The organism is Flavobacterium sp. DSR3-2, assembly GCF_049896525.1.
Taxonomy (GTDB): domain Bacteria; phylum Bacteroidota; class Bacteroidia; order Flavobacteriales; family Flavobacteriaceae; genus Flavobacterium.
Genome location: NZ_JAFCUM010000004.1, coordinates 115,343 through 230,685, shown reverse-complemented (window position 1 = coordinate 230,685; position 115,343 = coordinate 115,343). Strand labels below are relative to the sequence as shown.

General features: G+C 34.4%; 93 protein-coding genes and 1 other RNA gene (2 of these 94 running past the window's edge). 57 read left to right on the top strand and 37 right to left on the bottom strand.

The genetic code is table 11. The features are described 5' to 3' along the window. On the top strand, window positions 1–161 hold the final stretch of the coding sequence (locus ACP7AV_RS07935) for a glycoside hydrolase 100 family protein (protein ID WP_426091483.1). Its footprint begins 1,069 nt before the window's first position; 161 of the gene's 1,230 nt are visible here — the last part of the coding sequence; its start codon lies beyond the left edge, outside the window; its stop codon occupies window positions 159–161. Window positions 162–228: 67 nt separating this feature from the next. After that, window positions 229–504, top strand: coding sequence for an alpha/beta fold hydrolase (locus tag ACP7AV_RS07930; RefSeq protein WP_426091482.1), 276 nt, complete (start codon window positions 229–231; stop codon window positions 502–504). A gap of 379 nt (window positions 505–883) precedes the next feature. Here ACP7AV_RS07930 and ACP7AV_RS07925 read toward each other — a convergent pair whose 3' ends face one another. The 6 genes from ACP7AV_RS07925 to kdpB form a co-directional block, all read right to left on the bottom strand. Next, entirely contained in the window at window positions 884–1,096 is a 213-nt protein-coding gene (locus tag ACP7AV_RS07925) for a hypothetical protein (RefSeq protein ID WP_426091481.1), read from the bottom strand. 179 nt (window positions 1,097–1,275) lie between these two features. Next, the gene (locus ACP7AV_RS07920) at window positions 1,276–3,000 is read right to left on the bottom strand and encodes an ATP-binding protein (RefSeq protein ID WP_426091480.1); all 1,725 of its coding nucleotides are present in this window, start codon (window positions 2,998–3,000) and stop codon (window positions 1,276–1,278) included. Between the two features lies 1 nt (window position 3,001). Then, window positions 3,002–4,129, bottom strand: coding sequence for a sensor protein KdpD (locus ACP7AV_RS07915; protein WP_426091479.1), 1,128 nt, complete (start codon window positions 4,127–4,129; stop codon window positions 3,002–3,004). Between the two features lie 24 nt (window positions 4,130–4,153). After that, window positions 4,154–5,236, bottom strand: a complete 1,083-nt coding sequence (locus ACP7AV_RS07910) for a porin (protein ID WP_426091478.1) — start codon at window positions 5,234–5,236, stop codon at window positions 4,154–4,156. A gap of 191 nt (window positions 5,237–5,427) precedes the next feature. Then, window positions 5,428–5,982, bottom strand: coding sequence for a K(+)-transporting ATPase subunit C (locus ACP7AV_RS07905; RefSeq protein WP_426091477.1), 555 nt, complete (start codon window positions 5,980–5,982; stop codon window positions 5,428–5,430). A 103-nt stretch (window positions 5,983–6,085) separates the two neighbouring features. Then, entirely contained in the window at window positions 6,086–8,143 is a 2,058-nt protein-coding gene (gene kdpB / locus ACP7AV_RS07900) for a potassium-transporting ATPase subunit KdpB (RefSeq protein ID WP_426091476.1), read from the bottom strand. 86 nt (window positions 8,144–8,229) lie between these two features. On the opposite strand from kdpB, the gene ACP7AV_RS07895 reads away from it, so the two are divergent. Next, entirely contained in the window at window positions 8,230–8,589 is a 360-nt protein-coding gene (locus ACP7AV_RS07895; RefSeq protein ID WP_426091475.1) for a four helix bundle protein, read from the top strand. An 85-nt stretch (window positions 8,590–8,674) separates the two neighbouring features. Here ACP7AV_RS07895 and kdpA read toward each other — a convergent pair whose 3' ends face one another. The 4 genes from kdpA to ACP7AV_RS07875 all read right to left on the bottom strand — a co-directional run bounded on the left by kdpA (window position 8,675) and on the right by ACP7AV_RS07875 (window position 12,469). Then, complete coding sequence (gene kdpA, locus ACP7AV_RS07890; protein WP_426091474.1) at window positions 8,675–10,393, bottom strand: potassium-transporting ATPase subunit KdpA; 1,719 nt, start codon at window positions 10,391–10,393, stop codon at window positions 8,675–8,677. A 104-nt stretch (window positions 10,394–10,497) separates the two neighbouring features. Next, window positions 10,498–10,575, bottom strand: coding sequence for a K(+)-transporting ATPase subunit F (gene kdpF, locus ACP7AV_RS07885; RefSeq protein WP_426064039.1), 78 nt, complete (start codon window positions 10,573–10,575; stop codon window positions 10,498–10,500). Between the two features lie 106 nt (window positions 10,576–10,681). Then, the gene (locus ACP7AV_RS07880; RefSeq protein ID WP_426064001.1) at window positions 10,682–10,963 is read right to left on the bottom strand and encodes a DUF7674 family protein; all 282 of its coding nucleotides are present in this window, start codon (window positions 10,961–10,963) and stop codon (window positions 10,682–10,684) included. 162 nt (window positions 10,964–11,125) lie between these two features. After that, window positions 11,126–12,469, bottom strand: coding sequence for a sigma-54-dependent transcriptional regulator (locus ACP7AV_RS07875; RefSeq protein ID WP_426091501.1), 1,344 nt, complete (start codon window positions 12,467–12,469; stop codon window positions 11,126–11,128). 495 nt (window positions 12,470–12,964) lie between these two features. Between ACP7AV_RS07875 and ACP7AV_RS07870 the strand changes: the two genes are divergently transcribed. Further along, complete coding sequence (locus ACP7AV_RS07870; protein ID WP_426091473.1) at window positions 12,965–14,149, top strand: PAS domain-containing sensor histidine kinase; 1,185 nt, start codon at window positions 12,965–12,967, stop codon at window positions 14,147–14,149. Window positions 14,150–14,682: 533 nt separating this feature from the next. On the opposite strand, the gene ACP7AV_RS07865 is transcribed toward ACP7AV_RS07870, so the two are convergent. The 6 genes from ACP7AV_RS07865 to ACP7AV_RS07840 all read right to left on the bottom strand — a co-directional run bounded on the left by ACP7AV_RS07865 (window position 14,683) and on the right by ACP7AV_RS07840 (window position 23,212). Further along, on the bottom strand, window positions 14,683–15,594 hold the full coding sequence (locus ACP7AV_RS07865; RefSeq protein ID WP_426091472.1) for a DUF6268 family outer membrane beta-barrel protein: 912 nt from the start codon (window positions 15,592–15,594) through the stop codon (window positions 14,683–14,685). 213 nt (window positions 15,595–15,807) lie between these two features. Beyond that, complete coding sequence (gene cphA, locus ACP7AV_RS07860; RefSeq protein WP_426091471.1) at window positions 15,808–18,441, bottom strand: cyanophycin synthetase; 2,634 nt, start codon at window positions 18,439–18,441, stop codon at window positions 15,808–15,810. A 136-nt stretch (window positions 18,442–18,577) separates the two neighbouring features. Further along, the gene (locus ACP7AV_RS07855) at window positions 18,578–19,147 is read right to left on the bottom strand and encodes a DUF72 domain-containing protein (RefSeq protein WP_426091470.1); all 570 of its coding nucleotides are present in this window, start codon (window positions 19,145–19,147) and stop codon (window positions 18,578–18,580) included. Between the two features lie 185 nt (window positions 19,148–19,332). Next, a complete protein-coding gene (locus tag ACP7AV_RS07850) occupies window positions 19,333–19,953 on the bottom strand; it encodes a ferritin-like domain-containing protein (protein WP_426091469.1) in 621 nt (206 codons plus the stop codon). Between the two features lie 2,195 nt (window positions 19,954–22,148). Continuing rightward, window positions 22,149–22,703, bottom strand: coding sequence for a hypothetical protein (locus ACP7AV_RS07845; RefSeq protein WP_426063995.1), 555 nt, complete (start codon window positions 22,701–22,703; stop codon window positions 22,149–22,151). 47 nt (window positions 22,704–22,750) lie between these two features. Further along, a complete protein-coding gene (locus ACP7AV_RS07840) occupies window positions 22,751–23,212 on the bottom strand; it encodes a DUF6799 domain-containing protein (RefSeq protein ID WP_426091468.1) in 462 nt (153 codons plus the stop codon). Window positions 23,213–24,100: 888 nt separating this feature from the next. On the opposite strand from ACP7AV_RS07840, the gene ACP7AV_RS07835 reads away from it, so the two are divergent. From ACP7AV_RS07835 to ACP7AV_RS07810, 6 genes are all read left to right on the top strand, one after another. Continuing rightward, window positions 24,101–24,244, top strand: coding sequence for a hypothetical protein (locus ACP7AV_RS07835; RefSeq protein WP_426091467.1), 144 nt, complete (start codon window positions 24,101–24,103; stop codon window positions 24,242–24,244). A 21-nt stretch (window positions 24,245–24,265) separates the two neighbouring features. Next, window positions 24,266–24,424, top strand: coding sequence for a hypothetical protein (locus ACP7AV_RS07830; protein ID WP_426091466.1), 159 nt, complete (start codon window positions 24,266–24,268; stop codon window positions 24,422–24,424). 246 nt (window positions 24,425–24,670) lie between these two features. Then, entirely contained in the window at window positions 24,671–24,952 is a 282-nt protein-coding gene (locus ACP7AV_RS07825; RefSeq protein WP_426091500.1) for an ATP-binding protein, read from the top strand. Between the two features lie 503 nt (window positions 24,953–25,455). Next, a complete protein-coding gene (locus ACP7AV_RS07820; protein ID WP_426091465.1) occupies window positions 25,456–25,761 on the top strand; it encodes a hypothetical protein in 306 nt (101 codons plus the stop codon). A 407-nt stretch (window positions 25,762–26,168) separates the two neighbouring features. Then, entirely contained in the window at window positions 26,169–27,638 is a 1,470-nt protein-coding gene (locus ACP7AV_RS07815) for a glycoside hydrolase family 130 protein (protein WP_426091464.1), read from the top strand. Between the two features lie 867 nt (window positions 27,639–28,505). Next, entirely contained in the window at window positions 28,506–29,696 is a 1,191-nt protein-coding gene (locus ACP7AV_RS07810) for an NAD(P)/FAD-dependent oxidoreductase (protein ID WP_426091463.1), read from the top strand. Window positions 29,697–29,951: 255 nt separating this feature from the next. Here ACP7AV_RS07810 and ACP7AV_RS07805 read toward each other — a convergent pair whose 3' ends face one another. Both ACP7AV_RS07805 and ACP7AV_RS07800 read right to left on the bottom strand, forming a co-directional pair. Further along, window positions 29,952–30,335: a DUF3037 domain-containing protein gene (locus ACP7AV_RS07805; protein ID WP_426091462.1), complete on the bottom strand. Its 384-nt coding sequence runs from the start codon at window positions 30,333–30,335 to the stop codon at window positions 29,952–29,954. Beyond that, the gene (locus ACP7AV_RS07800) at window positions 30,313–31,107 is read right to left on the bottom strand and encodes a HipA family kinase (protein WP_426091461.1); all 795 of its coding nucleotides are present in this window, start codon (window positions 31,105–31,107) and stop codon (window positions 30,313–30,315) included. Before ACP7AV_RS07800 ends, ACP7AV_RS07805 begins: the two co-directional genes overlap by 23 nt. A 287-nt stretch (window positions 31,108–31,394) precedes the next feature. Here ACP7AV_RS07800 and ACP7AV_RS07795 point away from each other — a divergent pair, with 287 nt between their 5' ends. Continuing rightward, a complete protein-coding gene (locus ACP7AV_RS07795; protein WP_426091460.1) occupies window positions 31,395–32,744 on the top strand; it encodes a TlpA family protein disulfide reductase in 1,350 nt (449 codons plus the stop codon). A gap of 27 nt (window positions 32,745–32,771) precedes the next feature. On the opposite strand, the gene ACP7AV_RS07790 is transcribed toward ACP7AV_RS07795, so the two are convergent. Beyond that, on the bottom strand, window positions 32,772–33,620 hold the full coding sequence (locus ACP7AV_RS07790; protein ID WP_426091459.1) for an NAD(P)H-hydrate dehydratase: 849 nt from the start codon (window positions 33,618–33,620) through the stop codon (window positions 32,772–32,774). 285 nt (window positions 33,621–33,905) lie between these two features. Here ACP7AV_RS07790 and gcvT point away from each other — a divergent pair, with 285 nt between their 5' ends. The 5 genes from gcvT (at window position 33,906) to ACP7AV_RS07765 (ending at window position 41,558) form a co-directional block, all read left to right on the top strand. Beyond that, on the top strand, window positions 33,906–34,988 hold the full coding sequence (gene gcvT, locus ACP7AV_RS07785) for a glycine cleavage system aminomethyltransferase GcvT (protein WP_426091458.1): 1,083 nt from the start codon (window positions 33,906–33,908) through the stop codon (window positions 34,986–34,988). A 6-nt stretch (window positions 34,989–34,994) separates the two neighbouring features. Continuing rightward, window positions 34,995–37,037, top strand: coding sequence for a carboxy terminal-processing peptidase (locus ACP7AV_RS07780; RefSeq protein WP_426091457.1), 2,043 nt, complete (start codon window positions 34,995–34,997; stop codon window positions 37,035–37,037). Between the two features lie 15 nt (window positions 37,038–37,052). Further along, window positions 37,053–38,087 carry a hypothetical protein gene (locus ACP7AV_RS07775; RefSeq protein ID WP_426091456.1) on the top strand — a complete coding sequence of 345 codons (1,035 nt, stop codon included), beginning with the start codon at window positions 37,053–37,055 and terminating at the stop codon, window positions 38,085–38,087. 61 nt (window positions 38,088–38,148) lie between these two features. Then, window positions 38,149–38,862, top strand: coding sequence for a YebC/PmpR family DNA-binding transcriptional regulator (locus tag ACP7AV_RS07770; RefSeq protein ID WP_426063982.1), 714 nt, complete (start codon window positions 38,149–38,151; stop codon window positions 38,860–38,862). A gap of 623 nt (window positions 38,863–39,485) precedes the next feature. Next, entirely contained in the window at window positions 39,486–41,558 is a 2,073-nt protein-coding gene (locus ACP7AV_RS07765) for a hypothetical protein (RefSeq protein ID WP_426091455.1), read from the top strand. An 87-nt stretch (window positions 41,559–41,645) separates the two neighbouring features. On the opposite strand, the gene ACP7AV_RS07760 is transcribed toward ACP7AV_RS07765, so the two are convergent. Continuing rightward, on the bottom strand, window positions 41,646–42,686 hold the full coding sequence (locus ACP7AV_RS07760) for a PLP-dependent cysteine synthase family protein (RefSeq protein ID WP_426091454.1): 1,041 nt from the start codon (window positions 42,684–42,686) through the stop codon (window positions 41,646–41,648). 70 nt (window positions 42,687–42,756) lie between these two features. Then, the gene (locus tag ACP7AV_RS07755) at window positions 42,757–44,892 is read right to left on the bottom strand and encodes a S9 family peptidase (protein ID WP_426091453.1); all 2,136 of its coding nucleotides are present in this window, start codon (window positions 44,890–44,892) and stop codon (window positions 42,757–42,759) included. A 70-nt stretch (window positions 44,893–44,962) separates the two neighbouring features. Here ACP7AV_RS07755 and ACP7AV_RS07750 point away from each other — a divergent pair, with 70 nt between their 5' ends. After that, window positions 44,963–45,283, top strand: a complete 321-nt coding sequence (locus ACP7AV_RS07750; protein ID WP_091205600.1) for a YbaB/EbfC family nucleoid-associated protein — start codon at window positions 44,963–44,965, stop codon at window positions 45,281–45,283. 73 nt (window positions 45,284–45,356) lie between these two features. Here ACP7AV_RS07750 and ACP7AV_RS07745 read toward each other — a convergent pair whose 3' ends face one another. Continuing rightward, entirely contained in the window at window positions 45,357–46,379 is a 1,023-nt protein-coding gene (locus ACP7AV_RS07745) for a threonine aldolase family protein (protein ID WP_426091452.1), read from the bottom strand. 190 nt (window positions 46,380–46,569) lie between these two features. On the opposite strand from ACP7AV_RS07745, the gene prfB reads away from it, so the two are divergent. The 6 genes from prfB to ACP7AV_RS07715 all read left to right on the top strand — a co-directional run bounded on the left by prfB (window position 46,570) and on the right by ACP7AV_RS07715 (window position 54,615). After that, window positions 46,570–47,668 (top strand): peptide chain release factor 2 gene (gene prfB, locus ACP7AV_RS07740; RefSeq protein WP_426091451.1). Its coding sequence is split into 2 segments (ribosomal slippage): window positions 46,570–46,632 and window positions 46,634–47,668, totalling 1,098 coding nucleotides; the frame shifts between segments, so codons are not numbered across the junction. Window positions 47,669–48,331: 663 nt separating this feature from the next. After that, window positions 48,332–49,714 carry an NAD-dependent succinate-semialdehyde dehydrogenase gene (locus tag ACP7AV_RS07735; protein ID WP_426091450.1) on the top strand — a complete coding sequence of 461 codons (1,383 nt, stop codon included), beginning with the start codon at window positions 48,332–48,334 and terminating at the stop codon, window positions 49,712–49,714. 113 nt (window positions 49,715–49,827) lie between these two features. Further along, complete coding sequence (locus ACP7AV_RS07730; RefSeq protein ID WP_426091449.1) at window positions 49,828–50,826, top strand: NADP-dependent oxidoreductase; 999 nt, start codon at window positions 49,828–49,830, stop codon at window positions 50,824–50,826. Between the two features lie 214 nt (window positions 50,827–51,040). Continuing rightward, entirely contained in the window at window positions 51,041–52,039 is a 999-nt protein-coding gene (lpxD, locus tag ACP7AV_RS07725) for a UDP-3-O-(3-hydroxymyristoyl)glucosamine N-acyltransferase (protein ID WP_426091448.1), read from the top strand. A 165-nt stretch (window positions 52,040–52,204) separates the two neighbouring features. Further along, entirely contained in the window at window positions 52,205–53,833 is a 1,629-nt protein-coding gene (locus ACP7AV_RS07720) for an acyl-CoA carboxylase subunit beta (RefSeq protein ID WP_426063972.1), read from the top strand. A 149-nt stretch (window positions 53,834–53,982) separates the two neighbouring features. After that, window positions 53,983–54,615 carry a hypothetical protein gene (locus ACP7AV_RS07715; RefSeq protein ID WP_426091447.1) on the top strand — a complete coding sequence of 211 codons (633 nt, stop codon included), beginning with the start codon at window positions 53,983–53,985 and terminating at the stop codon, window positions 54,613–54,615. A gap of 496 nt (window positions 54,616–55,111) precedes the next feature. On the opposite strand, the gene ACP7AV_RS07710 is transcribed toward ACP7AV_RS07715, so the two are convergent. Further along, window positions 55,112–56,161, bottom strand: coding sequence for an AMP-binding protein (locus ACP7AV_RS07710; RefSeq protein ID WP_426091446.1), 1,050 nt, complete (start codon window positions 56,159–56,161; stop codon window positions 55,112–55,114). A 38-nt stretch (window positions 56,162–56,199) separates the two neighbouring features. Beyond that, window positions 56,200–57,111 carry a CPBP family intramembrane glutamic endopeptidase gene (locus ACP7AV_RS07705; protein ID WP_426091445.1) on the bottom strand — a complete coding sequence of 304 codons (912 nt, stop codon included), beginning with the start codon at window positions 57,109–57,111 and terminating at the stop codon, window positions 56,200–56,202. 97 nt (window positions 57,112–57,208) lie between these two features. Here ACP7AV_RS07705 and arsC point away from each other — a divergent pair, with 97 nt between their 5' ends. Together arsC and ACP7AV_RS07695 are read left to right on the top strand one after the other, a co-directional pair. Further along, complete coding sequence (arsC, locus tag ACP7AV_RS07700) at window positions 57,209–57,553, top strand: arsenate reductase (glutaredoxin) (protein ID WP_426091444.1); 345 nt, start codon at window positions 57,209–57,211, stop codon at window positions 57,551–57,553. Window positions 57,554–57,649: 96 nt separating this feature from the next. Continuing rightward, a complete protein-coding gene (locus ACP7AV_RS07695) occupies window positions 57,650–60,103 on the top strand; it encodes a TonB-dependent receptor domain-containing protein (RefSeq protein WP_426091443.1) in 2,454 nt (817 codons plus the stop codon). 124 nt (window positions 60,104–60,227) lie between these two features. Here ACP7AV_RS07695 and ACP7AV_RS07690 read toward each other — a convergent pair whose 3' ends face one another. Next, entirely contained in the window at window positions 60,228–60,482 is a 255-nt protein-coding gene (locus ACP7AV_RS07690) for a hypothetical protein (protein ID WP_426091505.1), read from the bottom strand. Between the two features lie 165 nt (window positions 60,483–60,647). Between ACP7AV_RS07690 and fumC the strand changes: the two genes are divergently transcribed. Next, window positions 60,648–62,045 (top strand): class II fumarate hydratase, encoded by a 1,398-nt coding sequence (gene fumC / locus ACP7AV_RS07685; RefSeq protein ID WP_426091442.1) that lies wholly within the window; start codon window positions 60,648–60,650, stop codon window positions 62,043–62,045. Between the two features lie 162 nt (window positions 62,046–62,207). Here fumC and ACP7AV_RS07680 read toward each other — a convergent pair whose 3' ends face one another. Then, window positions 62,208–63,215: an LLM class flavin-dependent oxidoreductase gene (locus ACP7AV_RS07680; RefSeq protein WP_426091441.1), complete on the bottom strand. Its 1,008-nt coding sequence runs from the start codon at window positions 63,213–63,215 to the stop codon at window positions 62,208–62,210. 171 nt (window positions 63,216–63,386) lie between these two features. Beyond that, window positions 63,387–64,589 carry an NAD(P)-dependent oxidoreductase gene (locus tag ACP7AV_RS07675; protein ID WP_426091440.1) on the bottom strand — a complete coding sequence of 401 codons (1,203 nt, stop codon included), beginning with the start codon at window positions 64,587–64,589 and terminating at the stop codon, window positions 63,387–63,389. A 250-nt stretch (window positions 64,590–64,839) separates the two neighbouring features. On the opposite strand from ACP7AV_RS07675, the gene ACP7AV_RS07670 reads away from it, so the two are divergent. Both ACP7AV_RS07670 and ssrA read left to right on the top strand, forming a co-directional pair. After that, window positions 64,840–66,039, top strand: a complete 1,200-nt coding sequence (locus ACP7AV_RS07670; RefSeq protein WP_426091439.1) for a serine hydrolase domain-containing protein — start codon at window positions 64,840–64,842, stop codon at window positions 66,037–66,039. Window positions 66,040–66,147: 108 nt separating this feature from the next. Continuing rightward, window positions 66,148–66,544, top strand: a transfer-messenger RNA (tmRNA) gene (gene ssrA / locus ACP7AV_RS07665). A gap of 442 nt (window positions 66,545–66,986) precedes the next feature. On the opposite strand, the gene ACP7AV_RS07660 is transcribed toward ssrA, so the two are convergent. The 3 genes from ACP7AV_RS07660 to ACP7AV_RS07650 are packed head-to-tail and all read right to left on the bottom strand — an operon-like array spanning window position 66,987 to window position 72,706. Continuing rightward, on the bottom strand, window positions 66,987–68,417 hold the full coding sequence (locus ACP7AV_RS07660) for a TolC family protein (RefSeq protein ID WP_426091438.1): 1,431 nt from the start codon (window positions 68,415–68,417) through the stop codon (window positions 66,987–66,989). Next, on the bottom strand, window positions 68,395–71,580 hold the full coding sequence (locus ACP7AV_RS07655; protein ID WP_426091437.1) for an efflux RND transporter permease subunit: 3,186 nt from the start codon (window positions 71,578–71,580) through the stop codon (window positions 68,395–68,397). Before ACP7AV_RS07655 ends, ACP7AV_RS07660 begins: the two co-directional genes overlap by 23 nt. Before the next feature lie 43 nt (window positions 71,581–71,623). Next, window positions 71,624–72,706 carry an efflux RND transporter periplasmic adaptor subunit gene (locus ACP7AV_RS07650; protein ID WP_426091436.1) on the bottom strand — a complete coding sequence of 361 codons (1,083 nt, stop codon included), beginning with the start codon at window positions 72,704–72,706 and terminating at the stop codon, window positions 71,624–71,626. 1,734 nt (window positions 72,707–74,440) lie between these two features. Between ACP7AV_RS07650 and ACP7AV_RS07645 the strand changes: the two genes are divergently transcribed. From ACP7AV_RS07645 to ACP7AV_RS07545, 21 genes are all read left to right on the top strand, one after another. Continuing rightward, window positions 74,441–75,238 (top strand): sulfite exporter TauE/SafE family protein, encoded by a 798-nt coding sequence (locus ACP7AV_RS07645; RefSeq protein WP_426091435.1) that lies wholly within the window; start codon window positions 74,441–74,443, stop codon window positions 75,236–75,238. A gap of 81 nt (window positions 75,239–75,319) precedes the next feature. Next, window positions 75,320–76,594: an FAD/NAD(P)-binding oxidoreductase gene (locus ACP7AV_RS07640; RefSeq protein ID WP_426091434.1), complete on the top strand. Its 1,275-nt coding sequence runs from the start codon at window positions 75,320–75,322 to the stop codon at window positions 76,592–76,594. A 160-nt stretch (window positions 76,595–76,754) separates the two neighbouring features. Further along, a complete protein-coding gene (locus ACP7AV_RS07635; protein ID WP_426091433.1) occupies window positions 76,755–77,339 on the top strand; it encodes a TetR/AcrR family transcriptional regulator in 585 nt (194 codons plus the stop codon). Next, the gene (locus tag ACP7AV_RS07630) at window positions 77,336–78,646 is read left to right on the top strand and encodes a TolC family protein (protein WP_426091432.1); all 1,311 of its coding nucleotides are present in this window, start codon (window positions 77,336–77,338) and stop codon (window positions 78,644–78,646) included. The genes ACP7AV_RS07635 and ACP7AV_RS07630 overlap by 4 nt, the downstream gene beginning before the upstream one ends. Then, the gene (locus tag ACP7AV_RS07625; protein WP_426091431.1) at window positions 78,646–79,743 is read left to right on the top strand and encodes an efflux RND transporter periplasmic adaptor subunit; all 1,098 of its coding nucleotides are present in this window, start codon (window positions 78,646–78,648) and stop codon (window positions 79,741–79,743) included. Before ACP7AV_RS07630 ends, ACP7AV_RS07625 begins: the two co-directional genes overlap by 1 nt. Further along, window positions 79,743–80,984, top strand: a complete 1,242-nt coding sequence (locus tag ACP7AV_RS07620; RefSeq protein ID WP_426091430.1) for an ABC transporter permease — start codon at window positions 79,743–79,745, stop codon at window positions 80,982–80,984. Before ACP7AV_RS07625 ends, ACP7AV_RS07620 begins: the two co-directional genes overlap by 1 nt. Further along, window positions 80,981–81,661: an ABC transporter ATP-binding protein gene (locus tag ACP7AV_RS07615; protein WP_426091429.1), complete on the top strand. Its 681-nt coding sequence runs from the start codon at window positions 80,981–80,983 to the stop codon at window positions 81,659–81,661. The genes ACP7AV_RS07620 and ACP7AV_RS07615 overlap by 4 nt, the downstream gene beginning before the upstream one ends. Before the next feature lie 280 nt (window positions 81,662–81,941). Beyond that, the gene (locus ACP7AV_RS07610; RefSeq protein WP_426091428.1) at window positions 81,942–83,357 is read left to right on the top strand and encodes an MBL fold metallo-hydrolase; all 1,416 of its coding nucleotides are present in this window, start codon (window positions 81,942–81,944) and stop codon (window positions 83,355–83,357) included. 130 nt (window positions 83,358–83,487) lie between these two features. After that, window positions 83,488–84,156 carry a carbonic anhydrase gene (locus ACP7AV_RS07605; protein ID WP_426091427.1) on the top strand — a complete coding sequence of 223 codons (669 nt, stop codon included), beginning with the start codon at window positions 83,488–83,490 and terminating at the stop codon, window positions 84,154–84,156. Between the two features lie 83 nt (window positions 84,157–84,239). Further along, entirely contained in the window at window positions 84,240–85,640 is a 1,401-nt protein-coding gene (locus ACP7AV_RS07600) for an MBL fold metallo-hydrolase (protein ID WP_426091426.1), read from the top strand. 11 nt (window positions 85,641–85,651) lie between these two features. Beyond that, complete coding sequence (locus ACP7AV_RS07595) at window positions 85,652–85,969, top strand: rhodanese-like domain-containing protein (protein WP_426091425.1); 318 nt, start codon at window positions 85,652–85,654, stop codon at window positions 85,967–85,969. Between the two features lie 276 nt (window positions 85,970–86,245). Beyond that, the gene (locus tag ACP7AV_RS07590) at window positions 86,246–86,554 is read left to right on the top strand and encodes a DUF202 domain-containing protein (protein WP_091205548.1); all 309 of its coding nucleotides are present in this window, start codon (window positions 86,246–86,248) and stop codon (window positions 86,552–86,554) included. A gap of 67 nt (window positions 86,555–86,621) precedes the next feature. After that, entirely contained in the window at window positions 86,622–87,851 is a 1,230-nt protein-coding gene (locus ACP7AV_RS07585) for an MFS transporter (protein ID WP_426091424.1), read from the top strand. A 10-nt stretch (window positions 87,852–87,861) separates the two neighbouring features. Beyond that, window positions 87,862–88,131 (top strand): rhodanese-like domain-containing protein, encoded by a 270-nt coding sequence (locus tag ACP7AV_RS07580; RefSeq protein WP_426091423.1) that lies wholly within the window; start codon window positions 87,862–87,864, stop codon window positions 88,129–88,131. Between the two features lie 114 nt (window positions 88,132–88,245). Further along, window positions 88,246–88,815, top strand: coding sequence for a TlpA family protein disulfide reductase (locus ACP7AV_RS07575; protein ID WP_426091422.1), 570 nt, complete (start codon window positions 88,246–88,248; stop codon window positions 88,813–88,815). A 95-nt stretch (window positions 88,816–88,910) separates the two neighbouring features. Continuing rightward, on the top strand, window positions 88,911–89,480 hold the full coding sequence (locus tag ACP7AV_RS07570; RefSeq protein WP_426063946.1) for a YeeE/YedE family protein: 570 nt from the start codon (window positions 88,911–88,913) through the stop codon (window positions 89,478–89,480). A 10-nt stretch (window positions 89,481–89,490) separates the two neighbouring features. Next, window positions 89,491–89,988, top strand: a complete 498-nt coding sequence (locus tag ACP7AV_RS07565; protein WP_091205541.1) for a DUF6691 family protein — start codon at window positions 89,491–89,493, stop codon at window positions 89,986–89,988. Between the two features lie 201 nt (window positions 89,989–90,189). Next, window positions 90,190–91,068 carry a c-type cytochrome gene (locus tag ACP7AV_RS07560; protein WP_426091421.1) on the top strand — a complete coding sequence of 293 codons (879 nt, stop codon included), beginning with the start codon at window positions 90,190–90,192 and terminating at the stop codon, window positions 91,066–91,068. A 16-nt stretch (window positions 91,069–91,084) separates the two neighbouring features. Continuing rightward, window positions 91,085–91,510: a DsrE family protein gene (locus ACP7AV_RS07555; RefSeq protein ID WP_426091420.1), complete on the top strand. Its 426-nt coding sequence runs from the start codon at window positions 91,085–91,087 to the stop codon at window positions 91,508–91,510. Between the two features lie 90 nt (window positions 91,511–91,600). After that, window positions 91,601–93,295, top strand: a complete 1,695-nt coding sequence (locus ACP7AV_RS07550; protein ID WP_426091419.1) for a bifunctional metallophosphatase/5'-nucleotidase — start codon at window positions 91,601–91,603, stop codon at window positions 93,293–93,295. 121 nt (window positions 93,296–93,416) lie between these two features. Further along, a complete protein-coding gene (locus tag ACP7AV_RS07545; protein ID WP_426091418.1) occupies window positions 93,417–94,847 on the top strand; it encodes an OprD family outer membrane porin in 1,431 nt (476 codons plus the stop codon). A gap of 372 nt (window positions 94,848–95,219) precedes the next feature. Here ACP7AV_RS07545 and ACP7AV_RS07540 read toward each other — a convergent pair whose 3' ends face one another. Both ACP7AV_RS07540 and ACP7AV_RS07535 read right to left on the bottom strand, forming a co-directional pair. Then, complete coding sequence (locus ACP7AV_RS07540; RefSeq protein WP_426091417.1) at window positions 95,220–96,800, bottom strand: GMC oxidoreductase; 1,581 nt, start codon at window positions 96,798–96,800, stop codon at window positions 95,220–95,222. A 263-nt stretch (window positions 96,801–97,063) separates the two neighbouring features. Then, on the bottom strand, window positions 97,064–97,510 hold the full coding sequence (locus ACP7AV_RS07535) for a tellurite resistance TerB family protein (protein ID WP_426091416.1): 447 nt from the start codon (window positions 97,508–97,510) through the stop codon (window positions 97,064–97,066). Window positions 97,511–97,878: 368 nt separating this feature from the next. Here ACP7AV_RS07535 and katG point away from each other — a divergent pair, with 368 nt between their 5' ends. Continuing rightward, the gene (gene katG / locus ACP7AV_RS07530; RefSeq protein ID WP_426091415.1) at window positions 97,879–100,131 is read left to right on the top strand and encodes a catalase/peroxidase HPI; all 2,253 of its coding nucleotides are present in this window, start codon (window positions 97,879–97,881) and stop codon (window positions 100,129–100,131) included. A gap of 375 nt (window positions 100,132–100,506) precedes the next feature. Here katG and ACP7AV_RS07525 read toward each other — a convergent pair whose 3' ends face one another. Further along, complete coding sequence (locus ACP7AV_RS07525) at window positions 100,507–102,087, bottom strand: NADP-dependent glyceraldehyde-3-phosphate dehydrogenase (RefSeq protein WP_426091414.1); 1,581 nt, start codon at window positions 102,085–102,087, stop codon at window positions 100,507–100,509. A 60-nt stretch (window positions 102,088–102,147) separates the two neighbouring features. Then, entirely contained in the window at window positions 102,148–102,459 is a 312-nt protein-coding gene (locus ACP7AV_RS07520) for a rhodanese-like domain-containing protein (protein ID WP_426091413.1), read from the bottom strand. A gap of 283 nt (window positions 102,460–102,742) precedes the next feature. Between ACP7AV_RS07520 and ACP7AV_RS07515 the strand changes: the two genes are divergently transcribed. From ACP7AV_RS07515 to ACP7AV_RS07485, 7 genes are all read left to right on the top strand, one after another. Further along, on the top strand, window positions 102,743–103,369 hold the full coding sequence (locus tag ACP7AV_RS07515; RefSeq protein WP_426063936.1) for a Crp/Fnr family transcriptional regulator: 627 nt from the start codon (window positions 102,743–102,745) through the stop codon (window positions 103,367–103,369). Between the two features lie 310 nt (window positions 103,370–103,679). Beyond that, window positions 103,680–105,095: an MBL fold metallo-hydrolase gene (locus ACP7AV_RS07510; protein ID WP_426091412.1), complete on the top strand. Its 1,416-nt coding sequence runs from the start codon at window positions 103,680–103,682 to the stop codon at window positions 105,093–105,095. A 25-nt stretch (window positions 105,096–105,120) separates the two neighbouring features. Further along, the gene (locus tag ACP7AV_RS07505) at window positions 105,121–105,324 is read left to right on the top strand and encodes a YgaP family membrane protein (RefSeq protein WP_426091411.1); all 204 of its coding nucleotides are present in this window, start codon (window positions 105,121–105,123) and stop codon (window positions 105,322–105,324) included. Window position 105,325: 1 nt separating this feature from the next. Continuing rightward, the gene (locus tag ACP7AV_RS07500) at window positions 105,326–106,162 is read left to right on the top strand and encodes a methyltransferase domain-containing protein (RefSeq protein WP_426091410.1); all 837 of its coding nucleotides are present in this window, start codon (window positions 105,326–105,328) and stop codon (window positions 106,160–106,162) included. Between the two features lie 26 nt (window positions 106,163–106,188). Continuing rightward, window positions 106,189–106,395 (top strand): hypothetical protein, encoded by a 207-nt coding sequence (locus ACP7AV_RS07495; protein WP_426063932.1) that lies wholly within the window; start codon window positions 106,189–106,191, stop codon window positions 106,393–106,395. Next, entirely contained in the window at window positions 106,388–106,690 is a 303-nt protein-coding gene (trxA, locus tag ACP7AV_RS07490; protein ID WP_426063931.1) for a thioredoxin, read from the top strand. The genes ACP7AV_RS07495 and trxA overlap by 8 nt, the downstream gene beginning before the upstream one ends. Before the next feature lie 169 nt (window positions 106,691–106,859). Next, window positions 106,860–107,582: a TIGR00730 family Rossman fold protein gene (locus ACP7AV_RS07485; RefSeq protein WP_426091409.1), complete on the top strand. Its 723-nt coding sequence runs from the start codon at window positions 106,860–106,862 to the stop codon at window positions 107,580–107,582. Window positions 107,583–107,696: 114 nt separating this feature from the next. Here the strand turns inward: ACP7AV_RS07485 and ACP7AV_RS07480 are convergent, their stop codons facing one another. The 3 genes from ACP7AV_RS07480 to ACP7AV_RS07470 form a co-directional block, all read right to left on the bottom strand. Beyond that, window positions 107,697–109,856, bottom strand: coding sequence for a response regulator (locus ACP7AV_RS07480; RefSeq protein ID WP_426091408.1), 2,160 nt, complete (start codon window positions 109,854–109,856; stop codon window positions 107,697–107,699). A gap of 66 nt (window positions 109,857–109,922) precedes the next feature. Next, window positions 109,923–111,944 (bottom strand): CheR family methyltransferase, encoded by a 2,022-nt coding sequence (locus ACP7AV_RS07475; protein ID WP_426091407.1) that lies wholly within the window; start codon window positions 111,942–111,944, stop codon window positions 109,923–109,925. A 429-nt stretch (window positions 111,945–112,373) separates the two neighbouring features. Next, window positions 112,374–115,343 carry the 3' portion of a PAS domain S-box protein gene (locus ACP7AV_RS07470; RefSeq protein WP_426091406.1) on the bottom strand. It continues 2,667 nt past the right edge of the window, so only the last 2,970 of its 5,637 coding nucleotides appear in the window; its start codon lies beyond the right edge, outside the window; it ends in the stop codon at window positions 112,374–112,376.

Genomic DNA, 115,343 nt, shown 5'->3' with positions numbered 1-115,343 from the left:
CCGAAAATCAGGAATTTGGATTTAATGAGTGGATAAAAGCGCAAAACGGGGAACCCAAAGGTCAAAATTGGCAAACTTGGAGTGCCGCAATGTATTTATACGCCGCAAAATGCGTAGAAGAAAAAAGAACGCCTTTCTTTGAAGAAATGCGACAGAAATAAATGAGTACTCTACAATTCATTTTAGATACAATTTTACCAGTTAATATCGCAGGAACAAGACCTGAAGATGGCTTATGTAAAGGTACTACCGCCAAATCCTGATGGAAGAGTCATATTGCCCTTTTACAATAAAAATTTCAGTGGAGTGTATTGGGAGCAGATTACAAAAGTGCTAATTAAAGAAGGCTTTCATGTACTTGCTCCTGACCAAATTGGCTTTGGAAAATCCACCAAATTTATGAACTACCAGTTCAGTTTTCAGCAAATGTCTCTTATTATTAAATCAATTCTCGACAGTCTGAACATCAATAAAATTATTCTTTTATTACATTCTATGTGCTAAATGCTTGTTGCAGGATTTGCATCGTCCAATCCTATAATAAAAGACAAACTCATTCTAGAAATGGAAAAAACGAAAAACCAACAAGAAACGTTCCTCAAAGAAATAGCATGCAAAATCTTCTTCTAAATCCCGCTTCAAATTTAAAGATAACTCCCTAATTTGAAAAACCTGAAATGCTTCTTTTCCGCAGGTTTATCTCATTTGTTTAATATTTGTTTTGGTATTCAGTGATTGCATTTCATTATTACTGCTGATCATGGAACGAAACCTTAGTTGTTAACAGCCGACTTTATAATTGTGCGCATCTTCTTCCAATAAATTTCCAGTTTTCGTCATCCGATTTGCAAATTTGGATTTGTTTAAAGAAATATTTAATCGGTTAGTTTAGCATTTTCCTTCTTTTCTCACTTGCTCTTATAGCTTCTGCTTTATCCCCAAATATATTTATAAAATCTTTATTCGAAATAAAAACTTCGATCTCCATCTTTCCAGCGCAATGCAAATCCTTATACATTTTTTTTGCAATGGTGTATCTCTCCCGAGTGATAAATAATAATCGATTTGGCAAGTAAAATAAATCTAATAAAATCATTTTCAATTCATTTTCTAATCCTGAATGCGTATTTTAAAATTACGCGTCACATAGAATAACTATCGATTGTTAAAGTTTTTTGTTGTTTAGAAAATCATAACTCTTGGATACTAATTTGTTTTTGATTTTATGGTTTGTGTATGTGTGTTGATTGGTTATTATTCCTAAAAAACATTAAATTACACGGCTGTCAATTTAAAATAAAAAGTACTGCCCACGCCCAATTCACTTTCCACTCCAATAGTTCCGTTTTGTGCTTCTATAAATTCTTTGCTAATAGCTAAACCTAGCCCCGTTCCAGACTTATGACTTCCTGGAACCTGAAAATATTTATCAAAAACTTTCGTTTTATAACGGTTATCAATCCCTTTTCCGGTATCAATTACTTGAAAAACAACCTGATTATTTTCATTTTTAAGTTTTACAATTATTTTGCTGTTTTCTGATGAATAAGTAATTGCATTGGTTAAAAAATTAACCAACACCCAGGCAGTTTTTTCACTATCCGCTTTTATATCAGGTAAATTTTGTTCGGTCTCAATAATTAGATCAATTTGTTTTAGTTCTACTTGCACTTTTACGGCTTCGGTAGCGTAACTAATAATTTCATAAGGGTTACTTTTCTCAATAGTAAGCTTAATATTTCCTGTTTCTAACTGCGATAATTCCAACAACTCCCCAGTAATTTTTAATAACCGTTGACTGTCGTCTTTTATACTTTCGATCAATTGCTTTTGATCTTCATTAATGTTTCCTGTTTCTGCTTTTTCAAGCAATTGCAAACTTAATTTTATCGATGAAATTGGCGTTTTTAATTCATGAGAAACAGTGGCTATAAAATTGGTTTTGGCAAAATCCAATTCTTTAAAAACAGTAATATTTCTTAAAATAATAACATTGCCAATATCAATAGTTTGATCTTCTCCTGTTGGTTTAATCGTAATATTTACGATCTCTTTCTCAAAATAACTTTCTTTTCCATCTGCAAAAATTTTCATTGGAAGTACTTTTCTACTTTCTTTTTGAAAATCGCTGACGATTAACGATTTCATCAAATCATTTGTCAGAGCGACTGTTGCTACAAGTTTTCCAATCACTTCCTCCGTTTTTAATCCAATTATTTTTAAAGCCTCGTCATTGGCAAATAAAATTAAACCCTGATTGTCTAACCCGACAATTGGGTCGTGCATATTGTTGATCAAGGTTTCTAGTCTTTTCTTTTCAAATGACAGTTTATACAAATTACTATTGTTATATTCCTGCAATTTTTCTGCCATGGTGTTGAAAGATTTGGCCAGATCTCCAAATTCATTGTGATTCATGAAGTGCACGCGTTGCGAATAGTTTTTATTGGCTATTTCCTTGATACTGGCCGTAAGCTCTTTTATCGGGTTGGCAATATTGTTGGGCAAATTCACCAGAAGATTAAAGGCAATCAGAAAACAAAGTGTTCCGGTAATCGCGATCCAAAAATTAGCCGCCTCTGCCGTGTGTTTGGCAATATCGCTTTTTTGTTTAATCGCATTCATATTCAGTTTCATAATCTCGAAAATGTCCTGACGAATTTGACTTTTTAGAGTTTCGTCTGTCTTGTTTTTTTTCAAAAAATTAAAAACTTTCTTTAAATTATAAGTTGCGTTATCCTCGCCAGCTTCAGTAATATTGGCAATTTGTTTTATGAGATTCGTTTCAAACACTACAATTGCTTTTTCTTCGTCAGCATTCATTTCATCCAAAGAAAGCAACATATTTCGAGAATATTCTAATGTGTTGTAATTGGCCTTCAGAATATTTTCGGTATCTTTTTTTATAGAAAAAATATAAAAAGCGCCAACTAATGAAAGAATTATTATCAATAGAAAAAGCAAGCCGACGCCTAGGTTTAATTTTGTTTTAATTTTCATTTTAAGATAGTATTACAAGGTCAATATTGGATGACGATAAGCTGTTAAGCAATTTATTAAAAACAGTTGTCGATAAAATTACTTTAAATAAACTCAAATGCGGTTTACCGATACAAACGGTGGTAATTTGCTTTTGGGCGACGACCTCTAAAATAGCATTCGTAATATGTTTGCTTTCCATTCGAATCACTTCAGCACCCAGCTGTGTAGCTAATTTGAAATTATTTATCAGATGTCGTTGTTTGTCGAGTGCAATTTTGTCGCTGCTTTCTTTTGGTGTTTCCACGTACAAAACATACCATGTACTATTGTAATAACTCGCTAATCGAGCCGTCTTTCTTATGATTGTCTTGGCGATTTTGTCGTTACTACTGATACAAGCCAATAATTTTTCATGTTTTATTGAGGCGTTTTTGGGCACTTCACTTTCCACTTTCCGATTAACTTGACTCGCTACTTCTTTCAAAGCCAATTCCCGCAATTGTAATATTTGATCCGATTTAAAAAAATTACTCAAGGCAGTTGAAATTTTATCTTCGGTGTAAATTTTACCTTCTTTCAAACGGGCAATCAATTCATCTGAGGTCAAATCAATATTGACCACTTCATCCGCTAATTTCAAAACACTGTCTGGAATGCGTTCCTGAACGTCAATATTCGTAATGTTTTTTACGTCCGCATTTAAACTTTCTAAGTGCTGAATATTTACTGCCGAAATAACATTTATTCCTGCATCCAGAATTTCCAAAACATCCTGCCAGCGTTTTTCGTTTTTGCTTCCTTCTATGTTCGTATGCGCCAATTCATCAACAATAACCACTTCAGGTCGCAAATTGATTATGGCTTGCAAATCCAGCTCTTCAAGCAGTTTCCCTTTGTAAAAAAGCGTTCGTCTTGGGATGACTGGTAAACCCGATAACAATTCGTGTGTTTCTTTACGATTATGCGTTTCGATATAGCCTATTTTTACATCGATCCCTTTTTTCAAAAGCGTGTGCGCTTCTTGTAGCATCCGGAAAGTTTTACCTACACCGGCACTCATCCCAATGTAAACTTTAAACTTTCCTTTTCGTGATTTTTGAATTAAATCAAGAAAGTGTTTGACATTATTTTCTTTTTCGTTGTCCAATTAAATTTATATTTTAGAAAAAAATTAAAATGAAATCGCTACTGAAGTCGTTAAAAATAGATTTTGATTGCTGGGCAAATTATCTTTTAAAAACACCTCATCTTTACTTTTTAAATTTCTGGCTTCTACTCTAAAAATTAAATTTTCAGTCACTAAATAATCAAAGTTAGCCGAGAAACCATAGGTTTTAAATCCGTTTGGTGTTGCTGTGGCGATGATTACCCCTTTTTCATCTGCATAATATTCGCCTCTTGCTGCCAATTGAATTTTAGCTGTAGGTTTGTATTGTGCAATTAAAACAGGTGAAAACCAAACATCATATCGATCACTTTTGACTGCAGTTTGTTGCGCTCCGATATCAAAACCGGTATGAATATTTACTTTTTCAGACACTTTGAGCAAGGCGTAAAAATTATTGAAATAACGCCATTTTTTTTCCGTATCCGGTTGTTCATTCCCCACATAGGTACTCCAGTTCAAAGCCACTGAAAACGAAGGTTTGAAAGTCACTTGCGTCCCAAAAGCTGGGGTTTGATTGCCATCAATTTTCTGGATGCGTTGCCATCCGTTCAGATACATCGCCGCCAAATACCATTTCTCACTTTTTGAACTATACCCAATTTTTACTCCCGTTTCATAATACGGTGAGTTATCAGCCAAAATACTTCTGGTCAAAGCCATACAATCTTTACCAATGGCGCTTTCAAACCCAATGTGCGAAGGCATAATTCCCGCATCAACCCAAAGATTATGAGTTGCCGAAATTTTCACGCCTAGATTGGCTTCGTACACATTTCGCAATAAATCCGGTTCGGCAGCCAGATTATATTGCGCATACGTTCCGGCCATGAGTGCAAAATTCCCACGAATATTGTCCTTGGCGTAATTCACTTTTGCCAATCCTAAATTCAGATTGACTTCATTATGTTTGTTATGACTGTAAATAAATCCTGGCCTCACATGATTGTCGGGTTTGCCAAAATCATAACTGTAATACGTTTCTATATAACCCGAAAACGTGAAAGGACTTTTTTCTTTCTCCACTTCCTGAGCATTAATTGTTGTACCTGCTAAAGCTAGTAATGCTATACCTACTATTTTTTTCATTTTTATTATTTATTATTTGAAGCTAATCCCGCTATTCGTTGCAATCTTATATTTTTAAACAAAAAATATAAGGATTTTCACTGCTATCGGGGCTAAAAAGTATTATCCAATAATTAAAAAATCTATTTTTAATAAACTCTTTTTTAATCCTTTAAAAATTAAAATCTAAAATGTTTAAATTATAATTATTTTTATTTTAACTCATCCAAAGCGACATTCAACTCTAAAACATTTACCGTCGATGTCCCTATTATTGCAGGTGTATTAATTTTGGTTTCCACCAAAACTTTTACTTTTTCCATCGATAATTTTCTTTCTTTTGCTACTCTTTCCACTTGAATTAAAGCTCCTTGCGGTGAAATATTTGGATCTAAACCACTCCCGGAAGCCGTCACCATATCCGATGGAATTTCTCCTTTTTTCAAATACGGATGAACCATTAAAAAAGTATCAATTCTTTTTTGAACCAAAGCCAAATATTCCGCATTGCTAGGTCCTTTGTTGCTTCCCGCACTTCCCGCTGCATTGTAATCCACAGCAGAAGGCCTTCCCCAAAAGTAGTTTGATTTATCGAATTTCTGTCCAATTTTTTGATAACCCACTACTTTTCCATTTACCGTAACCGTTTCTCCTTTTCCGTTATTTGGAGCAAGTTGTGCTATTCCAAAAATCGCCATTGGATAAATTATAGCAAACAATACCATTATAAAGAGTGTAAATTTTAATATTGAAAATATATTTTTCATTTTTTTATTATTAAATGTTATTTTAAATATGTGAAATGTGAAAGTATGTTGAATTGACATTATGGGATTCTCTTTTTACTTATCACATTTCACTTCTTACTTTTTAAATAAATAATGCTACGACCAAATCGATTAATTTAATTCCAATAAAAGGTACAATCAATCCACCAAGTCCGTAAATCAATAGGTTTCTTTGTAAAATAGCACTGGCACCGATTGGCTTATAATCAACGCCTTTTAAAGCTAGCGGGATCAATATCGGAATAATAATCGCATTGAAAATCACTGCAGATAAAATAGCACTTTCCGGACTGTGCAAGCGCATTATGTTTAATCCTTCAAGGGCAGGAATTGCCGTGATAAAAAGTGCCGGAACAATGGCGAAATATTTAGCAACATCATTCGCAATCGAAAACGTAGTCAGTGTTCCCCTGGTCATTAACAGCTGTTTTCCTATCTCTATAATTTCAATTAGTTTGGTTGGGTCATTGTCAAGATCGACCATGTTTCCAGCTTCTTTTGCCGCTTGCGTTCCGCTGTTCATCGCCACACCTACATCGGCTTGTGCAAGCGCAGGGGCATCATTGGTCCCATCACCCATCATGGCCACAAGTTTACCCATTTGCTGTTCATTTTTGATGTAGTTCATTTTGTCCTCTGGTTTGGCTTCGGCAATAAAATCATCGACACCGGCAGCTTCTGCAATGAATTTAGCGGTCAAAGGATTGTCGCCGGTAACCATGACCGTTTTCACTCCCATTTTTCGCAAACGGTCAAAACGTTCTTTCATTCCCGTTTTGATAATATCCTGCAATTCAATAACGCCTTGAACCTGATTATTTTTAACGACTACCAATGGCGTTCCTCCTTTAGAGGAAATATCAATTACTTTTTGAGCGGTATCCTCTGGAAAAACGTTTCCGGCTTGGATTGTAATATTTTTTGCGGCATCTTGAGCTCCTTTTCTAATATCGGTTCCATTTTTTAAAACAACACCGCTTGTTCTGGTTTCGGCAGTAAATTTTATTGTATGTGAAATGTGATTTGTAAATTGTGAAATTTCCAATTGCATTATACCATTCACATCTAAAATTTTACTGAGCTCTATAATACTTTTACCTTCAGGAGTATCGTCGGCAAGTGAACTCAAAACTGCTGACTTGATAAAATCGTCTTCCGAAACACCTTTTGCAGGATAAAAATAGGTTGCTTTTCGGTTTCCAATTGTGATTGTTCCTGTTTTGTCCAAAAGCAACACATCAATATCACCGGCAGTTTCCACCGCTTTCCCTGATTTGGTAATTACGTTGGCACGCAACGCCCTGTCCATTCCCGCAATTCCAATGGCTGAAAGTAAACCGCCAATGGTTGTTGGAATCAAACAAACAAAAAGCGAAATAAAAGCTGCTATTGTTATCGGTGCGTTTGCATAATCAGCAAACGGTTTCAAGGTTACACAAACAATTACAAATATTAAGGTAAATGCCGCCAAAAGAATGGTTAGCGCAATTTCATTAGGCGTTTTTTGACGGCTTGCTCCTTCGACCAAAGCAATCATTTTGTCCAGAAAACTTTCGCCTGGTTCATTAGTTACAATAACTTTAATTTTGTCTGATAAGACTTTAGTTCCACCGGTTACAGACGATTTATCACCCCCAGATTCCCGAATGACAGGAGCACTCTCACCGGTAATCGCACTTTCGTCTATCGTGGCTAAACCTTCGATGATTTCACCATCTGTGGCTATTAGATCACCGGCTTCACAGATGAAAACATCGCCTTTCTTCAATTCAGAAGAGCTGATATTTTTAAATTCACCATTGGGTAAAACTTGTCTCGCTGGTGTTTCTTCACGTGTTTTTCTTAAACTGTCTGCTTGTGCTTTTCCTCGGGCTTCGGCAATTGCCTCAGCAAAATTGGCAAACAACAGTGTCGCTAATAAAACTAAAAACACAATAAAATTATAAGTAAAACTCCCTTGATCCTGCGCGCCAAATAATATGGCAATACAAACGGCAAGCATAATAGCCGTTCCGATTTCTACGGTAAACATTACCGGGTTTTTGAACATTATTTTAGGATTAAGTTTTACAAAAGACTGCACTAACGCATCTTTTACCTGCTTGCTCTCAAACAATGAATTGGATTTATTTTGAGTCATTTTTTTATAAGTAAAATGTTAGATGATAAATGTGAAATGTCGTGAGATTGAATATATTTGATAGTCAATTAAAAATATTTAAAGTTATGAAACCACATAAAAATTTGAATTCTTGGATTAAAAGTTTTGAATTTGTTAAAGAAATTTATTTAGTAACAAATCGATTTCCCTCTGATGAAAAATTTGGATTAATCTCACAAATTAGAAGAGCTTCTGTTTCAGTTCCGGTAAATATCGCTGAAGGTGCAGCTAGAAGAGGTACGAAAGAATTCATTCATTTTCTGTATATTTCATTAGGCTCTTTATCTGAACTTGACACTTTAATTTTATTGAGTAAAGAATTAAACTTTATCAATGAAAAAGAATGCGAACTGCTGATTGAAAAATTAGACATTATTGGAAAACTTATTTATGGATTAATTAAAAATCTCGAGGGCAGATTGTGAAATGCAATAAGTGAAAATGTCAGGTATGAGTTAGTAAATCTTTCACTTTTTACACCTCACTTTTTACTTTTTTACATTTTACATTTTACATTGTAAAATATTCTGCCAATGGTCCTAAAGCTAATGCCGGAAAGAAAGATAACGCTGCTATAATTGCAATTACGGCAAAAACCATAACTCCAAAAATGGTCGTATCCGTTTTTAAAGTTCCCGCACTTTCAGGAATGTATTTTTTATTGGCTAATAATCCTGCAATAGCCAAAGGTCCAATGATCGGAAGGAACCGACTTAATAATAAAACAATTCCGGTGGTTATATTCCAAAAAGGATTATTGTCTCCCAAGCCTTCAAATCCACTTCCATTATTGGCCGCGCTCGAAGTATATTCATAAAGCATTTCCGAAAAACCATGATGACCCGAATTGTTGAGCCAGCCTGTAGCATTGCCGTTAAACCAATAGCCCATTGCGGTGTCATGCGCGGCAAAATAAGAAGCCAATGCGGTTCCAGACAATATCAATAAAGGATGGAGAATAGCTATAAAAGCAGCAATTTTGACTTCGCGGGCTTCGATTTTCTTCCCTAAAAATTCAGGGGTTCTACCCACCATTAATCCCGAAATGAAGACAGCTAGAATGATAAAAATATAAAAATTTAAAAAACCAACACCACAACCTCCATAAAAGGCATTGACCATCATTGACAGTAATTGCATCGAACCGGAAATCGGCATCGAACTATCGTGCATACTATTGACCGAACCCGTGGAAATTACCGTTGTTGCGATACTCCAAAAACCTGAAATGGCAGGACCAAAACGGACTTCCTTGCCTTCCATTGCACCTGTAGACTGCATAATCCCCATTTTTTCGATGGCAGGATTTCCGTTGATTTCGCTGATCACTGTTGGTATTACTAAAAGTAAAAAACCAATGGTCATTACCCCAAAAACTACGTAGGACAATTTTCTTTTCTTTAAATAAAAACCTAAAGCAAAAATCATCGCAAACGGGATTATTAATTGAGCCCACAATTCCACAGCATTTGTAAAATAAGTAGGATTCTCCAGCGGATGCGCTGAATTGGCTCCAAAAAACCCTCCACCATTTGTTCCAATATGTTTAATACCGATAAATGCTGCGGCAGGACCGCGGGAAACTTCAACATTGTCACCTTGTAAAGTGGTGATGCTGTCTTTTCCTTCAAAAGTCATCGGTGTTCCGCTAAATAACAAAGCAATCGCTACCATAGCAGAAAGTGGCAGTAAAATACGGGTACAGCTTTTGATAAAATAATTGTAAAAATTCCCTAATGCATCAGTTGTTTTCTCTTTCATTGCAGTGAAAACCATCGCTGCTGCAGCCATCCCGACACCCGCTGAAACAAATTGCAGGAACATCAAGATTATTTGCGAAAGATAGGAAACGCCCGTTTCCCCAGAGTAATGCTGCAAATTACAGTTTACCACGAATGAAATAGCAGTATTGAATGCTAAATCGGGTGACATGTTTGGATTATTGTCGGGATTTAAAGGCATTGAACCTTGAAATAACAAAACAAAAAAGCAAAGAAAGAACCACACCATATTCACGCTTAACAACGCTTTTAAATGCTGTTTCCAGTTCATTTCTTCCGTGGCATTGATCCCGCTGATTTTGAAAATAAATTTTTCAATTGGATTGAAAATCGGATCAAGCAGTGTTTTATCGCCTGAATATATTTTAGCAATATACCTTCCTAAAGGAATAGCCAAAACTATGGAAACAATAAAAATACTAATGACGCCAAATAATTCTGTGTTCATAATTTGTTTATTTTTTAGTGAATTGTAAAATGTGAGATGCGTGGTCCAATATTTTTTTATTTTTTAATCAACTTTTTACATTTAACAGATCACATTTTACATTATTAAAATTCTTCGGGTTTGATTAGTACATAAACCAAATAGCCAAAAACGGCAAGTGCGATAATAAAGAGTGCTGTCATGATTTAGATTTTTTCAAAAAATTCGACGGCTTTAAAACAAATCGCAAATAACAAAATGGCTAGTGCGATTAAAAGAATAGTAACTATCATGGATTAAAAATTAAGATTATACTCCGGTTGCATTGATTTGTTTGACGTATTCTGCCTTCAATGTTTTTGGAAACAGATTGGAAATGTTACAGCGACGCAGTTCCATAAAAGAAGAAACAGAAAAAAGATAAACATTCGAAATAGCAATTTTTGTTTCGTTGCTTCCTGTTATCAATAATTGTTCAGCAAGTGCTAAGCATTTTTTTGCTCTAGAAATATTTCCCGTAATAATTGCTGTCTTGGTGATTTCGGCAAAGCGTTCTGCTTGTTTGTAAATTGTGGTGACTTGATTTTTCATAAGAATGTTTTTTATGTTCTTCATCGCTTACGCCAAAATATATTCCAATAAATCGTAATGAATATCAAATCATTGTCAATTAAAGCTTTGTGGTTTTTATGCCAAAAAAAGCCATAAAAAAAGCCTATCAAAATGATAGGCTTTTCTCAAAATAATATGATTTTAATGAATGCTGTATTCGTCTAATTTTCGATAAAGTGTTGCAATACCTATTTCAAGTAGGCGCGCTGTTTCGGCTTTGTTGCCTTTGGTATAATTCAATACTTTTTGAATGTGCAATTTCTCTACACTTCCCATCGAAAAAGCGGATACTATTTTATTGGCTTTGTCGGTTTGATTTTGTATTTCGTAAGGCAGCAATTCTTGGGTTAACAGCTCCCCATTAACCAAAATAACGGAACGTTCAATCACATTTTTAAGTTCCCGAACATTTCCTGGCCAGTGATAGGTTTCTAGTTTATGGAGAAATTCAGGATCAATAGTCACTGTTTTTTTATTGGTTTTAGCCGAAAACTGAGATGCAAAACTATGAGCCAATGGCGCAATATCTTTTGTTCTTTCTCTTAAGGCTGGAATTTTGATTTCAAATATATTTAACCTAAAGTAGAGATCAGAACGAAAACGGTGTTCTTCGCTTTCAGTTTTTAAATCGCGATTGGTTGCTGCAATTAGGCGGAAATTAGACTTTTTTGGGGTGGTATCACCAATCTGAATAAATTCGCTAGTTTCTAAAACCCGCAATAATTTAGCTTGCAATTCAATAGGCATTTCCCCAATTTCATCCAGAAATAAGGTTCCACCATTGGCTTCTTCAATAAATCCTTTTTTATCTTTTACTGCACCGGTAAAAGCCCCTTGTTTGTGCCCGAATAATTCGCTTTCCAGAATTTCCTTACTGAAAGTACTACAATTTAACGCTACAAAAGATTTCCCAACCCGATTGCTGCTTTCATGAATGGCTTGCGCAAAAACTTCTTTTCCGGTTCCGGTTTCACCTGTTAAAAGTACGGTGGAATCTGTTTTGGATACTCTTTTAGCCAAATCAATTACCTGTTCCAGTCCTTTTGATTTACCAATGATACTGTCAAAGGAATATTTATCAGAGATTCTTTTTTCGAGTTGTTTGACTTTCTTTTGCAACTGCGCTTTTTCCAATGCTTTGTACAATAGCGGAATAATTTTGTCATTATCATCGCCTTTCACTATATAATCAAATGCTCCGTTTTTCATGGCTTGAACACCATCGGAAATTTTTCCGAAGGCAGTCAATAAGATGACTTCGGTCAAAGGAAATACTTGTTTTATTTTTTGTACAAAATCAACGCCGTTGCCATCTGGAAGTTTGACATCGCAAAGAACTACATCAATATCCTTGATTTCCATTTTTTTGAAACCCGATTTTAAATCCGATGCTTCATAAGCTTCAAATCCCTCAGATTTTACAATTCTAGCGAGAAGTCCGCGAAGTTTTTCTTCGTCGTCAATAATTAGGATGTTTTTCAAAATGGTAAAAATGAAATTTTAGAGTACAAAAATACATCTTTGCCTACTCCAAAATAACTATTTCCTCGATAAATATTAAATGTTAAATAAAAAATTACTTAGTAAATTAGGAATATTTTTTAGTTGATTACTATTATAAATTCTACAATAATTGTTGAGTAAAAGAAAAATTTCTTTTTTATTATTGAACATTTAGCCATTACCCATCTATTTGCAGCCTCGATTTGCGTCTCCCGCATCATAGATTTGGATACTATTTAAAGGATATTATAAAGTAGTTTTAAATAAAAATAGGAGTTACTTTATCGGGTTAGCAAAAATCTATTCATGAGAAAAAAAGTTGGAGCTGGTCCGTTAGCAATTATGTTTTATGTAAATTTTCTACAACTTATCATTAAATTTTGCAACAAATAAAAATAATTATGTAACACATTTTACGGTGAAAAAAAGATAATTTGCGCCTTGATTCTTCATACAGTATTTTTAAATCCAAAAAAAATGTCTACAGCAAAAACTACGAAAGGTCTTAAGGAACAATACGTTCCTACAGCAGAATTTTATAGCCAAATAATTGATAGTTTATTGGACTATTCCATTTTTACGGTTGATACAGATTTAAATATTAACAGCTGGAATTCAGGGGCAACACATATATTTCAGTATGAAACAGATGAAATTATTGGGGAACCATTTGAAACTATTTTTACCGAAGAAGATAAAAAAGCTGGAATTCCGCAAAGGGAAATTGATATTGCTCTAAAAGAAGGACGATCTGTAGATGTAAGATGGCACTTGTGCAAGGACGGAAAAACATTTTTTGCAGATGGTTTGGTATTCCCACTTAAAGATGAAGATGATGCAGTTATAGGATTTGTAAAAATATTGCGTGACATTACTGCCAAAAAAGAATCAGAGGACTCAATAAAAAAATATGCAAAAGAGTTGGAAGATCTCAATGCCCACAAGGAAAGTGTACTTGCGATTTTGTCCCACGATTTAAGAAGCCCACTTGCCGGAATTATTCAGGGTGCTCAATATTTGGAGACAAATTTTGATAAAATTAATCCTGCTTTAGCCAAAGATTTGTTGAAAGAATTTCACATTGCGGCGGTAAACGAATTGAACATGCTGGATTATCTGGTAGAATGGACAAGGATAAAGTATGCTGCCGAAGCGTTTGTTCCGTCCAAAATAGAACTTGTTCATTATGTAGAAAAAGTTTTTGAATCATTAAAAGAAACCGCATCCATCAATACCATAAATCTTCACAGTGAAATAGAAGAAAATTGTACCGTGTTTGCTGATGAGAAAATGTTGCTTTCTATTCTTCAAAATATAATTTCGAATGCGATTAAACATTCGCATAAAGGAGGCCAAATTACCTTGTCAGCAAAGCAAAGTGATGATATGATGATTGTAGCAATCAAAGATTCAGGAAAGGGTATGTCCAAAGAAATAATGGATAAACTTTTTACTCCTCAGGTTAAAGCACTTTCAAAAACGGTAGAAGAAAATAAAGGAGCGGGCATTGGTCTATTGCTTGTAAAAGGATTTTTAGAAAAAAATAACGGAAAAATATGGGTTGAAAGTGAAGAAGGCGTAGGATCATCTTTTTATTTCACCTTACCTCTCAATAAACCTTTAGATAAGAAGGATATTTCGGAAAAAGAAGACATTGAATAATACATCAAAATACTCATAGTGGTAAATAAATCAGCGATGAATTTTACTGCTCCGTTGCCCAATGAATGTAATTAAAGTTTTTTTTGGTCTATGGAAACATTGTTTTATTACGCCTGAACTCTATTTAGATTAAAGTATTAAAGGTTACAAATTGTATCTTTGGTATGGATTGATTTTGTCTTTTTCAGCAATAAGAAATCTCACTTTATGAATCTATCATTTGATTCCCACTCTGTAGGATTGACAAAATAAAAACTTTGGCGCGTTGTGAGTAATTAATCCAAATTTCAATAAATCTTCAATAAAAAATTGAATCACATAAAAACTTAGAAAAAAATAGTTAAACATTACAATTTTTGGGTTGACACTGCTACGGTTTTCTTTAAAAAAGTGCAACGAATTCCAAATTTTTAAAATCTACGTTTCTATGTGGTCAATAAATTAAACAAAGAGAAATATACTTTACGGGTAGTTTAATTATCTTTTGGTCCAAAATCAATCTGCGCAATGTAAACATATTTTCGTGATTCCTCTTATTTTTTAACAGTATTCAAATCAAAGCGATAAATAGCTTCCAACTTCAATAGGAGTGTGTTTGATTTGTTTTCTAACACCAAGGTTCGGTTATCACCAAATTTTAACGCTAGAATTTGTAAGTCAAGTTTTTCATCTACTGGATACACTCTAAACTGATTTAAAGAATAGCCCATTTTTATACGTAAAAGAATTTTTTTGTCCAAAACGCTTCTTTGTACGTAAGTCGAAAGGTCTATCGAATTATTTTCGACATAATTCGAACGAACGTTATCAGTGGTCAGTTTGTAACTGTTTCCGTGACCCAGAAAATCCACGCCCACTTTAGTTTTATCAGTTAAACTATAATTAATATCAGCGTCATTTGGCATAAACGCATTTATTTCAAAACGTTTATCCGGACTATGATAATAGAAAGTAACAATGGGAACTACCGACATACCGTAAGCTTCACTGCTGCCGTAAAGTCCCAAACCGTAACCAAAACTTTCGTTTCTTTTATATTTTAATAAAGCCAATCCGCCCAGGTAAATATCGTCACTGCTGAGATTGATATAATCAGATGCCACTTTTGGCAGAAAAAGGTATATTCCACTCCAGTGTTCAGAATGTTTTACAGTCAAACCTGCTCTTAAATTTGTTGAGTACAAATGATTTTTATCAGAATCAGGAAACAATTGTAATTTGTAGCTGCTGAAATTTACACCCGTTACAGCAATATATTTTTCATTTAAAACAATTGGTAAAATAAGATTTGTTTGAAATGTAGTTATGTCGGTGTTAATGGATGAATTTTCGAAAGTTGTTTTTTGTGATTTCCCATAATTGATGGAAAACAGATCGATGTATTCTTGCGCACTGCATAAAAAAGGCAGTACTAAAAATAACAATGGTATTAATTTTTTTTTCATTTTACAAAGTTTATATTGTTTAATTATTTGAAATTTGTTGAATATGGTTTTTTCATTTTTGACGAACATTTGAAGTGCTGTACTTTAGAACAAAACCACAGCACAAATTTAGTAGTATAAAGCATTACAGTTGGTACAGCAATGAACTAGCTGTTTCTATTTTATTTGTACTTCCAGTTGCTTCGGCGAGCATGTGAAACTAAACTATTTCCATCAGGACTGCGGAACTAAATTAACCGCTGCATTTTCTTTTTCTATTTGTTGTTGTACATAGGCAATCGTATTTTGAATGTCATCAACACACACAAAAATAAATTCACCGCTTTGCGCATGATTAATGGTATATTGTACGGATTCTATTTCATTTGAGATGATACTTATCTTAATGCTGCTGTCAATTTCCCGAATACCATCAGAAAGCATTGTGCTGAGTTCTTCTGTCGTTCTTCCTCTGTTGTCTCCGTGTCTTATTATTATTTCATCAAACATTTGAGCAGAATACCTGCCAATGTTCTTTATATCTTCGACACGACGGTCTCCGGTGGCTGAAATTATTCCTGTCTTCTTTGTTGCATCAACTTGCTCCATAAATTTTTGCATCTGAAGGTATCCGTCCGTATTATGAACATAATCAATCATTAATCGGAAATTCTTAAACTCGAAAATATTCATTCTGCCGGGCGTTAATGTTGGCGACGGGATAAAAGAATTTAGCGCAGCCCTAATTGTTTCGATAGGAAAATTACTTATCGTTGCAGCTAATAAAGCGGGCAAAACATTTTTAATCATAAACTCGCAGGTACCTGAAAAAGTAAGGGGCACTTGATCAACTGCTACTATTTTTATTTTCGATTCGCCTTTACTTACGACAAAATAATTATCTTCGACAAAAGCCGCTAATCCGCCGTCACTGCAATGTTTTTTTATCCGTTCATTATTGGCATTCATGCTGAATAATGCAATGGTGCAAGTAAGGGTATTTTTCATTTGATAAACCAAATCGTCATCCGCATTTAGAATTGCGGTTCCGGTATCAAAGGTACTTTGTGCCACCACTGCTTTGACTCGAGCCAATTGTTCAATAGTGTCAATATCATTTAATCCCAAATGATCCTCAGTAACGTTGGTTACCACACTGATGTTGCACTTATCAAATCCTAAGCCGGCTCTAAGTATTCCGCCTCTGGCACATTCGAGAACTGCAAAATCAACAAGTGGGTCACGAAGCACGGTAGCTGAACCGCCGGGTCCGCTACAATCTCCTAAACGAATTGTATTTCCGTCGATATAAATTCCATCCGTTGTCGTATATCCTGTATGATGTCCTGCCGCTTGCGCCAAATGGGCAATCAATCGTGTAACCGTAGTTTTTCCATTGGTACCTGAAACAGCAACTACCGGAATACGTCCGTTGGCATTATTAGGAAAAAGCATATTGACTAAAGGCTCAGCCACATTTCTTGCCATTCCTTCGGTGGGAGAAAGATGCATTCTCAAACCAGGACCTGCATTTACTTCAATCACAGCTCCGTTTTTTTCGGTGATCGGAATTGCAACATTTTCGGCCATGATATCAATACCACAAATGTCTAAATTCATCAGACGTGCAATACGTTCTGCCATAAAAACATTCTGTGGATGCACCAAATCCGTTATATCCATTGCTGTTCCGCCAGAGCTTAAGTTGGCTGTGTCTTTTAAAAATAAAATTTCTCCAGCGGATAAAACCGAATCCAGTCTAAGTTCTTTAGCCGCTAAAATGGATTGTGTTGCCGCATCAATTTTTATTTTAGTGAGTACTTTTTGGTGGCCTTCACCCCTGTTTGGATCACTATTAGTTTTAGTAATCAGTTCTTCAATAGTGGCTACACCATTGCCTAAAACTAATGCCGGTGTTCGTTTCGCTACCGCTGCAAGTTTGTAATTGATAACCAGAAAACGATAGTCATTTCCTGGTATAAAACGCTCTACGATTACATTTTCTGAAATTTTTTGGGCATCATAAAAACCTTTTTGTGCTTCTTTTAGAGTTGTTATTTGTGTAGTAATTCCTCTGCCGTGGTTGCCATTTACTGGTTTGGTCACAAGCGGAAATCCAATTTTTTTGACAACCTCTTCCAATTCCGTTATGTCATCGATTAGCATCCCTTTAGGTACGGGAATGTATGACTGGGACAATAAGTTGCGGGTTGCATCTTTATCACAAGCCATATCAACTGCTATGCTGCTTGTAGTTGCTGCAACGGATGCGCGTATAATTTTTTGATTGCATCCCTGTCCGAGCATTAATACAGAATCATCATTTAGTCTGGTGTACGGAATATTTCTGCTTTCCGCTTCTTTTACAATGGCAAACGTACTGGGACCCAATTTTTCTCTATTGTACAAGCGTTGCAATTCTTGTACAGCAGCTTCCACATTATACTCTAATCCAATCAACAAATTTTCCACTAAATCAACCGCAGCTTTTGCAGCATATTTCCCAGATCTTTCAGTACTATATGAGAAAACAACATTATATATGCCCTTTACATTAGTAGGGAGCGTTTGTCCGAAACCACACTCCATTCCTGCAAGGCTTTGTAATTCGAGTGCAATTTTTTCTATTACATGTCCTACTGATATTCCTGTTTTTACACGTTCTAAAAAACTGTTTTCAATTCTTTCTGAACATTTTCGACTTTTTAAAAACGGCAACAGTTTTTCTAATACTTCGCCAAAACCTTTAATCGTGTTTGTAGGCCTTTGCTCCCACTCTCCAATGTCAAGTTTCATAACGATAAGTTTTTTCCTGTTTCCAGACCAGTAATTGGCTCCACGCATCACCTTAATCTCTATTATTTTCATTGTCTTTTACTATTTTTCAAAACGTATTATATTATTATTTAAATCCATCGGTACTAAAATTATCTACTTTATATACCCTTTAAAAAGAATCAAATTCCATATACGGCAACTTGGTACAAAGTGAATAAATTGAGAATTAAGATTTAAAAAGTATTTTTAGTTCCTGTGCATTTAAAACTCCGGCTTTGCTTGCGGTAATATTGACGAATATAAAGACTTTTGCAAATAAGTTTTTGTCAGTAAGATCATGAAGCTTTATGAGATCAATGCGGCTATATTTAGAATAAAACATTTTTAAAATTCCGTGAAGCCTGATAGCTTCGATTATAAGATCAAGCTTTATAGCGCTGTAAAGGAAACTTGGAGGGAACTGGAATAAGATACTACCCAGTTTATCGTTCATTCCATGTCTGCAAAACGAAAAGAATTCACCTATTTTAGGTTTGCAGTAGACGAGCTTTTTAACATACTTTGTCAATTTTGGTGCTTTAACGCAATGTATAAAACCATCAGGGCTTTTTTTACACCAAATGGTGAGGATTAGCAATGTGGAGAATTTATAAAACGCATTTATTTTAAAACTGTTGAAATGCATGCAATAAAACGCAAACCATTTAGCTGATAAAATATTTTCAGGATAAAAAGCATTCTTCCGTTTAGCGATGTAAAAGGAAGAACAACCGATATGTATATTTTTAGCGAACATAAAAATAAGAATTATGTTTATGAAAAAAAATGCTAGATTTTTGTCAGATACAGTTAACAAAAATTTCTTCACCAAAACATTTTGACTGCAGTACAGAAGATAAGAATCCAAAAAACTAAAAATACAAGTCCCCCAATCTTTGATTAGGGCGCATAAGTTCACGATAGAATCAGTGAAATATTTATTTATTTACCACCTTCGTGCGCGGCATCAACATTGATATGTGATTCAGCAATTTCTGTTAATTTTACGTCAGCGTTTTTCTCTTCTTCAAGTGTTTTTGCAAGAAGCAAGGCTGCTTTTGTTTTACCAAGAGTAACAGCATGAACACGCAAAGTCTCATAAGTAGCGATTTCATAATGTTTTACTTTCTGCGCTGCAGCAATCATCGCTACATCGCGAACATTACCAACTTCAGTTCCCTCGAAAATGCCATTGACCTCATCCAACAATTCTGCCATTGCATGACATTTATTAGCAACTGCTTTGAGACCCAATGATTCAAAAACGTGCTCCAAACGTGTAACATGTTCTTCGGTTTCTTTCAAATATTCCTTAAACGTCTTTATCAATTGAACAGATGTAGCAGTTTTGGCCATTTTAACCAGTGCTTTTGTCAACGCTTTTTCTGCCCAATAAATAGCTTTTAATTCGTCTTCTAAAAAATCTCTTAAGTCTTTCGATGCCTCAGGTTTTGCTATTGTCGCTCCGTCTTTTACGGTATGATTTGAATTTTTGGTTGTTTTTCCTGTCGTATTGTTTGGTGCTTTAATGGCTTTTGTAGATTCGTCTTTTGTCGTTTTCATAACTTTTGATTTCCGAAATTGATTGTAATGTCATTTCACAAACAAATTTAAAAATTAGTCAAATCTATTCTGTACACAATTATTTTTAATAGTTACAAAATTCACAGTCTCGTAAATTTTATTAACAGGACATCATATCTATTTTGGAATTTATAAAAAAATTGAATGATGTTACCATATAAAGAACAATAAATAAAGACAAGCAAATTTTTAAAAATAAGCAACAATAATAATTGTCATGAAAATGGAAAATTGCTCTTAGAGGTAAGGTTTATTCTATCGATAAAGGTTTATTATCGCTTTATAAGCACAAAATCTGTTAATTCTTTTTTGATACGTACATCGGTATTTTCTATATCAATGGATTTGGAAACAAAAATAAAAGGTATTTGTGGTACTAGTTTCTCTCTTATTTTTTAAAGCCGGAAAACCATCAAAAGCCGGAAAAATACAATTGGAGAGGATGATATCATGCTGGAATATAAAAGTGCTTTTTTTCGTCTGTTTTTTTATGCACTGTTTCCGCAATATAATTAACACCACCTTTTGTTAATTATTTTTTAATCAAGTCCAAATCGTTGGAGCCATGTTTTATCATTAAATTGTTGCTTTTCATGTGCGGAATTAATTTTAGAAGTAATTTGGATTAGATAATTCAAATCTTAATTCTTGGTTAAGAATTACTATAAATGCACTACTCTTTCAATTATAACTTTATTAAAATCCTCTCGGCTCCTTTTTGTGACAAGTAAAATAATTTCATTTGAAAATTCATAAAAATAACTATCCCCTTGCTATATTTTTCATATGTTTCGCAAATTAATACAATCGGAATAATGGATTAAAAAAAATAGTTACTGTCCAGCAGCATAATGTATTTTCTTAAATTTTTGTTAGAAATAACCATTATACAATTTAAGAGAAAAAAATTAGTATGTCTCCCATTAACCCGACATAGTTTAATTTCCGACATTAAAATAATTTCTATTTTTTCCAACGATGCAATGGCAAAATAGTCATTTAAGTGATCTAAAGAGTCTAAAGCGTAACATTCTTGACTTTTTGATTCTAATAACTGCGTTCCATTTCAGTTTTTTTGATGACTCTATAAACGGCTAAAACAATAGCATTAAAATCAATTGTCTTCAAAATAAAATCACTTGTACTGTATTTAACTGCTTTTAAAGCATAATTTTCTCATACTAAAATAAACTTTAGTTTTGGAACGCTAAATTCACATTTTTTAAACATTACAAAAAAAGATCAACTATGAATAGGAAATTGAAGAAAGTGACATCCGGTTTTTTCTGTTTTACAAAGCCATACAATTGATTGTGGAAAGCGCATCACCGATTGATTTTATAGTCAGTAAGTTCTACTATTCAATTTTTTTTAAAATTTGAAGAGTGTCTTTTTCATGAGTTATCTTTATGGCATTAATTTGCGTCATGAGTTTCAAAATAGTAATTAATCGATTCCAATACAAAATGAAATAAATAACATCAATTCAAACAAGATATATAATAAAAATGAATTAATAGAGAAGACAATTACTATGTTTTTTCATAATTAGAAGTAATAATTGTGCAGAAGATTAGTATTATTGACAGAAACACCACTATTTGTATATTTATTGAAAATGTTTAAACTTTGTATTAGAATGGAAAATAAAGCGAATTTAATACCAAAGTTATTCTATTGATTTTCACCGGGAGTAAAATACCCAGAAAGTATTTAAAACAGTTTTATTTTTACTTGTGCATTATTAATATAATACTTGGCGTCCATCGTTATAAGGATAGTCTTTGATTTTTCCTCGAATAAATAAGTCTGGTCATCCCCAAATTTTAACATTAAAACCTGTTATTGAAAATTTTGATGTATCGGATAAACTCTGAACTGGTTTAAATTTCAGCCCTTTTTAAGACGTAAAATAACTTTGTTATCGAAAAGGTCTTGTTGATATAAGAACAAAATTTATCGAATTATTTTCAAAATAATTACATGGAATAGTTTCAGCAGTTAGTTTGTAACTATTACGATGACTCAGGAAATCAAGATCGATTTTTGTTTTATCAGTCAAACTATGATTGATATCATCATCATTTGTCGTAAAAATTCATCTCGAAACGTTTCTCCCGTAAAATAAAAAAAGGTTGACATCTAAAAATGCCAACCCTTGTAAACCTGTTGTACTACCGGTAGATTTCTTCCCCCTTGTTTTCGCGCCACGAATTTTCAATGTGATTCGCATCGTCATCGTTTCTCGGATTAACACCCATCACAATTCGCCCATCTTTTACCCCGGATTCATATATTTTTGCTCGTTCTTCCGGAATTCCAGAACCCACTAAGGCTCCTATTACTCCGCCTGCGATACCACCTGCCCCTGCCCCAGCAAGACCTGCAGCTAAAGGACCAGCTACCAGCAAACCAAGACCCGGTATGACCAAACTCGTCCCTAATGCCGCAACAACACCTACAATTGCACCTACAGTTCCCCCAATTGCAGAACCTTTTCCTGCACCTTCAGCTGCTTTTGTACCTATTTCTGTTTCTTCTACATCTGAGAAATGTTTTTTACGGGTTTCGTCTGACATTATTAGATTTATATCATCCTTGCTATACCCTCTTTCATGAAGGGAGTTGTAGGCATTCTCGGCGCTTTCACGATCAGCAAACATTCCTGTTAGCATTTTTTTTTCCGATTTAGTCTGTTCTGGCTGGTTTTGATTTCCTTCCGTTTCCATTGTTGCTTTATTTAAGATTAGAATTATTAATTACTTTGTTACGCTGATTATTTCAAACTATCTTTTTTAATTTTTTCATTTTGCATCAAATACATATCTTTCTTTTTGTTGTTATTAGGTTCCTTAACAGTGGTTTTTTTAGTAATACCTTTTTTTGTTTGAGGATTTCTGAAATTACCAGCCATATTCATATGTTGGCCTTCTTTCATCATCATCTTTGTACCGTCCTTTTTCATAATGGTCCCGTTGGACATCACTTTCGTCCCGTTACTCATTGACATTTCGTGATCCATTAAGGTCATTTTTCCATTTTTGACCATCATCAACTTTCCATTTTTCATCATTACGCCATCGGGAAAAGACTTATTAGCTGTTTGATAATTCCGTTCTCTGGTCATTTGATTTTTTCCATTATTAATTTGCTGCATTTTTTTGTTCGTTGAATCTGTTTGGGCAAACAAACACATTGAAAAGCAAAGTGCCACACTTACAAAAATTACTTTTTTCATTTTAATTGATTTTAAAAGATTAATATAAAAATTACTTTGAATAAGATTAAAAAATAACATCGAGGTATATCTCATTTTTCTACATACACAGTCGAAAAATAACTTAGCTGGAATGTAATTTCTCTTTTAATATGGTTTTACAATTATCACGCAACAGCATTTTAAAATATTTTACCACTATAAAGATAAAACACAAATAACTCATTTACAAGTATTTAAAATAAATTTAAGATTAATAATAAAATTTTGTAACTGTTAATTTTATTTAAATAATGCGTCAAATCGATGAAGTAATAATTAAACAGGTATCCGCTCCACTAAAATTAATCTGCCGCAATTTCCTGTCAATAATCGCATTAATTTAAAACCTTCCTTTATTATTTAACTGGAATATACACGCTAAACTGCTCTACAAATCGTTTACAAGATATTGGAGCGCTTACTGACAGAGCTTAGAAAAATTAAATTAATTTATACGATCTCTAAAAAATCTCAATTTTATAAGATTTCGAGAATGGGACTCTGGAATTTGGATTAGCTTGAGAATTTTTAAATTAATTAGTCGGATCTTTCTTCTACAGATGAAAACGTTATTTCTTATTATACTTTCTTTCCCACCAATGACAATAAATTATTTAAATTTCCAGAAGTATTCTTTATTATTATGTTCTTCTATTTGATTTAATTTTTTTCGTCCAAAAACCTAATCTCAAGTTTGTATCTGAGAAAGTTTAGTTTTTAAAATTCAACATTGTGTTAAAATAAAAAAAATACTAATCACTCATTATTAAGTAATTATATTATTTTTTTTCAATTATAAACATTATATGTGATTAAAAATATTTAACTTTAGTAGCATTTATTTGACGTATGTGCAATCTAAAAAAAATGATTAAAAATATAAATCTGATCCAAAAAGGTAACAAATTAACGCAAATTAAATTTCCAAAATCCCTAAAGCGCCTTTGGATTACGGATAATATTACAAAAAGAGGGCTTATTGCCAACGCTGATGCAAAAGATCTTGCATAACTTATAACGCACAAAAACAGGATGCTGGCTATACTTTCCCGTGATTTAAGAAGCCATCTTGCGGGAATTGTAGGAACGAAGGAGTATCTGAAGTCAAATTTTGAGAAAATGGACATTTCTACGGTAAAGGAAATGCTCAGTCTGATTTACGAATCCTCAATAAAGGAATTAAATATGTAATACTATCTGGTGGAATGTGTAAGAGTAAAATATGCGGTAGACGTATTTTCTCCCTCAAAAATTGAGTTGGTACAATATGTGGATAAAGTTTTTGAAATATTAAAGAAAAACGCTCTTCTAAACACAATTAGTCTTCATCACAAAATTCAAGAAAATAACTGTGTTTTTGTCGATGGAAAAATGTTGCTCTCGATACTTCAAAACATTGTTTCAAATGCTATCAAATATTCATAACCTAATGGAAAAATTACCATTACAACCGTTAGAGAATGTGATAAAATTATTGTGGAAATCTGGAATTTTGAAATTGGCATGTTTAAAGAACAACAAAAAAATATTTTTATCCCACAAATGGAATTTTTTTTAAAAGAAAGAACAAAAAATAAAGGTCAAGGTATCGGATTATTATTGGTAAAAGATCTTTTACAAAAAAACGGTAGTAAAATATGGGTCGAAAACATGCAGAGTGTCGCCTCCTCTTTCAATTTTACAGTACCTATTTATAACTATTATGACGACGAAATATGAATTTTTTTATTGGGTAAATTGCGTGAAGAAATATTAAGGCATTGACGACTTCAAATCTTAATCAATGAAAAACAATGATTTAAGTTTCCTGAAAAGTATGAAGAAATCTTAAATAAAATATTACGCAGACCATTTACCTGCACATATTTTTTTTAAAACCGAATCTTTTTAAAAAGTAAAAAAATGAAATGTAGCGGAATTTATCAGGACTTTTTTATAGAAAGGAAAGGACAATTTGTAAGCCGTAAAGGTGATACAGCAGATTTTTGTGAAAGATACATAAAACCAGCTCGTCCTAAAGTTGGGACTGGTCGCAAGGAGATCTTCAAAATCTAAAAAATATTCCTGCTGTTGAAGAGGCTATAGTTAAGGACTTGAATGACTGAAAAAAAACTTTCGTAGCTTTATTAACAATGAATAATGCGAAGGCAATCAAGGCTTATTTAAATCCGAAAAGCAAACAGGAAGCATTTAATATGTAAGAATTTGCATTTGAACTCAAAGTGGAACTTGAACGCGGAAAATTAAAAGCGGTTTACGTAACTGACAATTATCCATTTCTAATCACGATGATTGCTCCCTCACATAGTTCAGAGAGCCTCATTTACTGCAAACGATTACAAGTAACTAAAGCAGAAAGTAAAATTCATGAAATTATTCGCAATCTGGGAAAATTAAACAAAGAAATAGAAATACTGCATTTAGATTTGACAAATATGGAGACCGAACTAAATGACTCTAAAAGAGAATTTCCAAAACGTCTGGAACAAGTGGAAAATATTCTTGTACTAAAAAAAATTGAGTATTAAAGTATTGGGAGCCGGTTAGAGAAGTTTCGAAAAATGCAAGGTTCGATTCCTTTGTTAAAACACATCAATTTATTAAAAACATCTTGGAAAGGAGATAAAAGCTTACAATATATTCATCCTTAGATTACTAAAAAATTAACATAAAATTGACAAAACGTTTAGTTCGAATTTACACAGAATAAATTTTAATACTATTTTTTATTTTGCATCAATTTAAAAGCACGATATAATTTAACGTTTGATAAAAGAAATATTCAAGATGAAGCTTAAATTGCTTAAGGGAAGAAGAAATCAGGGTAATTATCGATGGTTTTTACATCGATGTTAAAGCCTTTTATAATACTTAAACGACTTTTCATCACTTGATAAAAAAACGTACTTATTTAATTAAATTTAAAAATAAATCTATGAGAGTTCCTGTCATACGAAAAAATGTAAAATTTATTCCTGATTGCAGTAGGGTTGTTGCCCGCTATTTTATGAATGGCGATGAACGGACCCAAAAAATGGTGAGTCACATCATGACATTAAATGAAAAACAAGTCAGAGAGACCTTGGAACACACTCTTCGGGATTTTGCCCGACGTCATAGGAATATTTCAAATACATTTTATAAGCATTGCGAAAAAATCAGAGGGATAATTGAAGGGATGCAAATCAACTATGAAGCCCTTTCAGCTGAACGAAAATTGCTCATCGGTTCTTACTGTACTATGGAGTACGCCATAGAATCAGCAGCCTTTTTCAACCCTTCTATTGTGGAAGATTTTGATCAGTCAAATCTTGAAAAGGGAGAAAAACGAGTCATCATTTCTTTCCGTGCCACGGGGGAAGGTCATATCTCATCAATCGTTTTTAGAAGGGGAATTCTCGATAAAAATAACGATCTCCAAATGGTAAAAATTGGTGACAACATTGATAAAGCTGAAATTATTCACAAATCATTATATAACAAAAAACGATTTATACAGAAATTGACAGAAATGCATACTCAGGACAAATATTCAACTTGTATTATGCAAGACTTACCAGATGAATTTGGATATTATGCTTTAAAAAATATTGTAAATCAAGCCTTGAGCGATCAAACAATAAGCCTTGATAGGAGAACCGCGCTGGAAGAAGTGATCTGGTTAGCAGATTCGTTTTATGATTTGCATTTCAAACATGATTCTGACATCACCGAACGTGTTATATTTCCAATATCAGATTCTGAAAGCCGCGGTATTGAAGATGCCCGTTTTGTTCGCTTTGTGGATGATGATAAATCAGAAAAAGTTATTGCTACATACACCGCTTATAATGGTCATGTAATTCTTCCGAAACTGATTTCTACTGAAGACTTTTATACGTTCCGGGTAATGCCTTTACATGGAGCTGGTGCTCAAAATAAAAACCTCGCAGTATTTCCTAGAAAAATTAAGGGCAAGTATGCTATGCTATCTAGAGTTGATGGTGTTAACAATTACCTTATGTATTCCGATAGAGCTACACAATGGGATAATCCCGTCATCATCCAAGAACCGCGTTATCCATGGGAATATACACAAATTGGAAATTGTGGATCGCCACTTTGGACTGATGAAGGCTGGCTAGTGATTACGCACGGTGTAGGTGCCATGAGACGATATTGCATAGGTGCTTCGCTGTTTGATCTTGATGATCCTTCGAAGGAAATTGGAAGACTTAGTGAGCCACTACTCTCACCGCTTGAGGATGAACGGGAAGGCTATGTACCTAATGTAGTGTATTCATGCGGTTCAATTATTCACAACAATAGTCTTATCTTACCTTATGCAGTCTCAGACTATATGTCTACTTACGGTGTAGTCGATTTGGTGGAATTAATCGACGCTTTGAAGAAAAGTAAATTATAACATAATAAGTAATCTGGTTAGATTTGATATTGTAGCGTTAAAATTATTGTACTAATTGTTTTCCGTTGGATGTAATTATTTTTCTTCAATAATTACATCCAACGGGTTAATAATAATAATAATCTAAATGCTGCCAATAGAATGATGTATGCAATTTAGTCAGGCATTTTTTGACAGCTTGTTCCTTCGGCGAAAGTAATCATTATATCTAAAAAAAATTTGCCTGGTTGATTATTCCAAATATGTTTAATCTTGTCCGATCACACTTTAGTTCCGTTGTTTACAGACGATTTGTCGCCTTCAGTTTCCCAACTAACAGGAGCGCTCTCAACAGTAATTTGTCGTTAAGCAATAATCGTTAAACCTACAATGGATTCAGCACCTGTGGTTATTGCATCAACCGCTTCAAAGATAAGAACATCGCCTTACTTCAATTTCGAAGAACTGATATTCTTATTTTCGCCATTGGCTAAAACTGTTTTGCCAACGTTTATTCACTTATTTTGCTTAAACTATCCGCTTACAATTTTACTCTTGCCTCGGCAAAACCCCAGCGTTTTTTAAAGAACCTCTTTGTAAAAAGTATTTAAAGTATTAGAAAATCTATTTCTTCATAACCGCTCCAATTCAATTAAATCGCAAGAATAGACTTGAAGTTAGAAATTAAATTAAGCGAATAAGACGCGCTGTATTTATAAATTAGAAAGATACAACACAAAATCCCTTTACATAATTACATCGAGGCACAGACGCCAAAGCTGTAGATACGGGAATGAAAAATAGAATTTTCTGCTTTGGGATTGCGCCAAAACTCTAATATAAAATCCAACATCAGGGGTTATAGGTAAAAAAACCTATTTTTGTGGCGTGAAAAAATCAGTTTCAATCATTGGAGGAGGACCCGCAGCGCTTATACTTGCAGCATTATTGGATCGTGAAAAATTCAAGGTTACAGTTTACGAAAAAAATAAAACATTAGGACGAAAATTTCTGGTGGCCGGAAAAGGAGGTTTCAACCTCACCCATTCGGAACCCATTGCAGAATTAATTGCGCGCTATACACCACCTCATTTTTTAAAAAAAGCACTCCTTGATTTTGACAACGACGACTTTAGAAAGTGGATTGGTACAATCGGTATTTCAACATACATTGGCAGTAGCAAGCGGGTATATCCTGAAAGTGGCATCAAACCAATAACTGTACTCAACGCAATTTTGGACGTTTTGAATAAGCAAGGTGTTACTATTCAATTTCAACACACTTGGACGGGTTGGACAAGCAATGATGCCGTTGTTTTCAATTCAGATACAGCAATAAAATCCGACTATACCATTTTTGCGATGGGCGGCGGGAGTTGGAAAGTCACCGGTTCTGATGGTACTTGGTTTGAGTTATTTGAAAGGGAAAATATTCCTGTCATTCCTTTTCAATCTTCAAATTGTGCGTACCGTGTGGACTGGTCGGAAGATTTTATTTTCGAACATGAAGGCAGTCCGCTTAAAAATATTGCGATTAGCTGTTTGAACAAAAAGCAAAAAGGGGAAGCGGTTATTACCCGTTTTGGTTTAGAAGGCAATGCCATTTATGCGCTTAGTCCACAAATTCGAAAAGAACTGCAAAGCCAACAAAAGGCGATTGTTTTCTTGGATATGAAGCCAACTTTGAGTTCTGATGATTTACTTCAAAAAATTAAAAAATCGACTTTCAAAAAGACGAGTGAAACACTGCAAAAAGAAATTAAATTGAGTCCTGCGCAGATTGGGCTTTTGAAAAAATACCTTTCGAAAGAAACCTACCTAAATCCGGAACTATTGGCTCAAAATATTAAAAAATTAAGTATCGAAATAACTGAGTCTGCGCTATTGAACGATGCAATATCTACAACAGGCGGTATCCAACTGAATGCTGTGGACGAAAATTTTCAACTAAAAAATAAAAAATATAATTATTGCATTGGTGAAATGCTCGACTGGGATGCACCTACCGGCGGCTATCTCTTGCAAGCTTGTTTTAGTATGGGGATGCATCTTGCGCGTCATCTGAACAGTCTACCTTAAATTTTTTATACTATTGTCGTAGACTCATTCCTAGTAAATCACGCATCAACGTTTTTAAAAAATTAGCCACAGATTCACAGATTAAAAATAGATTTTTGGTAAAAAAAAATTGAAATTATCCAATTTAAAATCAGTGAATCCGTGGCAAAAAATAGTTAATACGTTTTGCGGACAGTCATACCCTCTCTATTCTATTGTTGATAGCAAAAAAGTATTTTAATTATGAATTGACTTTCCAACAGTTTTAAAATTTATTTACAACACCATTTCTTCAAACAAGCGTTGTGTTGTTTGTTCCAAATCATGACACAAACCCGGATGTGGCCTTGAGGTTTGAATGGCTGAACTGCGGAGCGCGGTCAACCAACGAAAACGCGATGGAATATCAAATTGCCCTATTGGTCCACCTGATTTTTCGCCATGTGCCACCTTTGCAAATGCCTGTACATTTAAATGCAGTTGTTCGACATCCAAATCATCTGCAAAAAGCTGGACTTTCGATTCATTTACAGAATACAGCACCTTGATAAATTTTGCTTTTTTACAAAAAAGAATAATACCTACATTGAGGAATTCTTCGCGTTCTACCCTTGGCACAACTCGGATAACGGCATACTCATATAAGTGTTGCTCTTGCATTTTGTGCTTCATTTATAAAAATTTCGGAATGGTTTAAACGTGTGGATAAAAACTGAAAATAGACTTCCCTTATCGCTTCAGGAGTTTCATCGGTATCTTCCCAATTCAGCCATACTCCCGGAATCAGATTTACAATACTTTGCAATACATTGTCAGTTAATATTTTTTTGAATATTGTATCCGTTTCTGGCAACAAAGAAGCCTGAGGTAATAAAACATGGTCTTTTATTAGTGCAAAAGGACTTTGCGCATGCTTTTCCCAATTGGTCCACGAATGATGAAAATAAAGACTGGCGCCGTGATCGATCAGCCATAATTCTTTGTGCCAAATTAACATATTGGTGTTTCTAAACGTTCTGTCCACATTTGTAATAAAAGTATCCAACCAAACAATTTGAGAAGCTAGTTTTGGGTCAACCAACGTGACAACAGGATCAAAATTTATGGCTCCCGATAAATAATGTAACGCTAAATTAAGTCCTTGACTTCCCTGAAGCAAGTCCTGAATTTCTTCGTCGGCTTCACTGCGTCCAAAAGCTTCGTCGAGATTGGCATAAACCAATTCCGGCACTTTCAGGTTTAAAACACGGGCAATTTCTCCACCGATTAATTCGGCAATCAAAGCTTTTACACCGTGTCCGGCACCTTTGAATTTTAATACATATTTAAAATCATCATCGGCTTCCGCGAGAGCAGGCAAAGAACCGCCTTCGCGCAACGGAGTGATGTATCGCGTAACATTTACGGTTCTAAGATGGGGTATGTTTTCCATAATCGAATTGGACAAAGCTATTTTGCTTGGATACAAACTTACAAATAAGTGGGATAAAATTCATTTATGAGCGCTATTTACTCCATTTTTTTCAAACTCAAAAAAGCTTTTCCAATATTTGCAATCACATCTGAAGCGATAAACGATTGATAACCCGTTTCGGGCAACGCAATATTTTTGTTTAAATTTAAAAAAGCAAGCAATTCCTTTTTATTTTATTTCCTAAAATTAAACATTAATCTTAATAGGATGCTTTACATTTGGATAACTAGTAAAAATAAACCGCAATGAAAAAAATTATTTATCTATTTCTAATTTTAGTTTTAGCCTCATTCACAAGTTCAAAAGAGCTAATACCAATTTCCGGGAAAATAATTAATACCTCGAACGGAACTGTAAGTGTAAAAGGAGAATTATTTGAGAAAGAAATCAAATTAAATACCGATGGTAATTTTTCAGAAAACATAAGTATTCCATATGATGGAATTTACACCCTTGAAACTGGTAAAAACAGCATACCAATCTATCTTTCTAAAGAAACTAATCTAATGCTATTCGCTGATGATAACGTTTTTAATAAAAGTTTAAAATATAAAGGCAAAGGTAGTATCGTAAATCAATATATAATTGAAAAATTAAATATAACCTCTCAAATTTCAGATGAAGAATTGTATAAATTAGATGAAATGGAGTTCCTAAATAAAGTGAATGAAATCAAAACTACTATTTCGGCCTTGTACAATAAAACTAAATTTACTAATGACGATTTTAAAGAAAAAGAATATGTTAATATTAATTATTTAGAGCAAAAACACATACTGTTTTATAAAAATTACCATCAACTTTATGCCCATTTAAAAGAATTTCAAGTTTCAGATAAATTTCCGAAATTTGATGAAAAAATAGATTTAGATAATGACGCAGATTTTTTATTTTCCCATGAATACCAAAAATTAGTTACCTTAAAATTCTTCAATAATATAAAATTTAACGGAACAAATATTAATTTTATAACAGCTAAAATCATTAATATTAAAGCTCTTAAAAGTCAAAACCTTAAGAATTTCATAATTCAAAATTCTATTTATGACATAAATATTGATAATGCCAATTATGAATATACATATCAAGAATATCTTTCCATTACAAATAATCTGAAATTAAAAGAGAATCTTACTGCAATTTATAATACTCTAGTAACGATACAACCGCACAAAACATCTCCACAATTTGATTACGAAAACCAAAAAGGAGGAAAAACATCTTTAAAAAGTCTAAAAGGAAAATATGTTTACATTGATGTTTGGGCAACTTGGTGTGGGCCTTGTCTTATGGAAGTACCATACTTGAAAAAAGTGGAAGAACAATACCAAGGTAAAAATATTCATTTTGTTAGCATTTCTGTTGACAATATTAAAGACCGACAAAAATGGAGCAATCTTGTAAACACAAAACAATTGGGAGGAATTCAATTATTAGCAGATATGGACTTCAGTTCCGAATTTATTGAAGCTTATGAAATAAAGGAAATTCCCAGATTTATTCTTATTGATCCAGATGGCAACATTGTAAATTCAAATGCTCCAAAACCATCTGAAACCAAACTGATTAATTTGTTTAATGAATTAAAAATATAATTTTTTTTGAAACCTTTTTAAGAAATTTTATTCGGTAATACTTAAAAAAGCTTTTCCAATATTTGCAATCACATCTGAAGCGATAAATGATTGATAACCCGTTTCGGACAACGCAATATCAGCGGTTAATCCATGAAGGTAAACGCCAAGAATAGCGGCGTCTATCGGTTCATAGGATTGTGCCAATAAACTGGTAATCATTCCAGTCAAAACATCACCCGTTCCGGCGGTAGCGAGAGCAGCATTTCCGGTGGTATTTTCATAAACAGTTTCACCATCTATTATTCGGGTTGGGGCACCTTTCATCACAATTATAACTTGGTGTTGTTTAGAAAAAGAGATTGCTTTACTGATTTGTTCCTCTTCGGAATCCCATTTTCCAATCAATCGTTCCAGTTCTTTGGGATGTGGCGTAATAACGGTTTTGGGCTGTAGTAAATCTAGTAATTTTTTGTTTTTGGAGATTATATTCAATGCATCAGCGTCTATAACCAAAGGAGTTTTATTTGTTTTCAAAAATTGATGCAACGCATCTTGAGTTTCAACGGCCTGACCTAAACCGGGACCAATTCCTACGGCTTGCGGGGTAAAGTCGAAAGTGATATTAGAAATCATTTCCTCCTGAATATCCGTCAGAACCATCACTTCCGGGATTGAGATTTGTAAAATATCATACCCACATTTTGGAATGAAAACGGTGACTAATCCGCAACCGGTTTTCAAGCACGCTTTCGAGGATAAACTCACTGCTCCCATTTTGCCGTAACTTCCGCCAATGATCAATGCGTGTCCCTGAATTCCTTTATGGGTCTGTTTGTCTGGCTGTTTGTAGCGTTTCAGGATTTCTTCATGGTCAATGTAACTGGGATTCGTCATGGAAATTTGTTTGTTTAAAATTACAAATTTAATATGAAAAAAATTCGTTAATCGAACCGAAATTTCCTAGCCCTGACTGCAACGGAAATCCTTTTTATGCGCCTTTTCGGCGAATAAAAAGATTGCAGTGAAAAGCAGGAAATAGCTCCTAAAAAAAAAGGTTATAAATCCTACACCACGAATTATTCCGAAAACGTTTGAAACTTTAAACTTTGCTTCGCTCCGCCTTTGTCACCCGAAATAAAATCAATAAATTAGCGACTTCAAACTTTATAGAAAAACACAATGAAAAATACTGCGCTTACGCACATACACGAGAATTTGGGAGCGAAAATGCTTCCTTTTGCCGGATACAATATGCCTATTTTATATGAAGGAGTGAATGCCGAACATGAAACGGTGCGCAATGCCGTGGGTGTTTTTGACGTTTCTCACATGGGTGAATTCCTGCTCACGGGTCCAAATGCATTGGCTTTGATTCAAAAAGTGACTTCAAATGACGCTTCGACTTTGACTATCGGAAAAGCGCAATATTCTTGTTTGCCAAACAATGATGGTGGAATTGTAGATGATTTGCTGGTTTATAAAATGAAAGATGAGCAGTATTTATTAGTCGTAAACGCATCGAATATTGACAAGGATTGGGATTGGATTTCGGCTCATAATGATTTGGGTGTGGAGATGAAAAACCTTTCGGATGATTATTCATTATTGGCAATTCAAGGGCCAAAAGCGGTTGAAGCAATGCAATCCTTGACCTCAAAAGATTTATCATCGATTCCATATTACCATTTTGAAGTGGGTGATTTTGCCGGTATAGAAAACGTAATCATTTCGGCAACAGGATATACTGGTTCTGGCGGTTTTGAGATTTATTGCAAAAATTCAGAAGTAGAACAAATTTGGAATAAAGTTTTTGAGGCGGGTGCGGCTTTTGGCATCAAACCAATTGGTCTTGCGGCCCGTGATACGTTGCGACTTGAAATGGGTTTCTGTTTGTACGGAAATGATATCAACGACACGACTTCTCCATTGGAAGCTGGTTTGGGATGGATTACAAAGTTTACAAAAGAATTCTCCAATTCAAAAAATCTGAAAAAACAAAAAGAAGCTGGAGTTTCTAAAAAACTTGTTGCTTTTGAAATGCAGGAACGTGCGGTGCCAAGACACGATTACGAAATTGTAGATGCATCAGGAAATGTAATCGGAATAGTAACTTCGGGAACGATGTCACCTTCCATGAATAAAGGAATAGGAATGGGTTATGTAACTGTAGAAAACAGTGCCTTGGACAGCGATATATTTATTAGAATTCGTAAAAATGACGTATTAGCTAGAGTGGTAAAATTACCTTTTTACAAGAAATAAAAATAAATGAAGAAACTTTCACTTACATTTTTGCTGACTACATTTTCACTTTTTGGTCAAAATGACGCAAAAACCTGTGAAACACTTTCTAAAATAAATGCGTTATTACAGCGCGAACATTACCAACCAAAACCGGTAGACGACAGTTTATCGGTTTTTGTTTTTGATGGTTTCTTGGATGCTTTGGATTCGAACCGAAACTTATTCACCAAGATTGAATACAAAAAACTATGCGAACACAGACTCCAACTGGACAATTACATTTTGCAAAATAATTGTTCTTTTATGAATGATTTTGTTGCTGTCTACACCTTGGCGTTAAACAGAAAAAAGAAAGTTTTAGAGAAAATACAAAAGGATTCTTTTGACTATACTTCAAACGATTCTGTAAAATTTTCGAAGAAAAAATTTCCTTTTGATTTAGTTGCCACTGATTTAGAACGTGTTTGGAAAAAAAGAATTCGCTATGATATTCTGGAAGATATTTCTAAATTAAGCACTAATTTAGATTCTTTGAATCAAAATTTCTCAGCTCTTGAAAAAACAACCAAAACAAAACTATTTGACGCTAATTTGTGTCAGGTAAACAGTATTTTGGAAACCAAAGACCGAATCGCAAGTGATCTGCAAAACACTTTTATGAACCTCTTTTGCACTTATTTTGACCCGCACTCTAATTATTTTTCGTTGGCCGCAAAATCCAGTTTCATGTCGGGTTTGTCTACCAGCTCTCTTTCGCTAGGATTGAACGTTGGCTTTAATGAAAAAGAAGAAATCATCGTACAGGAAATTGTTCCGGGCGGACCAGCTGCGAAAACCAATAAATTTGACAAAGACGATATTATTGTGAAGGTTTCCAATGCAAAAGGAACAACTTACACAGTTTCATGCTCTTCTATTGAAAAAATTGGAGAATTGATTTTTTCAGATTCCAATATTGACATAGAATTAACCATTCAGAAAAAAAATGGCGCTATTGTTACCGTATTTCTTCGAAAACAAGTAATGAAAGCAACTGATAATGAAGTTTACAGCTACATCGCCGAAAAAGAATCGAAAATTGGCTACATCAATATCCCAAGTTTTTATTCGAATTTTGATGGAAACACCGTTCAAGGTTGTGCCGATGATGTTGCGAAAGAAATTGTAAAACTGCAAAAAGACAACATAAAAGGTTTAGTAATTGATCTTCAGAATAATGGTGGAGGCTCTATCCAAGAAGCGATTAAATTAGCCGGAATGTTTATAGATGTCGGTCCTTTATCCGTTTTGGTAGACAGTAACGACCAACAGACAATACTAAAAGATTACAATCGTGGCAGCGTTTACAGTGGCCCTTTAGTGCTATTAATGAATGGGAACTCTGCCTCAGCAAGTGAATTTTTTGCGGCGGCGATACAAGATTACAACCGCGGAATCATCATCGGAAGCACCTCATTAGGTAAGGCAAGCATGCAGGCAATAGTACCACTGGATAAAAATAATCAAGAAGACTTTGTGAAAGTAACGATTGAAAAATTTTATAGAATTACCGGTGACAGCAATCAGATAAAAGGAATAATACCAGATATTATGCTCCCCGTTTTATTTGACAGTATAAATCCTCGTGAAGGCAGTTACAAAACGGCACTGAAAAACGATATCATTACTACAAAAGCCAGATTTAGTCCTTTGCCAAAAACCTATTTCCCGCAACTAACAGCATTAAGTCAAACGAGAGTTAAAGAAAATATCCGTTTTAATGAAATCAATGTGGCTAACCAACAGATTAATGCACTTTATAACAATCCTAAAAAGCCAACCCGATTAGTTCTCAAAGATGTATTTGATGAGGTGCATAAAATTGACTCCCTTTGGGAAAAGGTAAAAAAAATAATTGACAGTGAAAGTAATTTTACGCTTTCGAATACCACTTATGATGTAGAGAAATTAAAATTTGATACTTTTCAGCAAGATAGTAATACGTACAAAATTAAGAATTTAAAAAACAGTCCGTATTTAGAGGAAGCAATTGCAATACTTAATGATTATAATACTTTAACCAAATAAACCAACCCACAAAACATGAAATCAATCTATACTTTGCTCTTATTTTTGATAACTGTAACCATTACAAATGCTCAGGAATTCAAAACTCCAGTTGATTATTTGAATTACATCAGCAAGGAAACTGATGTAATTTCCCGAACTACATGGAAATACACTTCGGCTGTGGCACACAGCAAGAACGCCCGAAAAATTGATGTTACTCGAAAAACATTGGTAAAAAGCATACAAACCGCGGCTAAAAAAATAGAAGCTTTGAAAGAAGGTTATAAAGGTGATGTGGAATATAAAAACCAGCTTCTGGCTTATCTAGCAATTTCTGAAAAGCAAATTAATCAGGAATATGACAAAATAATAAACATGCAGGAGGTTGCTGAACAATCGTATGACTTTATGGAAGCGTTTATTATGGCAAGAGATTTAGTCAATGCTAAAATCAATGAAGAAGTCGATAAATTGAATGCCAACCAAAAAATATTTGCCAATAAATATGGGATTCAAATTGGGGAAGATAAAAGTGAATTGGGCAAAAAAATGAAAATATCCAACGAAGTTTTCGAAAATCACACGCAATTATATCTGATCTTTTTTAAAGTAAATTTTACAGAATCGGTGTTGATGAAAGCGATTGCTGAAAATAATTTGAACGCGATTCAACAAAACAGCAATGCACTGGAACAATATTCGAATGAAGGTCTGGATAAACTAAAAACATTTAAAGCCTACAAAAATGACGTAATGCTTGTAAATGCTACTAAAAAAGTATTGGAATTCAGTAAAAAAGAAGCGTTAGAATTCGCACCTGGTGTTGTTGCTTTTATGATGCTGAACCAAAAATTTCAGGAAAGAAAAAAAATAATGGACGATAAAAAAGCCAACATCAGATCAAAAGCAGAAATTGATAATTTCAATGCGTTGGTAAATACACTTAATAAAGAGGTAGGAACGTATAATAAACTCAATACAAAGTTCAACACAGAACGATCCCTCGCTATCAATAACTGGAATACAACCGGAACAAATTTTATTTCAAAACACGTTCCAATTGATTAACAAAAATATTTGAAAAAATAACTAATAACTGTATTTTTGCAGTTCAAAATAAGAAATAGAAATGGGAAGAGCGTTTGAGTTTAGAAAAGGAAGAAAAATGAAACGTTGGTCAGCAATGGCCAAAGCATTTACCAGAATTGGAAAAGATATTGTAATGGCCGTAAAAGAAGGCGGACCTAATCCTGATGCCAACTCCAGATTAAGAGCCGTTATCCAGAACTCTAAGGCCGTGAACATGCCTAAAGAAAATGTGGAACGCGCCATTAAAAAAGCGACTGATAAAGATACAGCCAATTATAAAGAAGTTTTATTTGAAGGATATGCACCTCATGGAATTGCAATTTTGGTTGAAACTGCCACAGATAATAACAACAGAACGGTGGCTAATGTCAGGAGTTATTTTAATAAATGCAATGGTACAATGGGAACTCAAGGTTCCGTTGAATTTATGTTTGACCACACCTGTAATTTTAGAATTCCAGCGAACGGAATAGATCCTGAAGAACTGGAGTTAGAATTAATCGATTTTGGTGCTGAGGAAGTTTTTGAAGATGAAGACGGTATATTGATTTACGCCCCTTTTGGAAGCTTTGGAACCATCCAAAAAGAATTAGAAAATAGAGGACTGGAAATTCTCTCTTCCGGATTTGAAAGAATACCCCAAATCATGAAGAAAGTAACAGAATCTGAAATGGCTGATATCGAAAAGCTGATTGAAAAACTGGAAGAAGATGATGACGTGATGAACGTGTATCATACAATGGAAGAAGCTTAGACTTCATTTAAATTATATTTAAAACTCTAGCTTTAGCTGGAGTTTTTTTGTTTCACAATTATAAATTAAGAATTAAGCCTTTTTTATTTCTTTTTTTAATTATCCTCTGCTTCGTGACTGCTGCGTCATTATTTAAAATCGGTTTAAAGCATATTTTAAACATAAAGTAGATAATTACTTATAATTATGTGTTTGCCTTCTTGCCTGTCCCTTTCTATCAAGTTTTCTTATAATAAATTAATTTATATCGATACAATTTTTTAATAAGCTTTTACCTCTAAATTATTATATCAATACAGTTTAAATATCGGACTAAGATGAAAGACAGAAAATTTAGCAAAAGAGTATTTTTTGATATCTTTTTTACTGCTGTCAAGTTTCTTACATTTGCTGACTTTTACTAAATGTAAAGCCTTAAAAACAAGCGATACATAAAACTATTGGGAGCACAATTATTTTACAAACTAAATTTCCTTATTTGAGACAAAAAATGCTTAAAAAAAATTTAGTTTTTGTGACGATTTTTTACAAAATTTATTCCGTAATCAAATACGTTTTGTTAATTAGCTAAATATTCCTAATACAGAATGTCGTTCCAAGGAACGTATAAAATTATAATACATATGACAAACAACATCCTGATTGAAAATCAATATAAAAGAACAAGTTTATTTGAAAAAGAAAATGTAAACTATTTAGTTCGCGTTTTAAAAAGATTTAATACCGTACCAAAGATAAATAATATCAATATTATCACCTCAACTAGTGAGCCTACTATTTTCAAAATTGTACCCAACAAATCAATTATAATTGGTTCATCCTTTTTGAGTAAACCCATTTTAGCTTTAGTCTATTTAAGATATGGAATCGAGTGGCAGCTATGGTACAAAGCTTTGAATACCGAAAAACAAGATGTAGTTTTATGCGATATTGCAGCTCTTGAAGTAACTCGAATATTTTATAATTTACTACCTAAAGATGATAAAGAAAAATTAGAAAATCTTGATTATGTTCTAATTAATTTAATTAAAAATGATATCGATTTAAATACTGAATCTTCATTAATAAACGAAGAACTCCAATCATTTCATGGTTTAAAAAATTCGAACACTGAACTTAAAGAATCTTGGAAAACTATTGTCGAAAATCTTGCAAAACCTACAGAATATATGTTGATGTCTGGAGGAGATCTTCGTTTGAATATCGATGAAATTCATTTGCTAAACAAATACGGATGTCGTCCGTTCCCCAGACCTGATGCATTTACTTTTGCTTCATCTACGGCGTCTAGCGTTTCTAATTTTGCTTTTGATAAAACAGATAAAGTGAGAAGTATATTAATTAGAAATAGCTTGAAAAATGGTTTTAAAAATACTACTATCGAGTTTTCTGAATTACTAAAAAATAACCTTAGAAAAATATTCAGATTAAATGAGGAATGTGAAATAATTTTTTCACCATCAGGTACTGATTCTTCACTTCAAATAGCAGCTATAACGCAAATTATTTCCAATAAAGAAATCACACATATTTTAGTGGCCTCTGATGAAACTGGTAGCGGTGTAGCTGCGGCTTTAAAGGGATGTCATTTTGAAAATACTACTGCTTTAAATTATCCAATTGAAAAAGATGCTAAAATTGAAGGTTTTAGAGATGTTGATTTAGTACAAATCCCTTTTAGAGATCAAAATGGCGCATTAAAAACTTCTGCTCAATTAGATGAGGAAGTATTCGATGCCGTTACAAGGACCAAAAATCAAGGCAGGCATATAGTATTACATACTATGGACCAATCAAAATTAGGGTATCAATCTCCTAGTGACGAATTTATAAAAAAATTAAATAGACTTGAAAACTTATCAATTCAAATAATTGTTGATGGATCGCAATTGAGATTAGATCCAAAAGACATACAAAATTATTTAAATAAAGGATATATTGTTACCATAACGGGGAGTAAATTCTTCACTGGCCCTCCATACTGCGGTGCATTAATTTTACCTCAAAGTGTCAATAAATTAATTCAATCTGTAAAAAACACATTACCAAAAGGCTTAAACAAATATTACAACAGTTCTGATTGGCCGACTTCATGGTTTTGTTCCAATGAATTATCTGACGGATATAACTATGGTTCTTATATGCGCTGGAATGCTGCCGTTGTTGAAATGGACAGGTATTACAAAACACCTATATTATATCGCAATATGGGTATTGAGATGTTTTGCAATTTTGTTGATGACTCCATAAAAGAGGCCACATTTTTAATGCCTATTTATAGTGATGAAACAAAAACAAAGAGCTTTAGCAGTAAAGAATTTGGAATAAGAAACATCCGTACAATTTTTCCTTTCTTTATTTTTAAAAACAATGAGGTCTTAACTGTTGATAAAGTAAAAAAATTGTATACCTTATTAAATTCTGATTTATCCGATCAGTTTGAAGGTTCTTCATTAGAAATTATTCGACTTGCTGCCCAAAAATGTCATATTGGTCAAGCAGTTAATGTCAAATATACTACTGAAATTGAAAGTGCTATATTAAGAATTAGTTTGGGCGCAAGAGTTATTTCTGAAAGTTGGGTCAGTAGAGATATCAGTCTTTTTTTTAGAAATATAGAATTACAAATGAGTCAGATCACAATCACTATTAAAAAAATTGAATTGATACTTAATAATTCTGAATTATTGGATTAAATTAAAAAGTGTTTATCTTTGTATTCAATAAAAAAGTCCCATTCGCAAAAGCAAGTGGGACTTTTTTATTTATGTATAATTTTTAACTTATTTTATCATTTCAATTTTTTGAACTTCTTCTTCGTTGATGCTATCAAAGAAACCTTGTTCATTCATCCAATCATCGCTAAATACTTTACTCATGTAACGAGAACCATGATCCGGGAAAATTGCGATTACATTACTATTTTCGTCAAATTCACCTTCTTCAGCATATTGTCTTATCGCTTGCATTACTGCTCCTGATGTATACCCTACAAATAAACCTTCTTTTCTGGTGATTTCTCTTGCAGCATGAGCGCTTTCCTCATCCGTCACTTTCATGAACTTATCAATAATATCAAAATCCGTTGCGGATGGAATTAAATTTTTACCCAAGCCTTCAATTCTGTATGGATAAATCTCATCATTATCGAATTCTCTTGTCTCATGGTATTTCTTCAATACAGAACCAAAAGCATCCACGCCAAGAATTCTAATATTTGGATTTTGTTCTTTTAAGTATTTTGCAGTACCAGAAATGGTTCCTCCTGTTCCACTACAGGCAATTAAGTGCGTAATTGCACCATTAGTTTGTTTCCAAATTTCCGGACCGGTAGATTTATAATGCGCATCAACATTCAACTCATTAAAATATTGATTGATATAAATCGAGCCTTTCGTTTCTTCGTGCAAACGTTTGGCTACATTATAATAAGAACGTTCATCATCAGCAGATACGTGGGCAGGACAAACATACACTTTAGCGCCTAAGCTTCGAAGCATGTCTATTTTGTCTTTAGATGATTTGGAACTAACCGCAAGAATGCAGTTGTATCCTTTTATAATACTGACCATTGCTAAACTAAAACCCGTATTACCGGAAGTTGTTTCAATTATCGTGTCGCCAGGAGATAAAACACCTCTCTTTTCAGCTTCTTTAATTATGTATAATGCTATTCTATCTTTTGAGGAATGTCCTGGATTAAAAGCTTCTACTTTCGCGTAAAAATTTCCTTTTAAATCTTTAGTAACTTTATTTAGCTTAATAAGTGGAGTATTACCTATTAATTCTAAAACATTATTACAAGCAGTTATTTCTTTTTTCATAAAAAAATAGTTAGTCGTACCAATTTGTAATCAGACCACGAAAGTTACAAATTTAACAAAAAAAATCTAATTAGTTTTTAATTCCTTCTAAATCTAATAAAAAACTATATTCCTTTGCTAATTCCTTTAGGGCTTCAAATCGACCGGAAGCACCACCGTGACCCGCATCCATGTTAGTATTTAGGTACAAAACAGTATCATTTGTTTTTAGAGTTCGTAGTTTAGCAACCCACTTTGCAGGTTCCCAATACTGTACTTGCGAGTCGTGAAGTCCGGTGGAAACAAACATATTAGGATACTTTTGAGCTTTTACGTTATCATAAGGCGAATACGATAACATGTAATCATATGATTTTTTCTCGTTTGGATTTCCCCACTCATCATATTCTCCAGTTGTGAGCGGTATAGTGTCATCAAGCATCGTGGTTATTACATCCACAAAAGGCACTTGAGCAATCACTCCTTTGTACAATTCCGGTGCCATATTGACTACTGCTCCCATCAACAAACCCCCTGCTGAACCGCCTTCGGCATATAAATGCTTTGGTGAAGTGAACTTTTCCTGAATTAAAAACTTGGAACAATCAATAAAATCAGTGAATGTATTTTTCTTTTTCAATAATTTTCCGTCTTCATACCATTGTCTTCCTAAATCTTCGCCACCGCGAATGTGTGCTATTGCAAAAACAAAACCACGGTCCAAAATAGACAGACGTGTTGATGAAAAGTACGTATCCATCGTAACTCCGTAAGAGCCATACGCATAAAGCAAGACGGGATTATTTCCGTCTTTTTTTAATCCTTTTTTGTACACCATTGAAATTGGCACTTTGGTTCCATCAGTTGCAGTGGCCCAAACACGTTCTTCGATGTAATTATTTTTATCAAATTTTCCACCAAGAACCTGTTGCTCTTTCATGATTTCTTTCTCTTTGGTTTTCATATTAAAATCCATAATCGAAGATGGTGTAGCCAATGATTGATAGCTGTAACGCAAAATATCAGTGTCAAAATCAACATTTGTAGTCGTGTATGCATTGTAGGTTTCACTGCCAAAAGGCAAATAATACTCCCCTTCCCCACTCCACGGCATGATGCGAATGTGATTCAAACCATTGGAACGTTCCTCGACAACCAAATAGTTCCTGAAAATTTCAATATCTTCTAATAAAACGTCTGTTCGGTGCGAAATTACATCTTTCCAATTTTCTTTTGTAGTACTGTTTTCAGGAGTTTTCATCAACTTAAAGTTAGTCGCTTTATCCTTATTGGTCAAGATATAAAAAGAATCTCCAAAATGAGAAATACTGTATTCCAATCCGCGAACTCTTGGTTGAAAAACCACAAATTCTCCATCCGGATCATCTGAATTTAAAATTCTGTACTCGGTTGTTAATGTACTTCCGGAACCTATAACAATGTATTTTTTTGATTTTTCCTTTCCCACTGAAACGTTAAACGTATCGTCTTTTTCATTAAAAACCAATACATCAGCAGCTGAATCTGTCGCTAACTTATGTTTGAACACTTTATCAGAGCGCAACGTTACTTTGTCTTGTCGGGTGTAAAAGATCGTTTTATTATCATTTGCCCAAACGGAACTTCCGGTAGCATTTTCAATCTTATCCGAAAAAATTTCTCCTGTTTCCAAGTTTTTGATTTGTATCGTGTAAATACGTCTTCCTACGGTATCAATTCCAAAACTCGCAAATTTATTATCCGGACTCACACTTAAACCTCCCAATTGAAAGTAGGTTTGTCCTTTGGCCAAGTCATTACAATTGAATAAAATTTCCTCATTTGCGGCAAGACTTCCTTTTTTTCTGGAGTAGATAGGATAATCTTTTCCAGTTTCAAAACGGGTAATGTAATAATAGCCATTGTACAAATAAGGAACTGATTGGTCGTCTTCCTTGATTCGGGCTTTCATTTCTTCGTATAATTCTTTTTGAAAACCCTTCGTATCCGCAGTCATGGCGTCATAATAGGTATTTTCCTGATTCAAATAATCAATGACATCCGGATTTTCTCTATCGTTCAGCCAGAAATAATTGTCAACACGTTTTTCGTTGTGTTTTTCTAAAGTTTTTGGAATTATTTTAGCTACTGGAGTAGAAATATTTTTTAACATTTGTTGTGCTTTAATTTTAGTAATTGATGGTGCAAAAATAACACAAAGACAACTTAGGATGAGTTTATTTTTCATGAATATTTTATTGATTATGACTATGCAATATAGTAATTTTGTAATTCAAATTAATTTAAAAAATTAAAACATGGATTTAATGGGAATGATGGGAAAACTAAAAGAAACCCAACAAAAAATAGAAGACACAAAAAAACGCTTGGATACGGTTCTTATTGACGAACAAAGTACTGATGGCTTATTGAAAGTAACGCTGACAGCGAACAGAACTATAAAATCAATCACTATTGACGACTCATTGTTAGAAGATAAAGAACAACTAGAGGATTACATGATTTTAGTAATGAATAAAGCGATTGAAAAAGCGACTAAAACCAATGAGGCAGAACTTGATGCTGTTGCAAAAATGGATATGCCAATGATTCCGGGTATGGATAATTTGTTTAAGTAATTATGAATTATAAGTTATGAATTATGAGTTTTGACAATTTGAGAAATTCATAATTCATAACATATAACTTTTTTTAAACCAGTTTTTGCAGCGTTTCCAAAACATACGTATGCATAACTTCTTTATAATCAAGATGTGTAACAATTCTCAGTTTTCCATGGCCCATGGAACTAATTAAAATATTTTTTTGTTTCAACAATTCAATTAAATTCTTTTCGATACAATTTGGAACCAAAGAGAAAATCAAAATATTAGTTTCAACCGGCTCTACTGATGCAACCCAGCTTACCTTTTTCAAAACTTCTCCAATTTCTTTAGCTCTTCGATGATCTTCAGCAAGCCGTTCTACATTGTTATCTAAAGCATATATTCCGGCTGCCGCCAAATAACCTACTTGACGCATTCCGCCACCTAAAATCTTTCGGATGCGTAACGCTCTGTGAATTGTGGCTTTATCACCCAACAGAACGGAACCAATTGGTGCTCCCAAACCTTTTGACAAACAAACAGAAATAGTGTCGAATAATTTACCAAATGCTTTTGGGTCTTGATTTTTGGCTATCAAAGCATTCCAGATTCGGGCACCATCAAGGTGAAATTTTAAATTATTGGCATCACAAACCGCCTTTATTGCTTTTAAATCTTCTAGTTCATAACAAGCGCCACCGCCTTTATTAGTTGTGTTTTCGACACAAACTAAACTTGTTAACGGACTGTGGTAAAATTCTGGATCATTGATAGCTCCCGCCACTTGTTCTGCAGTTATCATACCTCGATTTCCGTCTAATAAGCAACAAGAAACACCGCTGTTGAACGAAACACCACCACCTTCATAATGATAGACGTGCGCATATTTGTCGGCAATCAATTGTTCTCCAGGCTGTGTATGCAATTTTATTGCCGTTTGGTTCGCCATCGTCCCCGAAGGAAAAAAAAGTCCTGCTTCCATTCCAAACATTTCAGCAACTTTGGCTTCAAGTTCAATAACGGTAGGATCTTGTTTGTAAACATCATCTCCTACCTCAGCATTTAGCATGTGTACCAACATTTCGCGTGAAGGTTTTGTGATCGTATCGCTAACTAAATTTATTTCCATATTATTTTTTATTGTTGATAAGGAGAAGTCACGACTTGTCCCTGCGTAAATTTTTTTTACTTTTGTGCCACAAATTTACACAATACCGTTTGTTAATTCCAACTAGTTCCGTTAAAACTAAACTAATTGTAGTACAGAACGGAATTTTTGATAAATATTGAAAACAGATCTATCAAATTAATATAATTTTATGACAACTACCGAACAAATTAAAGGTATTGTAGAGCGCCTTGGTGCGTTGAGGAGGTATCTTTGACGTTGATGCCAAGTTAATTGAGATTTCAAATGAAGAAGAAAAAACTTTTGCGCCTGATTTTTGGAACAATACAAAAGAAGCGGAACAAATTGTAAAAAACCTTCGAAACAAGAAAAAGTGGATTGAAGATTACAATAAAGCGGTCGAAATGACCGCTGAATTGCAACTCGCTTACGATTTTTACAAAGAAGGTGAACTTACCGGAGAAGAATTAGACGAACATTATATCGCTACTCAAGCTCATATTGAAGCCATCGAATTCAAGAATATGCTTTCTGATGAAGGTGATACTTTGAGTGCTGTAGTACAAATAACCGCCGGCGCAGGAGGAACAGAAAGTTGTGATTGGGCAGAGATGCTGATGAGAATGTACATGATGTGGGGCGAAAAATATGGCTTTAAAATAAAAGAACTGAATTTCCAGAAAGGAGAAGCAGCAGGTATAAAAACCGTAACACTCGAATTTGAAGGCGATTATTCTTTCGGATATCTAAAAGGAGAAAACGGCGTTCATCGATTGGTGCGTATTTCTCCATTTGATAGTAATGCTAAACGTCATACTTCATTTGCATCCGTTTATGTGTATCCGTTAGTAGATGATAGCATCGAAATTGAGATTAATCCTGCTGATATCGAGATAACCACTTCGAGATCCAGTGGTGCAGGTGGACAAAATGTTAATAAGGTGGAAACTAAAGTACAATTGTTTCACAAACCAACCGGAATTCAAATTCAATGTTCCGAAACGCGTTCGCAACAAGATAACAGACAACGCGCCATGCAAATGTTACGCTCTCAATTATATGAAATTGAGTTAAAAAAGAAACAGGCACAACGCGCTGATATTGAAGCCGGAAAAATGAAAATAGAATGGGGATCCCAAATCAGGAATTACGTGATGCAACCCTACAAGTTAGTCAAAGATGTTCGTACCGGTTACGAAACCAGTAACGTTGACGGCGTTATGAATGGAGAAATTGATGAATTCCTGAAAGCCTATTTGATGATGATGGGACAAAAAGCAGAGGAATAATTTGCATTGAGTATTTCCCTTTAAACATAAATAAAAACAAATCCTACTAGCTTCAAAACCGGTAGGATTTGTTTTTTTATAGCGTCCGAATTGTCTTTAAAGATTTAAATAAAAAGCAAAAGTTTGCAATATTCATCACTAAGTATAATTACTTAGACGAGCAAAAATACTGTTTAAAAAAGTGTCCTGATTATACTAACTTTAACCCGTTGCGTGTAATAAATAAAAATTTCAATTAATCTTACATAAAAAATTGAACCACATAGAAACACAGAAAAAAAAGTGGGTTAGCCTAATTCTTGGATTCACGTAGCTATGGTTTTCTCTAAAAAATTCAACGCCACACATAATTTTAAAATCTGTGTTTCTGCGTGATTAAAAAATTAAACAAATTGAATTACACCCAACGGGTTAACTTTAAACATAAAAAAAAGTTAATGTGGAAATTGTGTAAGTCCCATTCTTTGTCATCTTTTTATCTTTGTTATTCAATAATTAGTTAACAAAAATTAAAACAAATTTACTTTTCAAAAAATAAAAATATACTTTTTCAAAATTCAATTAATTAATTACTGAACATTACATACGCTAAAATAATGTGTTTTGCATACTAAATTTATTTTGGCTGATTCCAAATTAGTAATCTTTTTTAAACATAAAATTATGTCAATACAAACAATTAATCCCGCAACCAATAAAGTAGTGAAATCATTTGAAGAAATGACAGATAAACAAGTAGAACAATCTCTTGAACAGTCCGATATTACTTTTCATGAATGGAAAAAAACATCTTATCCCGAGAGAGCAGCTGTTTTAAACAAAGTCGCATCACTAATGCGAGAGAAAAAAACAGCCCTAGCCACATTAATTACCCTTGAAATGGGAAAAATATTTTCCCAGGCTGTAGGTGAAGTAGAATTAAGTGCCAATATTTTAGAATATTACGCTAAAAATGGCGAAACATTTTTAGCCGATAAAAAGTTAGAACCTGAATTTGGTGAAGCCTTTATTAGATCAAGTCCAATTGGAGTTTTACTAGGAGTGCAACCTTGGAATTTTCCTTTTTATCAAGTGGCGCGTTTCATTGCGCCAAATATTATGGTTGGAAACACCATCTTACTAAAACATGCTTCCATGGTTCCTCAATGTGCCGTTGCAATTGAGGATTTATTTAAAGAGGCTAAAGCGCCAGTTGGATTATATACCAATTTGTTATTATCAGGAAAAAAAGTCTCAACCCTAGTTTCTGACAAACGAATTAAAGGAGTTTCGCTTACCGGCAGTGAAGCCGCTGGTGCGAGTTTAGCTGCAGAAGCGGGAAAAAACCTTAAAAAATCAGTGTTAGAATTAGGAGGTAATGATGCCTTTATTGTTTTAGAAGATGCCGATATAGATAAAACAGTTGAATGGGCCGTCGTAGGTAGAATGAACAACAATGGACAAAGCTGTATTGCCTCTAAAAGAATTATTGCTGTTGAGGCTATTGCCGATGAATTTATCGAAAAATATACCGCTAAATTAGCACAATTAAAAGTGGGTGATCCAATGGATCCAGCCACAGAATTAGGCCCTTTAAGTAGTGAAGAAGCTTTATTACACTTGTTAGATCAAGTAGAAAGATCCGTTGCAGCCGGAGCCACTGTTTTGTTAGGAGGCAAACGGGTAAATGGACCGGGAGCATATATGGAGCCTACTATTTTATCTGATTTAAACCCAGAAATTCCTGCTTATCACGAGGAATTATTTGGTCCAGTTTCCTCTTTTTACAGAGTAAAAGACGAAGCGGAAGCAATTATATTGGCAAATGATTCTGATTTTGGTTTGGGAGGTTCCATATTCACACAAGATATTGAACGTGGAAAACGAGTTGCAGATCAAATTGATTCTGGAATGATATTTATCAATCACCCAACTTGGACACAAACCGATCTGCCTTTTGGTGGAACCAAAGGTTCAGGTTATGGTAGAGAACTTTCAGAAATTGGAATTCATGAATTTGTAAATAAAAAATTAATTCGTGTAATTGGATTATCTGATCCGTTCTAGTAATTATTGATTATCCAAAGCCTAATTATTATATTACTAATTTTAAATTAGTAGAATAGATAGGCTTTGGCTTTTATAAATATATAAAATGCTTACTGTTAAAAATGACAATTATGACAACTAAACAAATCGTGCTTGCAGCGAGACCTAATGGAAGTCCAATATTGAATGATTTTAGATTTGAAAATATAGAATTAGATGCACTGGAACAGGGCGAATTACTGTTGCAAGGAATGTATTACTCCGTAGATCCTTACATGCGTGGACGAATGAATGAAGGAAAGTCTTATGTACCTCAATTTGAATTAAACAAAGCCATAGAGGGAGGAGTTCTAGCAACTGTATTGGAATCAAAATCTGATCTTTTTAAAACGGGAGATGTTGTACTGGGAGGTTTGCCTTGGAGCGAAAAAATGATTGCTTCGGATAAAAATCTGCAAAAAATTGAATCAACAGTCGAATCCTTGACGTATTATTTAGGAATATTGGGAATGACCGGATTAACCGCTTATTTTGGTCTCCTACACATTGGTAAACCAAAAGCAGGTGAAACTGTTGTAGTTTCAGGAGCAGCAGGGGCCGTTGGAATTGTAGTTGGCCAAATTGCAAAAATCCATGGAGCCCGTGTAATCGGAATTGCTGGTTCTGATGAAAAAGCAACAATGTTAAAAGAAAAATTTGGTTATGACGATGTCATCAACTATAAAATAACCACCGATATAAACTCCGCAATAGCTAATTTATGCCCAAATGGAGTTGACGTCTATTTTGACAATGTGGGCGGAAGCATTTCTGATGCGGTAATCCAAAACCTGAATTTTCACGCTAGAATTGTGCTGTGTGGGCAAATTTCTTTATACAATAGTGCTGAAATTCCTATGGGGCCCCGGATTCAACCGTTGTTATTAACCCGAAGTGTATTAATGCAGGGTTTTATCATTAGTAATTTTCAAAAAGACTTTCCAGAAGGAATTGCTCATTTATCAAAATGGGTAAATGAAGGAAAATTAAAATTCACAGAAACAATAGTAGATGGTTTTGATCAATTACCTGCTGCCTTACTTGGTTTATTTAAAGGAGAAAACAAAGGAAAAATGATTGTCAAATCATAAAATTCGAATCAAATAAATAAAAATTAGCCGATACTTTTAATTAAGTATCGGTTTTTTGCTGTAAAATTAATTACAACCATTTGATAAAATGAATTTTAACTGCAACGTTAGTCGTACATATTCTGAGTGTTAAAGAAATTGATAGGATTAGGAATTTCAACCCTAAATTCTTTTATTTGAAAAATATTTAATAACAAAATCCTATATCTACGTAATGAAATCCTACACCATTCAAGAAATAAATGAGATACTACAGGGAGAAATAGTCGGGAATACTTTTCAACGTATCATTGCACCTGAACAACTTGAGGCCGCTAATGAATCTGAAATTTCATTTATTGGAAATAAAAAATACGAAAAATTTTGGTCAGCATCAAAAGCCTGTGTCGCAGTTGTCAACGAGGATATTGCCATACAACCCGGAAAAGAAAGGGCTTTTATAAAAGTAAAAAATGCTGATTTAGCAATGTCTCAAATATTAGATCTTTTTGCACCTCCAACTCCACTATTTAGAGTCGATATTCATCCAAGCGCAACAATAGACGAAACTGCAACTATTTGTAATGGTGCCCGAATTGGTGCAGGATGCTACATAGGTCCTAAAGTCATTATTGGTGATTATTCTACTATTTATCCTAATGTAACCATTTTAGATGAATCAACGATAGGAAAAAACACTGTGATTTGGTCAGGATCAGTTATTAGAGAACGTTGTCAAATAGGAAACGACTGCATTATACATCCCAATGCAACTATTGGCGCAGATGGTTTTGGTTTTCGTCCGGATCCACAGAGAGGTTTGGTAAAAATTCCGCAAATTGGAAACGTAATTATAGGCAATAATGTCGAAATCGGTGCCAATACCTGTATTGATAGAGGAAAATTCAGTTCTACTGTTTTGGGTGACGGTTGCAAAATTGATAATTTGGTCCAAATAGGTCATAACAGCAAATTAGGTAAATTTTGTATAATGGCCGGAAATAGTGGACTTGCCGGTTCAGTAACATTAGGAAACGGCGTTATTATTGGCGGAAGCGCTTCCATAAAAGACCATACCACTATAGGTGATGGTGCTATTGTAGGTGCCGGTTCCGGTGTAACAGGAGATATCCCTGCCGGAAAAACCATGTTGGGTTATCCGGCTGTAGAGGCTCGAGATGCATTGAAACAATGGGCAATTTTGAAAAGACTTGTAAAAGAATCCAAAAAATAAACTTTCTCTTTTTTATTAAATTCGTAAAAAACAGGAGTTTATTTCTGTTTTTTGGTTTTATTAGTAAAAATATATTCAATTATCATTATATACGATTTAAATTAATAAAATTTATTTCGTTGGATTTTGTATTTTTGACGCAAACTTTTTTAATATTATTTCATCATGGATTTGAACTTCAACAAAAACGAAGACCACAATAAACTTTTACTTTCCGCATTGCGTCAAAAATTAAGCGTAGTTAAATTAGGCGGCGGCGAAAAACGCATTCAAAAATTACATGGCGAAGGCAAAATGACCGCACGCGAACGAATCGATTATTTATTGGATCCAAAAGCGAAAAGTATTGAAATTGGGGCATTTGTTGGTGAAGGAATGTATGCCGAACACGGTGGCTGCCCATCAGGTGGCGTTGTTGTAAAAATAGGATACATCCGAGGAAAACAATGTATTGTAGTGGCTAATGATGCCACTGTAAAAGCAGGAGCTTGGTTTCCGATAACGGCTAAGAAAAATTTACGCGCACAGGAAATCGCAATGGAGAATCGTCTTCCAATAATCTACTTGGTAGATAGTGCCGGAGTTTATTTGCCTTTACAAGATGAGATTTTCCCGGACAAAGAACATTTTGGACGCATTTTCAGAAACAATGCTCAAATGAGCAGCATGGGAATTACCCAAATTGCTGCCGTTATGGGAAGTTGTGTTGCAGGTGGTGCCTACCTGCCAATTATGAGCGATGAAGCAATGATAGTGGATAAAACGGGAAGTATATTTTTGGCAGGAAGCTATTTGGTTAAAGCGGCCATTGGCGAAAGCATTGATAACGAAACTTTGGGCGGAGCAACAACACATTGTGAAATTTCAGGTGTTATAGATTACAAAGCTAAAGATGACAAAGACGCATTAGACAAAATAAAAAACATAGTTGACAAAATAGGTGATTTTGATAAAGCCGGATACAGCCGAATTAAAGCGGAAAAACCAGCGCTTGATGAAAAGGAAATCTATGGTATTTTGCCAAAAGCCAGAAATGAACAATACGATATGATGGAAATCATCAATCGTTTAGTGGATAATTCCGAGTTTGAAGCGTATAAAGAAGGTTACGGTCAAACCATTATTACCGGTTATGCCAGAATTGACGGTTGGGCAGTAGGAATTGTTGCCAATCAACGAAAAGTAGTGAAAACTAAAAATGGCGAAATGCAATTTGGAGGCGTAATTTACTCCGATAGTGCTGATAAAGCCACGCGTTTCATAGCCAATTGCAACCAGAAAAAAATCCCATTAGTATTCGTTCAGGATGTTACCGGATTTATGGTTGGATCTAAATCCGAACATGGAGGAATTATAAAAGACGGTGCCAAAATGGTAAACGCTGTATCTAATTCAGTTGTTCCAAAATTTACTGTTATCGTAGGGAATTCATACGGAGCCGGAAATTATGCGATGTGTGGAAAAGCGTATGATCCCAGATTAATTTTTGCATGGCCAAGTGCAGAATTAGCTGTTATGGGCGGAACACAGGCTGCTAAAGTATTGGCACAGATTGAAGCTTCTTCCCTTAAAGCAAAAGGAGAAGTAGTGGATGAAGATAAAGAAAAAGAATTGTTCGATAAAATAAAAGCTAGATATGATGAACAAGTTTCACCTTATTATGCTGCATCCCGATTGTGGACAGATGCCATTATCGATCCTTTAGATACCAGAACTTGGATTTCAATGGGAATCGAAGCGGCAAATCACTCCCCGATTGAGAAAAAATTCAACCTAGGTGTTATTCAGGTTTAACACTGATTATCAATTGCTTCAATAATTATTTTGTATATTTAGGACTGTTTTGTTGCTGCTTCTTTGGAGCAGTAAAACAGCCTCATTGACTATATAACACTAACAAATCTTAACCTAATTCATTTTAATAGTTTAAAATTGAATAAGAAATGAAAAAGATTTTTGTTTTACTATTTAGTATATTGATATTGTTAGGTCAGTCTACATTGGCACAAAATAAATTAGATAGTAATAGCATAAAAAAAGAAAAAAAACCTATTTATTTTGAATCGGGAATCAATACTTCGTTACCGGTTCATATCGAAATGTATCGGACACACAGACTGGCAATTGGTTTAAATGGAAGAGTTGGGAAAATAATTTCAAGGAAATTAGAATTAGGATTCCGATTTGATTATGACTACCGATTCATCCGCAAAAACACTCGAATTCTTACTTCTGAAAGTACAACGCAAGAAAGAGCTAGCCACAATAATTTCAGCCTTTTTAGTCTTAGACCGAACATTCAATTCAATATGAATTCGCATTGGTTTTGGGGCGCTGAAACAGGCGTTGGTTACGTTTTATCGGATGAGGACGGTAAAATAGGAATGGGTTTTGTTTCGGAATATGCCAGCGATCAACAATTTGGTGTATGTTCTGGATTGTATGTGGGTCGCTATTTTAACTTAAGCCCTAATAAAAATAAGTTAGGAGTTTCAATGAATTTAACACAATTTTTAGCTCTTGGCCATGCCGAAAATAGTCTTGGCTTTAAAGTAAATTATCGATTTTTAAACTAATTTTCAATAAACAAAAGAGGATCGAATTTAAAAAAAGGCTTTTATAAACAAAGTGATTTTTAAATTTGATATTTATAACAATTACTGATTTATTGCCTTGTTGTACAATGGTTTAAAAATAATGTAAGGTCGCAATGTTATCATTGCGACAGAAGAGGAATTACGTTATCAATTCACGACATGAGATTTCTCGTCCCTCTAAATGAAAAAATCACTACATACTAACAATACAATTTGTAATTCCTAAAACTTAAGTATAATAACACCTAACGGGTTAATTTATTTCATTTGGTCGCTGTTGTAGTTTCTTATTTTAGAACAAATAGAAACAAATATTTTTTTTTATTTCTTCACGATGTTTCACTTTATTGGAGAAAACCCTAGCTATGTTAACCCAAGAATTGGCCATCCAACTCTTTTTTTTAAACTCCCATTTAGCTAATTTTATTATTTACGATTAATCACAATTTTTATTAATTGCACCAGATGGATTGGCTTACATACTTTCCAGTACTTCTTTTCTTTTCACCTTGCCATTTTCGGTTTCAGTAAATTTTGCTACATAAAATACTTCTTTTGGTTTTTCATATTTATCCAAATCATCAAAAATAGTATCTTCTAATGTTTGATTTTCACCTTCAATTACCAAAACTAATTTTTCGCCCAAATCAGCATCTTGAATCCCAGTTACAAAAAATCTCGAATTAATTTTATGGGATAACTTTTGTTCTATTTTCTCCGGAATTAATTTAACTCCGCCGCTATTGATTACATTATCTATTCTCCCTAAAAAAACAAACTGGTTTTCGCCAACTATTTCGACCAAATCATTCGTTACAATAGATTTTTCTGAAATTTTTGGAGCATCAATTACTAAGCAGTTTCGATCATCAATGGCAATTTTTATATTGGGTAAAACTGAGAAAGCCTGTTCTCCTATTTTCTTGGCAGCAATATGAGTAATGGTTTCAGTCATACCATAAGTTTCATAAACTGTAGTTTTTAATTTGGACAGGCCTTTTTCGAGAGCAGTATTCATTTTCGCGCCTCCAATAATAATCTTTTTTACGTTATTTAACTGCGGTAAAGAGTTTTGCGCTTGCAAAGGAACCATGGCTGCAAAATCATATTTGGTATCATTTAGCATCAAAGGATGTGAACTTGGTGCCACAAAATCTACATCAAGACCAAGTATAAAACTCCTTACAAACATCATTTTCCCTGCTATGAATTTAGTCGGCAAACAATGCAGTGCTTTATCACCGGGATGTAAATCAAAAAAATCACCCGTCGCAATCGCTGAATCAACCATCGCCTGTTTTTCTATTCGGATTAATTTAGGCGCTCCTGTCGTTCCTGAGGTGTTGAATTCCACATAGGATTTATTGTCAAACCAATCGAGTATAAAATCGCCCACAGACTTTTCATGCTCATTTCCTTCTTTAATAAAACTGTACGCTACTCGGCATAAATCATTACGATCTAAATGAAAACCGTTCAATTTAAAAAGATTATGAACGTTCTGATATGTTATTGTAGTGATCATGAGTAGTCTTTTTTTTATTTATTTAAAGCTTAAATCAACTAAATTTTACCAGTCAATTTTTCTTTCCAGTCGCTCCAATTGTATTTTTTACTAAAGATAAATAAAAGTATCGGGAAAATTATGACAACAGGAAAAATAACATCTAATCCTGCTGAAGGATCTGAAATATCTTTGAAAATAGAATGCGTTTGAAAAGCAGACCAATCCGAAGTGACCAATAAAGCACCAACCAAATTATTAGCAGCATGAAATCCCAGCGCTAACTCCATTCCTTCATCCATAAGGGTAATAATTCCCAAAAATAATCCGGTGCCAATATAATAAACCAAAATTACAGGGCCAATTTTTACAACTTCCGGATTAAACCAGTGCATTCCACCAAAAATCAGCGAAGTCATTAGTAATGGAAACCATTTGTTTTTTGAAAGATTTGCAAATCCCTGCATCAAATAGCCTCTAAAAATAAATTCTTCGGAACTGGTTTGTATCGGAATAAGAACTATTCCGATTAGTGCTAAGATAGCAAATGGAACAGGTTTAAAATTGAATACAAAGTCATTTGGACTAAAATAATAGAAAAATAAAGTGGATACAATTGTAAATGCAGCCCAAATCAAAAATGAAAATACAATTCGGTTCCAGTCAACTTTTGCTCTTGAAGTAGTTACGGAAAGTACCGTTTGATGGTGCAGACGTCGGATCACCAAAATGATGCCGAGCATAATAAACACAAACGAAATCAGCATCAAAAACAAGGCCAGATTCGGTTCAAAAAAACGCATAATTGCTTCATTACTTTTAGGATACAGTTTTCCGTTTGATACTGTTTCATAAAGCAAAATGGCAAGAAATGGAATCTGCCCAATCAAAGAAGCAAAAAAGATTAGTATTGAACCGCCAATATATTTCCAAAACGTATTCTCTGATTTTAAACCTTGTTCTATAAACATATATTTTTTAATTTACTTTTTCAACTGATTAGATTTACAAATATATATTTTTGTTACAACTTATATAACGCATTTACAACCATTGAAAACAAATTACATGATACAAATATACCATAATTCACGCTGCGGAAAATCCAGAAATTGTCTCGCACTTTTAGAACAATCAGAAAAAGAGTTTGAAGTCATCAATTATTTGACAAACCCGCCTTATTATGAAGAACTGTCTGCTATTATTAAAAAATTGAATATGAAACCGATTGAATTGGTGCGCCAAAAAGAAAAAATCTGGATAGACAATTTTAAAGACCAAAAAATGAATAATGAACAAATTATTCAGGCCATGATTGCTAATCCAATTCTAATTGAAAGACCGATTGTTATAATAGAAAACAAGGCAATCATTGGCCGAGATTTAGAAAAAATAAAATCTTTCATTTCATAAAATAACTGTTTTTAATTAACATTATTTTATGATTTTAAGTATTAAACCAAACGCTACTTTTGCAATCTAACTTTGGTAACTAAAGTTTTTTTAAAAATGAAAAAAATAAAATCCGCATTACTTCTTGTTCTCTTTTTCATGACTCTATTGAGTTATGCCCAACAGGCAGCTGTTGTTCCAAAAATTAAAATTTCAGGAAAAGTAGTAGAAAAAATAAGTAAACAACCCCTGGAATATGCTACAATTACTTTTTTAGAACCTAATAATCAAAAACCTGTTGCTGGTGGAATTACAAATCCAAATGGAGAATTTGATATTGAGGTAAAACCGGGAGTTTATGATATAAAAATTGAATTCATATCTTTTAAATTATTTGAAATAAAACAGAAAACCCTGCAGTCTAACAGTAGTTTAGGTTTGATTAGTTTAGAAGAAAATCCCAATCAATTGAATGAAGTTATCATTCGTTCTGAAAAAACAACGGTTGAAATCAAATTAGATAAAAAAGTGTACAACGTAGGAAATGACCTTATGGTAAAAGGCGGAACTGTAAGTGATGTTCTTGACAACATTCCTTCTGTTTCTGTAGATGTAGAAGGAAATATTAGCCTTCGTGGGAATGAAAATGTGCGCGTTCTTATTGACGGTAAACCTTCGAATGCAATTAATATTGCGGAAGCACTTCGATTGATTCCCGCTGATGCGATTGAAAAAGTAGAAGTGATTACCAACCCATCAGCACGATATGATGCTGAAGGTGGTGGGGGTTTATTGAACATCATCCTGAAAAAAGGAAAAAATCAAGGTTTAAACGGAACGTTTATTGCCACTACCGGATATCCTAAAAATTATGGTTTGAGTGGTACATTAAACTACAAATCAAAATACTTTAATCTTTTTACTACGCAAGGATACAATGATCGCAGCAATCCTGGAAATGCATTTACCAATTCAAGATATTTAAATGCGGACAATTCAACTCGAAATTATGTAAATGAAACCAGAGAGAACGAAAGAGACAATAAAGGATACAATGGAAACTTTGGGATGGAATTGTATTTAAGCGAAAGCCTTTCTTGGACCAACACCTTCAACTACAGAAAAAGTGATGGAAATAATGTCGACAACGTTTTTCAGAATAATTATGACGCAGGATTTAATTATGACTACACTCGCAACCGTATCAATTTAGAAAATAGTGACAGTGAGAATTTAGAATTTACTACAAACTTTACTAAAAAATTTAAAAAAGATGGTCATAAATTAACATTTGATGGTTCGTTCTCTACAAATGATGACATCAATAATGCATTAATTACGGATACGGCCACAAATACAAGTGTGGTAAAATTTGATACGACAATCAACAATCAAAGCCAAAGCAGAAATTTACTTCAAATGGATTACGTGCTACCGCTAGGTAAAGGAAGCCAGTTTGAAGCAGGATACCGTGGTGATTTCTCTGAATTACTCACGGATTACAGCGTTAAAAATGATGGAATAACCAATAACAACTTCACCAATACATTAGAATACAAAGAGAAAGTTAATGCAATTTACACACAGTATGGTGTGAAAATTAATAAATTTTCTGCCCTTTTCGGATTGCGTTTTGAAGATTCCAATATTGAAATCAATCAATTAGCAACTAATGATTTTAATACTAAAAAATACAATAACTTTTTTCCAAGTGCTTTCTTCACTTATGAAATCTCCGATAAAAGCAGCGCTTCTGTAAGCTATAGCCGAAGAATTCAAAGACCAAGAGGAAGAATGTTGAATCCATTCAGCAATTTGTCAAGTAACATCAATATTTTTGTTGGAAATCCAGATTTAGATCCAGCTTTTTCAGACGCTATTGATTTCGGTTACATCAAAAGATGGGAGAAATTAACCTTTAATACTTCGCTTTATTTAAATAAAACTACAGATGTTTTTCAATTCGCAAGAAGAGAATCAGGTGATTTCGTAAATGGAACTCCCATACTTATTAGTTCTCCGATCAATTTGGCGACGGAATACAGAACTGGATTTGAATTCACATTAAATTATTCTCCATATAAATGGTGGAAATTAAACAGTAATTTCAATTTCTTCAGAAACGAAACGCAAGGTGATTTTACTTACACTGACTTTAAAAATAATGAAATTGTACAAAATTTTGATAACGTAGCAACTTCATGGTCTACAAGACTGACTTCAAAAATCACGTTGCCATACAAAATTGATTGGCAGACTAATGCAAGTTATAACGGTCCGCAAAATAATGCCCAAGGAAGAAGCTTAGGTATTTTTGCAGCAAATATAGCGTTCAGCAAAGACATCTTGAAGGATAAAGGAACACTTTCATTCAACGTGAGTGATGTATTCAACTCCCGAAAAAGAATGATGGAAAGTAATCTTCCAGGAATTGTAAATTCGTACAGCGAAATGCAGTGGCGAGAAAGACAATTTAATTTATCATTCACATACCGTTTCAATAAACCTAAAAACGAAAGAGAACAACCTAAGCGAAATCAAGGAGATAACGAAGGTGATTATCAAGGATAACAAAATTAAGGACTTATGAAAATGGGTCCTTTTTTTTATAAATCATTAGAGCTAATAAGATTGAAAAGTATAAGCATAAAAAAAAGGGCCCATAAATGAGTCCTTTTTTTATTTAACAAAAAGATTAAACTGATTGTTCTTGCTTCTTTTTTGCTCTTTTCTCCTTGTATGCTTCCCAACTAGCTCCACCTACCCAGTAGGATACGAAACCAACTAGAAAAAACATCAACCAAAATCCTATAGTAAGAATGGTTAAGAAAAGTAAAAAGCCTAAGTACTGTGAAAATTCAAACATGTTTTCCGGAATTTTGAATGTAGCCACAAATGTAAGTTTATTTCCTTTTCGCACCAATAAAAAACCATAAAAACTATCAATCAATTTTTATAAAAAAGGAATTATCCGTATTTTTGAACTCAGAATTTGGAGCTGTTTCCCGCTGTTCACTCCAATCTTTTCTTTTTTAAAGAAAAAAAGAAAAGGATTTCCATTTCCATCGGGGCTAAAAAGTAGTATACGACATAAATATTCCTAAATAACAACAAAATGAAATTCAGAATAGAAAAAGACACCATGGGTGAAGTGCAGGTTCCAGCTGACAAATATTGGGGCGCACAAACAGAACGTTCAAGAAACAACTTCAAAATAGGTCCATCGGCTTCGATGCCAAAAGAAATCATTGAAGGTTTTGCTTATCTTAAAAAAGCAGCCGCTTATGCCAATTGTGATTTAGGAGTTTTACCAGAAGAAAAGCGTGATGCCATTGCTGCTGTTTGTGATGAAATTCTTGCCGGAAAATTAGATGCTGAATTTCCATTGGTAATTTGGCAAACCGGCTCCGGTACGCAAAGTAACATGAACGTAAATGAAGTAGTTGCAAATCGTGCGCAAGTATTAAAAGGATTCAACATTGGCGAAGGCGAACAATTCATCAAAGCGAATGACGATGTAAATAAATCACAATCTTCAAATGATACGTTCCCGACAGGAATGCACATTGCAGCTTATAAAGCAGTTGTTGAAGTTACTATTCCCGGTGTTGAAAAACTAAGAGACACACTACATGCAAAAGCAGTTGAATTCAACAATGTGGTTAAAATAGGTCGTACGCATTTAATGGATGCTACACCGCTAACATTAGGACAGGAAATTTCCGGATATGTAGCGCAATTAAACTACGGTTTAAAAGCGGTTAAAAATACGTTGGCTCACTTATCAGAAGTGGCTTTAGGGGGAACTGCTGTTGGAACCGGATTAAACACTCCAGAAGGATATGATGTAAAAGTAGCGGAATATATCGCTGAATTTACAGGACACCCATTTGTAACTGCCGAAAACAAATTTGAAGCATTAGCAGCACACGATGCCATCGTAGAAACGCACGGTGCGTTAAAACAATTGGCGGTTTCATTGAATAAAATTGCCAATGATGTACGTATGCTAGCTTCTGGACCACGTTCAGGAATTGGAGAAATCCTTATTCCAGAAAATGAGCCGGGATCTTCCATCATGCCAGGAAAAGTAAACCCAACACAATGTGAAGCATTAACGATGGTTTGCGCACAAGTTATGGGGAATGATGTTGCAATCTCTGTTGGAGGAATGCAAGGACATTACGAATTGAATGTTTTCAAACCGCTAATGGCTGCAAACTTTTTACAATCAGCGAGATTACTGGGTGATGCATGTATGTCTTTTGACGAGCATTGCGCACAAGGAATTGCACCAAACTACAAGCGTATCAAAGAATTAGTTGACAATTCATTGATGTTAGTTACCGCTTTGAATACTAAAATTGGGTATTACAAATCAGCTGAAATTGCTCAAACTGCACATAAAAACGGAACAACATTAAAAGAAGAAGCTGTTCGTCTAGGGTACGTAACTCCAGAAGATTTTGAAGCTTGGGTAAAACCGGAAGATATGGTAGGAACCCTTAAATAATGAATTATTAATGATGAGTTATAAATCAAGAAACCCTGCAATTTAACGTTGCAGGGTTTCTTGGTTTAAATTTCTTTCAGTAGCAGATTTAATAATTTAGCTTTGTTCACAAAAACTTGTATTACTTATATGGGTACAAAAAAAATTAACGTTTCGTCTATTCTATAAGGAATTAATTGCATCCATTACTTCCTTCATGATGCGAATGCTTTTCAATTTATCATCATGATCAAAAATTGGACTGGTAATCATCAGTTCATCTATTTTAGTGTAATCGATAAACTGTTTCAATTCGGTAACTAATTTTTCTTTGCTTCCTACAAACGAACAAGAAGTCATTTGGTTGACATGAAAATGCTCTTCTTCGCTCATAATTCCGTCTAAGGAATCAACAGGCGGTTGCAATGGTCTTCTATCATTGCGAATCAAATTCAGAAACATTTGAGTTAAACTGGTCGACAATTTTTCGGCTTCTTCATCGGTATCTGCGGCTATTGCATTTACGCAAGCCATCGTTTTGGGTTGGTTTAAATATTTTGAAGGCACAAAATTATCACGGTAAAACTGAAATGCCTGATACATTTGTTTCGGTGCAAAATGTCCAGCAAAAGCGTATGGCAATCCATTGGCAGCAGCCAAAGCAGCACTATCCATACTGGAACCTAAAATCCAAATAGGAACTTTCGTCCCTTCGGCAGGAAAAGCACGCACTGCTGCAGTAGCATTATCTTCTGAGAAAAATTTCTGTAGCGCAGCCACATTTTGAGGAAATCGTTGTGATTGCTCGTAAAAATCTTTTCGAATCGCCTGTGCGGTTAATCCATCCGTTCCCGGCGCTCTTCCTAATCCTAAATCAATACGGTTTGGATGTAAAATTTCAAGAGTGCCAAATTGTTCCGCTATAATTAACGGAGCATGATTTGGTAACATGATACCACCTGAACCTACGCGAATATTTTGGGTCTGACTGGCAATATACCCAATCAGTACAACCGTTGCAGTGCTGGCTACATGCGCCATATTATGATGTTCCGCCAACCAAAATCGTTTGTATCCTAAACTGTCAGCCAGTTGTGCCAGTGTTTTTGTTTTTTGTAATGTTTCGCTTGCATTACTATTTTCGGTAATTATCGCTAATTCTAATAGGGAAATCGGAATATTTTTTTTCATTATAAATTTCTACTTTTGACAAAATTAATCATTTCCTGTCGAGCCAAAAATTCTGTGCTGTTAATTGATTTATAATGTTTCTAAAAAAAGGAGTTTTTTATTACTTTAAAGTCCATAAAAAAACCTGCAACAGTATATGGCAGGTTTAATTAGTATTATAAGATAATAGAATTATTTTCCATCAACATAATCTTGCAAATAGCTAAATCGTGGCGTCAGTTTTCCTTTTGTGGTAATTTTTGCTCGTTGTAAAATACCGTCTTTATCTCCGTTAAAAAACGCTGGAATAACGTGCTCCAAGAACATTTCTCCAAAGCCTTCACTCGCGTCTTTGGGTAATTCACAGGGTAAATTATCAACTGCCATGACCACCACTGCTGCAGGATGAAAGACATCAACTTCTTTGTTTTCACTTGGAAAATATCCGTATAAAGGCTCCGCAATTGTTGATGATCTGAGTGTGCAGGCTATTGGACCATTGACATCGCAGGAAACATCAGCAACTACTTTGATCTTGCAATCATTTGATTGCAGCATTTCCCGGGTAAGAATCACCGGCGCTTCATTGGCATGAAAGTGCCCCGTGATATAAATATCAGATACTTTTGTAAATCTTTCAAAATCAGAAACATATTCTTTAGGATTGTGATAAAAATCAGTAAAATCTAAAACCTGTCCGTCCTTGCGTTTGTTGTATTCCAAGACATCAATCTGAGTATAAACGGGCTGGGTGTAGTTTTTTGTTAAATAATTCTCAACCGAAACTTCTTTTATTTTTATGGCATCCAGAACTTCTTTCGCACCATTCCCCACTTTTCCAGTTCCTGTAATGACAAATTTTAAAGGAGGTAAAACCAATCGTTTCAAATGGGTAATCAACGCTTCTTTTCCTGAAAGTATTTCTGCTTTTGGCAATTTAAACAATTCGAATTTGATTCCGAAGGCGCGAATACTATTGTATGCACCAACTATTCCTGCATAACGCCCAAAACCAATTAACCTGCGATTGTTAGCATCTACAATTGTTTCGTAATCGTACAAATCAATATTTTTTTCTAAAATAGTCTGTAACAATTTTCTGTTGTACGGTTGTTTTTTAATAGTATGCGAAAAAAAGAAATAGGTTTTGTTTGGAATCAAATGTTCTACCGGTACTTCTTTTACCCCAAACAAAATATCGCAATCACTTACATCATCTGTCATTTCAATTCCGAGACTTTCATATTGATCATCGGTGAAAACCCTAATATCAGAACGCTCGACTTGTACCGTAATATTTTGATGATATTGTTTCAATCTTGTCAACTCTTCAGGCGAAAAAACAACTCTTCTGTCCGGCGGATTTTTTCTTTCTTTTAAAATTCCAAATTTCATAAGTATGATAGGGTTTTGATTTGTTTTATTATAACTTTAGATTGTCAATTTGTTACAAATATAACATTATAAACTAAATTGAATTTATTTTTTAATTAAAAACCGCAGGCAAAAAATTACTATTCTCTGACGTACAAAATAATACAAAAAGCATGCTTCCTACCTATTGATAAAATAGTGTTAAGGTTTGAAAAAAACAACGTCTGAAAAGACATTGATTCTATATATTTGCCTTTCTAGCACTACAGAAATGATTTTTATAAAAAAAACAAAGATACTACATATATTTCTCCTCTTTTTGGTTTTGAGTTCCTGTAACAAGGAGAAAAAGAAAGTTGAGATAAGTGACGCCCAACTACCAAAGAGTACATTGCCTAAAATGAAGCCGTTAACTAAGCCAGAGCCGAAACTAACTGCTGAATACATCAATTCAAAAAAACAAGAAATAGATTCTTTTTACAAAAAAAACTGGCCCAATAACAGCGCAAACGGAAGCTTTCTGGTCGCTAAAAACGGCCAAATTATCTACGAAAAATATGAAGGCTACGCGAATTTCAGAGATAAAAAATTAATTATTAAATCCACTCCTTTACACATTGCATCAGTTAGTAAGGTTATTACGGCGACAGCTATTTTAAAATTAGTAAATGCAAAACGAATCGAATTGGATCAAAAGGTAAACACAATCTTGAAAGAGTTTCCATACCCGGATGTGACCATACGGACATTATTGAATCACAGGAGCGGCATGCGTAATTACGCCTATTTTACAGATCGTGACAAAACGATTTGGGATAGACACAACATACTGTCCAATCAAGACATCCTGACGATCATGGCTACCAAAGAAATTGGTTTAGAATTCAAAACCGATACCCGTTTCAGTTACTGCAATACTAATTATGCCATGTTAGCATTAATCATTGAAAAAATCACAAAGCTTCAGTACAAAGATGCCATGAAACAAATTATTTTCGAGCCACTTGGCATGAAAAACACCTATGTTTTTGAATACGAAAAAGATAAAGATACGGCAGTAACTTCTTATAAAGGAAATAAAGTGGAGATAGGAAAAGATTACTTAGATGCCGTTTATGGAGACAAAAATATCTACTCTACACCGCGTGATTTATTGAAATTTGACAGAGCCAGAAACAATTCCACTTTTTTAACGGCCGACCTGCAAAGTCAAGTATACAAAGGTTACAGCAATGAACGTAAAGGAACAAAAAATTACGGACTTGGAATTCGAATGGTTAATTGGGAAACGGGACAAAATTTTTATTTTCACAATGGTTGGTGGCACGGGAATACGTCGTCGTACATTACTTTGAGAAAGGAAGGTGTTACCATTATTGCACTTTCTAATAAATTTACCCGAAAAACGTATGACGTTCGGAAACTGGCAGTTTTATTTGGCGACTATCCGTTCAAATTAAAAGACCAATAAAAAAGGAATGATTTTTAAAATAGTGTTTCCAGTTCTGCAATAGTAGTTCAGATAAAAAGTGTACATTTGCAAACTCAAAATTCAGATTTGGATTTTGAAATAAAAAAAGGGGTCGACTGGTTTTGACAGCAAGTCGAATTGATAAGTAAGCACGTCGAGCATTGAGACCTTGCTCGTAAATATAAGATCTTACAATTTTACACGGCGAAAATAACTACGCTTTAGCTGCATAATCCGAATTATAGTACGATTAAGCCACGTTCCTATCAGATAGGAAAGCTGGATTCTCCTTGAAAGCCTTGGTTTGTGGCGTTCAGTTCAGGGGAACCGTAAAAATAAACCTAGATTTCCATGAGCTTCGGGTGGATTTCAAAATTAAGAAGATAAGTAGCGTGTGGCTGTTTCTGGCCTAGCACACTATCGAAAAATCAATCAGAAAATAAACGCGTAGAAAGCTTTTTAGTTGCTTGTTTGGACCCGGGTTCGATTCCCGGCGACTCCACAAAAAACCCTGTAATCATTTGATTTACAGGGTTTTTTTTATGCTTAAATCTCAGTAAAACCAAAGTTTGACGAGGGGTTAGATTGCAAAAAATAAATTTTACAAAAACAAACATAAATACTTCATATTAAAATAGTTACATACTAAAAAATGATTATGGTCACAGTGAAAGTCGAACAGTTTTTATTGAATTATAAGGTTAAAATCATACAAATACAACTTACCCTAAATAAAAACCACTCCTCTCATAAATTCTAAATTATATTTTCATGGCTCCTTTTTAGATTCCGAAAAAAAGACCTTTAAGATGATAGCGGGATCAAAACCAAATTTAAATCTGTTCTTATAAAATAAAAAAACAGTAGTAAACTTGTGCTCACTACTGTCTAAAAATGTTTTTTATATTTAATTCGTAACGTACGATTTTTTAGAAACTCAAATTAATTTATTTCCAACCGCCACCTAAATCCTTGTAAATATGAACTACTGCGTTGAGTTGCTCTTTTTTGGTCTCTATGAGTTCGAGTTTGGATTCCAAAGCATCGCGTTGAGTCATCAAAACTTCAAAATAATCCACTCTGGCGGACTTGAATAAATCACCTGCTACCGCAATCGAACGATTCAAAGCATCTACTTGCTGCGCTTTCAGTTGATACTTTTTTTCCAAATTATTAATTTTAGAAAGCTGACTGGAAACCTCGAGATACGCTTTAAGAATCGTACGCTCATAGTTGTATAATGCCTGAATTTGTCTGGCATTCGCAGCACTATACTCCGCTTTAATTGCATTCCGGTTAATCAACGGTGCTGCAAAATCTCCCGCTAATGAATACAATAACGATTCTGGAAATGTAAACAAGTAAATAGCTTTAAAAGCATTAACCCCAACCATTGCTTTAATATCTAATGAAGGATAAAACTCAGCACGCGCTACTTTTACATCTAATTTTGCTCCCTCCAATTCCATTTCGGCTTGTTTAATATCAGGGCGATTCGCTAATAATTGAGAGGGAATTCCGGTATGAATTACCGAAGGCAACCTACTAGTGAAATTTGTTTTATCTCTCCTTATTTCCTGCGGGTATTGCCCTAACAAGAAATTGATTTTATTCTCCGTTTCTTTTATATTTTGAAGAATCTCAAACTCCATACTTTTCGAAGCCATTACCTCAGCCTGGAATTTTTGAACAGCCAATTCAGTCGATCTAGCCGCTTCTTTCTGAATTTTTACAATTTCCAAAGCGGTGCTTTGCAAGGCAATATTCTGTGTAACAATATCCAATTGGTTATCCAAGGCCAGCAATTCGTAATACGAATCGGCAACCTCAGCGATAAGATTGGTTATCACAAAATTCTTTCCTTCAACGGTTGATAAATATCGGCTTACAGCTGCTTTCTTAGAATTCCGTAATTTTTTCCATATGTCTACTTCCCAATTGGCATAAGCGGCTATTTTCAAATCGCCTAATGGTTCTGGCATTTCTAGGCCGGGTCTTATTTCAGTTAAAGCATCTCCGGCACCCTGGCTGGTATATCTGCCCACTTTTTCAATCCCAGCACCTGCGCCGATACCAACTTTTGGTAAGAGAGCTCCTTTACGGACACGGATATCACTTTTGGCAATCACAATTTCCTGCAAAGTGATTTGTAATTCCTGATTGTTTTTTAAAGCAATTTCAATCAGGTTTATCAAATTAGGATCTTTAAAATAAGTTCGCCAAGGCGTCCCGGCTATATTGGTAGTATCCGTACTCTTGTAAAAAGATTGTGGAACTGCTTTGGTTTCTATCAAAGGCGCTAACGCTGGAGCACAACTTGCCAACGCCAGACAAATACTTAGCGGGACAATATATTTATAATTCTTTATTTTTTGCATGATTATTATCAAATTCTTCGGTTAATGGATTCTCTTTTTCATTTTTTACCAGTTTGTATTTTTCAGCAATTCTGCCAAAAACATAATAAAGACCAGGGATAACAAATACTCCGCAAATAGTTCCAATCAGCATTCCTCCTGCCGCCGCTGTACCAATAGTTCGGTTACCTATTTTACCGGGAACCGTAGCAAATACCAGTGGAATTAAGCCTGCAATAAACGCAAATGAGGTCATCAAAATAGGACGGAATCTGGCTTTTGCGCCTTCCATTGCTGCTTCAAGCACGGTTCTTCCGGCGGCATGCCTTTGAATTGCAAATTCGACAATCAAAACTGCATTTTTACCCAGTAAACCTATCAGCATCACCATGGCTACCTGTGCGTAAATATTGTTTTCTAAACCTGTTAATTTCAATAAAAGGAAGGCTCCAAAAATACCTGCTGGTAAAGAGAGTATTACTGATAACGGGAGAATGAAACTTTCGTACTGTGCTGCTAAAACAAGATATACAAAACCTAAACAGATTAGGAAAACCCAAACGGCTTGATTTCCTTGTGAAACCTCATCAGCAGAAATACCCGCCCAATCAATACCAAAACCTCGGGGTAATTTTGACTCTGCTACTTCCTGTACAGCTTTAATAGCGGCTCCACTACTGTATCCTGGCGCAGCTGATCCACTAATTTCAGAAGAATTATACATATTATGTCGGGTGATTTCCGATAGTCCATACACTTTTTCCAACTTCATAAAAGCGGAGAAAGGCACCATTTCTTCCCGACTGTTCTTGACATATAATTTCAAAATATCTTCAGGTAGGGCACGATATTCAGGAGCGGCCTGTACAATAACTTTGTAATTAAACCCGTATTTGATAAAACTGATTTCGTAATTACTACCCACCAATGTTGATAAAGTGTTCATGGCGTTTTCAATGGAAACCCCTTTCTGTTGTGCCAAATCATTGTCGACTTTCATCATATACTGGGGAAAACTGGCACTGTAAAAACTAAACACGGATGCTAATTCTGGACGTTTATTCAATTCCTTGACAAAATCATTATTAACGCTTTCCATTTTCTTGTAATCTCCTGACCCTGCTTTATCCAGCAGACGAAGTTCAAAACCTCCTGCGGCTCCATATCCTGGCACCGCTGGGGGTTGGAAAAATTCAATATTGGCACCCGGAATATCTTTGGTTTTCTCTTCTAATTCGGTCATGATTTCTTGTACAGAATGCTTTCGTTCGCTCCATTCTTTAAGATTAATCAAACAAGTTCCGGCATTGGCTCCCGTACCTTCCGTAAGAATTTCATATCCTGCCAAAGCTGATACCGATTGCACACCGTCTATAGTTTCCGCAATTTTCTGCAATTTTTCAGCAATATTATCTGTTCTTTCTAAGGAAGAACCAGGAGGCGTTTGGATGATAGCATAAAACATTCCTTGATCTTCATTAGGAATAAATCCTGAAGGAACAGTACTGCTGATGAACCAAGTTCCCGCACAGAAACCTATAAGCGCAATAAAAGTGATGGTTCTTCGGCTTACAATGCGACTTAAAACGCTTTGATATTTCGCGGCAGTACTATTAAACTTAGAATTAAAACCATCTAAGAAGCGATTTATTGGCGTTCTCTTTTTAGGTTTGCCATGGTTGCTTTTCAACATCATCGCACAAAGTGCCGGTGTAAGCGTTAGTGCCACAATACCCGAAAGAATAATAGCAGTTGCCATTGTAATCGAGAATTGACGATAAAAAATCCCTACGGGTCCAGACATGAATGCCACCGGAACAAATACTGCTGCCATCAAGAAAGTAATCGCTATAATAGCACCCGCTATTTCATGCATTGCTTTTTTAGTAGCTTTTAAAGGTGAGAGATGTTCTTCCTCCATCTTAGCATGAACGGCTTCAATGACTACAATAGCATCATCGACGACTACTCCAATGGCTAATACTAGTGCAAATAAAGTAATAAGATTTAGTGTAATCCCGAATAATTGCATGAACATAAAGGTTCCAATAAGGGAAACAGGCACGGCAATCGCCGGTATAATAGTTGATCTCCAATCGCCCAAGAAAAGAAACACTACTAAACCCACTAAAATAAAAGCTTCTACCAAAGTATGAATTACTTTTTCGATGGAAGCATCCAGAAATTTAGATACATCATAACTGATTTCATAATCCATTCCTTTTGGAAAAGAATTTTTCTTGATTTCAGCTAATTTTAATTTTACATCTCTAATAACCTGACTGGCATTACTTCCGTAGGATTGTTTCAAAACAATTGCAGCAGAAGGTTTTCCGTTTAAGTTCGAATAAATATCATACATAGAACTTCCAAACTCAATATTGGCGACATCTTTTAATCGTAAAATTTCGCCGTCAGGATTCGACCTAAGTACTACATTTCCATATTGTTCTTTACTTGTAAATCGGCCCGAATATTTCAGTACATATTCAAATGCTTGCGATCTTTTACCAGAACTTTCCCCTGTTTTACCTGGTGAAGCTTCTAAACTTTGATCTGCCAACGCTTCCATAATTTCCTCCGCAGAAATTTTATAGGATAACATTCTGTCTGGCTTCAGCCAAATTCTCATCGCATATTCCCGATTACCCAAAACATCAGCAAATCCTACTCCATTTACCCTTTTTAACTCAGAGAGAATATTAATCTCTGCAAAGTTGTACAAAAACTTCTGATCCGTGTTCTTATCTGTACTGTAAAGATTCACATACATCAACATACTCGATTCTTCACGCGTAATTTTCACTCCTTCTCTTACCACTAATGGCGGTAATTTATTGACTACAGAGGCTACACGGTTTTGAACATTTATCGCTGCCTGATTCGGGTCGGTACCCAAATTAAAAATTATTTGAATACTAGCTTCTCCATCATTACCAGCATCTGAAGTCATGTATTTCATTCCGGGAACTCCATTGAGTGCTTTCTCAAGTGGAATGATGACAGACTTGATCATCAGTTCTCCATTAGATCCTGGATAATCTGCTATCACATTTACCCTTGGTGGCGAAATAGAAGGAAATTGAGTCACCGGCAAATTGGTTAGTGCCAAGACTCCCAAAAAGACAATTATGAGCGATATTACTATCGACAAAACTGGTCTTTGAATAAATTTATTAAACATTATATTTATTTTTTATGGTTAAACCAAATTGAAAATTATAAACCTATTCCGTTTTTAATCGCAAATGGGCGATGACGTCTTTCGATTTTATAAAATCATACTTTATCTTTTCATCGTCCTTAACTTTCTGAATACCTTCCAGTAAAATCTTGTCGTTTTCAGTAAGACCACTCGAAATCACATATAAATCCGGGATTTCACCAGTAATAATAATTTCCTTTGATTCCAGTACATTGTTTTTATTTACCAAAAAAACATATTTTTTATCTTGAATTTCATACGTAGCTTTCTGCGGAATTACGATAGCATTTTTAAGCGGAACATTCATTTGAACCAATCCAGTTTCACCGTGCTTCAGTAATTTGTTTGAGTTCGGGAATCGTGCTCTAAAGGCAATGTTTCCTGTTTCATTATTAAACTCACTTTCAATCACCTCAACATTACCTTTAAACTGAAAAACTTGGTTATTGGCCAATAGCAGACTTACTTTATTAGTGGCACGATCTTTTACATTGCTCTGATATTCTAAATACTCCGGTTCTGAAACATTAAAATAGGCAAACATTTGACTGTTATCAGAAAGACTGGTCAGTAAAGCTCCTTCATCTATTAAACTTCCTAATTTTAATGGAATGCGATCAATAGTTCCGGCAAATGGCGCTCTGATTTCAGTGAATGATAAATGTAGTTTTGCCAAAGCCACTTCAGCTCTTGCCTGCTCTAATTTGGCTTGAGCCAAAGACTGCTCGTTTCTGGAAACTATATTTTTGTCGGCAAGGGTTTTGGCATTATGTAATTCAATCTCAGCGCCTTTTGCTTCTGCTTGTGCCTTTAGCAATTCTGCCTGATACATTCCCGGCATAATTTTAAATAATAGCTGACCTGCTTTTACATATTGACCTTCATCTACATAGATGTTTTGTAAATATCCTTTTTCCTGCGATCGAACTTCAATGTTACGTACAGAACGAATTTGCGAAACATATTGTTTGGTAAACGAAGTATCGATTTTTATGGGATTGGTAACAATAAATTTCGTCTCTTCTTCTTTTTCTTCTTTTTTTGTTGTACAACTTGTTAGGCACAACAAGGCAATCAAGCCCGTGAACACGAGTATTTTATTCATGATGTAAAATGAAAATTAAGCGATTAAATACTTGGAATTGGGAATTCCTTAGAAATAAAAAGTCATCAGTTTTCAAAAATATTGGAACTGGCATACTATAAATGAAAGCTTAAAGCGTTCAAAAAGTAAGCAACCTCAAAAATTTAGTAACTGATTTCAGTATTAATCAAATTCTTAATACCTGCTGAATAATATAAATAGGATATGACTGGCCACAAAATGGCGCGAAGATTTTAAAATTTTTATTACAATAGTTTAAGACAGACTGGCAAGAAAATGTTTGATACCAAACTTTTGAAACGCCAAATTTTTCCTTAAAATTTTTATTTAAATTTCTTTTTTTAAGAGAATCGCTGTTGGAGCATTCCTCTTCTAGATCAAAACCACCAGCATTAATCATAATACTGCCCGAAATCGTCTTAGCAAATTTTACTTCATCCGAATGTACAATTTTGGAAATCAATGAGCTGTAGGTGTCATTGTCATGCGAGGTAGCATGAACATAATTTCCTCCGCATTGCAGATAGAAAAACAGGTATAGAAAAAAAACAGTTAATCTCATTTGGAAGCCAAAAGTAATAAAAGTAATGAAAGAAAAAACAATTTTAATTAAGTTTAACAAGTAAAAGAAAGCGAAAACGATTGCAGTTCTTTCAAAAAAACATTAATGAAGAATAAACACAATTTTAATTAATTAAACGTTAAGCAATAGTAAACTACTTTTCCACATTTATAAAATGGCTTGTATCTTAATAATTAGAAACAAATTTCTCTAATCTCATAAAATCTGGTTTATTAAAAGTTTTAGCACTTTTACCTACATTTATAAAAGTATTAATCAACGCAGCATTATTAAATTAAATTCATTGATCAGCACATAATTCCTGTACCTCAATTAATCCATTGCTTTGCCCAAGATTACTAAATAGCAAATATCTGATTACTTTTCTTCATAGTATTCCTTCATGAATGACTCAAAATAAAATGTTCATCGAAAAACTATAAAAAGTACATTAAATAAATGTGTTCGACTGTCGAACACCAAAATCATATTTAAGGAGTAATTTTTATCTTAAAAAATTGAATTTTTACAATAAAAGATAAAAAACAAAAGAAACAATTGATAAAAAAAAATGATTTTAAGAATTGAAAACAAAAATAAAAAACTCATATAAACAAATGTATCTAAAATTATTTTTCGACTTTATCTATAAACATTGATGTAGGAGTTAGGTGTTCGATTGTTATCCCGGCGACTCCAAAAAAAAACCTGTAAATAATTAATTTACAGGTTTTTTTAGGACTAGACAACTTCTTTCCTCAAAACTTAACAAGCTATTTTACTGCTATGGCGGTAATTTTAAGGAATCTACTTTCTATTTACAACACGATTTTGTACCAAAAGATAGATTGCTACAAACAATCTGAAATTATTTCATACTTCATTAAGTATTCTACTGTTGAACTTCAGACATCGAATTTGATACCAAACAAATTTCTCAGATAATCAAAAAAAGCTTCTATTTTAGCGTACTTTTAAAATATAATCTTAAAAAATCAAAAAAATAATGGCCTGTAACATCTTGCTTCCTACCGCCTCAAAAGATGACATAAAAAGGATTTCTATACTTGTTTGGAAAACCTATTATAATTTTAAAAAAAATCCTCTGTGTGATAAATGTTACTGTAACTAAAATTTAAACTGACAATATTTGCATCATAAAATTTAAAATTATGGAATATTTCGGTTATTTTGCGTCAATACTTATTGGCGTTGCATTAGGACTAATTGGAGGTGGTGGAAGTATTCTCACGGTACCTGTATTGGTTTATTTATTTGCAGTTGAACCCGTGATCGCAACAGCCTATTCATTATTCATTGTTGGTTTAACAAGTGCCGTGGGTAGTGTTGGATATTTCAAAAAAGGATTGGTAAACATCAAAACTGCCATTGTTTTTGGTATTCCGTCCATTATTGCCGTTTTTACAACAAGAGCAGTAATAGTTCCTGCAATTCCTAAAGAACTGTTTTCTATTGGAAACTTTATCTTGACTAAAGACCTTTTTTTAATGCTGCTTTTCGCTGTAATAATGATCATTGCTTCTTATAGCATGATTAAAAAAGACAAAAAACTAGTTTCTGAAGAACCACATGAACAAAAATTCAATTATCCACTGATACTTATAGAAGGAGCACTTGTTGGAATAATTACCGGACTTGTGGGAGCTGGTGGTGGATTTTTAATTATACCGGCTTTGGTTATTTTGAGTAAACTTAGTATGAAAGAAGCGGTTGGGACTTCATTAGTAATCATTGCTGCCAAATCTTTAATCGGTTTTTTTGGAGAAGGTGGAGAAAACGTTATCGATTGGCAATTCTTATTTACCATTTCAGGATTTGCAGTTATTGGAATTTTTATTGGTACAGCATTATCCAAAAAAATTGATGGCAACAAACTGAAACCTGCCTTTGGTTGGTTTGTTTTAGTGATGGGAATTTATATTATAACTAAAGAACTTTTTCTAAAATAAAAACCCTCTGTGACATAAGTCACTAAATAAGAATGAAATACTCAATACTATTGGTCGTTTTATTATCTTAAAAATCAAAAAATGCCAAATCATTATAAAATACTTGTCATAGGTGGAGGAAATGCAGGACTTTCTGTAGCCTCACAGTTACTTCGTAAAAGAAGTAATTTAAACATTGGAATCATTGACCCCTCTGAAAAACATTATTATCAACCCGCATGGACACTGGTTGGTGCTGGAATTTTTGACATCAATAAGACCGTTCGAAATGAAAAAGACGTTATTCCAAAAAACACTACCTGGATCAAAGAAGCGGTGTACGAATTTATGCCAAATGAAAACAAAGTAAAATGCCGTTCAGGTGCTGTATTCACTTACGATTACTTAGTAGTTTGCCCAGGGATTCAATTGAATTGGAATAAAATAAAAGGACTAGAGGAAACACTGGGAAAAAATAACATCAGTAGTAATTACTCTTTTCAACAAGCGCCATACACTTGGGAAATGATTGAAAATTTTCCGGGTGGCACAGCGGTTTTTACAAACCCAACAACGCCTATAAAATGCGGAGGAGCACCACACAAAATTATGTATTTAGCGTGCGATTACTGGCGCAAAAAAGGAATTTTAGATAAATGTGATGTTCATTATATTTCTGGAGCAAGCGTAATATTTGGTGTCAAAGAATATGCGGAGACACTACTAAAAGTGATCGCCAAATATAATATTCACGTTCATTATAGCGCTAATGTTACAGCAATTGATGGTAAGAACAAAACAATTGAATTTGAAACTAAAGAGATTGATTATAATTTAACTCAAAAACTATCTTCTGAAAATGCAGGCTATTACGACATTGTAGAAAATGACGGCGTGGAAGAATTTAAAAAAGTAACTTTAAACTTTGATTTGTGTCATGCAGTTCCACCGCAATCAGCACCCGATTTTATAAAAAATAGTCCATTAAGAGATGTACAAAATCCTTTGGGATATGTAGAAGTTGACAAAAACACACTGCAACACACTCGTTTTTCTAATGTATTTGCTTTGGGTGATTGTATCAATGCGCCTTCTAGTAAAACAGGTGCAGCAATACGGAAACAAGCCCCAATTGTGGTTGAAAACCTTTTGGCAATCATGGATAAAAAGACCGTTACAGCACAATATGACGGCTATAGCGCCTGCCCTATTCCAACACAATACGGAAAATTAATGCTGGCTGAATTTGATTATTCTAATACGCCGAAAATGACTTTTCCCATAAATCAGACAAAACCAAATTGGGCCATGTGGATTCTTAAAACTAAAATTCTGCCTTGGCTTTATTGGAATAAAATCCTAAAAGGAACTGCCTAATCACTAATACCTAGATTTTTAATTTGTTATCCCTTTCAAGTCAAACTGAAAGGGATTTTTTTATTTTGGCTTAAGTGACAATTATCACTTTTTAACGGAATTAATATTCGGAAATTTACAGAGTGAACATTCACTTACTTGTATTAAAAACCAATTTAAAATGAAAATGTCAGACAAACAACTGGAAATAATCAAAGCCACCGGAAACATTCTCACTTCGTCTGGTGTCAGTGGTTTAACCATTAAAAAATTGGCCGCAGCCATGCAATTCTCTGAAAGTGCTATTTACAGACATTTTGAAAGCAAAGAGGAAATAATCTATGCATTGCTTGATTTTCTGGCTACAAATATGGACGAAAGATTAACAGCATCTTGTTCGATAAAAGAAAATCAAAAAGAGCAATTTGTTCGATTATTTCAGAATCAGTATTCGTTTTTTAAACAAAACCCACACTTTGTTGTCGCAGTTTTTTCTGATGGATTAATGGAAGAAAGCCAGCGCATCAACGAAATGATTTATAAAATAATGAGTGTAAAAATTAAACATTTAAAACCACTGCTTATTGAAGGTCAGCAATCAGGCGTTTTCACAAAAGCCATTTCAGCAGATGATTTGACGCACATCGTAATGGGAACTTTCCGACTCCAAATATACAAATGGCGCATGGCCAAATTCCAATTTGACATTGAGATCGAAGGAAATAAAATGATACAAGCTATGTTAACATTAATCCATTTAAAATGAAAAATACATTCCGAATTTTATTAGTGCTACTGCTCAGTATTGAGCTGCAAGCGCAGGAAAAACTTTCCTTCACAAAGATTGATGCCGTTTTGCTCTACGCCGAAAAAAATACAGTAGTGCTTAAAATTTCGAACGAACAAGTAGCATTGTCAAAGTACCGAACTTTAATTTCAAAAATAAATGCGTTTAATCCACGAGGAAATGTCACGGCTTCGGCAACAGATAATTTACAGCTGCCTACTAATTATTTGCCGGCACAAATCTTTGGCGGTGTTCCCGGTACTTTTAAGGAAACACAATTTGGACAACAATACATTAGCACCATTGCTGTTACTCCGAAAATTGATTTGATCAATATTCCCGCTTGGCAAAAAATAAAAGCGTCTAAAATCAATGAAAATTATACCGCTGCAACTACTTTAATAGTTAAGAAAAATCTTTTTGAGACTATTACAACCACCTATTACAACATCGTTTCCATTCAAAAACAAATTGAAGTACTGCATGCCAATTATTCGAATACTAAAAAAATTGAAGACATTGTTTCCAACAAACAAAAAGAAGGCCTGGCCAGGCAACAAGATTTGAATCAAGCTATCGCAAATGTGTTACAAATAGAGGATAAACAAACACAACTGGCTACTGTCCTACTCCAGCAGAATAACATTTTGAAAACAGCCTGCGATATTCCAATCACAACTACTATAGAAATAAACGATACTCAGCAAAATGCATCGGAAAATACTGTTTTGGATGTTACCAATACTTTATTGAGTCAACAGAGCAAGTTGCTTCAAGAGGTTTCCAATCAAGAGTTGAAAAGTTTTAACTCCTCCTTTTTTCCGACACTTTCATTAGTGGGAAACTGGATGTATCAAGACAATAGTAATACCGGCTTTTTTTATCCAAATTCAAATACTTTTCAAGCATCTTATGTCGGACTTAGATTGAATTATGCACTGCCGGATGCTTCGAAATACCTGCAGAAAAGAAATCTGAAAACCGCTGCTGCGATTGCCGAAGAAAATGCAAAACACAATTTGCTTCAAGAAAACAATCAAAACCAACAATTGAAATTAGAGTATCAGAAAGCCATTGATAGTTATATTATTAACCAAAAAATTGCTGTTCTAAAAATGGACACGTACACTAAAAATTTAGACATATACCATCAGGATTTGATTTCGCTAGATAATTTAATGATTTCCTTTAATGAAAAACTAAATAGCGAACTCAACTTACAAGTGATAGCTACTACTATTTCTTATTTGACCACTAAAATAAATCTCAACAACACCATTCAATAATGAAAACAATAGTAAAAAGTATACTGATTTTAGCATCACTCGCATTGTTATATTCCTGTGGCAAAAAAACGGAAGAAACCAAAGTAGAACGTAAAAATATCACCGAAATGGTCTTTGCATCGGGCACTTTAAAAGCCGATGACGAATACAACTTGATGGCGCAAACGGAAGGATACATCACCAAAATCAATTTTAATGAAGGAGATGAAGTTGCCGTTGGAAAAATTTTGGCAGTAATTGATAATCCGCAAAGTACGATCAATACTAAAAGTGGTTCTAAATTGCTGCAAATTGCAAAAGCAAATACCAGTTTTAATGCGCCACTTTTGCAACAGTCAAAAGCCTATTTAAATGCAGCAAAATTAAAAGTGCAACAAGATGAATTATTGGCCGCTCGGTATAAAAAATTGGTTGAAAGCAACAGTATTGCCAAGGTTGAATACGAGAATATGTTGATTGCCGTGAGCAATTCGCGAGCTTCAGTCGCGGCACTAGAACAACAGTATCAAAATCTTTTGGTACAGGCCAATCAGCAAGTGATTGTCCAAAACCAACAATTGGAAAACAGTATGGTCCTTCAGGATTTTAATGAAATAAAAGCTTTGGTAAACGGTAAAATTTACAAACAGAAAAAACAGGTGGGCGATTATGTACGCAAAGGAGATATTATTGCTGTGATTGCCAATAACCGAAAAATCTATGCCAATTTGAATATCGACGAAAGCAATATGGGAAAAATAAAATTGAACCAAAAAATCGTTGTAAAACTTAACGTAAACAGTGATAAAACTTATAAAGGCGTTGTTTCAGAAATCCTGCCCACTTTTGATGAGCAATCGCAATCCTTTATCATAAGAGCCATTTTTACAGAACCTGTGGATTTTGCCATTTCCGGAACCCAATTGGAAGCTAATATTTTTGTGAATAAAAAGCAAAATGCCTTAGTTATCCCAAGAAGTTTTTTGGGTTACGGCAACAAAGTTTTGGATGAGGACAGAAAACCGATTGTAGTGAAAACAGGTATTGTTTCCTCTGATTATGTTGAAATAACATCGGGTTTAAATGAAAATCAAATCGTATTAAAAGAATTGTACTGATGAAAAATTACAAACACAAGATCAATTCTGAAATTGCTTTTACCCATTTAATCTCCAAAAAGAAACAGACAATGGTAGCCGCATTAGGAGTGACTGTTGGGATTGCCATTTTTATTTTCATGAATTCGCTAATGTATGGTTTTGAAGTATATTCTGTTGAAAGTTTGTTTAAATCGACGCCACATTTGCGCGTTTATAAAGAAGAACGCATCAGTCAACCCTTGATTAAAACCAGCAAAACCGATTTAGCTTTGCTTACTAATCCCAAAATCACGAAAGAAAGCAAAAAATTAATCAATCCGAATTTAATCATTGAAGCACTGAAAAAACAACCGGAAGTCATCGGCGTAACCCCAAATGTTTCGGCAAATGTGTTTTACAATAACGGAGAAGCACAAGTAACGGGAAGAACCTCCGGAGTAAATATTGAGGAGCAAAATACGATGTTTCAATTGGAACAATACATTGTTGAAGGTAAATATTCCGACTTAAAAGCCAATCAAAACGGAATCATTTTAGGGGTTGGAATTGCTGAAAAACTGAATGTTCGGTTGGCAGATAATATTTCGGTTACCACTGCTTATGGGGTTTATAAAGTGATGAAAGTGGTTGCACTATTAAAAACCGGAGTTACAAATACCGACAAAACACTTTCGTATACCAACATTTCGGCAGCACAACAACTCAACAAACAAGGCGCAAGTTTCATAACCGATATTTTTGTGAATATCAATCATTATGAAACGGCTAAAAAGCTAATTCCAAAATTCGAACAGTTAAGCGGTTATGAAGTTGAAGATTGGGAAACTGCAAACGCATCGGCAGCGGCAGCGAATAAAATCAGAAAAATGATGGCCATGGCCATTTCGTTTTCGATAATGCTGGTCGCGGCTTTTGGTATTTACAATATTTTGAATATGACCATTATGGAAAAACTGAATGATATTGCGATTCTAAAAGCCATTGGTTTTTCGGGTAAAGATGTCATCCAAATTTTTGTAAAAGAAGCCATTGCTATTGGAATAATTGGGATTGCATTTGGTTTGTTGTTAGCGATGATTTTAGTAAAAGTAATGGGCAATATGTGGGTTGGCGGTGATATAGGGTTTTTCCCGATTCGGTTTTTTCCAAAATTCTTTGGCTTGGGAATAGGGTTCGGGTTAATTGTAACCACATTGGCGGGTTATATTCCGGCCAGAAAAGCAGCGAAATTAGATCCAATAACAATTTTTAGAAAATGATACAATCGGAATTATTATTACAGGCAAAAGGAGTTAGTAAATATTTTTACGAACCCGCTAAATTTAAGGTTTTGAACGATATCTCTTTTGACATTCACAAAGGGGAATTTGTAACCATGGTTGGAAAATCAGGTTCTGGAAAATCGACATTGTTATACCTTCTTTCTACAATGGATACGGATTATGAAGGCAATATTATTTTAGACGGTGAAAATTTAACCCAAAAAACAAAAGAACAGTTAGCTGCCATTCGCAACGAAAAAATAGGTTTTGTTTTCCAGTTCCATTATTTATTACCTGAATTTTCGAGTTTAAAAAACGTAATGATACCGGCACTCAAATTAGGGAAATATTCCGAAGAAGAAATTGAATCGAGAGCGTATTCCATTTTAGAAAAATTGGATTTGAAAGACCAGGCATTAAAACCAACTTCCAAACTTTCGGGAGGACAACAACAGCGTGTGGCCATTGCCAGAGCATTAATAAACGATCCAAAAATCATTATGGGCGATGAACCAACAGGGAATTTAGACAGTAAAAATGCAGCAATTGTTTTTGATTTGTTCAAACATCTAACAACTGAGTTTAACCAAACGGTGATTGCGGTAACCCACGACAATGATTTTGCAAAAGCGAGCGACAGAATTATTGAAATGGCTGACGGAATTATTTTATAAAAAAAAAGAAATTTTAACGAAATAGCTGTGCCAAAACAACACGAATTTGGTAGTTCTAACACATTAATCTGCATTTAAAAAAACACAGAAAAGACCTTCATATTTGGAGGTCTTTTTTTTGCCTGTACCTTGTAATGCATTCAAATTCAAATCGCTATGTGACATTTATCACATACTATAATTAATACTAAAATAATTATTTTCTTATGATAATTATCACTTTAGATTAAAAATGTGCCCCCTAATTTTGCCCTATCAATAATTTAAAAAACATAATATTATGAAAATCGAACAAATTTATACCGGATGTATTGCTCACGCAGCCTATTATTTAGAAAGTAACGGAGAGGCTGCCATTTTTGATCCATTACGCGAAGTACAGCCTTACATCGACAGAGCATTTAAAGACAATGCTAAAATTAAGTACGTTTTTCTGACCCATTTCCATGCTGATTTTGTTTCGGGACATTTGGATTTAGCCAATAAAACAGATGCGAAAATTGTTTACGGTCCAACAGCGAAACCGGCTTATGAAATTATTACTGCCAAAGACGGACAAATTTTTGAAATTGGAAACTGCAAAGTAAAAGTGATTCATACGCCGGGACACACCATGGAAAGTACTACTTTTCTGTTGATAGACGAGAACGGAAAAGAGCACGGAATCATAACTGGCGATACCCTGTTTATTGGAGATGTAGGCCGTCCCGATTTAGCGCAACACGTTGTGGCTGATTTGACCCAAGACAAACTGGCCAGACATCTTTACCAATCCTTACGAAACAAAATCATGCCTTTGTCTGATGATTTAATTGTATATCCCAATCATGGAGCGGGTTCCGCTTGCGGAAAAATGATGAGTAAAGAAACTACCGATACGTTGGGGAACCAAAAGAAAACTAACTACGCCCTGAACCCAAAAATGAACGAAGATGAGTTTGTTACTGCGGTGCTAACAGGATTAACAAATCCTCCGGGTTATTTTCCGGCTAATGTTTTAATGAACATCAATGGGTACGAAAGTTTAGATGCTGTTCTTAAAAAAGCAAATAAACCTTTAAATCCGGAAGAGTTTGAATTGATTGCCAATGAAACTCGTGCCTTAATTTTGGATACCCGATTGGCATCAGAATTTGCAAATGGATTTATCCCAAACAGCATTAACATTGGTTTAGACGGTAATTTTGCCATGTGGGTAGGCGAAATGATTCCCGATATTAAACAAGAAATACTGTTAGTTACCGAGCCGGGAAAAGAAGAAGAAAGTATGGTTCGTCTATCTCGAATAGGTTACGATAGTACAATTGGATACTTAAAAGATGGTTTTGAATCATGGAAAAAAGCGGGCAAAGAGGTGAATACACTCACCCGAATTACTGCAACAGAATTGGAAGAAAAACTAAAAAACGAGGAAATTCCCGTTTTTGATGTCAGAAAGAAAAGCGAATATTTATCGGAACATTTGGTTGGAGCAATAAATATTCCGTTAAACGAAATCAACAGTCACTTGGCTGAATTTCCAAAAGAAAAACCATTCATCCTGCATTGCGCCGGAGGTTATCGTAGTATGTTGGCGGCATCAATTCTAAAAATGCGTGGTTGGGATAATTTTGTTGATGTTATTGGCGGTTTTACAGAAATTACAGAAACAAGTCTTTCAAAAACGGATTATGTATGTCCGACAACATTATTATAAAACAAGTTTTGTTCTATATAAAGAGAGAGAATCTGAAAAGGTTCTCTTTTTTTTTGTTCCAAAGTGATAATAGTCACTATTCAAAAGCATTGCTGTCAGTATTTTTGAAAAAATTAATAGATAAAGGATAATGAAAAAAATAATTTTAGTCTCCTTCTTGATGTTGCTCGCTGCAACCGGATGTGATAAAACTGATACAAAAAAATTGGAAGAAAATAAAAACCAAACTTTATTAGAAAAATTAGTTTCCGGGAATCAACGCTTTTTAGAAGAAAAAACAATTCATCCCCATCAAAATAAAAAATCAGTTTTAGAAAATCAAAACGTACAACATCCTTTTGCCGTTGTAGTCACTTGCTCAGACAGCAGAGTTTCGCCTGAAATTCTGTTCGATCAGGGGATAGGCGATTTATTCGTAATCAGAAATGCTGGAAACCTAATTTCTGATATTGATTTGGGGAGCGTCGAATATGCAGTTGAGCACCTCGATGTTAAAGTAATCGTCATTTTGGGACACACAGAATGTGGTGCTATTAAAGCGTACATTGGTGATAAAAATAATGATTACAAAAAGCACCTAAATCACATTGATGACATTGTGGAAACTATCGCAGAGGAAAAAGAGGAACTGGAAGCCGAAAAACAAACGCCAAAACAAGACAATGTATTAGGTTGTATCAATGCTAATATTGAACATTCAAATAGGCTTGTTCAGGAAAATTCAATTGTAAAAGAACATAAAACTAAAATTATTTCTATGCGTTATGACGTGCATACAGGCAAATTAATTCAGTTGTAAACCGCTATGTAACATTAGTCACCAATTTTAATAAAATCATGACCTAATTTTGTCCAATAAATTAGAAATTAAAAAAAAACGATATGTATTTTCAACACATTTACGACAAGAGTCTTGCTCAGGCAAGTTATTTTATTGGCTGTCAAAAAGCAGGTGTAGCCGCAGTTATTGATCCTAAAAGGGATGTTGACACCTACCTTGAAATTGCCAAGCAGAACAATATGAAAATTACTCATATTTTAGAAACACACATTCATGCTGATTTCCTTGCTGGTTCCAGAGAATTAGCCGCTTTGACGGGAGCAGAAATGTACCTTTCAGCGGAAGGCGGGCCCGATTGGAAATATGAATTCCCTCATGTTGACGTGAGAGATGGTGATGTTCTAAAAGTAGGAAACTTAAAAATCGAAGTAGTTCACACGCCTGGACATACTCCGGAAAGCATCAGTTTTCTGTTAACAGATACTCCCGCAAGCGATGAACCCATAATGTTGTTTACCGGTGACTTTGTATTTGTTGGAGATATAGGAAGACCCGATTTGCTTGAAAAAGCAGCAGGAATGAAAGGAACACAAGACATTGGTGCCAAACAAATGTATCAATCCATTAATAAATTTGATGCATTGCCTGATTATATTCAAGTCTGGCCAGGTCATGGAGCAGGTTCTGCTTGTGGAAAAGCATTAGGAGCCGTTCCAAGCAGCACTGTAGGATATGAAAAAATAAGAAACTGGGCTTTTCAGCATAAAAATGATGAAAGTGGATTTGTAAAATATTTATTGGAAGACCAACCGGAACCGCCAAAATATTTTGCGATGATGAAAAAACTAAATAAAGTTGATCGTCCGCTTCTTACAACTGTTCCAAAATTAAAACAACTGGATTATAGCGAATTAACAGCAGCTTTAGAAAAAGGAATCAAATTGATTGATGCAAGGGATAAAACGGAATTTTCTAAAGGATTTATTCCGGGAAGCATCAACATTCAGGGCAATAATTCATTTGCCACTTGGGCAGGATGGTTTCTTACGTATGAAGAACCTTTTATGTTGCTTGCCGATGAATCACAATTAGATGATTTGACCAGAAAACTAATGCGAATTGGATTAGACAACATCCACGGGTACATTCCTTCTACGAAAATATGGGAAGAAAATGGCGGTTCTTTGGAGAAAGTAAATCAAATTACAATAGAAGAATTTAAAGCCTTACAACAAGAAAAAGATGTTCAAGTTGTTGACCTTCGCGGTGTTGCGGAATACAATGCAGGTCACATCAAAGGAGCTGACAATGTATTTGTAGGTACTTTGGTAAATAATCTGGACAAAATAAGTAAAGATAAAAAAGTATTAATCCATTGCCAAGGCGGTGACAGGGCAGCAATTGCCTATTCATTATTAGCGCGAAATGGTTATAAAAATGTGCTCAACTATTCTCCGGGAATGAATGAGTGGATGAGCCAAAATAATCCTATTGAATACTAAAAACCTCAATTATGTTCGGAATTTTTAAAAATATATTTTCAAAAAAAGACACCACACAAATGGAAAAAATAATAAAAGAAGGTGCTTTCCTCGTAGATGTTCGCACACCGTCAGAATTCGCAGAAGGTCACGTAAAAGGTTCAACGAATATTCCTTTGGATCAAGTGGCGAGCCAATTGGAAAAATTCAAAGAAAAAGATCATATCATTGTTTTCTGCCGAAGCGGTAATCGCAGCGGTCAAGCCAAAATGATTTTGGAGCAAAATGGTTTCAAAAACGTTACAAATGGCGGTACTTGGCAAGATGTAAACGAAGCTATAAGTAAATAAACAACGATAGTTTTAAAATAGTGTGCAGTTTAAAATAAGAGATTTTTTGTTTTAAGCTGCATCCTTATTTATGCAGCAGCAGAGATTTAAGCGAAATTAATGCGATTGAATTGGTAATTGGTTTAGTAAATATCTTTAAAACATTTGATTTTTCAAATTGACTTAAATAAAGTGTAAATTTGATAGTCTTTTTATAAAAAATTAATGATTTTTAGCTTTTTAAAAAACAAAAACGACTTAACTACTTTTTGCAAACAATTACACACATACAATGCTATGGAAGAGAAAAAACCAGCAAACAAAGACTTAATTTTAAGAGAGAAATTAGCGTTGCAACGAACAACTTTGGCCAATCAATCCACATTTCTTGCCTTTTTGAGAACGTCAATGTATTTTTTGATTGCAGGTTTGAGTTTGAGAAATCTGCTCAAAATTGAAAATAGTTTACTGATTGAAATCGCACTTTTTGTCACTTCATTTATCATTTTTGTTTTTGGAACCGTGAACTATTTTAAACACAAAAAATCCATCGCAGAAAATAAAAAACACATAGGTGACTACCAATTAGAATATTACAAATTATAAGAACTTACCCTTTTTTGGTCCTAACTTCTTTTTCAAACGAAGATTTTAAATTAATAAATTACCTCAATTGAAAACAAATACAACCAAACTTGGACTGAAAGAAAATTGGAAACAGTTTACTATTTTGGTTATTGTCAATGCCTTTGTCGGCGGAATGATAGGAATGGAACGAACCATTATTCCAAAATTTGCTGAGATTGAATTTGGCATTGCTTCAAAAACGGCTATACTCTCTTTCATCGTTGCCTTTGGAATTACAAAAGCCATTACCAATTATTTTACGGGCAAACTCGCGAACCGTTTCGGGAGAAAAAATTTGCTTTTATTCGGTTGGATTCTGGCCATTCCCATTCCTTTTATTTTAATTTATGCAGAATCTTGGAACTGGGTGATTTTTGCCAATATTTTATTGGGAATTAGTCAAGGACTTACCTGGAGCAGTACAGTGGTGATGAAAATTGATTTGGTTGGAGAAAAAGATCGTGGACTTGCGATGGGACTCAACGAGTTTGCCGGTTATTTTGCCGTTGGATTAGTTGCTTTTCTGTCAGGCTACATTGCACAAAAATATGGCATTACGCCCTACCCTTTTTACTTGGGAATTGGGATTTCGATAATTGGTTTTTTATTGACTTTGTTTTTTGTGAAAGACACCAGAGTATTTGTTCAACAAGAAAACACAACGAATAAAACTGAAAAATTAGATAATATTTTTCTGGAAACCACTTTCAAAAACAAAACATTAAGCGCCGTAACACAAGCAGGATTAGTCAATAACCTGAATGACGGTATGATTTGGGGACTTTTACCTATTGTGTTGCTTTCTTTGAATTATGATTCACAGAATATTGGAATTATAACCGCTATTTATCCTACCGTTTGGGGTTTTGGACAATTGGTAACCGGAAAAATGTCAGATGTTTATTCGAAAAAAAAGATGTTGTTTTGGGGAATGTTACTTCAGGGAATTGCGATACTTTTTATTCCTTTTGCTGCAGCATTCTATCAGTTGGCCGCCATTTCAGCATTTTTGGGTTTAGGAACGGCGTTAGTTTATCCTACTTTTTTATCCGCCATTGCACAGGCGACAAATCCGCATCAGAGAGCAGAAAGTATTGGTACATTCAGGCTTTGGAGGGATTTAGGATATGCGATAGGCGCGATTATTTCAGGAATAACAGCTGATTTATTCGGTGTAAATTATGCCATTATATTGATAGGAGTTATCACCATTGCATCATCAGTAATAATCAAAGTTCGAATGCCAAAAGACCATTTACAAAAAACAACTAACTGATTCAAAAGACATGAAAGAAATAGATAGCTCCTCAAATGAATGCATTCAAGTTGAAGTAGTAAAACAAGCGCTTCAGCAAAATGAAAAAATACAGATTATTAATGTCCGTTCCAAAGAAGAATTCGAAAATAATCATATTCCGGAAGCCAGAAATATTACTTTGGCAGAAATTGAAAACCAAATACATCAAATCAAAAAAAATTGTAAAATTATTACAGCTTGTGGAAAAGGTGGAGGAAGATCGATGGATGGAGCTAAACTTTTAAAAGAAATGGGATAAAATGCAAACTGGCTTTGCGGTGGAACAAATGAATGGTTAAATTTAAAATAAAGTATAAAGCTAAAACAAAGAGATTCTTTCTTTTGAGAAAGTAATAATTCAAAAAAATAAAAAATGAACTGGAAAACGCCAAAAAAATCCACTATCCAAAACATTGTTTTTATCGTGTTAATAGCATTGCTTCTGTTCAGTCCGTTGGGCACTTTTGTAAAAGTACAACTGAACCGATTAATTGCCTTTTCACCCAAAACAATTGCGGTAACAGATCAAAAAATGCTTTCCAATTATCAATGGCAATTAAAAGACGCCACCGGAAAGATTGTCTCATTGGAAGCATACAAAGGAAAAATAGTATTCATTAATTTCTGGGCCACTTGGTGTCCACCTTGTATTGCCGAAATGCCAAGCATTCAAAAATTATATGTTGATTATCAAGATAAAATAGTCTTTTTGTTTGTGACAACGGATTCCTTCGAAAAAGCAAATGCTTTTATGATTAAAGAAAATCTGACGCTTCCTGTGTATCAATCGGTAACCAATCCTCCATTAGAAATGGAATCGGCGACAATTCCGGCAACTTATCTTATTAATCAATCAGGAAATGTAATCGTAGCCAAAATTGGAACAGCAAATTGGAATAGTGATTCGTTCCGAGAAATGCTAGACGAGTTATTAAAAAAATAAAATCATTGTCATTTTTACTTTTTTTTTCTTGTGTGACAAAAGTAACATAACTACTCATTTATAAATTTAATCTTTGTGGTTATAAAAAAATAAATATGGAAATTTTAGAATTAATCAGAGAGCCTTGGCCTTGGTATATTGCAGGCCCATTAGTTGGACTTACAGTTCCGGCTTTGTTAATCATTGGAAACAAATCATTTGGAATTAGCGCCTCATTACGTCACACTTGCGCCATGTGCTTACCGGCAAACATAAAATTTTTCAAATACGATTGGAAAAAAGAAATCTGGAATATGTTTTTCGTTTTCGGTATTTTATTGGGTGGTGTGATCGCGTACAGCTCTTTGTCAAATCCAAATCCAATTAATATTAATGGAAATCTAAAAACCGAATTGGCAGGCTACGGCATAACTGAAATTTATGGAATGTTACCGGAACAATTATTCTCGTGGGAAAGTTTATTTACACTCAGAGGCTTTTTTATGATGGTTATTGGTGGCTTTTTTATTGGTTTTGGTTCTCGCTATGCGGGAGGATGTACCAGTGGTCACTCTATTTCCGGTTTGTCTAATTTACAAATGCCATCGCTTATAGCAACATGTTGTTTCTTCATTGGAGGATTGATTATGGCAAATGTTATTTTACCATTTATTCTTTCACTTTAAATTACGAATTATGAACATTAAAGATCAAAATACAGATTTCGAAACGCGTTCTTTAGATACTTCTTGTATCAATGAGAGTCAATTAGAACATAAGTGGTACCACAATTTAAAATATTTAATCATTGGTATTTTGTTTGGTATTGTTTTCATTAAAGCAGAAATTATCAGTTGGTATCGCATTCAGGAAATGTTCCGTTTCCAATCTTTTCACATGTATGGTGTAATAGGAAGCGCCGTTGTGGTGGGTATAATATCCGTTTTTCTGATTAAAAAATTCAATATTAAAACCATTTATGGAGAAAAAATCGAGTTCCATGACAAAACTTTCAACAAAGGTCAAATCTACGGAGGACTTATCTTTGGATTGGGTTGGGCAGTAACAGGAGCTTGTCCTGGACCATTATTTGCACAAATTGGAACGGGTGCCACAGTGATGATTGTTACTCTGTTTTTTGCAATAGTGGGAACTTGGGTATATGGTTATTTTAGAGATAAACTGCCTCATTAATACTTTATGTATCCAGAAAAACAAAATATAGTCCAATTTAAATCGCTCGTAAAAAGGCTAATTTATCTGTTTACAACCATTATCTTCCTGGTAATGGCTTTGTTCGTCGTTTTGTTTTTTAATAGATCAATCACTGCTTGGTTTCAAAAAAATGATACGCAAATAGATTCCCTTTATGTCGACGCAGAAAAAAAAGTGATTTTGCAAAATGAAACGGCAAAATTCTGGAAACCGGCTGATATTGCTCTGATTAAAGATTCAACTTTAAAACAAGAAGTAGAATATGGCAAAGATCTAATTGCGCATACGGCTAAATACTTGGGTCCAAATGGCAGTGTGAAACAAATTACTAATGGAATGAATTGCAACAATTGTCATTTGGATGCCGGTACAAAACCGTGGGGAAACAATTATGGTTCCGTATATTCAATGTATCCAAAAATGAGAGCGCGAAGCGGCCAGGTGGAAAATCTATACAAAAGAGTGAATGACTGTATGGAAAGAAGCTTAAACGGTCAACCGCTAAAAGAAGATAATAGGGAAATGAAGGCTATGATAGCATACATTGAATATATTGGCAGTAAAGTTCCTAAAGGAAAAGAGGCAAATGCTTCTGGAATCTATGATTTGGAGTATTTAGATCGCGCCGCTAATCCTGTAAAAGGAAAAGCACTATATGATGCCAAATGTGCCAGCTGCCATCAAAAGAATGGTGAGGGGATTTTGGCAGCGGATAAAAAAGAATACACGTATCCACCACTTTGGGGTAAAAATTCGTATAATAGTGGTGCAGGATTGTTTAGAATCAGTCGTTTTGCAGGATACATAAAATTCAATATGCCATTGGGCGCCTCCTATGAAAACCCTCAATTATCCGATGAAGAATCGTGGGATATTGCTGCTTATGTAGAAAATCTGGAAAGACCGTCGAAAGATTTAAGTCAAGACTGGCCCGATATTTCCAAAAAACCGGTGGATCATCCTTTCGGTCCATTTTCAGATTCATTTACGGTAACCCAACATAAATTTGGACCTTTCAAAACAATAAAAGCCGAAAAAAAGAAAAACGAAAAAAAATAATCTTAAAAACCCAATTATGAAAAACCTAACCATTTTATTTGTTCTTGCATTGAGTATGATTTCCATTGTTTCGATGGCACAAAAAAAGCCAAACAAACACAAGATCGTTTTTCAGTTTACCAATGCTGCTGATACTTTACAACAAAAAGCATTGATAAACCAGCTGACAAACCTAACAACGCACTGGCCAAAGTCAAAATACGAGGTGGTGATTCACAGCATGGGTTTACCATTTGTAATGTCAGAGAAATCAAAGCAAATACAAGCAATAAAAGCACTTCGGGCTAAAGGCGTTCGTTTTTTAGTATGCGAAAACACTTTGAAAAGTCAAAAAGTAACTAAAGAACAATTGATTTCAGAAGTAGAATATGTACCAGTAGGAATAGCAGAAATTGTAGAAAAACAAGAACAAGGCTGGACGTACATTAAGGGCGGATTCTAAAGTAAAAATGTAAATTGTGTTTTGTACCCTGCTACACCATGAATTAGGCTGTAGTTTTTCCTATAAAAATCTGCTAAAAACCTAAAATAGATGAGCAATAACCGAAGAAATTTTCTAAAATCAGTAGGGACCTTAAGTCTGGGTGCAGCGATTATTTCACCTATTTCCGCTATTGCAAATTCTAATCAAATCGACGAACTTAAATTGGATGCAGCAATCGACCAAAGCAAACCGCAAACGATTACTATTCTTCAAACCACTGATGTGCATTGTCAGATTCATCCGCATGATGAGTTATTTTGGGAAAATGGGAAAGCTGTTTTTAGAAAAACGGGCGGTTATGCCTACATGGCAACTTTACTGAAACAACTGAAAAAGAAAAACCCAAATACCTATACCATTGACACCGGCGACATGTTTCAAGGTAGCGAATTAAGTGTAGAAACTACTGGTGAAGCTTTTGTTCCAATTTTAAATGCGTTGAATTACGACTTATATCTTCCAGGGAATTGGGAAGTAATTTATGGAAAAAGAAAGATGCAAACGTTGTTAGGTTCTCTGGATGCACCAAAAATCTGTACCAATATGTACCATGATTTAGGCGAAGGGAAACGTGGCGAACTTATTTTTCAGCCGTACACCATTTGGAATATTGCCGGAGCAAAAATTGGTTTTCTAGGCTACACCGATCCTTTAGTGCCGTCGCGACAAAGCCCAAATTATAGCAAAGGAATTTTATATACCAATCCCGAAGAAAATCTGGCTCATTATGTAGATGTATTACGAAATCAGGAACAATGCAGTTATGTAATTATAATTGCACATTTGGGATTATCGCAGCAAATAGCATTGGCAAACCGACGGGAATGTGAAGGTGTAAACTACATTTTGGGTGGCGACACACACGAAAGAGTTCGTAAACCAATTGTTTGTAAGTACTCAAAAGTGGTGGAACCGGGAGCATTTGGTTCGTTTATTGGAAAATTAGATTTAACTATTCTTAACGGAAAAGTCATTGATGACAATTATGAATTAATAGAAGTAGATTCTCCAAAAATAAAACCCGATGCTAAAATCGAAAAATTATTGAAAGAAAAAGAATCCATTTATTTAGAACAAATCAATAAGGTTATTGGATACAGCACAATTCCTTTGTACCGCTATTTTGTGGTCGAAAATCCTATTGATACTATGATTCTGAATGCCTTAAACTGGAAATTCCCTGATATTGACATTAATCTTTCTAATGGCTTCCGCTTTTGTCCACCAAAAACTACACCAGATCAAACCGGAAATATTGCTATTACAAACGGATTTATTTTTGATATGTTACCAGTTGACAGCACCGTAAGAACAGCCAAAGTAACCGGAAAGCAATTGAAAAACTGGCTGGAAAAAGAATTTAACAATGTTTTTGCTGAGGACGCTTCTAAACGCTTTGGTGGATGGGTGGTGAAATTCAAAGGAATGGTAGTGCGCTTTAATGCTTTTGCAGAAATGGACAAAAGAGTTCAAAGTATTACGGTGAAAAATATGCCATTAGATCCTGATAAATTGTATTCAATCATGGCCTGTGAGCGTGACGGAGATCCTGTGGACGTGCTTTGCAGAATGAAAGGTGTCATGGATGCCAAAAACACAAATTCAACCTTACATTCGGTAATGCGAGATTATTTAAAACAAAAATCTCCTGTTACACCAACACCGCAAAAAAACGCAATAATTCTTGATGCTCCTGAAACACTCTTAACTCAAGTTACCGGTGTTGATTATACTTTCACATAGTAATTAAGTCATAAAGTCGAATGTTTAAACATTCGGCTTTATTTTTTGGGCCAATGTGATAAAAGTTACCTCCCATTTATAGGACTCAGATTATTTTTGTAAAAAAATTAAAGACTTACAAATGAAATCTTTTTTCTCTATATTAATCTCAACTTTTTTACTTTTAATAAGTTTCCATTCCTTGGCACAACATCAGGAAGTTTCGGATAAACCAAGCGTTTGGAAAGAACAAAATAATGAAAAAATCGATTCCACCTCGATTTTAAATGCTTTCAAAAACGGAAACTTCAGCGGCCATTTTCGCTATTTTTTTATGAGTACCAACAATGAAACTGGCTTATCTGATTATTATGCCAATGCTCTTGGTGGCGGTGTAAAGTTTGAAACGGCTAAATTTCATAATTTTCAATTTGGTGTCAGCGGTTATTACATTTATGATGTCGGTTCTTCTGATTTTTCTAAAAAAGATCCGGTAACAAATTTATCCAACAGATACGAAGTAGCGCTTTTTGATTTACAAAACATATCAAGTAAAGGCAATTTAAGCCGGTTAGAAGAATTATATTTAAAATACAACTACAAAAATTCTAATGTAACCTTTGGAAAACAACTACTGAATACGTCTTTCATAAATTTGCAGGACGGCAGAATGCGGCCTACTGAAGTCGATGGAATATGGATCGATTTTAATGAACTGAAAAAAACTAAAATAAATGTAGGTTACCTATACGGAATTTCACCACGAAGTACCATGAAATATTTCAGAGTTGGAGAATCCATAGGAATTTACCCAACAGGCGTCAATCCCGACGGAACAAAATCCGATTATGCAGGGAATTTAGACAGTGACGGAATTTATATTGTTGGTATACAAAATGAATCGATAAAAAATTTAAAAACACTTTTGTGGAATCAATACGTAGAGAATATATTCAATTCGGCACTATTCCAAATGGACTATAAATACAATTTAAATCCAAACTCGAAACTGCTTTTCGGATTTCAGACAATTTACCAAAATGCCTTGAATTTCGGCGGAAATGAAAATCCACGCAAAACCTATTTTGAAAAAAATGGCAATTCGCAAACTTTTGGCGGAAGATTAGGCTGGCAGAATAAAAAAATAGAAATTACTTTAAATTACAACCGAATAACTGCTAAAGGAAGGTATTTAATGCCAAGAGAATGGGGACGAGACCCGTTTTACACCTTTATGGCCAGAGAACGGAATGAAGGATTTGGAGATGTGCATGCGGTAACGACCAAAATACAATATACGAATCCTAAAAAGACATTCAAATCAAATTTGGCGGTAGGTTATTTTGATTTACCGGATGTGAAAAACGTTGCATTAAATAAATACGGATTGCCTTCTTATTTGCAGACCAATGCTGATGTTCGCTACCAATTTCAAGGATTGCTAAAAGGTTTTGATGCGCAATTATTGTATGTACACAAGTTCAATGCGGGAGAAAACTATACTAACAAAAATTATATTTTGAATAAAACGAATATGAGTAATATCAATTTTATACTCAATTTCAATTTTTGAAACACTTCTTTTTTTTTATTCCAAATGATAAAATTTCGTTATCAAATAATTGATGAGGAAATAAAATATCGTTCCTGCCACTGCAAATGTGATAAAAAAGCTAATAAGGTTCAGCACAATGTTAGGGATAAACTTCAATCGGGGATGTGTCAAAATGGGCTCCCGATGCAGTCTTTCGTGAATATTTTCTTTCGCTATTTTGATTTTCTTTTTGATAATTGAATTGTTTTAAAGACGCTTGCGGTCCTGAATTAAAATAAAATTATGTTGCTGCTTAAGCACTCTAAATTAGGCAATTAATTTAATAATGAAACATTCGGAAGAAAAAATAATAGGGATTCATTTATTAACTCCTCTAGTTAGCGTGAAATTTCAAAAATCCACTCTTTCAGCAGCATAAGGAATCTGATGCATGGCTCGTTCTGCAATTGCAGTGATGGAAAGTGACGGATTAACTCCCGGATTTGCAGATATCATAGAACCGTCAATGACCAACATATTATGGTATCCAAAAACTTCATTGTTTTGATTAATTACCCCAACAGAGCGGTCTTTCCCCATAACAGCACCTCCCAATACATGAGCAGTTGACGGAATTCCTGCTACGGATTCTAAAATAAATGAAGTTGCTTTACCATTAATTATTTTGCTGTATTTTTCTGTTAAAGCAATAGACTCCGGAATGTAAGCTGACGGTTTTAATCCAGTACCTATAATCGAAGACATTCCGCCAAAATAGTTGTTTCTAAATTTTAAAGTACTGTCTACTGATTGCATGAATAATAAAACAGTAGTACTTTTTGACCAACTGTTTACCCAATAAATTTTGAAATAGGACAACGGATATTTTACCACTTGCCGCGTCATGTTTGCCATTCGTTCCAAAGTGTTTTTACCATTAGACAAAGGCAAATGAAATAATTTCCAGAAACCAGATCCTTCCGAATACCTCACAATTTCAAGATGGCTATTGTCGTCCGTTTCCAGAAGACTGCCGATAGCTACTCCTTTTGATAAATTTTTAGTTTTGTCTAACGAGGAAACACTAATTAGCGTTTCATTATTGGTTCGTATATCAGCGCCGAGTTTATCTGACAATAACGGAAGTGATTTCGTCTTTAATTTAAGCAGTAATTTAATAGTACCTAATACTCCTCCTGAAAAAATTACTCCTTTTGAAGTAAATTGTTTTTTAGATCCAAAAAATTTTGTGCTCGATTTTACAGCAATTTTATAACCTGTAGACCCATCTTTATTGTCAATTGGCAAAACATCATAAACCTCATTTTCGGCGAGGATTTCAGCACCATTATTTTGTGCTAAATAAAGATAATTTTTATCAAGTGTGTTTTTAGCATTATGTCTGCAACCCGTCATGCACCCTCCGCAAAAATTGCACCCAGCTCTTTCAGGACCTTTACCATCAAAATAGGGATCCTTTACTTTCACCCCTTGTTTTCCAAAAAAAATCGCAACATCAGGATGTTCAAATTGATCTTCTTTCCCAATTTCTTTAGCCAATTGTTTTAATGCAATATCACCGTCAAACAATTTGGGATTTCTGGACGCGCCAAGCATGATGAGCGCTTTTTGATAAAATGGTTTTAGTTCAGTTTCCCAATCTTCTAATTCGCTCCAACTTCCTGATTTATAAAATGCGGATTTTGGTATGGGCAAAGTATTCGCATACACTAAAGAACCACCACCAACCCCTGTTCCCGATATAATTACAATATGCCTGAAAATACTCATTTTCATGATACCAAAGAAACGTAGAGAAGGCATCCACAACCATTTCCGTAGGTTCCAATTAGTTTTGGCAAAATCTTCGGATTGGTACCATTTACCTTTTTCAATTACTAAAACTTTGTATCCTTTTTCAGAAAGTCGTAAGGCACTTACTGAACCTCCAAATCCGCTTCCTATTATTATGTAATCAAAATCGTAATGCATCTTTTTTTGTGTTATATCCCAAAAATAAGCAATTATTTTGAATAATATGCACGCATACTAATTTACCTAGAAAGGATTCATTTGACAGCAAAAACATCAACTTGTAGTGACCCTAATCGGATGCCGATATAATAAACGATTTGATGTAGATCTGTTTTTAAATGAATAAGAGCATTTCAAATTTGAAATGCTCTTATTCATTTAACCTAACGGTAAAATAGATCTGACTGGCTTTAAGTAATTAATGTGGTAGAACTGTCAATTTATATTCCTTTAATATTCCCTTTATTTTTCAGGAAAATCACCTCAATTATTTTACTGGTCATTCCAGCTTCTATTTTTAAGTGATTGGATAAAACTTCTATTACGTTTTTTTCTTCTTTTTCCAATGTTCCGTCGGCAAGTAAAACTTCCAATGCAAGAGCAAATACTGTTTCTTTATCAGCTTTTTCAATTAATTTACAACAGGCCGAAATGTAGTTCAATTGTCCCATTTCCGTTCTTAAATGGTATGATTTTGCATAAAGAGAAGCGACATCAATTCCGATAAATTTTTGTTTATAATGCAATATTCTCGATAATGTTGCGGTTTCTGAATCGGTAATTTGATTATCGGCAGAAAGGCACGAATATAAAATTCCAACCCAAGCTTCAGTATCGGAATTTATGGAATTTTGGTCATTATTGTTTTTAGATTCAAATAAACTCATAGTTTTTTTGGTTAAAGTTACTGCTAACAGCTTATTGGATTACTAGGATTTAGTACTAAATTATGATTTATTTTTAAGTTTTCAGGAAACTTGGGAAAACAAGCCCTTTATTCTTTAATAATGATTCAGCATTTTATTCCTATTTAAAAAAAATAGTAAAAGTCAACAGTATAATTATTACGAATTTATAAACTTCATGTGATGAAAAAATAACATTATCGACTCATAATCAATTAATTAAACGTTTTTGGTGTATTTATGCATCACTAACACTATAATTCGTTATAGTTTTTATCTATTGAAAATAAAATCAGATAAGGATGGTTTGTAGTAAATTCGCATTCAAGTAAATAAAAATCAAGTAAACTATGGAAAATAATTCAAAGCCAACCACATCGTCTTATAATGTGAACAGCGAAAGCAAATGTCCATTTAATCATGGTGCCAGCGCTGGAACTCACGCAAAACAAGGCGCCGGTTCTGCTCCGGCAAATCGTGACTGGTGGCCAAATCAATTGAAATTAAATATTTTGCGTCAACACTCTGCAGCGTCGAACCCAATGGGAGAAACTTTCAATTACGCAGAAGAATTTAAATCGTTAGATTTTGCTGCATTGAAACAGGACATTACGGATTTAATGACAACTTCACAAGACTGGTGGCCAGCCGATTATGGATCCTACTGTGGATTATTCATCAGAATGGCTTGGCACAGTGCAGGTACATATCGTATAGCAGACGGACGTGGTGGTTCTGGAGCTGGAACACAACGTTTTGCTCCGCTAAACAGCTGGCCAGACAATGCTAACTTAGATAAAGCTAGGCTACTGTTGTGGCCAATTAAACAAAAATACGGCAGAAAAATTTCTTGGGCTGATTTATTAATTTTAACTGGTAATTGTGCCTTAGAGTCGGCTGGTTTTGAAACTTTTGGTTTCGCTGGTGGACGTGAAGATGTATGGGAACCAAACGAAGATATTTATTGGGGTTCTGAAAATGAGTGGTTAGGCGACGGTCGTTACAATACTGAACGCGAATTGGAACAACCTCTTGCTGCGGTTCAAATGGGATTAATTTATGTTAATCCAGAAGGACCAAACGGAAACCCAGATCCAGTATTGGCGGCACATGATATTCGTGAGACATTTGCCCGAATGGCAATGAATGACGAAGAGACTGTTGCTTTAAGTGCCGGCGGACATACTTTGGGTAAAACGCATGGTGCTGCAGATCCAGAGAAATATGTTAGTGCAGAACCTTCGGGAGCAAGTATTGAAGAACAAAGTCAAGGTTGGAAAAATAGTTACGGTACTGGTAAAGGTGGAGACACAATTACTAGTGGTTTAGAAGGCGCATGGACTACTACTCCATCTAAATGGAGTAATAATTATTTCGAAAATTTATTTGGTTATGAATGGGAATTAACCAAAAGTCCAGCAGGTGCGTTTCAGTGGAAACCAAAAGATGGAGCAGGTGCTGGTTTAGTGCCAGATGCTCACAATCCATCATTAAGTCACCAACCTTTTATGTTGACTACCGATTTATCATTACGATTTGACCCTGCTTATGAAAAAATATCAAGACGTTTTCTAGCGAATCCTGCAGAATTCAATGCTGCGTTTGCTCGAGCTTGGTTTAAGTTGACCCACCGTGATCTAGGTCCAAAAACCCGTTATTTAGGACCAGAAATTCCTGCTGAAGATCTGATCTGGCAAGATCCTATTCCTGCAGTTAATCATCAACTAATAGACGATCAAGATATTGATTTTCTAAAAGCAACAATATTAGCTTCAGGATTGTCAATTTCTCAATTGGTGTCAACTGCATGGGCTTCAGCATCGACTTTCCGTGGTTCTGATAAACGTGGTGGAGCAAACGGGGCTCGTATTCGTTTAGAACCTCAAAAAGATTGGAAAGTAAATAATCCTTCTCAATTACAACAAGTAATTGCGAAATTGGAAGAAATTCAAAAAGAATTTAACACTGCTAATACTGGTGGCAAGCAAGTATCAATTGCTGATTTAATAGTTTTAGGTGGAAATGCAGGAATTGAAAAAGCAGCACAAAATGCTAATCATGATGTTAAAGTTCCGTTTACTTCAGGAAGAACAGATGCTTTACAAGAACAAACTGATGTTGAATCATTTGCAGTACTTGAGCCTCAAGCAGATGGTTTCCGTAATTACGTTAAGACAAAATATACGGTTTCAGCCGAGGAAATGCTCATCGATAAAGCGCAATTGTTGACATTGACAGTGCCAGAAATGACAGCTCTTGTTGGTGGAATGCGTGTCTTGAATACGAATTTTGATCACTCTCAAACTGGAATATTCACAAAACGTCCAGAGGTTTTAACAAATGATTTCTTTGTAAACTTACTTGATTTAGGTACAACTTGGAAAGCTGTTTCAGAATCTGATGATGCGTTTGTGGGTACTGACCGTAAAACTGGTACAATTAAATGGATTGGTACGCGTGTAGATCTTATTTTTGGTTCAAACTCTGAACTGAGAGCTATTGCTGAAGTTTATGGCTGTGTCGATTCGCAAGAAAAATTTGTTAAGGACTTTGTTGCAGCTTGGACCAAAGTGATGAACCTTGACCGTTTCGATCTGATTTAATTTTAGTATTTTTAATTTGTTAAAAAAGGTGATCTGGCAACAGATCACCTTTTTTGTTTTTGATTATATAAATTACAAAGCAGATTATCCCAGTTATAAAGTGACACTAATCCATCCAAATAAGAAAGCTTCGTTCCACTAAATCGCTTTTGCTAAAGCATAGATAATTAACCAAAAATCTAAACCATCATATCTAAAAGTTTTGTTTTTCATTAATTTACCGTTTCCTGTAAAACTATCTTAATTTTTTAATTATATATAAATCAAAGTATTACTTAACTTTTTTAGAATAAAAATCTCGTCACCATCCACAACTCCAAAAAAAAACCATCTCGAAAAAAACGAGACGGCTTTATTTTTCTAATTAAAATAGATTTACATTGTATAATCCGTATTAACAAAATTGGATTCTTTGCTGTTTAATAATTCCTGCAAAATAGCATTGTTGTAGTCATTGTCTTTCGAAGCTACAAAAGTTCTGATAGAGAACGAGCGCAAGGCATCGTGAATACTCAACGTTCCCACAGCTGAATCTTTTCGTCCTGTAAACGGATATACGTCGGGACCTCTCTGGCAAGAACTGTTCAAATTTACTCTGCACACTAAATTTACCAAAGTATCAATAAGTGGCGCAATGGTTTTGATATCGCTACCAAACAAACTTACTTGTTGACCGTAATTTGATTCGGCCATATCGTTTAAGGGTTCCTGAATATCTTTGAAAGTCATTATTGGTACCACTGGACCAAATTGCTCTTCATGATACACTCGCATTTCTTTATTTATTGGAAACAAAACCGCAGGAAATATATAATTAGCAGAATGATTTCCACCTTTTTCATTGATGATGGTTGCGCCTTTTTTGATAGCATCGTCAATCAATTCCTGAATATAAGCTGGTTTATCTTTTTCCGGTAACGGAGTTAGCATCACTGATTGGTCCCAAGGATTTCCAAAAACAAGCGAATCTACTTTGGCAGCAAAACGTCTGTTGAATTCATCGGCAATCGTCTCGTGAACGTATAAAATTTTCAATGCTGTACAACGTTGCCCGTTGAATGACAACGTTCCTGCGATACATTCCTGAATGGCCAAATCTAAATCGGCGTCCGGTAAAATAATAGCTGGATTCTTAGCTTCTAAACCTAATATCAAACGCAGTCTGTTTTTGTTTGGGTGTTGATCCTGCAAGGCAATCGCTGATTTGCTGTTTCCTATCAAAGCCAAAATATTAACTTTTCCGGACTTCATAATTGGCGAAGCAACCTCACGCCCTCTGCCGTAAACAATATTAATGGCTCCTTTTGGAAAACTGTTTCTGAACGCTTCCAACAAAGGGGAAATTAATAGCACGCCATGTTTTGCGGGTTTAAAAATAACGGTATTCCCCATAATCAATGCCGGAATTAGCAGTGCAAAGGTTTCGTTGAGCGGATAATTGTAAGGTCCAAGACACAATACAACTCCAAGAGGTCCGCGACGCACCATAGCATTTACACCTTGGCTTTTGGTAAAACGGGAACTATTTCGGTCTAATAATTTATAATCTTCAATAGTATCGTAAATATATTCTACAGTTCTGTCAAATTCTTTTTCGGAATCCGGCAATGATTTACCAATTTCCCACATCAAAAATTTAACAACTTCGTTACGGGTCGATTTCATTTGAGTGACAAAATTCGACATACATTTAATACGGTCTGAAACTTTCATTGTAGGCCACAATCCCTGACCATTGTTATACGCTACACTAGCCGCATTGACTGCTTCCAAAGCCTCAGTTTCGCCCATAAACGGGATTGAACCGAGGATTGTTGGGCCGTATGTTTCCGTAGATGAAATCGTTGAAAAAACTGCGGTAGTCTGGCCTTCCCACTTTTTTAATTCGCCATCCACTAAATACGTATCTTGATTTAATAATGTGGTAATCTGAAATTCTTCTGGTATTATGTTCATACTGTTGGATATTATATTTATAGTTTAAATAAATAAAAGACGCGATTGTCTTTTTCCGTTTTATGGTTCAATGACCTCGCCGTCCCATTCTGTAATGCCGCCAATAAGATTATAAGCATTTATAAAACCCAGCTGATTCATTATTTCACAGGCTTTTGCACTTCGCATTCCGGAGCGGCAATACACATAATAATTTTTATTTTTATCCAAAGCTTCTATTTCGGTTACAAAATCCTGGCCTCTGTGAATATCAATATTGATAGCATTTGCTATAAAACCTTCGTTAAATTCGTCTTCGGTTCTCACGTCCAGAATCACTGCATTTTCATCAGCTTCAAATTGAGAAACCCAATCTTCTTGTGTTAAATTCATAATGATGTTTTTTGTAAAAATACAACGTTTTTACCAAACAATAAATGCATCAATTGTTAATTAGATAATATTAATAAGAAATCGTTTTCGCAAAACATTAACAATCAAGAAAATATAAATTAAGCTTTTATTTTTGCGAAAAACAGTCTATTAAATCCATAGATAATATATAAATAATAGACGCTTAATCAAGCACTTGTATGCCGTTTTAGTCTAATAAACAACCTGCTTTTTGAGTTTTTTAAACTACTTTTACAATACAAAAAAGTGAAAAAAAATTATAATGATTGATCCGATAAAAAAAATATTCCCTTCCTTTTCTACTGAATTAGTCAAAGATGTTGATGCCAATGCGGCTATACAATCCTTCAAAACTGGTGATGTAATCATGCGAACTGGTCAGTACATAAAAAATACGGTACTGGTAATCAGCGGCAAAATAAAGGTTTATCGAGAAGATGAAAATGGTGGCGAGTTTTTTATGTATTATTTGCAACCGGGGCAAGCTTGTGCCATTTCTTTGATTTGTGCCACCAAAAATGAAAAAAGCCAAATCATGGCCAAAGTCGTTGAGGATGTTGAATTAATCATGGTGCCCTTACCATTGATGGATAAATGGATGATGCAACACCGCAGTTGGTATGAATTTGTAATTGACACGTACAGAAGTCGTTTTGAAGAAGTCTTGGAAGTTATTGACAGCATTGCTTTCAGAGCGATGGACGAGCGATTGGAGTTTTATTTAAAACGTCATGCTGATGTTTGTGGTTGTAAAGAATTGAAGCTTTCCCATCAGGAAATTGCCTCCGAATTGAATACTTCCAGAGAAGTGATTTCCCGTTTGTTAAAAAAAATGGAACAGCGCGGCATAGTTGCTTTACACCGCAATAATATTGAACTTTTAAAATAAATTCAACTGATTCACTGAGATAATCCGTTTTTAAAAACCCTTTTTTTTGTCCAAATTTTTTATACCATTTAATTAGTAACTGTTTTTCAATACTTTAGATTCTTGTTTTATAAAAAATTTACTTTGTAAAATGAACACTAAACTTAATTTTTGATTATCTTTAATATTGTTTTTTTGTTTAATATTTGAAACAGAAGCATACAATCCAACCAATCATTTTTCTTATTCCAATAATAGTAATGTAACAATTGTCACTGTTTTTCTTAAAAAACAGAAATACATTTGTACTGTACATTTAAAAAACGCAATCATGCAAATAGAACAAATATACACCGGATGTTTAGCACAAGGTGCTTACTACATTACTTCAAATGGTGAAGCTGCCATTATTGACCCGTTACGGGAAACCCAACCTTATCTCGACCGACTAAAAAGAGATGAGGTGAAATTAAAATACATTTTCGAAACCCATTTTCACGCTGATTTTGTTTCCGGCCACGTCGATTTAAGCCGCCAAACTGGTGCTCCAATCGTTTATGGTCCAAATGCTACCTGCGAATTTGATTGCATTTCTGCAAAAGACGGACAGGAATTCACCATTGGAAACATCAAAATAAGGGTACTGCACACTCCGGGGCACACCATGGAAAGCTCCACTTTTTTATTGATTAACGAAAACGGAAATGATCACGCTATTTTCTCCGGAGACACTTTGTTTATAGGCGATGTGGGAAGGCCGGATTTAGCTCAAAAAGCGGCACACATGACACAAGAACAATTGGCCGCTACCCTATTTCATTCGTTACGAACAAAAATCATGACTTTGGCAGATGATGTCATGGTTTATCCCGCGCACGGTGCAGGAAGTGCCTGTGGAAAAAATATGAGTACGGAAACCGTTTCGACCATTGGCGACCAAAAAGCAACTAATTATGCATTACGCGCAAATATGACAGAAGCCGAATTCGTACAAGAGGTGACGGAAGGTTTATTGCCGCCGCCCGCTTATTTTGGTATGAATGTGGCCATGAACAAAAAAGGATACGACAGTTTCGAAAACGTTTTGAATTTAGGAATGCGTGCGCTGTCACCATCAGAATTTGAAGTGGCCGCTGAAGAAACAGGAGCCTTACTTTTGGACACTCGTAAAAACGGAGATTTTGCCAAAGGGTTTATTCCGCAATCTGTGAATATTGGAATTGATGGTGATTTTGCTCCTTGGGTAGGCGCTTTAATTGCCGATGTGCAACAACCAATCTTAATTATTTGCGAACCAGGACAAGAGGAAGAAACCGTCACTCGCTTAAGTCGTGTGGGATTTGACAACTTGATTGGTCATCTGGCAGGTGGTTTTGATGCTTGGGCAAAAGCAGGAAAAGAAATTGATACCGTAAATAGAATTTCAGCCGAACAATTTGCCAAGGAAGTAAAAATTGGCGAAAGCAAAATAATTGACATTCGTAAAGAAAGTGAATACTGCGCAGCGCATGTTGAGGAATCATACAGCAAGCCATTAGCGGCTATTAATGAATGGGTTAAAGATATTAATCCAAAAGAACACTTTTACCTGCATTGTGCTGGTGGATACCGCAGTATGATTGCCGCTTCAATACTAGAAGCGCGTGGTTTTAGAAATTTTACTGAAATTGAAGGCGGTTTTAATGCTATTGCAAAAACGGATGTTCCAAAAACCGATTTCGTATGCCAAAGTAAAGTTTTGAAATAATTAATAACCAAATAAAAAGTATACAATGAAAAAAAACATGGGTTCAACAGACAAAATTATCCGGATCGCCATTGCAGTAATAATTGCAATATTGTATTTTACCAATACTATCAGCGGTGCGCTTGCAATTGTTTTAGGAGCATTTGCAGTTGTTTTTATAATCACCAGTTTTGTGAGCTTTTGCCCATTGTATGCCCCGTTTGGAATTTCAACCGCAAAAAAAATATAAAATGTCCGATTTAAAATGTTGTGTCGTTTCTTGCGATAGACCGCTGAATGCAGCCTATTGGGAAGCACAGTACGAAGCCAAAACTACCGGTTGGGATTTAGGCCAAGTATCACCGCCCATACAAATGTATGCTGATACGGTTGCGGATAAAAATAGCCGTATTTTGATTCCCGGTTGTGGCAACAGCTATGAAGCGGAATACCTTCTGAAGCAAGGATTTTCAAATATTACCGTTATTGATATTGCACCCACACCAGTCTCCTTTTTAAAAGAAAAATTCAAAAACCATCCTACTATTCAAATTCTTTTAGGTGATTTTTTTGAACATAAGGGAAAATATGATTTGATTATTGAGCAAACTTTTTTCTGTGCTTTGCCTCCCACAATGCGTCAAAAATACGTTTGGAAAATGCACCAACTTTTGGCTGAAGAAGGAATTCTGTCGGGATTACTATTCAATAGAATGTTTGCATCAGGACCTCCTTTTGGCGGAAGTAAAGAAGAATATGAAAAGCTTTTTACGGCCGCTTTTCAATTTATAAAAATGGATTTATCCGAAAATTCAATTGCACCAAGAGCCGGTTCAGAATTGTATTTCGAATTGAAAAAGAACAGGCAGGTTGTTGTAAACCTTTATGCACTGGAAGGTGAACTATATAGCGAATCGATGGAAACGCTTACTGAAAAACTACTGACAATTGACGGCGTTTTAAACGTAAGCATCAGCGGTAATTTTGCTGATGTATTACTTGTGAGCAAAAATGAAATTACAATCGAAACATTACAACAAGTAATTGCTTTCGATGAAAAGTATACCATCAAAAAAATAAAAAACTAAATTCATACTCCTTTTTTAGAAAAAAAATGAAAGCACTATTATTCACAAATTGGCATGTTATGCGCTGGGTTCGCTTGGTGTTTGCCTTATTTTTATTCGCACAAGCCTATATCCTAAAAGAAAAGATGTTCATTGGTCTTGGACTATTTTTCTTCGTTCAGGTAATTTTCAATTTAGGTTGTGGCGCGAATGGTTGCAGTATTCCTAACAATAAATATACTAAAAATGAGTAATTTCGATACCATTATCCAGTCCGAAAAACCAGTCTTAATAGACTTTTTTGCCACATGGTGCGGCCCTTGTAAAATGCTTGGTCCCGTTTTGAAAGAAGTAAAAGAAAGTTTGGGAGATCGCGTTTCCATCATCAAAATTGATGTTGATAAAAACCAGCAAATATCGAGTCAGTATCAGGTTCGTGGTGTTCCTACAATGATTTTATTTCAAAACGGAAAACAGTTGTGGAGACAATCGGGTGTTTTGAGTAAGGAGGAAATCATTAAAACCATTTTGGAAAAAAGCAATAAGTAGCCAAATAATAACAATCGAAAAACTTTTGTTTTAGTTTGAGAATACTTGCGACTTTTCAAAGATTTTAACGGAAAACTACTTCAAATTCTAGAACTAAATTAGTACTAAATTCATTTATTGAGACAGAAAAATAAATGCAACCTGATATTTTCCTATATTAGTGATCACTATGGAAAAGCCACGCCAATGCAGACTTTCAAGATCTGAATCTTTATTTGTAAGAGGACCTTTGACCCGAGTAAAAAATTTAGTTTTCATTTTTAAAGTACTTTATAACTTCATCAGAGCGTTTCAAAAAATGCATTTTATTGGTCCTTGTGTCACTGTTTTTGGTTCCGCTCGTTTTGGTCCGGAAACAGCGCATTACAAAAATGCAGAACGTATTGGTGCCGAAATAGCTAAATTAGGATTTACCGTAATGACCGGTGGCGGACCTGGAATTATGGAAGCTGCGAATAAAGGTGCTTACGAAGCCGGCGGTTATTCTGTGGGTACAAATATCGTTCTTTCAGTAGAACAAAAACCAAATCCTTATCTGCACAAATGGATTTATATTCCCTATTTCTTTGTTAGAAAAGTAATTTTAATAAAATATTCTTATGCCTTTGTGGTGATGCCCGGAGGACTGGGGACTTTGAATGAATTATTTGAGGCATTGACTTTAATTCAAAATAAAATGATCAACAATTTTCCCATTGTTATTTTTGACTCTGTTTATCATAAAGAATTGTGTCATCACATTCAAAGAATGATTTACAATGAAAGTATCAGTCCGGAAGATATGAAGCTTTTATTTGTGACAGACTCTGTTGAAGAAGTGACAGAACACATCAACAAACATGCTATCAAAAAATTTGGATTAAAAAAATATGAATATAAAGCCAAACAGTAACTTGTTGGGAAATATATATTTTTTCATTCGTACTTATCAACGATAGTTATAACCAACTGTCTTATTTTACCGTTAATTATGGATTACAAAACTATTTTCTTATATTTTATTATTTTAATTTGACGGGGTTTTTTTCAACCATTTATATAAAACCTCTTCTAAATCACATCTGATAATTGGTTTAGAAACATAATCATCCATTCCGGATTCCAAACATTTTTCTTTTTCCCCTAACATAATTCCTGCTGTTAAAGCGATTATAGGAATGTTATTGTATTTTTTTAGGTGCTTGATTTCGGCAGTCGTTTGATAACCATTTTTGTGCGGCATTTGAATATCCATTAAGATCAGATCCAGCTTCTCTTTTTTGTACATTTTGATCGCTTTCTTACCATCTGAAGCTTCTAAAACAGTGCTTCCTGGAAGTATCGATTTGAGCAACGTTTTTACCAAAAGCATATTAATTCGATTATCCTCAACCACTAATATTTTCTTGTCCTTGAAATCACCCGAAGAAATCGTTTGGTTTTCGATAGTAATTTCCACGTCTTGGTTTTTAGCAGCAATTTCATGATGAGATTTTTTTAATTGCACTGTAAAATAAAATTCACTTCCTTGACCAAATTTACTTTTCAATTTTAATTCACTATCCATTAAACCTAAAAGCTGATTTGAAATGGCTAATCCAAGTCCTGTTCCACCAAATTTACGTGTTACCGAACAGTCCTCCTGAATAAAGGATTGAAACACTTTCGCTTGATTTTCCTGCTTGATTCCAATTCCGCTATCCTTTACCGAAAAATATATAATACATTGATCATCTTCTCCAGAAATAATTTCAGAAGTGATGTCCAATTGTACAAATCCTACTTTCGTAAATTTTAGAGCGTTCCCTATTAGGTTTACTAAAATCTGTTTCAAGCGAATGGAATCTGCAAACACAAAATCAGGAACGTTATTTTCGATATTCAAAATGAGATCTATTTTGTTTATTATTGCTTGGTATTTGAAAATATCAATTACATGATGCGTCAATTCATAAAGGTTGATTTCCTCAATATTGAGTTCTAATTTTCCGGATTCAATTTTCGAAAAATCTAAAATATTATTGATAATTTCGATTAAAATAGTTGCTGATTCATTAATTGTATTCATGAATTCCTTTTGGCTTTCATCTAAATTTGTTCTCATCAATAAATCAGTAAAACCAATAATTCCGTTTAAAGGAGTACGAATCTCGTGGCTCATATTTGTTAAAAAACTGGATTTTGCATTATTAGCTGCTTCGGCATGTTCTTTGGCTTTTGTTAGTTCAATTTCTAACTTTTTCAATGCTGTTATTTCGATAAAACTGATGACAACTTCAGCGATTTCTCCGCCGCTGCTCATAATGGGAAAACCGTTCAATAAAAACCATTTAACATCCCTATTATCCATTTTGTTTATTCCAACAATAAAATTATTAATTGCGCTTTTATTTCGAATAATGAGGTTAACGGGGTAATTTTCTGGCGATAAAGATTTGTTGTCATCATTAACAAATTCCCAATTTTGTTTAGAGCCATCCCCTTCTTTTATTTGTTTCTCACTCAAACCAATTAGTTCAGAAGCTTTTGGATTAGAATAAATAATTATGCTGTCCCCATCATGCACAATTATTCCAACATCAAGATTGTTAAGCAAATCCCGATAACGAGCTTCATTTTCTCGCAAAACAGTTTCAGGCTTTTGAAGTTTGGAAATATCTATAATGGTAATAAAGGCTTGCTCTTTATTTCCTGAAAGAATTCCTGTTAGGAATACATGCACTGTGGTTGCATCGTCTAAAAGTAATTTTACTTCACAGCATTCTTTACTATCCAATCTGAACACATTTTCTAAAAATTGATTAAAAACCGGTTTTGAATCATCTGAAACAAAAAAGCCAAATTCACTGTTTTTTAGTTTTGATCTTTCTTTCCGCAAAAGTTGGGAACCGACAAGATTTAAATCGAGTACTTTACCTGAATTTGTCAGCGTAAAATAGCCCGTAGGTGCAAAATCGTATAAGTCTGAATATTTTTGCAAAGCATTTTCAACCTCATCTTTAGCAAGCATGAGCTCTTCTTTTTGCATCTCCAACTCTATCTGATGAACTTCTAATTCATGGATAAGTTTTGATGTTTCCTCTTCTGAAAGTTTAGGTCTATATTTTGATTCACTTATTCGCTGTAATTCTTCAGCTTTCTGCCTGATAATGTGATGATTTGTGGTTTTATTTTCAATATTTTCCATAAGCGCAATCGATTTAAATACTACTATTTAATTGTTTAAAATTGGAAATTATGCAACCTTTATTAACTATAATCTGTTCTGTTCTGCTAATTCGTTCATAAAAAATTGATTGTTTTTTGCTGTTAAAGTATTTGAAACTGTTTCGGCAATAGCTGGAATATCCTTAAAGACAATCATTATCAATCCTTTTATAGCATCGGCACTTTCTATTTGCTGCACCGTCAAATTGAAAAGATGGAAATTTTCGTTTTCCGCTATTTTTACATTATCAATATGCACCGGTTCAAAACTTAGCACAGCTTTACGAAATGCTTCCCGCAATTCTTGTTTTAACCCTTTCCGTTCCATTACATGAACATTCCAGTTTGCTTTGCATGCTGCAGATTCTAAATATTTTCCGGTTCTCCCGGTAACGTATATAATGTCAACTTCATTATTTACAAATATGCTTGCAGGCGAAAAAAGAGGTAGTGAAATTTGATCCGGAAGGGTCTGTAAATTTTCAACGACCTTGGTTTCCTTTAAAATGTCAATGGTTATTCTTCTTGTTTGGGAAAAGGAATTTGGAAAATTCATGAATCCAAGAGAAACTGATTTAGAAATTCGTTTATAAAACTTCAATTTAGAATTCAATACTTCAAATCCTTTGATACTGCTTGCGATTATTTCGGCAGTTCCAAACATCATTATCGTGCCCTGATTCAGGCTGTAATTAAATAGCATTATGGATATATTTTGTAGTTCTGGCTCCATGTAAATCAGCATATTGTTATTAGTCAATTGGTTTAACTTTGTAAATGAAGAATCTTTGATTACTTTTTGGGGAACAAAAACTGTTAGTTCGCAAATGGAAGTATTTATGCGATAGCTGTCGTTTTCAGGTTTGAAAAATTTATCAATCCGCTCCTGAGAAACGTCCTTTATTACGCTGGAATAAAAAAATCTTTTTTTGGGTTTGTCAATAGATAAAATATCTACATCAGTAGCAAAAATTTGTAATTTAATATTTCGTGGCTTTTTTAATTTAGACAAAACCACATCAAAAACGATTATCAAAGAATACGCTTCTTCCCCGGTGGAATATACCGAACACCAAATTTTTACAGTTTGACCGTCAGAAATTTCTTTTAATATATTGGGGATAATTTCCTCTTTCAGCTTTATCCAAACATCATTATCCCTAAAAAAACTAAAAACCTCTTTTAATAAATCTTTAAAAAGCACTTCAATCTCTTTTTGGTTTTCCTGTAAAAAACGCACATACCTTTGTATTTTATCAATCTGATGTATCCCTTTTCTTCGTTTAATGCGCCGTCTCAAAGTATTTTTATTGTTCATCAAAAAATTAAGTAGAGTTTGTTCCCGCGACACCATACTAATTTTATTAATACTACTTTTAGTTTTGAAAAGGAACTCTGACACTATATTTATTACTGGTAAATAATGAAATACATTAATCCGTTTAGCAGGTAATTTCTTTACGGGAACCACAATATCCGGCACAATCGATTTTATTGAAGTGCGCAGCATATCATCAAACTTTGGTGAAGCTGGATCTTGTACAGCGGCAATGTCATTTTTTTTCACAATGGCTTTCAATCCTAAACTTCCACCTGAACCCATTCTGGTAAGATTAAGTCCAATACTTTTTTCCATACGATCCATAGCCAATGACTCTAAGAAAATAGCCACAGATAATTGAAGGCGACTAGATTCTGTTGGAACAAATAAATGTATCCTTTCGTATACTATTGATAAGCTTATATCGGGTGGAATTACATAAATACAATTGCGTCGTTTTACTTTGAGCGTGTGAGCTGCCTGTAAGACTTTCATTTCCTTCATTCTTAGTGATAATTCTGGAATTATTTTAATATGAGTCGAATCAGTATGTTGAATTGCTGTGAATGACAAGCCGCTGTCGATAGACATATTTTTAAAAAACAAAGCAATTGCTTCTAATCCACCAGCTGACGCTCCAATATCAATAATTGGAAAATCATTGGTGCCGGCTTTCGATAAGCTTAAATTTGATTTCAAATCTAGAACTATACCCTCCCCAAGGCTGATTTGATTCTTTTTTATCATTACAAAATTTGAATTTTTTATAACTATAATTGTTTAGTAAAACGTTCGTATCATACTTATTCTGAATTCTTAATTGACTATTTTGTATGCTTTTGACAGCATTATGATTTTTTTCAAAATAAAAAATGGAATAAAAATGGTTTTCTGGCAACTATTCCACTACTTTTATTTAACACTTGTTTAATTTTTATTTAAAAAAGTTTAAAAAAAAATTAATTTTAAAAATCAATTATCTGCATAAAAAATGTCTCTATATTATTGTTAATCATTTTTAATTAACTGATTAACAACTAATAAAAGTTAAATTTAGTAAAATAAATGCGTTTTTACAAGTAAATTAAAGATTAAAAAAACATAAACAAAATGTAAAGAATTTGCACAAAAAAAGTGTTTGAATCAACAAACACTTTTTTAAATTTTGAAATAAAATTAAATTTCAACCAGCCAAATATGAAGCATTTTTTCCAAATCTGATTGAATAACAGGTTTAGGTAAATAATCATTCATTCCCGCTTCCAGACATTTTTCTTTATCTCTAACCATTATTCCTGCCGTTATCGCAATTATAGGAATATGTTCCGCTCTTTTTATTTGCCTAATTTCAGCAGTTGCTTCGTACCCGTTTTTATTGGGCATTTGGATATCCATTAAAATAATATCAGGTTGCTCTTTTTTATACATTTCTATTGCTTCATTACCATCTTTTGCTTCAATAATGGTGCAATTCGCTATAATACTTTTAACCAATGCTTTAGCCAAAAGCATGTTGACTTTATTGTCTTCTACAATTAAAACCTTTTTGTCCGCCAGCTTGGCAACCAGAAGTAATGCATTGTTTTTATCTCTTTTAGAAAGCAGTTGATGTTTATTCTTTATTTGATTTGTTTTTTTGAATTTTACAATAAAATAAAAGTCGCTACCATCACCGTATTTACTGATAAATTCTAATTTACTGTCCATCAGGGCCAAAAGCTGATTTGAAATCGCTAAACCTAATCCAGTACCTCCAAATTTCCTATTGGTTGAATTGTCTTCCTGAACAAATGAATTAAATATTTTTTCGGTGTTTCCTGATTTTATTCCAACACCCGTATCTTTTACCGAAAATTTGAGAACAGACCATCTCTGATTTAATGTATCCATTTCATCAATATCTAAACGAATTTCTCCAAAGTTGGTAAACTTTATTGCGTTGCTCAAAAGGTTGACCAATATTTGCTTCAATCGCATTGAATCCGCATGAATATATTGTGGCGTATTTTTGTTGATGTTTAGAATTAAATTTATCTTTTTTTGGTCGGCCTGATATTTAAATAAATCAATAACCTGATTAGTTAATTTAAAAAGATTAATTTCTTCATGATTCAACTCTAATTTCCCAGATTCAATTTTGGAAAAATCCAAAACATCATTCACTATTTCCATCAATGAAATTGCAGATTCATTAACGGTTTTCATGTATGCGGATTGATTCTTTTTTAGATTTGATTTTATCAATAAATGTGTAAAACCAATTATTCCGTTAAGTGGTGTTCTAATTTCATGGCTCATATTGGCGAGGAAATAAGTTTTGGCCTTATTGGCGGATTCTGCAAGTTCTTTGGCTTTTACCAGCTCCCTTTCCATTACTTTTTGTTCCGTGATGTCAATAAAACTAATTACGATTTCGTAAATCGCTCCATTAGCATCAATATCAGGATATCCATTGATAAGGAGCCAGACAACATCATTAGTTAGTGGCCGACTCACGCCAATTGTAAGATTCTTAAGTGCTTGTTTTGTAAAAACAATTTGATTTACTGGATACTCTTCTATGGACATAACAGAATTATCTTCATTCAAAAAATTCCAAGTAGGATCATAGGCAATAATCCCTTTTATTTGATTGTCACTTAGTCCTAATAATTCAGCTGCTTTTATATTGTTGACTACAACAGAGGTGTCAGGAGCATGAACGACGATACCTGCATCCAGATTATTTAGCAAACCCCGATATCGTTGCTCACTTTTTAATAAAGCATTATCCGATTCTTTGGCACCCGTAATATCTCGTGAGAGACAAATGAAATGTGTTTCATGTTCATCACTTTCCTTCATGGGTGCGATCGAAAGTTCAAACCAACGCCTGCCGTTATCAAATTGTAATGAATATTGTCGACCGGTAGAATACCCTTTTTCTGACGCTTCTTGAATAGCGGATATACACAAATTTGAAACATCTGGTGGTAACACTTCTGAAAATGATTTTCCTAAAAATACGTCTGGAGATAACGCTAACAAATCATCCCTGCGGAAATGGTAGTTGAAAATTTCTCCTTTTATGTCTACTTCAAACAGTAAATCCGGTATTGCGCCGAGAATCGCTTCCAGTTTTTTGTGAATTTTCCTAAATTCATCTTCTGATTTTTTACGTTTACTTACATCTCGAATTATCGCCACAATACGACCATCAGCAATCATTTTGGCTGTAATCTCAACTGAAATTAATGTCCCATCCTTATGCAACATATTACGCTCAATTAGTGTTTTTTCACCATGAAGTAATTCTTCAATCATAATTGGTCTGGACTTCAACTCATCAATTGCATACAAACTATTTATGTTCTTTGTACACAGTTCTTCTTTAGAATAACCTAACAACAAACAAGCACTTTCATTGACCTCCAATAAATATCCTGAAACATCATTAATAAAAATAGCATCAGAAGCTTGCTCTATCAAACTGCGGTATTTTTCTTCACTGTTTAACAATTGCTCTTTTATATTCTTTAATTCTGTAATTTCAGTTAGAGCACCATTTAAACGAATTGCTTTTCCCGATTCATCCCGCGATATCCAACCCCTATCATAAAATATACCGTACGTGCCATCTGCTTTTTGAAAACGAAATTCATCTGACCATAGATTTGTAGTTCCGACATAGCAATCTGCTAATTTTTTGATAACTCTTTCTCTATCATCCGGATGAACTTTAGAACGCCATAACGCGGTATTCTTAACTCCATTAGGTTCACGGCCGCGAAACCCTATAAGATCTGCAAATGTTTTATTATTCCAGCTTTCTCCTGTTATCAAATCCACTTCAAAAACAGCGTCATTGGTAGCTGCAGAAATCATTTCGAATCGTTCGTTAGCTCTTTTTATTTTTGCTTCGACTTTTTTTCTTTCCGTAAGATCAATTCCCATTCCTAACAAGCACCTTTTACCTTCATAATCAATTAATTGATAACTAATATAATACGAAATTTTATTTTTATTTTTGGTAAATAAATCCACCTCTATATCTGATAAATTCTTCTCAAAAACTTCTTTTAATGTTTCCCTGATTCTTTCTTTATCTGCTATATCATAAAAATCAGTTGGACTCATTTGAGAAATTTCGTCATTGTTATAGCCTGT

Bases quoted from the DNA above. Each gene is read 5' to 3' on its own strand.
- ACP7AV_RS07930 (WP_426091482.1), top strand. From the start codon at position 229: ATGGCTTATGTAAAGGTACTACCGCCAAATCCTGATGGAAGAGTCATA.
- ACP7AV_RS07925 (WP_426091481.1), bottom strand. From the start codon at position 1,096: ATGATTTTATTAGATTTATTTTACTTGCCAAATCGATTATTATTTATC.
- ACP7AV_RS07920 (WP_426091480.1), bottom strand. From the start codon at position 3,000: ATGAAAATTAAAACAAAATTAAACCTAGGCGTCGGCTTGCTTTTTCTA.
- ACP7AV_RS07910 (WP_426091478.1), bottom strand. From the start codon at position 5,236: ATGAAAAAAATAGTAGGTATAGCATTACTAGCTTTAGCAGGTACAACA.
- ACP7AV_RS07905 (WP_426091477.1), bottom strand. From the start codon at position 5,982: ATGAAAAATATATTTTCAATATTAAAATTTACACTCTTTATAATGGTA.
- kdpB (WP_426091476.1), bottom strand. From the start codon at position 8,143: ATGACTCAAAATAAATCCAATTCATTGTTTGAGAGCAAGCAGGTAAAA.
- ACP7AV_RS07895 (WP_426091475.1), top strand. From the start codon at position 8,230: ATGAAACCACATAAAAATTTGAATTCTTGGATTAAAAGTTTTGAATTT.
- kdpA (WP_426091474.1), bottom strand. From the start codon at position 10,393: ATGAACACAGAATTATTTGGCGTCATTAGTATTTTTATTGTTTCCATA.
- kdpF (WP_426064039.1), bottom strand. From the start codon at position 10,575: ATGACAGCACTCTTTATTATCGCACTTGCCGTTTTTGGCTATTTGGTT.
- ACP7AV_RS07880 (WP_426064001.1), bottom strand. From the start codon at position 10,963: ATGAAAAATCAAGTCACCACAATTTACAAACAAGCAGAACGCTTTGCC.
- ACP7AV_RS07870 (WP_426091473.1), top strand. From the start codon at position 12,965: ATGTCTACAGCAAAAACTACGAAAGGTCTTAAGGAACAATACGTTCCT.
- ACP7AV_RS07865 (WP_426091472.1), bottom strand. From the start codon at position 15,594: ATGAAAAAAAAATTAATACCATTGTTATTTTTAGTACTGCCTTTTTTA.
- cphA (WP_426091471.1), bottom strand. From the start codon at position 18,441: ATGAAAATAATAGAGATTAAGGTGATGCGTGGAGCCAATTACTGGTCT.
- ACP7AV_RS07855 (WP_426091470.1), bottom strand. From the start codon at position 19,147: ATGTTCGCTAAAAATATACATATCGGTTGTTCTTCCTTTTACATCGCT.
- ACP7AV_RS07850 (WP_426091469.1), bottom strand. From the start codon at position 19,953: ATGAAAACGACAAAAGACGAATCTACAAAAGCCATTAAAGCACCAAAC.
- ACP7AV_RS07845 (WP_426063995.1), bottom strand. From the start codon at position 22,703: ATGGAAACGGAAGGAAATCAAAACCAGCCAGAACAGACTAAATCGGAA.
- ACP7AV_RS07840 (WP_426091468.1), bottom strand. From the start codon at position 23,212: ATGAAAAAAGTAATTTTTGTAAGTGTGGCACTTTGCTTTTCAATGTGT.
- ACP7AV_RS07835 (WP_426091467.1), top strand. From the start codon at position 24,101: ATGATTAAAAATATAAATCTGATCCAAAAAGGTAACAAATTAACGCAA.
- ACP7AV_RS07830 (WP_426091466.1), top strand. From the start codon at position 24,266: ATGCTGGCTATACTTTCCCGTGATTTAAGAAGCCATCTTGCGGGAATT.
- ACP7AV_RS07815 (WP_426091464.1), top strand. From the start codon at position 26,169: ATGAGAGTTCCTGTCATACGAAAAAATGTAAAATTTATTCCTGATTGC.
- ACP7AV_RS07805 (WP_426091462.1), bottom strand. From the start codon at position 30,335: ATGCAAGAGCAACACTTATATGAGTATGCCGTTATCCGAGTTGTGCCA.
- ACP7AV_RS07800 (WP_426091461.1), bottom strand. From the start codon at position 31,107: ATGGAAAACATACCCCATCTTAGAACCGTAAATGTTACGCGATACATC.
- ACP7AV_RS07795 (WP_426091460.1), top strand. From the start codon at position 31,395: ATGAAAAAAATTATTTATCTATTTCTAATTTTAGTTTTAGCCTCATTC.
- ACP7AV_RS07790 (WP_426091459.1), bottom strand. From the start codon at position 33,620: ATGACGAATCCCAGTTACATTGACCATGAAGAAATCCTGAAACGCTAC.
- gcvT (WP_426091458.1), top strand. From the start codon at position 33,906: ATGAAAAATACTGCGCTTACGCACATACACGAGAATTTGGGAGCGAAA.
- ACP7AV_RS07780 (WP_426091457.1), top strand. From the start codon at position 34,995: ATGAAGAAACTTTCACTTACATTTTTGCTGACTACATTTTCACTTTTT.
- ACP7AV_RS07775 (WP_426091456.1), top strand. From the start codon at position 37,053: ATGAAATCAATCTATACTTTGCTCTTATTTTTGATAACTGTAACCATT.
- ACP7AV_RS07770 (WP_426063982.1), top strand. From the start codon at position 38,149: ATGGGAAGAGCGTTTGAGTTTAGAAAAGGAAGAAAAATGAAACGTTGG.
- ACP7AV_RS07765 (WP_426091455.1), top strand. From the start codon at position 39,486: ATGACAAACAACATCCTGATTGAAAATCAATATAAAAGAACAAGTTTA.
- ACP7AV_RS07760 (WP_426091454.1), bottom strand. From the start codon at position 42,686: ATGAAAAAAGAAATAACTGCTTGTAATAATGTTTTAGAATTAATAGGT.
- ACP7AV_RS07755 (WP_426091453.1), bottom strand. From the start codon at position 44,892: ATGAAAAATAAACTCATCCTAAGTTGTCTTTGTGTTATTTTTGCACCA.
- ACP7AV_RS07750 (WP_091205600.1), top strand. From the start codon at position 44,963: ATGGATTTAATGGGAATGATGGGAAAACTAAAAGAAACCCAACAAAAA.
- ACP7AV_RS07745 (WP_426091452.1), bottom strand. From the start codon at position 46,379: ATGGAAATAAATTTAGTTAGCGATACGATCACAAAACCTTCACGCGAA.
- ACP7AV_RS07735 (WP_426091450.1), top strand. From the start codon at position 48,332: ATGTCAATACAAACAATTAATCCCGCAACCAATAAAGTAGTGAAATCA.
- ACP7AV_RS07730 (WP_426091449.1), top strand. From the start codon at position 49,828: ATGACAACTAAACAAATCGTGCTTGCAGCGAGACCTAATGGAAGTCCA.
- lpxD (WP_426091448.1), top strand. From the start codon at position 51,041: ATGAAATCCTACACCATTCAAGAAATAAATGAGATACTACAGGGAGAA.
- ACP7AV_RS07720 (WP_426063972.1), top strand. From the start codon at position 52,205: ATGGATTTGAACTTCAACAAAAACGAAGACCACAATAAACTTTTACTT.
- ACP7AV_RS07715 (WP_426091447.1), top strand. From the start codon at position 53,983: ATGAAAAAGATTTTTGTTTTACTATTTAGTATATTGATATTGTTAGGT.
- ACP7AV_RS07710 (WP_426091446.1), bottom strand. From the start codon at position 56,161: ATGATCACTACAATAACATATCAGAACGTTCATAATCTTTTTAAATTG.
- ACP7AV_RS07705 (WP_426091445.1), bottom strand. From the start codon at position 57,111: ATGTTTATAGAACAAGGTTTAAAATCAGAGAATACGTTTTGGAAATAT.
- arsC (WP_426091444.1), top strand. From the start codon at position 57,209: ATGATACAAATATACCATAATTCACGCTGCGGAAAATCCAGAAATTGT.
- ACP7AV_RS07695 (WP_426091443.1), top strand. From the start codon at position 57,650: ATGAAAAAAATAAAATCCGCATTACTTCTTGTTCTCTTTTTCATGACT.
- fumC (WP_426091442.1), top strand. From the start codon at position 60,648: ATGAAATTCAGAATAGAAAAAGACACCATGGGTGAAGTGCAGGTTCCA.
- ACP7AV_RS07680 (WP_426091441.1), bottom strand. From the start codon at position 63,215: ATGAAAAAAAATATTCCGATTTCCCTATTAGAATTAGCGATAATTACC.
- ACP7AV_RS07675 (WP_426091440.1), bottom strand. From the start codon at position 64,589: ATGAAATTTGGAATTTTAAAAGAAAGAAAAAATCCGCCGGACAGAAGA.
- ACP7AV_RS07670 (WP_426091439.1), top strand. From the start codon at position 64,840: ATGATTTTTATAAAAAAAACAAAGATACTACATATATTTCTCCTCTTT.
- ACP7AV_RS07660 (WP_426091438.1), bottom strand. From the start codon at position 68,417: ATGCAAAAAATAAAGAATTATAAATATATTGTCCCGCTAAGTATTTGT.
- ACP7AV_RS07655 (WP_426091437.1), bottom strand. From the start codon at position 71,580: ATGTTTAATAAATTTATTCAAAGACCAGTTTTGTCGATAGTAATATCG.
- ACP7AV_RS07650 (WP_426091436.1), bottom strand. From the start codon at position 72,706: ATGAATAAAATACTCGTGTTCACGGGCTTGATTGCCTTGTTGTGCCTA.
- ACP7AV_RS07645 (WP_426091435.1), top strand. From the start codon at position 74,441: ATGGAATATTTCGGTTATTTTGCGTCAATACTTATTGGCGTTGCATTA.
- ACP7AV_RS07640 (WP_426091434.1), top strand. From the start codon at position 75,320: ATGCCAAATCATTATAAAATACTTGTCATAGGTGGAGGAAATGCAGGA.
- ACP7AV_RS07635 (WP_426091433.1), top strand. From the start codon at position 76,755: ATGAAAATGTCAGACAAACAACTGGAAATAATCAAAGCCACCGGAAAC.
- ACP7AV_RS07630 (WP_426091432.1), top strand. From the start codon at position 77,336: ATGAAAAATACATTCCGAATTTTATTAGTGCTACTGCTCAGTATTGAG.
- ACP7AV_RS07625 (WP_426091431.1), top strand. From the start codon at position 78,646: ATGAAAACAATAGTAAAAAGTATACTGATTTTAGCATCACTCGCATTG.
- ACP7AV_RS07620 (WP_426091430.1), top strand. From the start codon at position 79,743: ATGAAAAATTACAAACACAAGATCAATTCTGAAATTGCTTTTACCCAT.
- ACP7AV_RS07615 (WP_426091429.1), top strand. From the start codon at position 80,981: ATGATACAATCGGAATTATTATTACAGGCAAAAGGAGTTAGTAAATAT.
- ACP7AV_RS07610 (WP_426091428.1), top strand. From the start codon at position 81,942: ATGAAAATCGAACAAATTTATACCGGATGTATTGCTCACGCAGCCTAT.
- ACP7AV_RS07605 (WP_426091427.1), top strand. From the start codon at position 83,488: ATGAAAAAAATAATTTTAGTCTCCTTCTTGATGTTGCTCGCTGCAACC.
- ACP7AV_RS07600 (WP_426091426.1), top strand. From the start codon at position 84,240: ATGTATTTTCAACACATTTACGACAAGAGTCTTGCTCAGGCAAGTTAT.
- ACP7AV_RS07595 (WP_426091425.1), top strand. From the start codon at position 85,652: ATGTTCGGAATTTTTAAAAATATATTTTCAAAAAAAGACACCACACAA.
- ACP7AV_RS07590 (WP_091205548.1), top strand. From the start codon at position 86,246: ATGGAAGAGAAAAAACCAGCAAACAAAGACTTAATTTTAAGAGAGAAA.
- ACP7AV_RS07580 (WP_426091423.1), top strand. From the start codon at position 87,862: ATGAAAGAAATAGATAGCTCCTCAAATGAATGCATTCAAGTTGAAGTA.
- ACP7AV_RS07575 (WP_426091422.1), top strand. From the start codon at position 88,246: ATGAACTGGAAAACGCCAAAAAAATCCACTATCCAAAACATTGTTTTT.
- ACP7AV_RS07570 (WP_426063946.1), top strand. From the start codon at position 88,911: ATGGAAATTTTAGAATTAATCAGAGAGCCTTGGCCTTGGTATATTGCA.
- ACP7AV_RS07565 (WP_091205541.1), top strand. From the start codon at position 89,491: ATGAACATTAAAGATCAAAATACAGATTTCGAAACGCGTTCTTTAGAT.
- ACP7AV_RS07555 (WP_426091420.1), top strand. From the start codon at position 91,085: ATGAAAAACCTAACCATTTTATTTGTTCTTGCATTGAGTATGATTTCC.
- ACP7AV_RS07550 (WP_426091419.1), top strand. From the start codon at position 91,601: ATGAGCAATAACCGAAGAAATTTTCTAAAATCAGTAGGGACCTTAAGT.
- ACP7AV_RS07545 (WP_426091418.1), top strand. From the start codon at position 93,417: ATGAAATCTTTTTTCTCTATATTAATCTCAACTTTTTTACTTTTAATA.
- ACP7AV_RS07540 (WP_426091417.1), bottom strand. From the start codon at position 96,800: ATGCATTACGATTTTGATTACATAATAATAGGAAGCGGATTTGGAGGT.
- ACP7AV_RS07535 (WP_426091416.1), bottom strand. From the start codon at position 97,510: ATGAGTTTATTTGAATCTAAAAACAATAATGACCAAAATTCCATAAAT.
- katG (WP_426091415.1), top strand. From the start codon at position 97,879: ATGGAAAATAATTCAAAGCCAACCACATCGTCTTATAATGTGAACAGC.
- ACP7AV_RS07525 (WP_426091414.1), bottom strand. From the start codon at position 102,087: ATGAACATAATACCAGAAGAATTTCAGATTACCACATTATTAAATCAA.
- ACP7AV_RS07520 (WP_426091413.1), bottom strand. From the start codon at position 102,459: ATGAATTTAACACAAGAAGATTGGGTTTCTCAATTTGAAGCTGATGAA.
- ACP7AV_RS07515 (WP_426063936.1), top strand. From the start codon at position 102,743: ATGATTGATCCGATAAAAAAAATATTCCCTTCCTTTTCTACTGAATTA.
- ACP7AV_RS07510 (WP_426091412.1), top strand. From the start codon at position 103,680: ATGCAAATAGAACAAATATACACCGGATGTTTAGCACAAGGTGCTTAC.
- ACP7AV_RS07505 (WP_426091411.1), top strand. From the start codon at position 105,121: ATGAAAAAAAACATGGGTTCAACAGACAAAATTATCCGGATCGCCATT.
- ACP7AV_RS07500 (WP_426091410.1), top strand. From the start codon at position 105,326: ATGTCCGATTTAAAATGTTGTGTCGTTTCTTGCGATAGACCGCTGAAT.
- ACP7AV_RS07495 (WP_426063932.1), top strand. From the start codon at position 106,189: ATGAAAGCACTATTATTCACAAATTGGCATGTTATGCGCTGGGTTCGC.
- trxA (WP_426063931.1), top strand. From the start codon at position 106,388: ATGAGTAATTTCGATACCATTATCCAGTCCGAAAAACCAGTCTTAATA.
- ACP7AV_RS07485 (WP_426091409.1), top strand. From the start codon at position 106,860: ATGGAAAAGCCACGCCAATGCAGACTTTCAAGATCTGAATCTTTATTT.
- ACP7AV_RS07480 (WP_426091408.1), bottom strand. From the start codon at position 109,856: ATGGAAAATATTGAAAATAAAACCACAAATCATCACATTATCAGGCAG.
- ACP7AV_RS07475 (WP_426091407.1), bottom strand. From the start codon at position 111,944: ATGATAAAAAAGAATCAAATCAGCCTTGGGGAGGGTATAGTTCTAGAT.